This is a genomic window from Gemmata sp. (genome assembly GCF_051859125.1).
Taxonomy (GTDB): domain Bacteria; phylum Planctomycetota; class Planctomycetia; order Gemmatales; family Gemmataceae; genus Gemmata.
On sequence record NZ_JBHYGG010000280.1, the window covers coordinates 1,437 to 90,164 of the forward strand.

Genomic DNA, 88,728 nt, shown 5'->3' on the forward strand with positions numbered 1-88,728 from the left:
GGGCGGCGGGTTTTCCCCCGGCCGCCCGCAAATGCCACCCCTGCCGCCCGGTTGACGCTCCTCAACGGCAACCCGAACGGTCGCGGCGCGCCGCGACCACCGCCCACCGGGTGCTCTCTCCGGACACCCGGCGAACCGGCGACAGGGGCAGTTCCCGGTGTGTCATTGAATGACTTCCTTCACCACGTTGCCCTTCACGTCGGTCAGGCGGAAGTCGCGGCCCGCGTACCGGTACGTGAGCTTCTCGTGGTCCAGGCCCATGAGGGCCAGCAGGGTCGCGTGGAGGTCGTTCGTGTGCGTCCGGCCCTCGACGGCGCGGATGCCGTACTCGTCGGTCGCCCCGAAGGTCGCCCCGGCCTTGACGCCGGCCCCGGCCAGGAACATCGAGTACCCGGTGATGTTGTGGTCCCGGCCGTCGGCCCCCTGCGAGGTCGGCTGGCGGCCGAACTCGCTGCCGAAGAGCACGAGCGTGTCCTCGAGCAGCCCGCGCTGCTCCAGGTCCGCGAGCAGCGCGCCGGTCGGCTGGTCGATCGAGCTGCACCGGTTGATGAGCCCCTTGTGCAGGTTGTTGTGGTGGTCCCAGCCGGGCTGGCAGATCTCGACGAACCGGACCCCGGCCTCGTTGAGCCGCCGGGCCATGACGCACTGCCGGGCGAACGCCGCCGTGTGCTTCTCGTTCGTGCCGTAGGCGTCGAGCAGCTTCGTGGGCTCGCGCGACACGTCGAGCAACTCGGGCACCTTGCCCTGCATCTTGAACGCCAGCTCGAACGACTCGATGACGCCGTCCACCGCGTCGGGCGCGCCCGGGGCCGCGGCGAGGTCGCGGTTCATCCCCTGGATCAGGTCGAGTTGCCTCCGCTGGAGATCGGTCTCGGTCTGGGCCCTCAGGTTCGGCAGGTAGCCCACGTCGTTGATGCGGGTGCCCTGGAAGTGGGCCGGGAGGAACGCGCTGCCGTAGTTCACCGCCCCGCCGAAGTTCGGCGGCGGGTTGATGGTGACGTACCCCGGGAGGTCCTGGTTCTCGGTGCCGAGACCGTACAGGAGCCACGCGCCCATGCTCGGCCGGGTGAGGGCGGCGTTGGCGCTGCCGGTGTGGAGCTGCACGACCGCCTGCGGGTGCGCCGGGGTGTCGGTGTGCAGCCCGCGGAGCCACGCCATCTTGTCGGCGTGCTTGGCGAGGTTCGGGAGCAGCTCCGAGAACCACGACCCGGTCTCGCCGTACTGCTTGAACTTGAACTTCGACCCGGTGAGCGTGCCGCCGCCGGGGCCGGGCTTGCCGTTGTCCCTCACGAGCTGCGGCTTGTACTCGAACGTGTCGTGCTGCGACATCGCCCCGTTCATGTGGACGAAGATGAGCTTCTTCGCCCTGGCGGGGAAGTGCGGCGCCTTCGGGGCCAGCGGCTTGGCGACCGCGGCCCGCTCGGCGGCGCGGGCCTGCTCGCCGAGGATGCCGGCGAGGGCGACCATGCCGAACCCGGCGCTGGCGGTCTTCAGCACCTGCCGGCGCGACACCGGGAGTGCGGAGTGCGGATTGCGGTGTGCGGAATCAGCGAACATCGGGGGCTCCGTATATCTTTGTCGTGAGTGTTTGGGGTTCGGGGGGAGTGCGGGACGGGTTTGATTCCGCACTCCGCACTCCGCATCGGGTTCAGCGAACGAACCGGAACTCGGCGCTGCCGAACAGGGCCTGCGTGAACGCGGCCCAGGCCGCGGTGCGGGCGTCCGCCGGGAGGATCAGCTCCTCAGTGACCGCCTCGCCGGTCTGGTCGATCTGGTCCGGGTCGAACGGCTCCTCCTCGTCCGTGGGCTTGGCGGTGTTCTTCGCCGGCCGCGGGGCCGGGGCGAGGTTCTCCGGGTACAGCGGCCGGGCCTCCGACTCGAACTCGCCGATGAACGCCCGCGCCCGCTCCAGCTCCTTCGGGGCCGGCTCGCGGCCGAGGGCGGCGCGGTACGCGGCGCGGATCCGCTCGGCGTCGGTCGCGGACTTGTCCTTCAGGAGCCGGTCGGCCAGCGCCAGCGCCTGCTTCCGCACGAACGGGCCGTTCAGCAGGTACAGCGCCTGGCCGGGGACGGTGGTGGTGTCGCGGGTGCCGGTGACGAGGGTCTGCTCGACCGGGTCGAACGCCTCCAGCGCGTGCGGGACGACGCCGCGGAGCAGCGGCAGGTACACGCTCCGGTGCGTGCTGGCGTCGGCCTTCTCGTTGATGGCCCGCGCCTCGGGGCCGTTGTCCCGCATCTCGATCATCGCCAGGTCGCGGGCCGGCGAGCCGTGCGGCCGCTTCAGGTCGAGGGTGCCGGCCACGGCCAGGGTCGCGTCGCGGAGCTCCTCGGCGGTGAGCCGCCGCGGGCTGTGCCGCCACACGAGCCGGTTGGCCGGATCGGCGTTCACGTTCGCCGCCGGGGCGTCGGAGCTGAGCTGGTAGGCGCGGGTCAGCACGAGTTGCCGCACGAGCCGCTTCACCGACCACCCGTCGGCGACGAACCGGTTCGCGAGGTGGTCGAGGAGCTCGGGGTGCGACGGCGGGCCGCCGGTGACGCCGAAGTTGTCGACCGTGTTCACGATCCCGGTGCCGAACAGGTTCTGCCACGCGCGGTTCACGGCCACCCGCGGGGTGAGCGGGTTCTTCGGGCTGGCGAGCCACTCGGCCAGTTCGCGGCGGCCGCTCTGCTCGCGGTTCACCGCCGGCGCGCCCGGCACCTCGAACGCGCCGACGAACCCGCGGGGGACGGTCGGCCCGAGCTTCTCGGCCTCGCCGCGGATGCGGACCTCGGTGTCGGCCACCGCGGCCGCGTCGCGGACCCCGTGGACCGCGAACCCGCGGGCCGCCGGGTCGGTCAGCGCGAGCACCTTGGCCTGGGCCCGGTCGTACTTCTGGCGGTACTGGAACTGGAGCGGGCGGCCGTTCGGCTGGGTCCTGAGCCCGGCCGGGGTGCCGCGGATCGCGTCCCACGCGGCCTTCGCCTCGGCCGCCTCGGCCCGGAGCTTCTCGACCTCGGCCGTCTCGACCGGCGGCACGAACGACGTGAGCCGGACGAGGTTGGACGGGACGTAGTACGCGAGCCCGCCGCCGCCCATCTGGTTCCGCAGCCCCGAGGCGTTCTCGGTGCTGGTGAAGATGCCCGCGAGCGAGTAGTAGTCCGCCTGCGTGACCGGGTCGAACTTGTGGTCGTGGCACCGGGCGCAGCTCACCGTCAGCCCGAGGACCGAGCGGGTCACGGTGTCGATCTGCTCGTCGACGTTGTCCATCACGAACCGGATCTTGAACCGCTGGTTCACGTCCTTCACGCCCAGCGCGAGGAACCCGGTCGCGGTCAGCAGCCGGTCCTGCTCGCGGAAGAACTCCTCCGGGAACCGGACCGGGGCGAGGAAGTCCCACCCGGTCTCGGTCCGCACGCCGCCGGCCCTGAACTGCTTCGCGGCCCCCTCGGCGGCGATGAGGTCGCCGGCGATCTGCTCCCGGACGAACCGGTCGAACGGGACGTCGGCGTTGACCGCGTCGATGACGTAGTCGCGGTACTTCCAGGCGTGCGGGTACGGGATGTTCCGCGACGGGCCGGTGCTCTCGCCGTACCGGGCCACGTCGAGCCAGTGCCGCCCCCACCGCTCGCCGAAGTGCGGCGACGCGAGGAGCCGGTCCACGACCTTCTCGAACGCGTTCGGGGAGGTGTCCTTGACGAACGCATCGACCTCGGCCGGCGTCGGGGGCAGGCCCGTGAGGTCGAAGGTGGCCCGGCGGATCAGCGCGACGCGGTCGGCGTCGCCCACGGGCCCGAGCCCCTTGGCCTCGAGCTGCGCGAGCAGGAACCGGTCCGCGTCGTCGCGCGCCCAGGCGGCGTCCCTCACCGCGGGCACGGCCGGGGTCTTGAGCGGCCGGAACGCCCAGTGCTCCTTCTTGAGTTGCTCGTACTCGGGCCGCACCTTGCCGAGCGACGCGGGGACGCGCAGCGCCGGCCACGTGGCCCCGTCGGCGATCCACTTCGAGAGGATCTCGGTCTGCTCCGGGGTCAGGTGCTCGCCCTCGAGCGGCATCCGCCGCTTCTTGTTCTCGGGCGTGGTGCGGGTGATCAGCGGGCTCTTCTCGGGCTTGCCGGGGACGACGGCCGGGCCGGTGTTGCCGCCGAGGAGCAGGCCGTTGCGGTCGTCGACGCGGAGCCCGCCGGCCGGCTTGGTGTCGGCCGAGTGGCAGTGGTAGCAGTGGTTCACCAGGACCGGCCGCACCTTCTTCTCGAAGAACTCGACCTTGGCCGGGTCGGTCGGGTTGGCGCGCGGGTCGGGCTTCGCGGTCGGCGCGTCGGCCGCGGCTGTTTCCGCTGCGGCCGCGCTGGCGAGCAGCACGAATGCGAGCGGGGCGACAAGTCGTCGGATCGAGACCATTTGGAGCTGCCCTTGGTTCAAGCGTGGTCGTGTGTGGTGTAGTTCAGAGGGAAACGGTTCCGGATGACCCACCGCCCGAACGTACGAGGTGCGTTCGGGCGACCTTCGTCAGGGGAGGGTCACGACGTTGCCATCGTTGGGCACGCCAAGGTTCTGGAGCACGGCGATGTCCAGGTTGCTCGGAATCGCCCGGACGCTCCCGTCCGCGAGGGTGAACATGCACACGCCGGTGTGGGGCCCGCCGAAGCACTGGTTGGACGGAACGGGACTGGTCGTGGACGTCTTGGGGTCCGCGATGATCGGGTTCGGCGGATCAGTCGGCCTGGCCGGGTTCACGCCGACGAAGCGGCGGAAGGAATTCGGCACTTGCGAGTTGAACACGCTTCGGTCCTCGTTCTTCCCCTCGAGCGACCCCGGCCGGATGAACTTCTCCCCGAAGATGATCGTGTTGCTCGTCCCGTCGGTGATGCTCAGAAGGGTGGTGCTCCCGCGCCACGTCTGCAGGACCGCGCCGGGGCCGCTCTTGTTGAACTTACCGTTGCCGGTCACGTACGCACCACCGACCAGTCCGGCCTGACCGGTGGCGAGCCGCATGGCACCGTCGTTGTTCGCCGTCCCGGCGACACTCGCGTAGTCCGACAGCCCGCCGGACCGCGGGGTCAGCATCGCACCGGGTTCAGTCGCGTAGGCGGCTTCGGTGCTCAACTTGCCCGGGGTTCGCCGGGACGGGCAGATGTACCCCTTGACGACGATCGCCACCGGGTCGAGCCCGTTCGGGCCGACCGCGGGTTGCTCGGCGTAGCGGAGCGTCAGGTCCCAGTTCCGGTAGGCGGGCTCCTGCTCGAGGTACGGGAGAATCAGCACGGCCCAGGTCGCCCAGTCGTTCGCGATGCGATCGGGCGGGAGCGTGCCGTAGGCGCTTTCGTAGTTGTGCGAGGCCAGACCGATCTGCTTCATATTGTTGCTGCACTGCATGCGGGCCGCTGCCTCGCGAACCTTCTGCACCGCCGGGAGCAGGAGGCCGATGAGAACGGCGATGATGGCGATGACGACGAGCAGTTCAATGAGCGTAAAACCGCGTCGGCGGTGGCTCTCGTGACCGTGCATTCCAAGCTCCTCTCGGGCCACACGGGCGCGCACGTGAGGTTGCGCCGGCCGTGGGCGTAAGCGCGGCGCGGCGACGGGCCGTGCCGATATCGGTCGGGCGAACGAGGCGAGAGATAGGTCGGTCGCGCGACGCCCGGTGAGGAGCCGGTGGTGTGCGTCGGCGGTCCGGTCGAGAGAGATGCGGGCCGAAGAGGCGCCCCCGATGAGGAGTCGGGGGAGTCGTCGCGGGGCGCGGCGGCGAGGGGCCGCGGCAGGTCGTCAACCGTCAGCGGGCCGGTCGGCCCGGGTCACTTCTTGCCGGGGAGCTTGATCTCGGTCACCGCCCTGTCCTTGGTGGTGATCTCGAACTTGGCCCCGGCCTTGGCCTTCTCGTCGAAGTACTTCAGGACGTTCTCGAGCTTGGCGTCCCTGTCGCCCCGCTTCACCTTGGTGTCGTCGGTGACCGCGTAGGTGGCCTCCTTGGCCCCCTCCTTCACCGTCAGCTCCTTCTTCTCCTTGTCGAACTTGACGAACTCGACCTCGCCCGCCAGGGCCAGGCCGAGGGTGGAGGCGAGGGCCAGAGCGCTCAGCGCGAACTTCCGCATGGTGCGTCCTCGGTGCGACGGATTCCGGCGCCCGGCGGTTCACCGCCCGCGTCGGCGTCCTGCTTATATATGACTATATCGATGCACTTGATCAAGATGCTTCAGTCTCTTTCGCCGATTTCAGGTCCCCGGGGCCTCGCACTTTGTCACCTTCTGGGAATGCGAGTCGCGGAGGGGGGCACGCCGATCAAGGAAAAGTCAGAAATGCGGAATCATTTTGAGGGCGGCTCGATTGTTCCCGTTTCTGCGCGACTCCACGCAGCCGTGGCTTCAGCGCGTGCCCGTGTTACGGGTTAGGGAATCACCGTTCTAGTGAGTCGTCATTTGTCGCGGCCTCACACCGTTGGGTGCGTTGAATGTCCACCGCGGTTGTCGCAATTGCAACCGGTCGAACCCGGTTTATCATCATCATCGTCGCAGCAAACCTCAACACCGGCACCGCCGCCGGCAGTCACGACAAACGGGAGACGACCATGGTGACCGCGATGATGAACCCGATGACCGCCACCAGCACCACCGGCACGAACACCGGGATGGGGATGCCGATGCCGACCGGCATGGCCCCGAACATGGTGATGGTGCCCCGCTGCAAGATGAAGATGGAGAAGTGCGCGGGCGGGATGAAGATCACCTGCACCTGCACCGACCCGGCCGCCTGCGCCATGATGCAGAACCTCTGCAAGATGATGGCCGGCGGGATGGTGTCGTGCTGCTGCATGATGAACGGCATGATGGTGTGCTGCTGCAACCTGACGATGGGCATGTGCAAGTGCGAGATGACGACCGACGGGTGCTGCGTCACCTGCACCAGCGGCGACGCCGAGTGCTGCAAGATGATCCAGTCGTGCTGCGACTGCATGGCCGCCTGCATGGCCGCCGGCTGCACCTGCTGCATGACGATGGGCGGCACCCCGGTGTGCTGCTGCTGAGCCCGCCCCCGACCGAGCGACGCGGCCCGACTCTCTCCCGGTGACGCGACACCCGACCGACCCGCCGATCTTCGGCGGGTCGGTCTCATTTTGGGTGGGTCTGCGCTCCGACCAATCTCACCCGCCTGAAACATCACTTTGTTAACTCGATAACTTGACACAGAACGTGCGAGGTGATAAATATCGACTGAAGTGATCGAGATTCGCCCTGACGCCGGACGCGGGGGGAGCCGTGAGACTGTCTCGCAAAACGGACTACGCCCTGAGGGTGTTGTTCACGCTGGTCGATCGGCGTGGCGAAGGCCCGATCTCGATGTCGGCCCTGGCCAAGCAGAACGACGTGCCGAAGCGGTTCCTCGAACACATCATGCTCGATTTGAAATCGCAGGGGTGGGTGGAGAGCACGCCCGGTCGCACCGGCGGGTACGTCCTGGCCTGCTCACCCGAGGACGTCACGCTCGGGCAGGTCGTTCGGTTCTTCGACGGCGTCATCGCCCCGGTCGGGTGCGTGTCCGTCACCAACTTCGAGGGGTGTAGTCAGGCCGCGACGTGCCGGTTCCGGCGCATCCTCCTCGACATCCGCAACATCACCGCCGCCCACCTCGACAACGCCACGCTGGCCCAGGTCGCCCGCAACAAGCCCGTCTCCGAGGGCGAGGTTCTTAGCCTCACACTCATCGGCGGCGACGGCATTTAGTTCTACAGCCGTACTGAATCGTCGGGCGGTTTGGCTTTTCTTTTCTTGTCGTGCGACCCGCGGCCCCGGTTTGGTGAGATCTCCGCCACTCGGACCAGGCGACCGCCTTGTCCGCCGACGACAGTCGGTCCCGCACCAGTCGGAGCAGCGGTTCCCTTACCCCTGGTACCGTCAGGGGGATGAGCTTCGGCTCCCCTGGCTCCGGAGAGTTGGGTGGCGTCGCCGCCAGTCGTAGCCGCGCGGCCCCTTCGACCCGTCCCCGAAACTCAGCCGGTGCCACGCGTCGGCCGGGACCTGGGCGACCCACCCGCACCACACTGGGTGGCTCTCCCAGGTGTGCACGATCCTCGCCACCCTCCCACACGCGCACCAGACGTGGGAGGAGGCCGCGGGGATCGACGCCGAGGCCAGGAGCCAGGACGCCGCGGGGTTCGCGGCACTCGACGCGGTCACGGGCGGGGCCGAGTTCGGTATCGAAGGGGCGCCTTGGCGGTGCAACGCGAGGGTCGCCCGGCCGGGACTCACTCACCCGCACGAAATTAATCATGGCGACTGAAGCGTCCGGCTCGAAAACCTGCCCAAGCAAAGAACTTCCGACAAACTTCTCTCGTGTTTCTTGACACCGGCACGTGGTGAACCACAATCGGGTTGTCATGAGACCTCCCCGCTTTTGACAAAGAAAAGAGGACACTCCGTGCCCTCGATCGCCCAGTCGTTGTCGTCCGGTCAAGTTACGACTCTGCTCCGCGAAGCCCTGACCAGTGCCAGGGCCGGCGACACCGCGCGGAGTCACAAGCTGTTCCAGCAGATCACGAGTCTCGACCCGGGTAACGAGGCGGCCTGGTTGTGGTACGCGAACACCGCCGCGGACCCCGCGGAGGCGGTGCGCGGGGTGCGAGCGGCGCTCGGGCTGAACCCGCAAAGTGCGCCCGCCCTCGCGGCCCTCCCCGTCGCCCTGTTCCGGGCCGGCGTCGCCGCCGCAAAGGCCAAGGACCGGGAGCGTGCGGCCCAGTTCCTCGCGGACGCGACGGACGCCGACCCCTCGAACGAGGGGGCCTGGCTCTGGCGGGCCGGCGTGTGCGACGACCCCGCCCTCTCCCTCGAGTACCTCGAGCGCGTGCTGAAGATCAACCCGACCCACGCCCAGGCGCGGGAGGGCATCGCCCGCCTCCGGGCGCAACTCGCCCCGGCCTGGTGCTGCCCCGTCTGCGACCACCGCCCGACCAGCGCCCCCCCGGACGCCGAAACCTGCCCGCGCTGCCGCGCGGTCGTCACGCTGAGGCGCCCCGAGGCGTTCGAGCGGCCGCCGGCGGCCCTCGACCACGCGGCCCTGAAGGACGGCGCGAGGCGGTTGAAGAGCGCCTGGGCGGCGTCCGGGAGGGCGGAGGCGGCCTTCGGGCTCGGGCTCGCCCTGCTCAACTTGGGCTTCGCCGACGAGGGCGTCCGGGCGCTCGAGACGGCGGCCCGCGCCCCCGACTCGAACCCGGAGTGGCGCGAGGGCGTGGCCCGCCTCGTCGCGCACCGGCGGGCGGCGAAGCACCGGGGGGCGGCCCCCAAAGTGCCCCCCCGCATCCCCGTGATGGTCGTGGACGACAGCGCCACCGTCCGCACTCTGGTGTCCTCCGTGCTCACCGGCGCCGGGTACCACGTCGTCGCGGCCGACGGGGCCGAGGAGGCCTCCCGCCTCATCAGCGCCGGCAACCTCCCGCGGCTCTTCATCCTCGACGTGAACATGCCCGGGGTCGACGGGTTCGGGTTCTGCAAGGTGCTCCGCGGTAACGCCGAAACCACTGAGATCCCGGTCGTGTTCCTCACGGGCAAGACGGGCCTCCTCAACAAGCTCCACGGCCGGTGGGTCGGGGCCGCGGAGTACCTCACGAAGCCGTTTGAGAACGAGAAGCTGCTCGACACCGTTGCGCGGCTCACGTCCGCGTCGCGGGCCTGACGAGCCCACCCCGCGCGCCCCGTTGGACGCCCCGCCGGTCCGCCGGCGGGACCGCTTTGCCCTCCCCTTACGAAGGAACTGACCGATGCCCGGTGACGCGATCATGGTCGTCGACGACAGCCCCACGGAACAGCGCCTCGTCGTCAGCCTGCTGCAGGCGAAGGGCTACCGGGTCATCACCGCGGTCGACGGCGACGACGCGATCGAGAAGGCCACCCGCGAGCTACCCAGGCTCATCCTGCTCGACGTGGTGATGCCCAAGAAGAACGGCTACCAGGTGTGCCGCCACCTCAAGACGACGCCCGAGACTCAGCACATCAAGGTGCTCATGCTCACGACCAAGAGCCAGGACGCGGACAAGTTCTGGGGGATGAAGCAGGGCGCGGACGGGTACCTCACGAAGCCGTTCGACAACGCCGAACTGCTCAGCAGCGTGGCCCGGTTCTGCTGACCCGCGGAGACGCCCGATGCCGCTCGACCAACGGACCGCGGCCCCCGCCGCCCCCGATGACTCCGACCTGCCCGACTGGCTGACGGGCGGGGCGCCGGACTCCGGCGCGCCGCTCCTGGCCGACCTGCCCGAGCTCGGGGTCCCGGACCCGCCGGAGGTGCTGGCCCCGCCGGCCGGGGGGCTCGGCGCCCCGGCCGCGCCCTGCGGCGCCGCAGCCGGGGCGCCGCCCGCACCGGCTTTCTCCCCCCCGCGGGAGGCGCAGCGCGGCTGGCGGTTCACGCGGCAGGACGTCTCGCACCTGCCCACCGACGGGCCGGACGAGCGGTCCTACCGGTTCCACGTCTCGAACACCTCCCGGACGCGGGCGTTCGAGTGCGCGGTCGAGTTCCCGCTGCCGCCCGGGTGCGGCGCCTTCCGGGCGTCCGGGACCCCGAAGCGGACGGGGGCGGGCCTCGAGTGGGGCCTCGGAACCCTCGCCCCAGGGGCCCGCGTGGAGTTGTCGGTGTGGCTGCCCCTCTCGGACGAAACCGCCCCGATGCGGTACGCGCCGGCCGCCGTCCGGATTGCGACCCGCCCCGCGGAGTCGCCCGCCGGCGCACACCAACCCCCGCCCCGTCTGGCCGACGTCGCCGACCGGGTACCTGTTGAGCCCGAGGGGGCGGGCGGTACCCCCGACACGTGCGAGCGGGCGGCCCCGGCCGCCGCGCCCGCCGAGGACGACGCCCCTGGGACCGGGCACCGCGGCACCGGTTCCCGAGCGGAGCAGTCGGCCGAGGCGCCCGGAGACGGACCCGCCGAACTGGCGCCCGACACGCCCGCGGCGGGCGCGCCCGCGGAGTTCGGGGCCCCTCCTGCTGCCCTGGTGGTGTCCGTCACCGCCCCCCCGCGGGTGGAGTTGGAGGAGGAGTTCGCCTGCCACGTGTCGGTCGCGAACCGGACGGCCAGCCCCGCGGCCGGGTTGCGGGTGCGGCTCCCGGTGCCCGAGGAACTCGTGTTCCGGGGGGCCACACTCGGGGGCACCCTGTCGACCGCGGGCGACCACGTCGAGTGGCCGCCCGCCGACCTCGAGCGGGGGGCCGTCTGGGGGGCCGAAGCCAGGTTCGCCGGGTTCGCCCCGGGCCACGCCCGCCTCGGGGTCACCACCTCGGCGGGCGGCGTTCCGGACGGCTCCGCCGAGGCCCGCCTCGACTGCGTCCTCCGGTCGGGGGCGGGCGGGACGACGCTGGCGGCGATTCTCGAGGGGCTGGCGCTGCCCGCGCCCGGGGCGGACGGTCCGGCGGTCGCCGCGGGCGCGCGGTCGGGCGAGCGGCACCTCGTCGTCCGCGCCGCCCACGCCAGCCTCGCCCTGCCGCTGTGCCACGTCCGGGACGTCCTGCGGCCCCTGCCGCTCACCCCCCTGCCGGGCGTCCCCGAGTGGGTGGCCGGGGTGGCGAACGTCCGCGGCGAGGTCGTCACCGTGATCGACCTCGCCGGGTTCCTGGACCTGGGCGACGACGCCCCCCGCCGGGGGCTCGTGGTCGCCCAGGGCGGCGACGGCTGCGTGCTCGGCCTGCTGGTGGGCGAGGTCGCCGGCATCCGGCCGGTGGCGGCCGACGCCGGCCCGCCCGTCGAGAACCGGCTCTCCCGCTTCGTCACGGGGGTCGGCGCGGACGCCGGCGGGATCGTGCACCGCCTCGCGGTCGTGGAACTGTTGTCCGCAGTGGAAGCCGAACTCGGCGACCCGGCCACTGCGTAGTCACCGGGTCGCCGGACATTCGTACCGACTTCGGCCCGGTCCCCGGGCCCTCTCCCCGAGGTCCGCCCATGGCACGCTCCCGCCTCCTCGACCGGCTCAGCGTCTCGCGCCTGCCCCTGTGGCAGAAGTGCGCGCTCATCGCCGTGCCCTTCCTCCTCCCGATCGCGGCCCTCCTCTACGCCGTGGTCGACCAGAGCAGCGAGCAGATCGCCACCGTCCACAAGGAGCAGCGGGGGCTCGAGTACCTCCGCCCGCTCCGCCAGCTCGCGTTCCACCTCGCGGCCCACCGGGACCTCAGCGCCCGGGTCGCCACCGGGGACAAAGCGGCCGAGGCGGACCGCTCCCGCGTCGCCGGCCTGGTCGAGGAGTCGATCCGCGAGGTCGACCAGGCCGACCAGCGGCTCGGGGCCGAGTTCAAGACCCCCGAGACGAAGCGGTGGCAGAAGGTCAAGGACGAGTGGGCGGCCCTCCGGGCGGCGGGCCCCGCCGCGGCCGACGCGACGTTCCAGCGGCAGACCGACCTGATCACCGCGGCCCTGGACCTGAGCACGGACGTGTGGGAGTACTCGACCCTCGCCCTCGACCCCGTGGCCGAGACGTACTACCTCCAGGACATCATGATCGCCCGGTCCGTGGCCGGGACCGAGGACCTCGCCCAGCTCCGGACGATCACCGCGGCGGCCGCCCGCCGGCCGGGCGGCGCGCTGGCGGACGACGAGCGGATCCGGGTGAACGTCCTCATCGGGCAGATCGAGCAGACCCGCAACGCGATCGACAAGGAGGTCCGGAACGCGGTCCGGGCCAACGCCGCGCTGAAGGGGCGGCTGGAGGGGGCGGCCGAGGACTACCGGTCCAAGGTCGACACGTTCCTGGGCCGGGCCCGGACCGCCCTGGGGGGCGAGGCCAACGAGCGGGCGGGCGCCGCCGAGCTCGCCGCCGCCGGGGCCGACGCCGTGGTCGCGTCGGGCAAGCTGTACGACGCGTACGAGCCGCCGCTGGGCGAACTCCTCGCCGCCCGCGCGGCGCAGCACCGGCGGGTCACGGCGTGGCTGGCCGGCGGGACCGCGGCGGCCCTCGTCCTCGTCGGGCTCGTGGTGCTCCTGGTGACCCGGGCGATCGTCCGCCAGGTGAGCGGGCTCAACGACCTGTTCGCCAAGATCGAGGCCGGCGACTTCAAGTCGCGGGCCGAGGTCACCTCCGCCGACGAGCTCGGGCGGATGGCCCGGTCGCTCAACGCGATGCTCGACAAGACGCTCGTCCTCGTCCAGTCGAAGGACGAGAAGGAGGAGATCCAGCGGTCGATCATGAACCTCCTGAACGAGGTCAGCGCCGTGGGCCAGGGCGACCTCCGCAACGACGTGACGGTGTCGGCCGACATCACCGGCGCGATCGCGGACTCGTTCAACTACACGATCGAGGCGCTCCGGAAGATCATCAACCGCGTGCAGGCCACGACCGCCCGCGTGTCCACGTCCGCGACCGAGATCCACTCGTCCGCCGAGCACCTGGCGGGCGGGGCGGAGGACCAGGCCGAGCAGATCGTCAGCGTGTCGGCCGCGCTGGACGAGATGGCGACGAGCATCCAGCAGGTGTCGGAGAACGCCGCGACCTCCTCGGCGGTCGCCCAGCAGGCCCTCCTGAACGCCCGCCAGGGCAACTCCGCCGTCCGGGGGACGATCGACGGGATGAACCGCATCCGCGAGCAGGCCCAGGAGACGGCCAAGCGGATCAAGCGGCTCGGCGAGACGACCCAGGAGATCGGCCAGATCGTGCAGCTGATCGACGACATCGCCGACCGCACCGGCATCCTCGCCCTGAACGCGTCCATCCAGGCGGCCGCGGCGGGCGAGGCGGGCCGCACGTTCGCGGTGGTCGCCGAGGAGGTCGAGCGGCTCGCGGTCCGCTCGACCGACGCGACCAAGAAGATCGCCGCCCTGGTCCGCGCGATCCAGGTCGAGACGAACGAGGCCGTGGCCGCGATGGAGCGGAGCATCCAGGAGGTCGTCGGCGGCTCGAAGGTGGCCAACCAGGCGGGCCAGTCGCTGGCCGAAATCGAGACCGTGTCGGTCAAACTGGCCGAACTGATCCAGTCGATCTCGCACGCGGCCAAGCAGCAGGCCCGCGGGTCCGAGGCGCTGGCCCGGTCGATGGCCGACATCAACGAGATCACGCACAACACCGCCGCCGGGACCAAGCAGACCGCCGCGTCGGTCGACGACCTGGCCAAGCTCGCCGACGAGCTCCGGTCCTCGCTGAGCACGTTCAAGCTGCCGGCGGGGGCGGCCGAGGTCGCCCAGCACCAGGCCGCGGGCGGCCAGGCCAACGGCCGCCGCGACCTGGCGGTCTGACCCGGGGAGGGGGCCGTGCCGCCACCGACCGCGGAGGGCGCGCCCGACGGCTGGCGCGCCTACGTCGAGGAGCGTTCCGGGATGGCTTTCGCCGGCGTGCGGGCCCGCGTCCTCGGAGCGGCCGTCGCCGCCCGGGCCGCCGCCGCGGGCTGCGGCACCGCGGACGCGTACGTCCGGCACCTGGCCGGGGCGGCCGGCGACGCCGAGTGGCACCGGCTTCTCGCCCTGCTCCTCAACCGCGACACGCGGTTCTTCCGCGACCCCCCGGCGCTCGCTGCCCTCACCGGGATGGCGCTCCCGGAGCTGCGCCGCCGGCCCGGCGGGCGGGACCGGGTCGCGGTGTGGAGCGCCGGGTGCTCGACGGGCCAGGAGGCGTACTCCGTCGCGATCGCGTGCCTCGCCGACCCGGGGCACGCGGGGCAGGGGGTCGAGGTCCTGGGAACGGACGTGTGCCGCTCGGCCCTGGCGCGGGCGGCCGTGGGGGCGTACCGGGCCCACGAGCTGGTCGGCGTGCCGCCCGACCTGAAGGGCCGGTTCTTCGAGCCGCAGGGCGGCCGGCCGGGGGCGGGGTTCCGGGTCGCGCCGGGCGTCCGGGCCGCGGTCCGGTTCGAGCGGGGCGACCTCCTCGGGGGCGACGTGCCTGCGGCCCGGGACGTGGTGTTCTGCCAGAACGTCCTGATCTACTACCGCCCGGACCGCCGGGCGGAGATCCTGGGGCGGCTCACCCGGGCCCTGGCCCCCGGCGGGTACCTGTTCCTCGGTGCGGCCGAGGCGGTCGGGGTCCCCACCCCGGGCCTGGACCTGATCCGGCTCGACGACGCCTGGGTTTACCGGCGGACCTGTTGACCACACTGGAGGCGCCCGTGTCGCCGCTCGCACGCGAAATCATGCTCGGGTTCGTGGCCGAGGCGAACTCGTACCTCCCGGCCATCGAGGCCGGGTTCGCCGAGTACCGGGCGGACCCGGCCCGGCCCGGGACGCTCGAGGAGGCGCACCGGTGCGTCCACACGATCAAGGGCGCGTCGGCGATGGTGGGGCTGCCCGAGTTGAGCCACGTCGCGTTCCACCTCGAGGAGATGGTCGAACAGTTGCTCCACGAGCCGGGCGAGGCGAGCCCGGCCCTCGTCGACGGGGTCCACGTCGCGGTCGGGTTCATCCGGCGGTACCTCGAAGGCGTCGAGGCCGGGCAGGCGGCCCAGCCGGCGCTCGCCGCCGAGGCCCTCCGGCACGTCCGCGGGCTCCGCGGGCTCCCCGAAGAGGAGGCCCCCCCGGGCGTGCCCGAACCGGCCCTTCAGGTCGGGCCGGCGCCCGCACCCAGCGCCGGGCCGGACGACGCGCTCGACCTCCCGCTCCCCGACTTCTCGGCGGGGCCGCCGGTGGCGGGGCCCGAGGACCTCGCCCTCCCGGACAACTTGTTCGACGAACCGGGCGATCGGGAGCCCCCCCCGCCCCGGAGCGAGGCGGCCCCGTGGGAGGTGGTGGCGGCCTTCCGGGCCGAGGCCGAGGAGCACGTCCGCACCCTGGCGACGCTCCTGCCCGAGGCGCGGAACGACCTGACCAACCGGGAGCGGTGGGACGCGATCCGCCGCGCCGCGCACACGCTGAAGGGGTCGGCGGGTCTGGCGGGCTTCGGGCGGGTGACCCAACTCGCCCACCGCATGGAGGACCTGCTCGACCTCTACCACGACGCGGGCCGGGCCGCCACCCCGGTGGAGGTCGACCTGCTGCTGGCGGGCGCGGACCTGATCGCCGACGAAATCGAGGGGCGGGCCGGGGGCGAGCGGTTCGCGGCCGCCCTCGCGCAGCTGGACGGCGTGCTCGGGTCGGCCGGGGAGGCCTCGGCCGCTGTGCCCGGCGCGGGTGCCGGTGCCGCGCCCGCGGCCGCACCGGCACCCGCGCCGGAGGACGCCGGCCGGTTCGTCAGGGTGCCGATCGAGCGGCTCGACGAGGTCTCGCGCCTGGTCGGCGAGTTGGTGATCGCGCGGACCACCCTGGAACAGAAGGTGGCCCACCTGTCCCACGCCCTCGCGGAGGCCCGCCCCTCCGTCGACCGCCTCGGCCGCGTCTCCAACCGGATCGAGGTCGGGTACGAGGCGAGCGCGCTGGTCGGCGGCGGCGGGGCCGCGGTGGAGCCGGAGGCGGGCCCCGGGGGCCCCGACGGCGGGGACGAGCGGTTCGACGAACTCGAACTCGACCGGTACACGGTGTTCCACCTCTTGACCCGCGAGCTCGCCGAGACCACGGCCGACGTCCAGGCGGTGCACGGCGAGTTCGGCCACCTGCTCGGGGACGTGGACGGCGAGCTCTCGCGGCAGGCCCGGCTGGCGAGCCAGATCGAGGAGCACCTCATGCACCTCCGGACCGTGCCGCTGGCGACCGTCTCCGCCCGCCTGCACCGCACGGTGCGCACGGCGGCCGCGGCGGCCGGGAAGGTGGCCAACTTCGTGCTCCAGGGGGAGCAAACCGGGCTCGACAAGACGGTCCTCGAGGCCCTGGCGGACCCGCTCCTGCACCTGCTCCGGAACGCGGTCGACCACGGGCTGGAGGCCCCCGAGGTGCGGGTCGCGGTGGGCAAGGCGGCCGCCGGGACCGTCACGCTCCGGGCCGCCCGCGAGGGGGCCCACGTCGTCCTGGGGCTGTCCGACGACGGCGCGGGGATCGACTACGCGGCCGTCCGCGCGGCCGCGGTCGCGAAGGGGCTGGCCTCGCCCGAGGAGGTCGCGGCGGCGTCCGACGACGAGGCGGCCGAGTTCCTCTTCCGGCCGGGGTTCACCACCCGCGGGGAGGTGTCGGAACTCTCCGGGCGGGGGATCGGGTTGGACGTCGTGAAGACCCGGATCGAGGCGCTCAAGGGGACCGTGGCGGTCGCGTCCGCGGCGGGCCGGGGGACGACCTTTACCGTCCGCCTGCCCATGACCCTGGCGGTGGTGCGGGCCCTGCTCGTGCGGGCGGGGGGCCAGGTCTACGCGATCCCGCTGGAGGCGGTCCAGCAGATCCTGAGGCCCTCGGACGACGAGTTGGACCGGTTCGGCCGCGACCCCGTGCTCAGGGTGGGCGGCGCGGTCCACCCCCTGGTGCCACTGGTCCGCGCCCTCCGGGCGGGGGGCAGCGAGGGCAGCGACCCCCGGGCCCCGGTCGTGGTTGTGAGCGCGGCCGGGAAGCGGGTGGCGCTCCGGGTCGACCAGCTGCTCGGGGGGCGCGAGGTCGTCGTGAAGCCGCTCGGGCGGCCCCACAAGCGGCTGCACGGCGTCTCCGGGGCGACGTTCCTCGGCGACGGCAGCGTGGTGCTGATCCTGAACCCGGCGGAGCTGGTCCGCGGGACCGGGGCGGGCGGGTGGGCCCGCCCGGCGGGGGCGGCCCAGGCCGCCCGCTCGCGCGAGGGCTCGCGGGTCCTCGTCGTCGACGACTCGCCCAGCGTCCGCCGGGTCCTCACCCTGCTGCTGCGGGGCGCGGGCTGGCAGGTCGTCGTCGCCAAGGACGGGGTGGAGGCCCTCGAGGTGCTCCACCGCGGGACCGACCTCCCGGACGTCGTCCTGACCGACGTGGAGATGCCCCGCATGGACGGGTACGAGCTCCTGTCGACGGTGCGCCGGGAGGCGGCGCTGTCGCACCTGCCGGTGGCGATCCTCACGTCCCGGTCCGCCGACAAGCACCGGCGGAAGGGCCTCGACCTCGGGGCCTCGGCCTACGTGGTCAAGCCGTACCAGGACCGGCACCTGCTCGACGTCCTCCACCAGCTCATGCGGGCGGGCCACCAAGCCCCGACCGCGTGACGGGCCCGTACCCATGACACCCCCGCCCATCCGCGTGCTGCTCGCCGACGACTCGCCGTCCGTCTGCCGGGTGCTGGCCGCCCACCTGGGGCCGGCGGCCGGGTTCGAGGTCGTCGGGGTGGCGCACTCCGGGGAGGCCGCGACGGAGTTGGTCGCCGCGACCCGGCCGCAGGTCGTGACGCTCGACCTGGAAATGCCGGGGATCGGGGGGCTCGCGGCGCTCGACTGGATCATGGCGCACCGGCCGACGCCCGTCGTGCTCCTGACCGGCGTGACGGGCGGGGCGGCCCGCCAGACCGTGGCGGCGCTGGCCCGCGGCGCGGTCGACTTCCTCCCGAAGTACTCCCCCGGCCGGGACCCGGACCCGGCCGCGTTCGCCGCCGAGGTCGCGGCCAAGGTCCGCGCGGCGGCCGGGGTGCGGGTGATCCGGTCGCTCTCCCAGCGGGCCGGGCCGCCCCCCGCCCCCTGCGCCCGTGGGGCCCCGCCGGTGGCCGTGGTGGTCGGCGCGTCGACCGGCGGGCCGGCGGCCGTCCGCGAGTTTCTGGCCGCGCTCCCGCCCCAGTTCGAGGCGGGGGTCCTGGTCGTCCAGCACCTCCCGGCGGAGTTCACCCGGGACCTCGCCGCGCTGCTCGCCCGCCAGACCGGCCTCGACGTCCGGGAGGCCGCCGACGGCGCCCGCATCCGGCCGCGGGCCGTGCTCGTCGCGCACGGCGGGGCCCACTCGTCCGTCGCCCCCGGCGGGGTCGTCCGGCTGACCCGGGGCCCGAGGGTGCGGGGCTACCGCCCGTCGATCGACGTCGCGATGGAGTCGGCCGTGCGGGCGTTCGGCCCGGCGGCCGCGGGCGTGCTCCTGACCGGGATGGGGGACGACGGCGTCCGCGGGCTCGCGGCGATCCGCGCCGCCGGCGGCCGGACGTTCGCCCAGGACGAGGGCTCCTCGGTCGTGTTCGGAATGCCGCAGCGGGCGGCCGAGGTCGGGGCCGCGGGCGAGGTCGACACCCCGGCGGGCATCGCGGCGCGTCTGGGTAGTCCGAGGTAGCAACATGACGACTTCTGCGAGCGACTTGCGACTGATCCGGTGCACGACCGGCGACGTGACCGTCGGGCTTGACGTCCGCCACGTCGCGGCCGTCGAGCGCGGGGACCAACTGGCGGGCCGACAGCCCGGCGGGGGCCCCGGGGTGTTCCGCGCCCGCGACGCGGAGTGGCCCCTGGCCGACCTCCCCGGGGCCCCCGCCGGCCGCGTCGCGGGCTACGGGCACGTCGTGCTGTTCGACGGGCCGGGCGGGCGCGTCGGCCTCGTGGTCGACCGCGTCTCGGCGGTCGAGTCCGTCCCCCGGGCCGCGGTCACGCCACTCCCCATCGGGCTCGGCGAGGAGTGGGCGCGGAAGTTCTCGGGGGTCGCGGTCACGGCCACCGGCCCGCTCGCCGTTCTCGCGACGGGCGCCCCCGAGTGGGCCGCCCGGGATGCGGCCGCCGCGCCGACCGCGGCCGCGGCCGCGGCCGCCCGGGAGGGGCGGTCGTTCGTCCCGACCCGTCTGGTCACTTTTAGTCGAACCGAGTACCCGGGTCCCGGGGGGCGTGCGACGAGCATCGGGGTGCCCGTGGAGGCGGTCGCCGAGGTGTACGACCCCGACCCGGGGTCGCGGGTGCCGGGCGCGGCGGACCACGCCCGTGAGCTCGTCGTGTGGCGCGGCCGCCCCCTCGTCGTGATCGACGCGCTCCGCTGGGTGGGGCTCCCCGCCGCGGCGCCCGGGTCCCGCCGGGTCGTCGTGGTCCGCACCGGCTCCGGCGCGGTCGGCGTCCCCGCCGGGGCGGCCGCCCAGATCCTCCCCGCCTCGACCCCGTGCGTCGCCGCCCGCCGGAACCTCCCCTTGCGCTGGTCCCGCGTCGCGGCGGCGTTCGACACGAGCGACCAGACCGTCGTCGTCCCGGACTGGTCGCGCCTGGGGAGCACCTGACCGGCCCGACGGGTCCTCACAAAAAAGTGAAACGAGAACTCCCGGGCCGATGAGGCGTTGTTGTGAACGCGATCGGCCTGCACGACAAAGTTGGAACAAGCAACGACGGAAGGGAGCACAGCCCCGAGGCGGCGGGTTGAGCGCTGACGTACGTCGGGTTCGGCCTGCTTCAACACGATGTCCAGCGAGCCGCTGCGAGTTCCAGGGGCCGGTCGGGCTCGGAGCTCGACCGGATGTCGCTTACCGAGACCGGCCGGGGACGGTGGGCGAAGCGGCCGTGCGGCGGCGTCGCGGGCCGCGAACTCGGACGTGAGGTGCCGCGGGTGACCCGCGCCCGGCACCCCGAAGTGGTCGAGGAACTCGCGGCGCCGGGGCTGCGTGAACCGCCCGGCGGATGCGTTCAGGTTGGGACCCGCGGGCCGACCCGCTTCACCTCACTCCCGTCCGCGACCAGCACCGCGTCGAACGCCTCGCGGTGCTTGGCGTCGTGGTCGATGAGCACGTGCGTGGCCCGCAGGCCCCACTCGGCCACTTCCATCGAGGCATTCCGGGTCAACCGGGTGGTCCACTCGCCCGTGGGGTTGGTGGAGATCGCCGCCACGAACGCCCGCCGCGTGCCGACGCGCATGACGAACACCAGGTCGAGATCGACCAACCCGCCCCGCGCGGCCCGCACGGTCGGGATGTCGCGGCCCCAGAGCGCCGCGTGCCGCGCCGGTTCCCCAGCTCGGGCGGTCCTCGAAACAATCGGGTGCGTCGGTCGCTCACCCCAGTTGCTTCGCCTTCGCACGTAGAGTGGCTGCGATCAGTTGCACCGTCTCGTCCACAGCGGCCCGGACGACCAACGGGTCGGACCCGGCATCGAGAGCCTGCTGGTGCCCGTCGAGCCGCCTCCCCCACTCGCGGCAGTGCTCCAGCAACCACGCCTTGTCGGCCGGCGTCAGGGGCCCGTAGGCCGAGTGCATGAGCCGGGTGCACCCGATGCGGAGCTCGGCGACGCGGGTGCCCACGCCGGTCGCATCGGACGGTTGGTAGGCCGACCACTCCTCCGCACTGTCCGCCAGCTTGTTGAGGTAGCCCTTCGGGCTCTGTTGATCCAGGGCGAGCCCGCTCGGCTTGCCCCACCCCCACGCGATCTGCGCCTTCGGGAGGGCCGGTTCGTCCGGGCCGCGCGTCGCCAGGTAGCCCACCGCGACGACCAGGCACGCGGCGACGGCCGTGCTGGCGAACGCCCAGACCTTGTAGCCCCGCCCCGGTGACGGCTTCACCTGCCCGCTCGGCACCGACTTCGGTACGGCTTTCGGAGACGCCTTTCGGGTCGCTTGTTTTGTGGCGGCGGGCGGCGTGTCGTCGGCCGCGAGCACGCGGTCGAGTGACAGTTTGCCCCGCTCGAACGCATCGCGGAGGTCGTCCGACTGGAGCAGGACGGAGTCCCAGTACGGCCCGCCGTCGAGGGCGATTCGCTCCTGAAACGCGGCGAGCGTCGGGGGGTGCCTCAGGAGCTGGGAGAGGACCTCCGCGGGGACCGGGCCGAGGCCGTCCCGCATGGCGGTCGAGAGCCACCGGTCGAGCAGGGGCTGGGACGGGGCGTCGCCGGGGGGGGAGGGGAAGTGCGCCAGCAGCTCGGCGACGAGCCGGCCGAAGTCGGGAGACACCAGTTGCCGCTCGAGCCAGCGGGGCAATTCGGCCGGCTCGTCCGGGATGGTCATGGTGTGCAGCGTCACGGGGACGTCCCCTCCACGCACGCCTGGAGGTGTGCCTTGGCCTGGTGGAACGCCCGGTACGCCTTGTCCGGGGGAATGCCGGTGCGACCGCAGTACGCGTCGTAGCTCTCGCCGGCGACCCGGCTCCGCACCAGGTCGGCCACCCGGGCGTTGGCCCTCTCAAGCTTCTGGAGGCAGCGGGCCAGCGCCTCGCGCCGGTCCGCGTCGCCGGGGGACGGGTCCCACGGGCGGTGGTCGACCAGGTTGGCCTCGTCGGCGAGGGGCTCGGGCCGCCGCTTCCGCTGGTGGTCGATCACGACGGTCCGCGCGATCTGGTGGACCCATGCCCGGAAGTTGCCGCCCTTGAACTGCGTCGCCACCCCCTGCCACACCTTCGCCCACACGTCCTGGTGGACGTCGTCGACCGCCGCCCGGTCCACCCGGCCGCCGAGGAACGCGAGGAGCCGCCTCGCGTGCCGGTCGTAAAGCGTGCGGAACGCGGCCTCGGCCCGGCTCCGGGCCTGCGGCGACTCGCCCCGCCGCGCGCACGCGGCGGCGAGTTCCTCGTCCTGGACGTCGACCGTGTTCGGGGTCATCCTTCCGCACCTGGTACAGGGGAACCCGGTGCCATCGTATCCCGCCCCCTCGCCGTGACGAGGGCAAAAGGGCGGACGCCCGGCTCCGGCGCCCCGGTCGGCAATCGCTTCCCCGGCCGCCGGAGCACCGGAGCCCGCCACCGGCGCTAGCGGCGGGGCGTGACCCCCACCATCTCGTTCACGTCGTCGGCGGTGAGTGACTTCCCGCCGATGCCCCAGTCGCCGCCCTGGACCTCCTCGATGACGACCCACGTCACGGGACGCAAGGCCTCGCCCTCGATCGCCACCATCGCGTCGGTCAGCTTGCGAATCATTTCCTGCTTCTGGGCCTTCGTGAACACGCCTTCGATCAGTTTGACGCTCACCAGGGGCACGGTTCTCTCCAACGAGGGTTGTTGCGGAACGTGACGCTCGCTCGGACCGTCCGGGAGAAGCTGGAACGGCCGCGGCGGGCCGGCGGCCCGCCGCGGCCCTCGCGGTCACTGGATCAGGACGTTGTCGCCCGCCCCGCCGTCGAGCACGTCCAGGCCGCCGCCGCCGACGAGCACGTCGTCCCCCGCGCCGCCGATGAGGGTGTCGTTGCCGTCGCCGCCGATGAGGATGTCGTTGCCGGTGCCGCCGTCGGCACCGATGGCGCTTGCCGACATGCCCGAGGCGTCGATCACGTCGTCGCCCCCCAGGGCGTTGACCGTCAACTTGTCCGTCGTCTCGGCGCCGGTGATGTTGACCTGTGCGGCCAGGCCGAACACGCTGGTCCCGCTCGCGTCGCCGGCCGCCAGGATCACGTCGTCGCCGTTGGTGCCGTTGACGACGACCGTGTCGACCGCGCCGTCCCCGGCCCCGTTCGACCCCAGGTTCAGGTTCACCTCGGAGACGTCCGTCCCGCTCAGGTCGTTGACGGTGATCCTGTCCGCGCCGCCGAGGGCCGCGAAGTTGACGCGCTCCAGGTCGTTCGCGTCCATCGTGATGTTGGCCACGTCGCGGGTGAAGCGGAGGCGGCCGCCGTTGGCGGAGATGACGATGGTCTCGCTGATGTTCGCGCCGTTGAACTGCATGGCGTCGGTGCCGTCCTGCCCCTCGATCGTGTCGCTGCCGTCGCCCGGGTTCCACACGAACGTGTCGTCGCCGGCCCCCATCAGGGCCACGTCGTTGCCCCGCCCGCCGGTGATCGTGTCGTTCCCGTCGCCGCCGAGGAGCAGGTCGAGCCCGTCGCCGCCCGTGATGGAGTCGTCGCCGGTGCCGCCGTCGACGGTGAGCTTGATGAGGGGCGCGAGCCCGTTGCCGGCGGTGAACGTGTCGTTCCCGCCGTTCATGTTCACGACGAGGTTCTCGCTGGTGCCGATGTCGAGCGCGAACGGGGCCGGGGCGACGCGGTCGAACCGCACGCGGGTGCCGTTCGCGGTCACCGTGAACTGCTCGTCGCCGTTGCCGCCGTTCACCTCGACGGTGTCGGTGCCGCTCCCGCCCTCGTTCAGGTCGGTGTCGTCGCCCGGGTTCCAGATCATCCGGTCGTCGCCGGCCTCGCCGAACGCCCGGTCGTCGCCGTCGCCGCCGGTCAGCGCGTCGTTACCCGCCCCGCCGAACAGGAGGTCCGCACCGCCCTTGCCGAGCAGGGTGTCGTTCCCCGTCTGGCCGAAGAGTTGGTCCGTCCCCGAGCCGCCGGTCAGGACGTCGTTCCCGGCCCCGCCAAACAGGTTCGCTCTCGGGAGCGCGCCGTTCGTTTCGACCAGTGAGATCGTGTCGTTCCCGCCCTGACCGAACACCGAGATCGTCGCGGTGTTCGCCACCGTGGGGGTGGCGCCGATGACCTTCACCGCGCCGCCGTTGACCAGGATCGCCCCGGCCGCGTTGCGACTGATCGCAATCGAGTTGTCCAGGTTGTCGCCGATGACCGATAACGTTCCGGACGCGAACGTCGCGAACACGGCCGGCATCTCCCGGGTCTCGAGCGAGGCAACGGCCGGAACGAACCGGTTGGCACGGGCGGTCGCCGCCCGGGTGGTTCGCCGGCGGGCACCGCGGAGCATGGCCTGGAACATCGCCTTCAACATGACTTCTTTCTCGGAGAGTGGGACGGGCGAAACGAATTCCGACGCCTCTCGGTCAACGTGTCCGGGCAAGTCGTCGGGTGTGTCGCACGGGGAAACGGACGAGCGCGGCCGATCTCCGAGCAAATCGAAAAAAAGTTTCGGAGCTGGGTCCGGGCGCCGGAGTGCCGGACGAGCCAGCGTCTTGTGAGTGGTCCGGTTGGAGCGGACCGAGGGGAGTACGTGAAGGTGCCTTCGATCCACTCGCTCTCGCCGTCCAACCGTGGGATGACGGGTTCGCGTTCGGCTGCGAGCGGCGGATCGGCGGCGGCGGGCGGGGCTTGCTCGACCGGGGCGTACGGGTGCTTGACCCGTGCCGGGAGCGGGAGTCGTTGGCCGGCTGCGCCCGCTCGGGTAACATTGGGGCACGAGCCCTGTGCACCGCAACGAGCCGCCATGCCAAATTCCGATCCGCACGAGACCCTCGGCACCATCCCCGATACGCTTGGCGCCGACCCGAGCGGGACCCTCGCGCAGTCGCCCGACGAGGCCTCGCAGGCCGCCGCGGCGTCACGGGAACCCGTCGCCCCGGCGCTCCCCACCATCCCGGGCTACGAGATCGAGCGGGAACTCGGCCGGGGGGCGATGGGCGTCGTGTACCAGGCCCGGCAGGCCCTCCTGAACCGGCCCGTGGCCGTCAAGATGCTCCTGGACGGGCACTACGCCGAGTCGCTCGCCCAGGTGCGGTTCTTCATGGAAGCCGAGGTCGTGGGACAGATCCAGCACCCCAACGTGGTCCGGGTGTACGAGTTCGGCCAGCACGAGGGGCGACCGTACTTTGTTCTGGAGTACGTGGCCGGCGGCAACCTGGGCGAGAAGCTCGAGGCGGGCGGCCGCTTCGCACCGCGGGCGGCGGCCGAGATGGTCGCGAAGCTCGCCGACGGGGTCGCGGCCGCCCACGCCAAGGGCATCGTCCACCGCGACCTCAAGCCCGCCAACGTGATGCTCGACGAGTGCGGCGAACCGAAGGTCACGGACTTCGGGCTGGCCAAGGTCGGGAACTCGGGGATGACGGTCAGCGGCGCGATCATGGGGACCCCGAGCTACATGAGCCCCGAGCAGGCGGCGGGGCGGACCCGGGACATCGGCACGGCGGCCGACGTGTACGCCCTCGGCGCGATCCTGTACGAACTGCTGACGGGCCGGCCGGCGTTCCGGGCCGACTCGGTGATGGGCACGATCCAGCAGGTCCTGACGCGGGACCCGGCCCGCCCCGCGACGCTCGTACCGAGCGTCCCGCGGGACCTGGAGACCGTCTGCCTGAAGTGCCTGGAGAAGGACCCGAAGCGGCGGTACGGCACCGCGGACGCCCTCGCGCAGGACCTGCGGGCGTACCTCGACGGCCGGCCGATCACGGCCCGGCCGGTGGGGAACCTGGAGCGGGTCGCGAAGTGGACCAGGCGGAACCCCGGCCGGGCGGCCGCTGCCGCGAGCCTCGCGCTCGTCGCGCTCGCGGCGGCGGCGGGCGGGCTCCACGTCCAGCGGAGGCTCGCACGGCAGGAGCTCGCGGCCGAGGCGCGGCGCCTGGGCGACCTCGGCGAGGCGGCCGAGGCCGCCCGGCTCCGGGACCGGGAGCTGCGGGCCGAGTTGCTGGTGCAAGCGGTCACCACGGCGGAGACGGTCGAGATGCCGCACCTGCTCCGCGCCCTGGAGCCGGTCCGCGAGCTGGTTCGCACGCGACTGGCCCAACTGGCCGGGCGGCCGATCACCACCAAGCCGGGCCTGCACGGGCGGATGGCGGTGCTGGCCGAGGAACCGGGGCGGGCGGGGGAACTGGCCGCCCACCTGCCGCACTGCGAGCCCGACGAGTTGCTGACCATCCGTCACGTTCTGACGCCGCACGCGGCGGCCGTGGCCCCGGCGCTGTGGGCCGTTCTGAGCGACGAGCGCGCCACGCCCGGCCAACGGGTGCGGGCCGCCTGTGCCCTCGCCGGGTGGGACCCGGCCGACGCACGGTGGCCCCGGGTGGCGGAGCGGCTGGGTGGGGCGGTCACGCGGGCCGCGCCGAACGAGTTCGTGGTCTGGGTCCGGGCGCTGGAGCCGGTCCGCGCCCACTTGGTGCCGCCGCTCCTGCGGCGGTACCCGGGGGCGCTCCTGCGAATCGAGTCGGGTCAGTTGCCGGTGTCGGACCTGGTCCCCGAGGCCGCGGCGCTCGACCTGACGGCGAACCTGTTGGCGCAATACACGACGGACCGCCCGGCGGACCTGGCGGAGCTGGCGGTGACCCTCGGGCCCCGCCACTACCAGTTGTTCGCGGACTCGATCGCCGGGAAGAACCGCGCCGCACTGGTCCCGATCCTGAAGGCCGAGTTGCACAAGTCGGCGCTGCCGAGCTGGGCGATGAACGAGGACGCCGTGTCGGCGGTCGCCGCCCTGGCCGGCGCCGCTCCCGTCGCGGCGCTGGCGGACCCGGACCAACTGATCGACGCCCTGGCGCGGCGCCAGGCCAACGCCGCCGCCGTGCTCTTCACGCTCGGCGAGGTCGAGTCCGTGTGGCCGCTGTTGTCCCCGCGGGGGGACGCCGACCCAACCGTGCAGAGCTACTTGATCCGGCGGCTGGGAACCATCGGCGCGGACCCGGCGGTGCTGGTCCGGCGGCTCGCGTCGGAGCCCGACCCCCGGGCCCGGCGGGCGTGCCTGATCGCCCTGGGGGACTTTCCGCCCGAGCGGGTTCCACCCGCCGAACGCGACGCGCTCGTGGCGCGACTGCTGGAACAGTACCGCGACGCCCCGGACCCGGGGCTCCACTCGGCGATCGACTGGTTGCTGCGGCGGAAGTGGGGCCGGGCGGGGGCCGTCGAGGCGATCGACCGGGACCTGACCGGGGAGGCGCGAACCCGCGCGGCGGCGGCGGGGACTCACCCGGCGCTCCCGGCGGTGGCGGGGGCGGGGCTGGCGTGGGCCGCGACGCGACCCCTTGGCGCCGGCAAGGACTGGTTCGTGAACGGACAGGGCCAGACGTACGCGGTCGTCCGCGGCCCCGCCGCGTTCACCATGGGTTCGCCCGCCACCGAGCCCGGTCGGTTCACGGGGTACACCGACGAGACCCCGCACCCGAAGCGGATCCCCCGGAGCTTCGCCGTCTCGACGCGGGAGGTCACGAACGCGGAGTTCCTCCGGTTCCGCCCGGACCGGATCTGGATGTCCCGGTTCAGCGCGGACCCGGACGGCCCCGCGATCGGGATGACCTGGTACTCCGCCGCGGCGTACTGCAACTGGTTGAGTGAGCGGGAGGGGATCCCGAGCGACCAGTGGTGCTACGAGCCGAACCCGAAGGGGGGGTACGGGGAGGGGATGACGGTCCGGGCGGACCACCTCGGCCTGGCGGGCTACCGCCTGCCGACCGAGGCCGAGTGGGAGCTCGCGTGCCGGGCGGGTTCGGTGACGGCGCGGTTCTACGGGCGGGGGGAGGAGCTCCTCTCGCGGTACGCGTGGGGCCCCGGCAACGCGGACAGCCGCGCGGGTGCGGGGGGCCTGCTGCGCCCGAACGCCCTGGGGCTGTTCGACACGATGGGCAACGCCGAGGAGTGGCTCGAGGACCTGGGGCGGGACGAACCGCCCCAACGGATCGACGACACCGACGGGCCGCAGTCGGCGGTTCGCGAGGAGCACAACCGGGTCACCCGGGGCGGCTCGATCCTGAGCATCCCGATCTTCATGCGGTCCGCGAACCGCGACTTCCACCGGCCCGGCAACCGCGACTACGTGCTGGGGTTCCGCCCGGCCAAGACGCTGCCCTAGCCGCGACCGCCACCGCACCCGGCCCGGAACCTGACAAACATGGTGCCCGGCCCGCGGCCGGCGGAACCCCCCTGCGCTGCGCCGTGACGCACCGCTAAGATAGACGCACCGCCGCTCCCGTCGTGCCCCACGTGCCCGTCGCGACCCGTAGACGTGTCGCGGCCCACGTGCCGCCCGCCGCAGGCCCCACCCCGAGAGGCACCCCATGCTTCGTCCCCTCCCGATCCTGGCATCGGTCATCGCGCTCGCCGGTGCGGGCGGGTGCGGTAAGAACCCGCCCGCACCGGCCGCGGCCCCGGCGGCGACCGCACCGCAGATCGCGGTCGTGAAGCCCGAGAGGCGGGCGGTCAAGCGCGAGGTCGAGCAGCCCGGCATCGTCCACGCGTTCGAGGAGACGGTCCTCCGCGCGCGGCTCACCGCCTACGTCGGCGAGATCGCCGAGGACCCGCACAAGGTCGCCCGGCTCAAGACGAACACGCCGGAGAAGCAGGCGTGGCCGCCGCACGACCGCCTCATCGACATCGGCAGCCGGGTGAAGAAGGGGGACGTCCTGGCGCGCCTCGCGGTGCCCGAACTCGACCAGGAGGTGGCGCAGAAGCTCGCTCTGGTCAAGCAGGCCGAGGCCGAGGTGGTGCAGGCCCAGAAGGCGCTCGAGGCCGCGGGCGCCAACGTGGCCGCCGTCGCCGCCCTGGTCGCCGAGGCCGATGCCGGCGTGGACCGGACCCAGGCCCTCGCCGAGAGCTGGCAGAAGGAAGTCGACCGGTTCGCCAAGCTCGTCACCGGCGGCGTCGGCGACCTGCAGACCCGCGACGAGACGCTGAACCAGTTCAAGGCGGCCGGGGCCGGCCTGAAGGGTGCGGTCGCGAGGGTCGCGTCGGCCAGGGCCGCCGTCAAGAAGGCCCAGGCGGACCGCGACAAGGCCGCCGCCGACGTGACCGCCGCCCAGGCCCGCGAGGAGGTGGCCCGCGCCGACGCGGCCCGCGTGAAGGCGCTCCGGGGCTACGCCTCCATCGTCGCGCCGTTCGACGGCGTCGTCACGCGGCGGTCCGTCAACACCGGCGACTTTGTGGCCGCGGGGGACCGGACCGAGTTGTTCTGCGTCGCCCGGCTCGACCCGGTCCGGGTGGTCGTGCACGTCCCCGAGGCCGACGCCGCCCTCGTCGCGGTGGGGCAAGCGGTGCGGCTTTCCCTGCCCACCGGGAAGGCGGCCCCCGGCCCGGGGACCGTGGCGCGCGTGGCGTGGTCCCTGGAGCCCGGCTCCCGCACCCTCCGGACCGAGGTCGACGTGCCGAACCCGGACGAGGCCGTCCGCCCCGGGATGTACGTTCACGCGAAACTGTCGGCGGAACTGCCGGCCGCGTGGTCCGTCCCGGCCGCGGCCATCGGGAAGGCGGGCGACGAGCCCGTGATGTACCTGGTCCAGGGCGGGAAGGCCGTCCGCGTGCGGGTCGAGTTGCTCCGCGGCGACGCCCAGTTCACGCAGGTGAAGCGGTACAAGCTGCCGGGGGCGGGCGACTGGACCGAGGTGACCGGGGCCGAGGCCGTGGCCTCGCCCGCGGCGGCCCTCGCCGACGGCCAAAGCGTCCCGTAGTGCGGGCCGCGGTTCCCCGCGAACGGAACGGAAGGGAGGCCCGCGGCCGACCTCAGGCCCCGGGCACCGGGTCCTGTGCGGGGACGCTGTGGCGGCTGGCCGGGTCGTACGGGTCGAGCGACGCGGACGCGGTTCCGGCCCGGCCCATCACGAGTGCGAAGACCGCGGGGAGCACGAACAGGGTCGTGAACGTCGCGGCCAGCAGCCCGCCCACCACGGCCCGGCCCAGCGGGGCCGACTGCCCCTCGCCCACCGCCATCGGCACCATCCCGGCGATCATCGCGGCGCCCGTCATCAGGATCGGCCGGGCGCGGGACCGGGCCGCGTCCACCGCGGCGTCGGGGGCCGCCGCGCCGGCGCGGCGGGCGCGCTCCGCGAACGTGACGAGCAGGATCGCGTTGGCCGTCGCCACCCCGACGGCCGTGATCGCGCCCATGAACGACTGCAGGTTCAGCGTCGACCCGGTGGCGAGCAGGGCCGCGAGCACCCCGGCCAGCACGGCCGGGACCGGCGCGACGGACACCAGCGCGAGCCGGACGGACTGGAAGTACGCGGTCAGCATCAGCAGCACGGCGGCGACCGCGAACGCCAGCCCGAGGCCGAGGCCCTCGAACAGGTCGTCGAGCGGCGCGATCTGGCCGCGGACCTCGACCTGCACCCCGGCCGGCGGGGCGCCGGCGGCCCGGATCGCCGCCCGCACCTGCCGGCCCGCCGAGCCCAGGTCCTCCCCGGCCACGTTGGCCTGGAGCGTCACCGTCCGCCGCATGTTGAACCGGTGGACCTCGCCGGGCATCGTCCCCGCCTTCACGTCCCCGACGTCGCGGACCAGCACGGGCCTGCCGTGCGCCGCGGCGACCGGGATCAGTTCCAGGTCGCGCAGGGACTGCACGACCGTCTGCGGGACCTCGACCTGGACCTGGTAGCCGACGCCGGACGCCGGGTCCCGCCAGTAGTTCGGGGCCGTGAACCGGCTCGACCAGGTGAACGGGACGACGGCCCGGGCGGCCTGGTCCGCGGTCACCCCGGCGGTCGCGAGCTTGAGGCGGTCGAACCTCACGTCCGCCGTCGGGTAGTCGAGCGACTGCGTGTACTGGAGGTCGCGGAGGGCGGGCACCTTCCCCAGTTCCTCCCGGAGCTTGGCCGCGAACGCCCGGTTGTCCGCCATCTTCGACCCCGAGACCGCCACCTCGATCGGCGTCGGCGACCCGAAGCTCATCACCTGGTTGACGATGTCGGACGGCTCGAACGAGACGGTCAGGTCGGCGGCCCGGCGGTCGGCGCGGTCGGCGGGGACGCCCTCGGCCTTCCACTTCGCGGCGGCCCAGGCCCGGAGGTGCCCCGGGAGCGTCTCGCGGAGCCGGGCCTTCAGGGCCTCCACCGGCACGCGCCCCGGCTCGAGCGCGACCCGCACGAGGGCCTGCTCGGGGCCGCCGCTCCAGAGGTACAGGTTGAGCACCGGGTTCGTGGTCGGCACCATCCCGACGTACCCGAGGGACAGCGCCACGCCGCCCCCGCCGGCCTCCCGCTTGATCTGCTCGAGGGCCTCGTTCGCGAGGGCCTCGGTCTGCTCCAGCCGCGTCCCGGCCGGGGCCTTGAGGCGGAACTGGAACTGGCCGGCGTCCACCTGCGGGAAGATGTCCTCGCCGACGCGGGGGCCGAGGATCGGGAGCACGGCGACGCTCGCCAGCAGGAACGCGGGGGCCACCGCCCACCGCCCCGCGACGACCCGCCGCACGACGCCCCCGAACCACGTCCCCCGCCGGGCCGGGGCGTGCCGGCGGTGGCGGAGGAGCCACACGCACGCCACCGGGACGAACGTGCTCGACAGGGCGTAGCTCGCGACCATCGCGAACCCGACGGTCAGGGCGAGCGGGGCGAACAGCTCGCGGGCCGCCCCCGTGAGGAAGAACGCGGGGGCGAACACGGCCAGGACGCACAGCATCGCCAGGAGCCGGGGCACGGCCGTGTCCGCGTTCCCGCGGCGGACCGCGAGGGCGACCGAGTCGGTCCGCCCCATCTGCACGTGGATGTTCTCGACCTCGACGGTGGACTCGTCGACCAGGACCCCGACCGCCAGGGCCAGTCCGCCGAGTGTCATCAGGTTGACCGTGTTCCCGGACAGCCACACGCCGACGACCGCCGCGGTGAGCGCGAGCGGGATGTTCAGGACGACGACGACGACGCTCCGCCAGTCCCGGAGGAACAGCAGCACGATCAGCCCGACGAGGCCGGCCGCCAGGCCGGCCTCGACCGCGACCCCCTTGAGGGCCTCGGTCACGTGCGGCGACTGGTCCATCTCCAGCCCGACGGCGATGTCGTCGGGCAGCGCGGCCCGCATCTTGGGCAGGTTCGCCTTGACCCCCTCGACCACGGCCAGGGTGCTCGCGTCGGCCCGCTTGGTGACCGGGATGTACACGGCCCGGCGGCCGTTGACGACGGCGGCGCCGGTCTGGATGTCGGACGCGTCGTCGATCAGCGGCCGGCCGGTCACGGCGTCCCGGCGGAGCACGTCGCGCAGGTACACACCGGGCTTGACCTCGATCTCGCCGAGGTCCGCCGGGGCGACGACCAGCGCGTTGGTCGGGACGACCGGCATCATCTCCTGCACCCGCACCACGCCCGACGGGCTGATCGCGTTGCCGGTCGCGAGCGCGCGGACGACGTCGTCGGCCGAGAGGTCGTAGGCGCGGAGCCGGTCGGGGTCGGCCCGCACGACGACGGTGCGGACGCCCCCGCCGAACGGCGGCGGGGCCGACACGCCGGGGATGGCCGCGAACATCGGGCGGACCTTGAACAGCGCCTGGTCCTGGATCTGGGCGATCGACTTCGTCTCGCTGGACATGACCAGGTACCCGACCGGGACGCTCCCGGTGTCGAACCGGGTGATGAACGGCGACACCGTGCCCGGCGGCATGAACGCCCGGGCGCGGTTGGTGGTGGCGACGACCTCGGCCATCGCCACCCCCATGTCCGTACCGGGGTGGAAGACGAGTTTGCACATGCAGACGCCCTGGGCGTTCCGCGTCTCGACGTGCTTGATCCCGCTCACGTACAGGATCTGGTACTCGTAGTAGTTGGCGATCAGCCCCTCCATCTGCTGCGGGTCCATCCCGCCGTAGGGCTGGACGACGTAGACGACGGGCTGGTTCAGGGCGGGGAAGATGTCGACGCGGAGGCGGGACGCGGCGAGCCCACCGAGGCAGGCCAGGGCGACGACGCCGACCATCACCGTGACCGGCTGACGCAGCGCGAATGCGATTGGGTTCATCCCGAGATGATACTTCGGGCTCGGCCGGTGGGGCTCGCGGTCACCCTGGGGACTTGACAGAGTCGGATGTCGGCCGGAGTCCGTGCCCGTGGCTCATTCGCGCCCGCCGGCTCGGAGCGGGACCGCATTGCGGAGCGGCCGTAAGCCGAGGCGAGGATGGCGAACAGGGGCGGCAACAGTCGCAGGGCGCGCCGGCCCTCCGTTGCCGCGAGCGGGCGGGTTACTTCTTCGGCCCGATGGTGCCGCCGTCGTGCTCGATCTTGCACGCGGGCACAGCGGCGTGAAACTCCGCAAGCCCCTTTGGTGTCACCCCCGTGCCCCACAGGCCGAGGCGCGTTAGTCCCTTTAGTTCTTTGAGGTGAGCCAAATCCGAGTCTGTAAGAGACAAGCCCGTCAGAACTAGGAAAGAAAGATCTTTAAGTTCTTTCAGATGTACGAGACCGGATCCTGTTACCCTTGTGCTCCCGATTGCAAGATCCGTGAGACCTGCGCATCCCTTGAGATGAACCAGCCCGGCGTCCGTCACCGCCGTGGCGTGTATGTTGAGACTTTCCAGTCTCCCGAGTCCCTTGAGTTGAGCCAGGCCCGCGTCCGTTACCGTCGTATTGCTCAACCCCAGGTGCGTGAGACTGAACTGCCTGAAATTCGCCAAGTCGGCGTCCGCTACGGTCGTGTTGTCGAGCATCACCACTTTCAGCGCGAATCGCTCCTTGGGGAGGTCGGCCACGGCTTTGATGTCCTTCGCCACGCCGTTGATGCGAACGAACCCGCGCTGCGCGATCACCCACTCCGCCGCGGTGCGGTCGGGGTCGGCGGCCGCGGTCGCGGTCGGCTCGATGACGCCGCCGTCCCACGAGATCTTGCACTTCGGCAATGCCTTCGCTAGCTTCGCCACCCCGGCCGCGGTCACCTTCGTCCTCTTGAGTTCCAAAAATTCCAGCTTGGCGGTCTTTTGCAGCGGCTCGATCCCGTCGTCAGTCAACGGCGTGCCACTAATGAACAGCGTGGTCAATTCGCCGAAGCCAGCGATGTGAGTGAGCGCCGCGTTTGTAATTAATGTGTCGTGAATCGACAGTGTCACGAGCTTCGTCATACCCTTCAGGTGCTCCACCCCGGCGTCGGTCACCTGGCTGCCGGCGATATCCAACTCCGTCAGACCGACCAGCCCCTTGATGTGAGCCAGTCCGGTGTCCGTAATCCCTTTGAGTTGGTGCAGATTGAGGCTTACGAGTGACGTGCACCCCTTGAGGCGCTCAAGGCCCGCGTCGCCTGCCATCGTGTAAGCGAGAAAGACGCTGGTCACGGCGAACGGCGCGACGGGCAGTTGCTTCGCGTCCTTCACTTCGCCCCCGCCCGCGGCGTCCTTGACATACACCTTGCCGCCGACGGACAGCGCCCACTCGGCCGCGGCGCGGTCGGCGGCCCCGGACAGGTCCGGCAGGCGCAGCACGTACACCGTCTTGTTGGCGTTGTGCGTGACCAGGTGGCGGCCGTCGTCGGCCCACTGCGCCCACAGCACCGCGCCGGGCGCCCCCTTCCACTCCCAGAGCGTCTTGCCGGTCGCCACGTCCACGACGCACAACCCTTCGCCGGTGCTGTACGCGAGCCGCTGGCCGCCCGGGTGGAACCCCAGTGCCGCGACCCCGCCCACGTTCGTCCGCCGCACCTCGCGCGGCTCCCTGCCGGCGAGATCCACGACGACGAGTTCGGCGGTGCCGTCCGGGCTGTGGGCGAGGTAGCGGCCGTCCGGCGAGAGCGCGACCCGGTAGTTGTGGGGGGGCAACTTCACCGGCAGCGTCGCGTACTTCTCCGGCTTCGGCCCGGTGTTCCGCCAGACGGCGAGTGCGTGTGGACCGGCGTCTGTCCCGCCCCACATGAAGACGCCGACTGTTCGCCCGTTCGCCGCGACTGCCAAGTTCCACGCCCCCGGCGCGTCGACAGCTCACTTCTTCGCCGGCGGCCGGGCACCGACGTCCCACACGTCGGCCCCGCCCGCCGGGGCGCGCAGTACTGCGACGGTCATGCCGTCGCCCGCCCCCGCCCCCCACACGCCCGGGCCGAACGGCTCGGACGCCGGCTCCCACTTCCCGCCCGCGAGGCCGAACAGCTGGAGGCGGTCGTTCGGCACACAGGCCAGCCACCGGCCACCGCCAACTGCCGAGGGGAAGTGGGAGCCGGTGGCCAGGAACACGTCCGGCCCTGCAGCGAGCCCCGGCCGCGGGCCGGTGAGGTCCCACAGTTGCGACCGTCGCTCGGGTCCGTAGCGGGGCAGCAGCGCGCGGCCGGCCTTGGCATCGAGTACCGGGTTGGTGGGGAACGCGGCGGCCGGGTCGAACGGGGCGATCTCCTTCGGCTCGGTGCCGGTCAGGTCCCAGAAGCGGGCGAACCCGTCGCCGTTGGCGACCACCGCCCGGTTGCCGTCGGCGCTGAACGCGACTCGACCGAAGACGGGGTAGCTCGTCTGATCCCGCCAGCCGGCGAACTTCGGTTCCGCGCCGTCGATGCGGAACAGCGCCGTGTCCGTGTTCGTCCTCTCCATCCACCGGCCGTCGGCCGAGAACGTGAGCCAGCCGCCGGCGTTCTCGTTGATCCGGTGGACGAGCTTCGGCGGCTTCTGGCCGACGTCCCAGAGTTGCAGGTGATTGTCGCCGAGTATGGCCAGTCGCTTGCCGTCCGGCGAGATGCCGCTGGGGTAATCCTTCTCCGCCAACTTGATCGGCAGTTCCTCGTCGCCCGCGAACTTCGCCCCCTTGACCGTCGCCCGGCGGAGCTTCCCGTCCGGCGCGGTGTACACGACCTGGTTCGCGTCGCCGGCCACCAGGACGGGGGTCTCCTTCGCCCGCTCCTTCACCTGCACGAGCCGCGGCGTCCCGTCCGTCAGGTCGAACAGGCCGATCGGGTCGTCGTGACTGATTGCCACGAGCGCCCGCCCGCCCTCGCATAGGACGGTGCTAAAGACGCCGTTCCACCCCTTGCCGTCCGGTCGGTTCGGGAGGGTGTGAACGGTCGCAACGGGCTCGGGCCCGGACAGGTCGTACACGGCCAGCCGGCTGCCGATGGAGCACACGAGCCGACGGCCGTCCGGGGTGAAGTGGAGTGAACCGTTGTGGTAGTCGCCTTCCGTCAGCCGCCACTTGGCCGCACCGGTGGCCGCGTCCCAGATGATGAGGCTGTCGCCCCTGCACGCCGCCCGCGTGGCGGCCAGCTTGCCGTCGGCGGAGATCGCCGCGGAGAAGACGGGCCCCCAGTGCCGCCGGGCGTGGGTGCCGATCACCGCGACGAGTTCCCTCGGCTGCCAGCCGAACCGCTCGGCCGCGGGAATCTCCTTCGCGTCGAGCGTGTCGAACGGCGACTGCCCGGCCGGGACCGGCTTCCACTCCGGGCCCGGCTGCCACGTGGCCGGGCCGACTGCTGCCACCTTCTTTGTGCCCTTCTCGACCGGGACCGCGGCTCCGTCCGGCACCTGGACCTCGGCTACCGTGCCGTCCTTCTTTCCGGTATTCATGATGACGCCCGCCGCAACCGCGACCGTGCCGGCCAGCGCGAGCAGTGCGGCGACCAGCAGCACCGGCCCGCGCTTCCCCCGGGCCGGGCGGGGCACCGGCGCTTCTTCGGTCGGCGTGGGCTCACCGCGAACTGCCGAGGCGGCGACCGATGCAAAGGAGTGATCCGGCTCCGTGTCCGCGATGCACTCCCACGGGTCGGCGGCGGTCGCCGCCGGGGCGTACATCACCGGGACCGGGAGCGTCTGGTTCATCCCCGCCCCGACCGCCCGCAGGGCGTCGGCCGCCGCCTCGGCACTCGCGGGCCGGTGCCCGGGGTCCTTGGCCAGGAGCCGCATCGTGAGGGCGTCGAGGTCGGCCGGCACCTGCGGGTTCAGATCCGCCGGCCGGGGCGGGTGGTGCGTGGTCACCGACACCAGGATCGCCGGAGTGTTCTTGCCCGCGAAGGGCGGGCGGCCCGCGAGCATCTGGTACAGCACGACGCCGAGGCTGAACAGGTCCGTGCGGGCGTCCACGGGCTCGCCGGTGGCCTGCTCGGGTGACATGTACGCCGGGGTGCCGACGATCGCCCCCTGCTGGGTCACCGCGTCCCCGCCGTCCCCGTCCGACTCCGCGCGGGCGAGCCCGAAGTCGAGGACCTTGACGCCGAGCCGCTTCCCCTCGAGCCAGATGTTGGCCGGCTTGATGTCGCGGTGGACGAGACCCTGCTCGTGCGCCGCGGCGAGCCCCTCGGCCACCTCGCGCGCGATCCGCACGGCCTCGCCGACGGGCACGTGCGGGTTGGCCCGGAGCGCGTCGCCGAGGGTCTGCCCCTTGAGGAGCGGCATGGTGATGAGGGCGACGTCGCCGACCTCGGCGACCTGGTAGATCGCGATGACGTGGGGGTGCTCGACGGCCGCCTGGGACCGGGCCTCGCGGAGGAACCGGGCCTTCGCGGTCGGGTGGCTGGCGAACTGCGGGAGCATCACCTTGAGCGCGAGTTGCCGGCGCAGGGCCGGGTCCTCGGCCCGGAACACGACCCCCATGCCGCCCGCACCCAGCACGCCCAGCACCCGGTATGGCCCGAGGCGGCCGATCTCGTCGGGCCGCTGCGGCGGGGCCAGGAACGGGAACTCGGCCGACGGGGGCGGGCCGCTCGGCCCGGCGAGGGTCTCGTCCGTGAGGTCGCCGCGGGAGCCGGCGACGATCGAGGCGGTTTCCGGGAACGCCGAGGACGGTGAGGGGCTCGTCTGCTCGGTGGCGCCGGAGTCGAGCGGGAACCTGCCGCCGCACTCGGGGCAGGTCGCGACGGCCGCCCCCGGCGCCACGGTGACTCGGATTGTGGCGCGGCACGCGGGGCAGACGACGGCCTGGGCGAGCATGTCCGGCCCCGGAGGGAGAGGAGGTGTGGAACCGCCTCATTCTGCGCCCGCCCGGGGGCCGCGGCAAGAACATCTCCCGGCGTTCATGACAGGTGCGACGGGCGTTGTCGGCGGTCCGACACAGTGGGCGGACCGGACAACAGTAGGCGCCGCGCTCGCCGCACCCGACACTTCGAACGCGGCCGGGGTAGTTCCTGGGTAGGGAGGAAGCCGCGGCACACGCCGCGGGCGGCCCCCACCGAGGTGCTCCGTATGGGCCCGCCCCCGCACGTCCCGACCGACCCGGCCCGGCTCTCCCCCGCGGACCGCACCCGCGCCGTCGCCGCGCTCCTCGCCGCCGGCCTGCTCCGCCTCGCGTTGCCCACTCACCCCGCCGGTTCTGACCCCGCAGAACCCTCGAAATTCCGCACGAACGACCTTGCGGTGCGGTGCGGGACGAGCGTCACTGCCCGCGCCGGTGACGGCACCGAGAGCACCAGATTCCCAGTAGACCGTCGATGAGCGTACACGTCACGGGAGGTCGCCGCGCTCCAGCGTCTCACCACCAAGCAACTCCGGCCGCACGTGGCTGGTCCGCCGCATCGCGTGGCGGCTCCAGTGCCTCGCCCAAGCGGGCTCTCGGACCGCGCGAGAGGGGGCGACCGAGTTGGCGTGCGACGCGTACCTCCGCCTCAACCCGCCGTTAACGCCCGCACCGGCACCGACGACCGCACCGACCGCAGTGGCCACGAGCCACACGGTGACGCTCGCCGTCGGGCCGGGCCCGGACCGCCGGCTCCCGCCCCCGGGCACGGTCCTCGCCCGGCCGTACAAGGGGGGCACGGTCCGGGTCACGGTCCTCGCCACCGAGTTCGCGTTCGAGGGCGCGGCGCACGGGTCCCTGAGCGCCGCGGCCAGGGCCGCCACCGCCACCCACTGCAACGGGTTCCTGTTCTTCCGACTCCACACGAAGGGGGCCGCGGCTCGCGTAGATATCGGTTTTGAACCGGACGGGCGTGGACATCCTTTTCGTACACGACGGAAGAATCTGGTGGCCGGGCGAACGGCTGCCATCTAACATCTTGTCAACAGGGCACCTGTCACCGAATCGCAGGCGGACCGCTCTTGCCAAGGGTGCAAAATGAGCCGTCGTTCCGGGTTCACGCTGATCGAGCTACTGGTGGTGATCGCGATCATCGCCGTCCTGATCGGTCTGCTGTTGCCGGCCGTCCAGAAGGTCCGCGAGGCCGCCGCCCGCGCCCAGTGCCAGAACAACCTCAAGCAACTCGGGATCGCGTACCACAGCTACGCCTCGGCCAACAACAACAAGATCCCGCCCTCGGGCGTCCGGGGCACGTGGCTCGGCGGCCTCCAGGCGGTCAAGCACGGCTGGGGTACGTTCCTGCTGGCGCAACTGGAACAGGAGAACGTGTTCCGCCTGTACCGCTGGGAAGAAGACCAGGCAAGCGCGAACAACCAGCCGCTCATACTGACCAATCTCAAGGTGATGCGGTGCCCGTCCAGTCCCGACACCAGGCAGGACTACGAGTACAACTCGTCGTCCACAGGGATCCTTTTGGCACCCGCCAACCGGTGGAAGGCCGCGGTCGGGGACTACATGCCGTGTCAGGGCTTCCGGACGGAGGCTTGGGACCTATTCGGCAAGCAGCCGCACTCGAGCCAGGCGACGCTGCTCGACGGCACGAACGACAAGTACATCCGCATCTGCGCCCAGAACATCGCGGAGTACACCCCGCTGCTCTCCATCACCGACGGGCTGTCGAGCACGATCCTGCTGGGTGAGGGGTCGATGCGGCCGCGGTTCATGATCCTGCGGAAGGACGTGACCGACGACCCGGCCCGACAGGGCAACATCGGCACCCCCGGGAACCCGACCGCGTCGGCCCCCACCCCCCAGGGGCACCCCAACCTCGGCGTGGGCATGCACATTAGTCACGCGGGGTGGTCCGACGCGCTGTCCGCGTTCCAGTTGTTCGGGTCCACCGCCGACGGCGTCGGCCAGCCCGGCCCGTTCGCAATCAACAGGACCAACGACCACAACTACTACAGCTTCCACACCGGCGGTGCCAACTTCCTCCTCGCCGACGGCTCGGTGCGGTTCCTGAACGAGGGCACCCCGACGAGCCTGCTAATCGACCTGAACACGAAGGCGTACGGGGAAGTGGCCACCCTGGACTAATACGAGGTTCCCGTGATCCGAATGCGCCTCCGCACGGCCCGGGTGGTCGTCGTCCTCGCCGTTCTGTTTGCCGTCGGGTGCGCGAGCGGCGACGGCCGGGTCCCGGTCAATAAGACCACCGGTCGGCTGGAATGGCCCGGCCACACCGTGCTCGGGCTGATGGTGGTGCTCCACCCGACCGACCCGGCCGCCCCCAAGCTGCCGGCGCAGTTGACCGGGGTCGTGCAGGCCGACGGCACCTTCGCGGTCGCCTGCTACGACATGACCGACGGCGCCCCGGCCGGCGAGTACGTGGTCACCATCCGCGAGGCCCCGCTCCCGGACGACAGGCCGGGTCCGAAGTTGCCCCCGGCCAAGTACCGCGACGCGAAGACGTCGCCCCTGCGGGTGACAGTCGAGAAGAAGTCGGTGAACGAACTCGCCCCGCTCACCATCACCAACTGACCCCTTCCAGAGCACGCACATGCCGGGCTTGACCGTGATCGGGCAACCGGTCGCCTTTCACATGGCGGTCAACGTCACCGACCTGGACCGGGCGGTCGCGTTCTACCGCGTCCTGTTCGGCACCCCGCCGGTCAAGTGCCACGCGGACTACGCCAAGTTCGAGCCCGCCGACCCGCCCGTGGTCTTCACACTGATGCCCGGCGCGGCCCGGCCCGGCGGGGTCGTGTCGCACCTCGGCCTCCGGCTCGCGTCCGAGGCCGCGGTCCGGGCCGTCCAGCGGCGGCTGGAGGCGGCCGGGGTCCGCACCCGCGAGCAGAACGGGACCCGCGGGTGCTACGCGGTCCAGACCAAGGTGTGGGTCGAGGACCCGGACGGCAACCCGTGGGAGATCTACATCGTCACCGGCGACCTCACGGGGGCGGACGTGACCGGGGGGTGCATGGGCGGGTCCGCCGCGTGCGGCGGCGGGGCCGGCGGGGTGGTCGTGTACCGGGGGCCGTTCCGGGAGCTGGCCGACGGCTCCGGGCGGGTGTTCCCCCGGGGCGAACCGGTGCCCGTGCCCGCCGACTTATGGGAGTCGCTCCGCCAGGGGCCGGCCGCGGACCAGTTCGTCTTCGCGACCCCGCCCGGTGCCGGGCACTAACCGAACTTCCCACCCGGAGCCCGCGATGAGCGCCGTTCTCGCACCGGTTACCCCGGCGACGACCCCGAAGTTCCACTTCAGCCTGTGGGTCACGGACCTCGCGCGAACGGTCGCGTTCTACCGCGTGCTGTTCGGGCACGAGCCGCACAAGCACTACGCGGACTACGCGAAGTTCGAACTCGCCGACCCGCCCCTCGTGCTCTCGTTCCTGCCCCAGCCGGCCCCGCGGGGTGCGTCGCTGAACCACGCCGGGCTGCGGCTCCCGGACGCGGCCGGGCTGGTCGAGGTGCAACGGCGGCTCGAGCGGGCCGGGTTCCCGACCGTCCGCGAGGACGGCGTGGAGTGCTGCTACGCGCTGCAGACCAAGTTCTGGGTGACCGACCCGGACGGGGTGCCGTGGGAGGTCTACACGGTCCACGGGAACATCGGGCACTACGGCCGGGAGCGCACGACCTCGCCCGCCGCCGTTTCGCCGGCCCCGGCCGCGGTCCCGGTGCCACCGGCGACTCGGGCGGCCTGGACCCACACGCTGCCCGACCCGTTCCCCGAGCGGCTCCCCCTCGTCGACGGCTCGCTCGACGAGGTGGCTCTCCTCAACACCTTCAACGCGGCCGGCGGCCGCGCGGCGTTCGCGGCCGCCCTCGCCGAGGCGGCCCGGGTACTCCGCCCCGGGGGCAAGCTGACCGTCCGCGGGCTCGTCGGGGACCGGCCGTACCCCGGCACCCCGGATTTTCCGGGGCTCTCCGCCAAGTACCGGTACGTCCCGGTCCCGGCCGAGCCGTTTTCAGCGATTACCGCCGCCGGGTTCCGTGGCACCGAGGTCGAGACCTGGAAGGACGTGGGGTGCGTCGCGGACACGACCGGGGTCCGGTTCCGGGTAGTCGCGGCGACCGCCACGAAGCCCCCCGCCGACGCGGGGGACCGGCCCGCGGTGGCCGCGCGGTACGACGGGCCGTTCGCGTCGCTGACCGATGACGACGGGACGGTGTTCCCGCGGGGCACGCCGGTGCCCGTGTCCGCGGCCCGCGCCGAGGCGATCCGCACCGGTCCAGTGGGTCCGTCCTTCACCTTCGCCCCTCTGAGTTGAGCCGGGCCGCCCACGTACCCACGGACCCCGAACGCATGAGTGCCGCAGCGCCCGAGCCGCCCGCGCCGCACGCCCGGGCCGAGCTCCCGGCGCTCGCCAGTTGGACCAACCTGGCGGTCGCGGCCCTGATCTACGTCTGCACGAACCCGGGCCGGACCCAGTACATGGGGGTCATCACCGAGCCCCTCCTGGACGAGTTCCGCCTCACCCGGACCGCGTACGGGCAGCTCAACTTCTGGGCGACGATGACCGTCGCCGCCCTGTCGGTCGGGTTCGGCACCCTGTTGGACCGGCTGGGCGTGTACCGGGCGGCGTGGTCGATGACCGCACTCACCGCCGGGGCCACCGCCCTCACAGCACTGGCCGGCGGCCCGTGGGCGCTGTTCGCGACCATCACCCTGGCCCGGCTGTTCGGCCAGGGCGTCCTCGCGGTCGCGAGTACGAGTCTGCTGGGCAAGTCGTTCCGGCCGCGGTTCGCTCCGCTCGCCGCGGCCGTGTACCTGGCGCTTACCGCGGTCCTGTACGCGGGCGTGCTCCAGTGGGTCCGGGTGGGGCTCGTGGACCTCGGGTGGACGTGGCGGGGCGTGTGGCTCGTCCTCGCCGGGGGGATGGGGTGCGCGGCCGTGATCTCGATGGTGTTCGTGACCCCGCCGGCGGTCCCGCCCCCGGACCGGGCCGCGATGAGGTCAACGACCGGCGGCGACCGCACCGTGTGGCAGGCGGTGCGGCACCCACTGTTCATCGTCTTCGGCCTGTTCTGCCTGGTGAACGGCACGGCCGTGAAGGGCATGGACGTGTTCCTGGAGTCGCTGCTCAAGGACCGCGGGTTCGGCAGGGAGGTGTTCTTCGACTCGCTGGTGCTCGGGGTGCTGTCCCTGGTCGTGTTCAAGTTCGGGGTCGCGTGGCTGTGCCACCGGTGGTCGATCGGGGCGGTGCTGGCGCTGGGGATGCTCCTGTCGGCCGGGGTCGTGGGGAGCGTCTCGCTGCTGGACACGGCCCGGGACGTGTACGTGTGGTCGCTGCTGAAGTCGCTGGCGTGGTCGGTGTACGTGGTCGTGTACTTCTCGATCTGGGCGTACGCCTTCGGGCGGCGGGACCTGGCCCAGATCCAGGGCGCGATCCACGTCGTCACCATCACCTCGTCCGGGCTCGGCCCGCTGCTGCTGGGCGTATGCCGGGACCAACTCGGCTCCTACCTCCCGGTCCTCCACGCCTTCGCGGCCGGCATCTTCGTCCTCGGCGTAACGATGCTGTTCGTGAGGGTCCCGTGCGCGGACCCGGGGGCGGCCCCGGCGACAGGCGCAGGCGACCCCGCTTCGCCATGACCACCCGGGGAGCCTCGAGGATTTTGCTGTCCCCTCCCGACAATCGGACAAGCCGCCTCGGCTCTGCCGGAGCAGAAGACCTTTCGAACTTTCACGGGCGAACACGGGCGCGTGTTTCTCGCATGAGGACCTCACCGTCCAAGGGGATTTCTAGGCGACCGCGGGAGTGTGGACCCATCGTGGTCTCGAGCACTACCGGTCCGGGTGTAACACTGCTCCAACACTGAGGTGCTACCCGGACCTGCTCGCACGGAGTAACCCCACCGGTGCGAGTTCTCCGGGTGGGGTGCACCCGGGTACTCGGGGGACAGCGGAAGCTCGGCGTTCGCGGCGCGAGTCGCACCACAGTGAAGAACATCCTGAAGGAGGCGGGCCTCGATCCCGGCCCCAAGCGCGGGGCGGGGATGTGGGAGGCCGCCGGGCGGCGGCACGCGGCCACGCTCTGGGCCAGCGACTTCCTGAAAGTGCGGACCGCGACGCTGGGCGGATTCGTGGGCCTGGACCTGCTGTTCTTCATCCACGCCGGCACCCGACGGGCGTTCGTGGCCGGGATCTCGGCGAACCCTACCAGTTCCTGGGTCACGCAGCAGGCGCGGAATGCCTCAATGCAGATGGCCGAGTGGGGCCTGCAGGCCACGCACGTGCTGATCAACCACGACACGAAGCACACGGACGACTTCGGTGCGGTGCTGGCTGTCGACGGGTGCGAGGTGACGCGGGTCGGGCCGCGGGCCCCGAACCGGGACGCGTACGCCGAGCGGTTCGCGCAGTCGTTGAGGCAGGAGTGCCTGGACCACTTCATCGTGCCCGGCGAGGACACCCTGCGGCACGTCACCCGCGCCTTCCTCGAGCATTACAACCGGGATTGGTCGCATCACGGTGTCGGTAACGACCCGCTCCCGCAGGCTGCGACGTCCGAGCCGAAGGAACCCGGCCCGTCCGCCCCGCCATTGCCGACGGGGAAGGTCCGGTGCAAGGAGCGGCTCGGCGGCTCGTTGAGCACTCTTACCCCGACGACGCCTGGGGCATCACGGGCAGTGACATCGCGTTGCAACCGGCCGCCCGGTGCCGCCCGGTTGCACGCGCGGATAGCCGTCCCGAGCCTTGAGTGCCAGGCGACGGCCGCTCGCGCTCGAACTCGCGACCGCTTCTCGACCCGGCCGGCCCACTCCGACCGACCCCAACTCAGCACGTTCGCCAGAATGGCGACCCCGACTGCCCTCCGAAATCTCCTGTGGTCTCGGTGCGCAAAATAAATGAGCAGAACGGCGGTGGCGTGCACGAGGTGGAATCTGATTTTCCATGCCGTTGCGGTACACCTTTTGCAACCCGTCCCCGCGAACGTGAACCCGCTACTCTTATCCCTCTCGCAAACCTCATCCATCCCGTTGGCTCATCGCTCCGCCCCCACTCTCTCTCCCACGAGGACCAGATGTTTCTCCCCGACACGCACGCCCCCCGGCCGCCCCGCGGCTTTACGCTGATCGAGTTGTTGGTCGTGATCGCGATCATCGCGATCCTGATCGGGTTGCTCCTGCCCGCCGTGCAGAAGGTGCGCGAGGCCGCGGCGCGGATGCAGTGCAGCAACAACCTGAAGCAACTGGGCCTCGCGGTCCACAACTACCACGACACGGTCCAGCGCCTCCCCCCGGGCGGGGCCGAGGACCAGCCCCCGTTCGGCACCGACACCGGAGCGAGCGGCGGCGCGTGGGGCAGCAGTTGGATGGTCTACATCCTGCCGGGCATCGAGCAGAATGCCATCGCCAGCAAGTGGCAGTACTCCGGCAGTTCGGGGGTGTTCAATGCGAACAACAATGCGGCCATGGCCGGGGCGACCATCAAGACGTTCTCCTGCCCCTCCTCGCCCCTCAAGACGGGACCCTCGCCGAGCAATTCGTCGGCGTGCCTCGCGAACTACGTGGGCATCGCGGGCGCGGCCAACGGCACGATCCCCGGCTACACCGAGGCCCGCGTCAACAGCCTGCCGAGCGGCGGCATCGTCGGCGGCGGCGGGATGCTAATCCCCAACGGGCAGGTCCGCTTCACCGGGGTCGCCGACGGCCTGAGCAACACCATCCTCATCAGCGAGCAGTCCAATTTTCTCAAGGACACCAGCGGCGCCAAGCAGGACTGGCGGGCGACGCAGCCCTGGGGCTTCTCCCTGGGCGTCAAGAGCCAGGGCGTGCCGCCGAACTTCACCAACACCCCCGGCTCCGACAACCGTTCCCCCGCCATGTGCACCATCCGCTATACCATCAACCAGACCCCGGCCGCCGGCTGGGCCAACGACATCGCCGGCACGGGCGTCGGGATCAGCGGCAACAACACCGGGGCCAACATCCCGCTCAACTCGACCCACACCGGCGGCGTCAACGTGGTCTTCGGCGACGGCTCGGTCCGCTTCCTGAACGACTCCACCACCTTGGCCGTCCTCGCCGCGATCGCTACCCGCGACGACGGGACCGTCGCGAACCTCCCCTGACCCCCTACCCGAAGGGATCGCGCGATGACCCGGCCCCTGAGTTACCTGCTCGTCGCCGCCGCCCTGGCCGGTTGCGGCAAGCCCGGCGTCCAACTCGTCCCGGTCAGCGGCACCGTCGATCTCGACGGCGCGCCGCTGGTCGAGGGGACGGTCTACTTCAAGACGGTGGCGACCGGGGCCATCGAGGCCTTCGCCGTCAAGGACGGCAAGTTTTCGGGCAACGCCGAGTTTGGGGCGCGCCACGTCGAGGTCACCGCCTACCGCAGTAAGCCCCTCAAGGACGACCCGATGAAGGGCGAGATCCAGGAGAGCCTCGTCGGGCCGGCCTACAACATCGACAGCAAGCTCACCGCCACGGTCACCGCAGAGGGGCCGAACACCTTCAAGTTCGACGTGAGGGGCAAATGACCCCTCACGGGGTTGCGTACCTTCGCGGACCTGGTCCCCCCGGGGGGCTGCCGCCACCCTTGTTCGCCGGTGCAGAACGGCGGAGGTCGACTGCGTGCGGCCCCGTCGTCCATGCTCTCCCCGAGCGGAACGGTTCTCGATCTTTTGGCGCGTACTCTCTCTCTGTCGAGCCCCACCATTAACAGGAATTTCTAAGGGATCGTGAGAGGTGGCAGTCGCGCGCGACTGTTCACCGGGGGAGGTTTCGAGTTTCACTCGGACACCAAGTTTCACGCTCCTCGAACTCTGAGGTGTTCACCGGCCGGTCGACGCCGGGAGGAGACATAACCAACAACGGGTTCGACGCGGTACCTGCAACGTGGGAACGCGTGGCCCGCACTTGCAGGCCGGCAGGGCGCGCGTCCGCCAGAGAAACACAACGGGTGAGGCGTGGTTGACGGCCGCCGATCACGTTCCTAATCTTCTGGCTTCTTCACCGGAACGGAGGCGTGGCGCGATGACGTTCAACTCCCGCTCCCGGCCAACCGTTTCATACAGGCAGGTGCGGACCGGGAAGTGCGTCCCCGCCTCGTGGGCCGCACCGAACAACTCGTAGATGTCGCTCTCGCGGTCCCCGATGTGAACACGCCGGGACGGCTCGCCCAGTTGCTGTGTGGACCGGTTGAGGTTCTCGACCCAGCGCACGCTCTCCTTCCGGTCGATGGGGACGCGCGTGGGGCTGATCCGCCTCCTCAGCGCGTTGGTGCCCTTGACCTTCTTGCGGGCCCAGAACTTCGCGGCCGCCAAACCCAGCGGGAGGCCGTCGGCCGCCAGCACCAGACTGGAGTGCACGAGCACCCCACAGGCGGTGTACGTCGCGTGCCGGCCTTTGGTGAGCGAGAGCGAACCGATCGCCTCGGGCGTGTCCTGCTGGAAGCCGAACTCGGTGGTGTCGTGCCGCACCAGGATCGTCCCGGCGGTCGCGGCGAACCGCGCCGCGGTGGCCGCGAAGTGCCCGCCCGGGATGACGCCCTCATCGACGCGCGGGTTGTCGAAGAACCGGTAGGCGGCCTTGGTCGCGGCCCAGTCCTGGCACGCCAACGGCACCGTACTTACCGAGCCGTTGCCCCAGGTCGCCGAGCACCTTCCCCAGTCGCTTCTTCAGCCGCGGGTCGGGGAACGTACCGCCGTCCAATTCGTACTCGGCCCAGGCGTCCACGTCGGCACCTTCGGGCGAGTGCCGGAGCGAAGCCCACTGAGCGCCACTCTACTTCAAATACCCGGACCCGAACGCGGAACTTGTGGGTAATCGAAAGCCGGTGAACCTCGTGCGTCGGTGATGAGTTGGAGGAATGAGCGGCCGGGGCACGCCCACGTCTTGACCACGTACTCGCGGCGCAGAAGTTGGTCCCCGAATAGGATGACGGCTCTGGCGGTCCCGTCAGCGCAGCCCCATCGCCAGCACGGGTCCCGCGAGGAGGTGCAGGCGTGCCCGACGAACATCCCCCCGAACTCGATTCAAGCCCGGCCCAGCCCGCCGCCGAGCCGGACCGCCTCGCGGAGCCGGTCGACGCCGAGCCGCCGCCGCGGCTGCCGTTCACGGTCGTCGGCATCGGCGCGTCGGCCGGCGGGCTGGAGGCGGTCGGCGCGTTCCTCGACGTCATGCGGCCGGACAGCGGCATGGCGTTCGTCCTCGTCCAGCACCTGCCGCCGGACCACACCAGCATGCTGGCCGAGGTTCTCTCGCGCCGCACGGCCATGCCGGTCAGCCAGGCCGAAGACGGGGTGGCGGTCGAGCCGAACCACGCCTACGTCATCCGCCCGGGCCATGTGCTCACCATCCGCGACGGTCGCCTCCACCTCGGCCCTGAGCTGGGCGGCCCGAGGGCGGCCAACCGCCCGATCGACGACTTCTTCCGCAGCCTGGCCGAGGAGCAGCGGGAGCGAGCGGTGTGCGTGATCCTGAGCGGCATGGGGTCCAACGGCACGGCCGGGGCCCAGGCGGTCAAGGCGGTCGGCGGGGTGTGCGTCGCCCAGGACCCGGAGACCGCCCAGTTCCCGAGCATGCCCCGGCACCTGATCGACGCCGGGTACGCCGACTACATCGCCCGCCCCGCCGACCTGCCCGACGTCCTCCTGAGCTACGCCGGCAGCCCGTAGGCCCGCGGCGGCCGCGAGGCCGACGCCGACGAGGTGCTCCGCCGCGAGCAGCACCACCTGCGGGAGGTGCTGGCCATCCTCCGCACCCGCGTCAAGCACGACTTCAGCGGGTAGAAGAAGCCGACCGTGCTCCGCCGGATGTAGCGGCGGATGGGCCTGACCCGGGCGGCCGGGCTGGCCGAGTACGCCAAGCTGATGCGGCAGGCGCCGGGCGAGGTGACCGCCCTGGCCGACGACCTGTTGATCCACGTGACCGGGTTCTTCCGCGACCCGGACGTGTGGGAGGCGCTGCGGGAGCAGGTGGTGGCCCCGCTGGTCGCGGCCCGCGAGCCGGGGGCGCCGGTGCGGGCGTGGGTGGCCGCGTGCTCCAGTGGGGAGGAGGCGTACACGCTGGCCATGCTCCTGCTCGAGGAGTCGGACCGGGCCGGCAAGCGGCTGGACATCAAGGTGTTCGCCACCGACCTGGCCGAGCGGGCCCTGGCCCACGCCCGGGCCGGGCTGTACCCCGGCGGCATCGAGAGCGACGTGTCCCCCGAGCGGCTGGCCCGGTTCTTTGCCCGGGACGACGAGAGCTACCGCGTCCGCCAGGACCTCCGGGACCGGGTGGTGTTCGCGTCCCAGAACGTGCTCCAGGACCCGCCGTTCAGCCGGCTCGACATCGCCTCCTGCCGCAACCTGCTCATCTACCTGGAGCCGGAGGCGCAGCAGCGGGTCCTCAACCTGCTGCACTTCGGGCTGCGGGAGGGCGGGGCCCTGTTCCTGGGCAGCAGCGAGACCGTCGGCGGGGCCGAGGCGCTGTTCGAGCCGGCCGACAAGAAGGCCCGCATCTACCGCCGGGTCGGGCCGACCCGGCACGGGACCATCGACTTCCCGCCCGCGCGCGCCGGCGGCCGGTGGGACCGCCGCCCCGGCCCCGGGGCCGGACGGCCCCTGGCCGCCGGTGGCCGAACTGGCCCGCCGCACCCTGCTGGAGTGGTACACCCCGGCGGCGGTGACGGTCGACCGGGACAACCACGTCCTGTACCACCACGGCGACACCTCGCCGTTCCTCCGCCAGCCCCAGGGCGAGCCGTCCCGGGACCTCCTGGTCCAGGCCCGGGACGGGGTGCGGGCGGCGGTCCGGGTCGCCCTGCACCGGGCGGCGGCGGACGGTAAGCGGGCGACGGCCCCGGACGGGTGGATGGACGCGGCCCCGAATCGCCGGGTCCGGGTCCGGGTGACCGCCGCACAGGTCCTCGACGCCGGCGGGGTGGGGGCCGCGCCCGAGTGCTACGTGGTCGGGTTCGAGGACCTGGGGGACATCGCCCCGCCCGCCGCGCCCGGCGGCGAGGGGACCGACGAGGTGCGGCGGCTGCAGGGCGAGCTCCAGAGCACGATCGAGGAGCTCCAGACCAGTAACGAGGAGATGCGGGCGTCGAACGAGGAGGTGATGAGCGTCAACGAGGAGCTCCTGAGCGCGAATGAGGAGCTGGAGACCTCCAAGGAGGAGATGCAGTCGCTCAACGAGGAGCTGCGCACGGTCAACTCCCAGCTCCGGGCGAAGATGGAGGAGCACCAGGGGGCCAGCAGCGACCTGGCCAGCCTGCTGACCAGTACCGACATCGCCGTCCTGTTCCTCGACCGCGAGTTCCGGATCCGCCGGTACACCCCGGCCGTCCGCGACCTGGTCGACCTGATCCCCGGGGACATCGGCCGGGCGCTGGCGGCGATGGCCCGGCGGTTCGACGACCCGCACCTGGACGGCGACTGCCAGGCCGTGCTGGAGCGGCTGGTGCCGGTCGCCCGGGAGCTGGCGGCGGCCAACGGCCGGTACTACCTGCGGCGGGTGCTCGCGTACCGGACGGTGGACGACCGCATCGACGGGGTGGTGGTCACGTTCGTGGACGTCACCGACGGGAAGCGGGCCGGGGAGGCCCTGCGGGCGGGCGAGGAGCGGCTGCGGCTGGCGGTGGCCGCCGCCGAGCTCGCCACCTGGGACTGGGACGTGGCGACGGGCCGGGTGGTGTGGAACGACGCCCACTTCGACATGCTGGGGTACGCGCCGGGCGGGGCGGCCCCGAGCTACGAGGCGTGGCGGGCCCGGGTCCACCCGGGCGACCGCCCGGCGGCCGAGGCGGCGCTGGCCGCCGCACGGGACGCCCGGGCCCCGTACCACCACGAGTTCCGCGTCGTCCACCCGGACGGGGCGGTGCGCACGATGTCCGCCCGGGGCACGTTCTCCTACGACGGGGCCGGGGCGCCCGTGCGGATGATCGGGGTGATGCGGGACGTCACCGACCAGCGGGCGACGGAGGCGGCCCTCCGCCGGAGCGAGGAGCGGCTGCGGCTGGCCCTGGTCGCCGCCCGGATGGGCACCTGGACGTGGGACGTGGCGGCCGACGAGCACCGCCGGGACGCCGGCCTGAACGCCCTGTTCGGGCTCCCGGCGGCGGACACCGTCAGCCCGTTTGCCGAGTTCCTCACGCACATCCACCCGGACGACCGGGGGGCGGTCCGGGCCGCGTTCGATCAGACGGTCCGTCACGGCCGCCCGCTGAGCGTGGAGTTCCGGGCGGTGCGCCCGGACGGGGCGGTGCGGTGGCTGCGGGACCAGGGGGACGTGTTCGGCACGGCCGGGCAGGCGCGGCTGGCCGGGGCGTGCGTGGACGTGACCGACCTGAAGGAGGCCGAGGCGGCGCTGCGGCGGGCGAACGACGAGCTGGAGGGCCGCGTCGCCGAGCGGACCGGCGAACTGGAGCGGGCGCTGGACGCGCTCGGGGCCGAGATGGCCCGGCGGCAGGACATGGCCCGGCGGCTGGCGAGTGCCCAGGAGGACGAGCGGCGGCGGGTGTCCCGCGACCTGCACGACTCGGTGGGCCAGCTCCTGACCGGCCTGTCGCTGGCGTTCAAGGCGGTTGAGACGTTCGGCGAGCTCCCGGCCCCCGCCGCGGGCAGCCTGGCCGACGCCCAGCGGATCATGAGCGACCTGGGGCGCGAGCTCCACGGCGTCGCCGTCCGGCTGCGGCTGACGTCCCTCGATGACATCGGGCTGGAGCCGGCCCTCGGCCAGCTCGTGTCCGACTGGGCGGCCCGGGCCGGGGTGCGGGCGGAGCTCCACGCCCCCGGCCTCGCCGCGGGCCGGCTGCCGGCGGAGGTCGAAACGGTCGTGTACCGGGTGGTCCAGGAGGCGCTCACCAACGTCGCCAGGCACGCGGTCGCGACGGCCGCCGGCGTGGTGGTGACGCGGTCCGACGGTCACGTGTCGGTCGTGGTCGAGGACGACGGGGCGGGGTTCGACGCGGCGGCCCCGCCGCCGGGCCGGCTCGGTCTGCTCGGGATGCGGGAGCGGGTGGAACTCGTCGGCGGCACGATGGACATCGAGTCGAGCCCCGGTGCCGGGACGGCGGTCGCCGTCCGGATCCCGGTCCGGGCGAGGGAGGGAGGGCCGTGAGCACGTTGCGCGTGTACCTCGTCGACGACCACCCGGTCGTGCGGAACGGGCTGAGGGCCCTCGTCGATGCCGAGGGGACATGGAGGTCGTCGGCGAGGCGTACGAGGGCGGGGCGGCCGTCCGCCGGGTGCTCGAGCTCCGCCCCGACGTGGTGGTGATGGACGTGTCGATGCCGGGGATGAGCGGGACCGAGGCGACGGCCCGGATCCGCGCCGACTGCCCGGGGGTGCGCGTCGTCGCGCTGACCGCACACGAGGACCGGGCGTACCTCCGGCAGGTGCGTGGCGGCCGGGGCCAGCGGGTACGTGCTCAAGCGGTCGGCCGCGGCCGACCTGGTCGGGGCGATCCGGCACGCGGCGGCGGGCAACACGCACGTGGACCCGGTCGTCGCCGCGCAGCTCGTCGTCGGGTCCGGCCGGGCGGGTGAGGGCGCCGAGAAGCCGGACCTGAGCGGGCGCGAGATCGAGACCCTCAAGCAGATCGCCGAGGGGTACTCGAACAAGCAGATCGCCGCCCGGCTGGATCTCAGCGTGAAGACGGTGAAAACGTACATGACCCGGGCGATGGAGAAGCTCGGCGCGAGGTCCCGTGTGGCCCTCGTGAGGTGCGCGGCCGAGCGGGGCTGGCTGGCGGGCGGGTGGGGGTCATCCCCGCGGGCCAGGCCGACACACTCCCGACCCGTCGCGGCCCGCCGGGGTTGTGATCACCGCGGCTCGATCCGAGCACCGACCCTGGACCGCATCGACCCGTCCGGGAGCAGGTCGGCCAGGTCGGCACCCGCGGGACGGGCCGGCAACTTGTTCAGGACGTGCGTCAGGTGCGCCTCCGGGTTGACCTCGGCGCGCTTGCCCGAGCGGCTGGCGGCGGTGTGTCTCAAATGTCTGGCCCGTGACCCCGCCACCCGCTACCAGGACGCCGAAGCTCTCGCCCACGACCTGCGTGTGGCCCTCGGGATGCGCCCGCCGAAGCGGCGGGGGATGATTGTTCTGACCGTCGCCGCTTTCGCCGTGCTTTTGTGCGTGACGGGGTGGGACTACTTCACCCGGCAGCCGGCCCCGGAGCCACGGCCGACGGCGGCTGAACGGTCCGGTGCGGAATGCGTGTTCTCGGTCGGCGGAAAGGTGAACGACGCCTGCCGGACGGGCGACCTGGCCGAACCGTAGCCGGTCCACGTCGCCTACCTCCACCGGGACCACTGCGACGACCCGGTGACGGACGCCGGGCTGGCGCACCCGTCGGGCTGTCCCGACCTGCACACGCTCAACCTCGGCGGGGTGAAGATCGACGGCAGTGGACTGACGCACCTACGAGGGGCGACGAAGTTGACGTGGTTGAGCCTCGGATGCACGAACGTCACGGACGCCAGCCAGACTGCGAGCGAGTCCGTGTCGAGCCGGGGCGGGTCGAGCGTAACCGACCAGTCACCCGGACCGATGGCCCGGCCCAAGGCGAGCTAGTTTCGTCCCAGCAGGTGAACTCGGTGTGGGCGACTTTCCCGGCGTTCAAGGTCGTTCCACCAGGTCACGACGCCGTTCCAGAGGGCTTCGAGGCGGCTGACCCTCGCCAGGGCTTGGTTCTCATCGGCCCCCAGGTAGAAGCGCACGGGCCTGCCGTTCTCACGCTTCCCAATCTCCCGGTAGAACTGCCCCCGGTCTTCCTCCACGCCAAGATGGACTTTGCTATTCGCCATTCCCGCCACTCTCCGAACCAGTCAAAGATTGCAAGGGGTGGAATCGTTTCCAGGAATGTCGGATTGTTTTCAAAATCCGACAAACGATGGCATAAATCCGACAAATCGAGGGTTTTGGTTGGGCGTTGAGAAGTGAGTTCCGTCGCAAGTCCATGAAAAAACGCCAGTTGCATCAAATTGCAACTGGCGTTTCAGCGGAGAGGGAGGGATTCGAACCCTCGTTACCCTTGCGGGTAAATCAGTTTTCGAGACTGACGCATTCAACCACTCTGCCACCTCTCCGGCACAGGAACTATACCGCGTCGGGCCGCCGTCGGGAAGCCCCCGGTCAGGCAAGTTTGAACGCCTCGCGGAGGCACGCCAGCGCCTCCTCGCCCCGCGGCCGCTCCACGACCACCCCGACGCACACCTCGCTCGTGTTGATCATCCCGATGTTGATGCCCCGGGCCGCCAGCGCCCCGAACATGGTCCGGGCCACCCCCGTGTGCGTCCGCATGCCGACGCCGAGTACGAACAGCACCGCAACGTCCGAGTCGCCCACCACCCGGCACGTCGGGTCGATCTGCTGCACCACGTCCTGCGTCCGCTTCAGCGCCCGGGTCAGGTCGGCCCGCGGCACCGTGAACGACAGCTCGGCCCGGCCCGGCCCGGTCAGGTTCTGGACGATCATGTCCACCAGGATGCCGCCGGTCGCCACCGCGTTGAACACCCGCGAGCAGTTCCCGGGCTTGTCCGGCAGGTCGTGGATCGTCACCCGCGACTGGTCCGCGTTCAACTGGACCCCGCTGACCAGCACGTCCTCCATCCCCTCGAGCCGGGCGATGGCGGCCTCGCGGTCCTTGGTCGCGGGGACGACCAGTGGGCTCGGGCGGACCTTGAACCCGGTGCCCCCGGCCTCGGCCGGGACGCCCGCCCCCTTTCGCGGGGCCGCGAGCCCGAACGCCGCGTGGACCGCCCGCAGCGCCTTGCGGCCGCGGACCGCCTTGCGGCTCTCGAGGTGCGCCTTCTTGACCGGCTCGCCGCCCTCGGCCGCGGGCTCCTCGGCCGGCGCGTCTTCCTCGATCAGTACGCTGATCTTGATGTCGCCGGTGGTGATCATCCGCATGTTCACGCCGTCGGCCGCGAGCGCCTGGAACAGCTTCTCGGCGACGCCCGACAGGGTCCGCATCCCGGCCCCGACCACCGACACCTTGCTCACCTTGCCCGTCTCGTTCAGCGTGGCCCCGAGTTCGGCGACGAGCGGCCCGAGCGTCTTCTTGGTCCGTTCCAGTTCGCTGTTGAGCACCGTGAACCCGATCGACGCCCGGCCGCCCGAGCCGACGCTCTGGGCGATCATGTCGACCGCGATGTTCGCGCCGGCGAGCGCCGCGAACACGCGGTGGCTGACCCCGGGCCGGTCCGGGACGCCCTCCAGCACCAGCCGGGCCTCGTCCACCGCGAGGGCGCACCCGCACACCGGGAACTCGCCCATCCACTCGGCCTCGGGGACGATCCAGGTGCCCACCGCGTCGGACAGCGAGTTCCGCACCATCAGCGGGACGTCGAACTTCTTGGCGAACTCGATGGACCGCGAGTGCATGACCCCCGCGCCCATGCTCGCCATTTCGAGCATCTCGTCGTAGCTGATGGCGTCCATCTTCCGGGCGTCGGGGACGATCCGCGGGTCGGTCGTGTACACGCCGTCCACGTCGGTGTAGATCTCGCACGTCACGTCGTACCCGGCCAGCTTCATCGCCGCGGCCACGGCCACGGCCGTCGTGTCGGACCCGCCGCGGCCGAGGGTCGAGATGTCGCCGAGTTCGTCCACGCCCTGGAACCCGGCCAGCACCACGATGCTGCCCCCGTCGAGCGCCTCGACCAGCCGCCGGGTGTCGATCGACTTGATCCGGGCCTTGCGGTGTGTGCTGTCGGTGACGATCCCGACCTGCGGGCCGGTGAGGCTGACGGCCTTCTCGCCGAGTTCCTGGATCGCGAGCGCCGTCAGCGCGATCGAGATCTGCTCGCCGGTGGCCAGGAGCATGTCCATCTCGCGGGCCGACGGGGCCGCGGTGATCTGCGCCGCCTTCGCGATGAGGTCGTCGGTCGTGCTGCCCTGGGCGCTGACGACCACGATCACCTGGTTGCCGCCGTGCTTGGCCCGGATCGCCTTGCGGGCGGCCTCCATCACGCGGTCCGCGTCCCTCAGACTCGACCCGCCGAACTTCTGCACCACGAGTCCCACGGTCACCCCTCGCATCGACTGGAGAGCAGGCTAACCGGGTTGTTGTACCGACCGCCGCGCCCCGATTCCAGCGGCGTCACGGGCCGGGCGGGGCGTCCTCGGGCACGCCTCCGCTAAACGCTTGGCGGGTCTTCTTGTCGCGGATCGCCTGGTCGGCGGTCGGCCCGCCGCGCCGCCGCCGGTCCCCGTCGGTGTGGCGGAACTCGCCGGCTTTGGTCGCGTACTTGCCCTTGTTCGCCTTCTTCGGCTTCTTGTCCGACGACATGGCCCGGCTCCGAGGAGTTACGACTTCATTCGACGAAACGTGAGGCTCACGCGACCGCCTCGGACCGCGTTGTCGCCGAGAATGGCGTGCTTCCAAGTCGTCTGCATCTCCGGCGACATCCAGAGCAGCGAACCGGACGGCAGGGGGTAACGCTCGGTGACGCGCTTATACGTGTCGAGCCGGAACGTGATCGCGCGCTCCGCCCCGAGGGAAACTACAGCGATTCCGGTTCCGGGCTCGAGTTCATCGACCGCGTCGAAGTGGAAGCCCATCGTGGACTCGCCCGACGGGTAGTAGTGAGCCAGACAGTTGTTCGGCTCGAAGCAGAGGGCCGAGGCGACCGCCTCGCGGACGGGGACCAACAGATCGGGGAACGGGGCCGCGGCCCACTCGATGCCGGAGTAGTTGTACGGCACGCCAAAACTGGCGGCCTTCCGCGCGCGGATTCGCGAGTCCCACGCGATGCCGTTCACCAGTTGGTCGAACAGCGTTCCCGGGTCCGGGATGAAGTCCGGTGTCAGTCGTACGTCACCTGATTCGAGTAGCATCGGCATCGTGCGCCCCGAGGGTCCACCCGTCCGACACGCGGGCGGTGGGCCGGGTTCGCGGCGGGCGACTAAAATGGCCGGGTCGCGATTCGCTCGCCCGTACTGAAGAGGGTCCGTCATGCCGAAGCTCACGGTCGATGGGGTTGGGGATTTCGAGGTGCCGGCCGGGAAGCGGCTCGTGCTGGCGCTCACCGACGAGGCCGGGGTCGACCAGCTCCACGCCTGCGGGGGCAACGCCCGCTGCACCACGTGCCGGGTCGAGTTCGTCGCCGGCGAACCGAACCAGATCGCCGAGGCCGAGAAGGCCGTACTCGCCGCGAAGGGGGCCACCGGCGTGCGGCTGAGCTGCCAGATCGCGTGCGACCACGACATGACCGTACGGGTCATCAGCCGCCTGACCGGCAGCGGCCGCGCCGACGCCGGAAAGCGCCCGACCGACGCCATCGCCCCGCCGCCGGTGTGGGTGGCTCGGAGCTAATGCGGAGTGCGGAACGCGGAGTGCGGAATCACGATCAGAAGAGCGAAAGGCGGTTCCGAAACCGCCGTCTTCACTCCGCACTCCGCGTTCCGCACTCCGCACTTCGAAAGCGTGTCGCCCGGAACAGGCCGATCCCGTGCCGGGTGGTGCCGGTGTCGGCGAGGTCGGCCAGCACCTCGCCGACGGCCGACGCGAACTTGAACCCGTGGCCCGAGAACCCGCACGCCACGCTCACCTGCGGGTGGGCCGGGTGCGTGTCGATCACGAAGTGGTGGTCCGGGGTGACCGTGTACATGCACACCTGACCCTTGGTGAGCGCCCCCAGCCCGGGAATGTGGGCGTCCATGAGGGGGCGGATCGCGGCCGCGTCGTCAGCGGTCACGTCCCAGTCCACGCCGTCGGGGTCGGGCAGTTCGGGCTGCCCGTAATGCCGGGCGATCTTGAGCCCGTGCGGGTCGATCGCGGGGAAGCCGTAGAACGCGGCCCCCGGCGAGTCACAGACGAACAGCGGGAACCGGTCGCGGGCGAACTCGGCCCGCCGGGTCCCTGCGTCGAACCACAGGAGCGTCTGCCGCATCACCCTCAAGCCGACGCCCAGGTCGGCGAGCAGCCGCGTCGCCCACGCGCCGGCCGTGACGACCAGCTTCGCGGCGGAGTACGTCCCGCGGTCCGTCGTGACGCGGACGCCGTTGCCCGCCGCTTCCCAGGCCCGCACCGGTTCCTCTGCGCGGACGTCGGCCCCGAGTGACACCGCACTGTCAATGTGCGCCCGCACGCAGTCCTCGACGTACAGGAACCCCGCGGCCCGCTCCAGCACGCCGGAGTAGTCGGCCGGGAAGCGGAACGCCGGGAACCGCCGCTCGACCTCGGCCGCGGTCAGCTCCTCGGCTTCGAGGCCGTGCGTGCGGACCGACGCGCGAACCCCCGCGACGTGCCCGCTCCCGGGCGGCCCGACGTTCAGGCACGGGCACTCGGTGAGCAGGTGCCGGCCGGTGAGTTGCTCCAGTTCGTACCACCGCTCGAACGCCCGCCGCACGAGCGGGACGTAGTCCGGGTGCTCGGCGTAGGCGGTGCGGATGATGCGCGTGTGGCCGTGCGAACTGCCGCGGGCGTGGACGAGCGGGTACTGCTCCAGCCCCAGAACGCGGCGGCCGCGGCGGGCCAACTCGAAGCACGCAGCCGAGCCCATGCCCCCGACGCCCAGCACGATCACGTCGTAGTTCGCCATGCGGCCTCTCGTTCGCGTCTCTGGTTTGGTGGCACAGGCCTCTGGCCTGTGAAGGCTCGCTCAGGCCAGAGGCCTGTGCCACCAGAGGTCGTGTCACTTCAGGTTCTTGAGCCCGGCGCGCAGCGCGGCCAGGCGCTCGGCGTCGTCCTTTGCTCCCGCGGCGCGCTTCAGAACGTCCGCGAACTCGGGCCGGTTTGCGGCCGCGGTCGCCTTCAGCAGCCAGCCCGCGGGGATCGACGGCACGTCGGGGTACTTCGCGGCCATCGCATCGGCCTGCGCGAGCAGGTCGGCCGCCACGCCCGGGAGCCGCTTCGGGTCGGCCCGCAAGGTGTCGCCGACTGCGGAAGCGGCCCTCGCGTCCTCCCCGAGTTCGAGCAGCACGCCGACGAGCCGCTGCCGGGCGTCGGCGTCGGCGGGGTTCGCGTCGAGTACGCGCTCCAGGCTCCCACGGGCCTTGCGCCAGTCCTTCGCACCCGCGGACCACGCCGCGCGCAAGACGAGCGCGTCGCGGTCGAACGGCCCGCGCTCAACGGCCGCGTCGAGTTCCGCGAGCGCCTCGGCGGGCTTCCCGGCCGCGTCGAGGAGCCGCGCCCGGCACACGCGGGCCGGCACGCACCCGGGATCGAGTGACACCGCGGTGTCACAGTCCTGCGCCGCGGCGTCAGCGTTCCCCTTCTGGCGAAGCGCTTCGGCCCGGGCCGCCACGCCCAGCGCCGCGGAGCGGGCGAACCGTGCGGGGAGCCCCTCGGCGCGGGCGAACAGCCCCGCGAGCGTCTTCGGCCGGCGATCGGCACGCGCCACGTCGAGGAAGGAAGTGATCTCCTCGGCGGCGACGGCGTACCCGACGAGTTGCGCCGACTCGCGGGCCGACAGTACGCCCACGAGGTCCCCGCGGTCGTTCAGCAACGGGCCGCCGGGCGAGCCGGCCTGCGCCGGGAGTTGGCACACCAGCACTGACACCTTCCGTGGGCGGTCGTCGGGCGAAACGGTGAGGTAGCCGCGCTGCCGCACCGGACCGCCGGCGTACACCCACGCGAACTCTAGCCCGCCGGGGTGGCTCATCGTGTGGACCGTTTCGCCGAGGGCCGGCGGCCGCGGCGCGAGTGCAAGTGGCCGGGCGTCCTTCACCGGCGCGTCGAGCTTCAGGAGCGTGAGGTCGCGGTCGCGGTCGGTGGCGAGAACCAGCGCCGACCGCCACGCGCCGCGGAGTTGCAGGCCGAGCGGGTCGCGGTACGCGGCGCGCTCCGTGACCCACCGGCCGCCGTCCCGCAGCGGCAGCGCAATGCCGACGCGGTCCCCGGGAGTAAACTTCCGCCCGCACGTCAGCACGAGGTCGGGTTCGATCAGCACGCCGGCGACCTGGGCATCGGTCGCGGTGGGGCGGACCCAGACAGTGGCGCGTGTGAGCGAAGCGGCGATGTCGTCCGCCTTCGCGTTCGCCGGGGGCGGGGCCGGGAGTCCCGCGAACGTCCAGATTTCGCGGGCCGAGATGCACACCGCGGCGAGCGGGCACTGCCGCCGCAGCGCCGAGGCCATGCCGACGAGGCGGCCGCGGCGGTCGAACACCGGGCCGCCGCTGTCGCCCTCTTCGGTCGGCAACTGCCCGACGATCACGTCGGCGTTCGCCGCGAGCTTCTTGCCGCGCCAGAAGTAGCCGTTCGCGAGTGCGCCGCTCACCCGCACCGGGCCGCAAGTCAGGTTGAACACCGTCTCCAGGTCGAGCCGATTGCCGACGACCGTGAGCGGTTCGCCCGGTCGCGGGGCGTGCGCAAACGTCACCGCTCGCGTGCCCGGCGGGAGCGATTCGAGCTCGACCAGCGCGAGGTCGAACTCGTCCGCGGTCTTCAGCACCGTTCCGGTAACGAGCAAGCCGCGCTCGCGGAGGAGCGCGCGGTTCCCGAGGTACGCGGCGCGGTCGGTGACCAACTCGCCGCCGCGGACCCACGGGAAGATCACGTCCACGGTCTTGCGGTCGGCGACGATGTGCCGGCAGGTGACGAGGAGCCGCTTCCCGGCGTCCACGACGAACCCGGTCCCGGCCCCGTCGTTCTCGGCCCGCACCCACGCGACCGACGCGAGCAGGTCCGCGGCCGGCGGCGGGGCGTGCGACGCGAGCGCGAGCAGGAGGGCGACGGCGTTCATGCCGTCCAGGTTAGCCGATCTGCGGCGTGACGGCGAACAGCGCCCGGAAGTGCGACCGGTACACCCAGATGAGGGCGGCACACAGGACCACGAGCGGCACGCCCGGCCCGGCCTGCCCGACCATGAAGACCTCGAAGAACAGGATGTTCAGCGCGATCGGCGAAAGGATCACCAGCCCGAGCGGCACGAGCCGGCCCGACAGCACCAGCAACCCGCCGGTGAGTTCGAGCACCTTCACGGCGGTGAGGTAACCCGACGTGTACAGCGCCCCGGTGAACACCGCGGCGGCGCTCCCCTCGGGCGGGGGCGGCGGGTTCGGGATGAAGTGCAGGAAGTAGTTGAGCGAGAACACGAGGAACGGCAGTGCGAGCAGCACGCGGGCGACCAGCGCGATCCAGAACATGGCGAACTCCGGCTCGGGTGACGTGGTGCCCGGGGATACCGGCGGCCGCTCGCGTTCTTGCACCCGCTCCCGTGGAGGGGTACGCTGGCGGCATGAGCACGCACTTCCCCTTCGCCCGTTCGCGCCGCGAGTTCCTCTTCCAATCGGGAGGCGGGCTGGGCGGCATCGCGTTGAACTGGCTCGCGGCCCGCGACGCCCGCGCGTCCGACGCGGCGCCCCCGGGCCGGAACCCGCTCGCCGCGAAGAAGCCGCACCACGCGCCGAAGGCGAAGCGGGTGATCTTCATGTTCATGGTCGGCGGCCCGAGCCAGATGGACCTGTTCGACCCGAAGCCGGCGCTCGTTAAGTGGGCCGGCAAGCCGCTCCCTGAAAATACTGGCCGCCCGAAGAGCCAGTTCACGAGCGGCGGCGAGGTGGTCCTGCCAAGCACGCGGAAGTTTCAGAAGCACGGGCAGAGCGGGCTCGAAATCTCCGACCTGCTCCCGCACCTCGCGACCTGCGCCGACGACCTGTGCCTGCTGCGGGCGTGCTGGAGCACGTCCACGATCCACGCGCCGGCGATCTACGAGTTGCACAGCGGCCGCACGCTCATGGGGTTCCCGAGCCTCGGCTCCTGGGTCACCTACGGGCTCGGCAGCGAGAGCGAGAACCTCCCCGCGTACTGCGTGATGCCGCAGCCCGAGGGCGTCCCCGAGGGCGGCGCGCCGTGCTGGTCGGCGGGGTTCCTCCCGGCGGTGTACCAGGGCACGCTCCTGCGGCGCGGGCCGAACCCGGTGCAGAACCTGAAGCCGCCGGGCGACGTCGGGGCCGACGAGAACCGCCGGTCGTTCGACCTCGTGAACAAACTCAACGCGCTGCACGCGCCGCCGGGCGACTCGGAACTCGACGCCCGCGCCGCGAGCTACGAGCTGGCGTTCCGCATGCAGCGGCACGCGCCCGAGGCCGTCGATCTCTCGAAGGAGACGGCCGCGACGCGCACCGCCTACGGGCTCGACGAGGCGCGGACCGCCGACTTCGGCACCCGGCTCCTGCTCGCGCGGCGGCTGCTGGAGCGCGGCGTGCGGTTCGTCACGGTGTACTCGGGCGGCGGCCCGCTCGTGACGCAGTGGGACGCGCACGACGACGTGAACGCGAACCACGAGAAGATGTGCGGGCACGTCGACCAGCCGATCGCGGCGCTGCTCAAGGACTTGAAGCGCCGCGACATGCTCAAGGACACGCTGGTGGTGTGGTGCAGCGAGTTCGGCCGCACGCCGAACAGCCAGGGCGGCAAGGGCCGGGACCACAACCCGCTGGGGTACACGATGTGGCTGGCGGGCGGCGGGGCGAAGGGCGGCACGGCCGTGGGAAAGACCGACGAGTTCGGCCTGAAGGGGGTGGAGCACGTCGCCTCGGTGAACGACTTCCACGCGACGGTCCTGCACCTGCTCGGCCTGGACCACGAGCAGCTCACGGTCCGGCACTCGGGCCGCGACGAGCGGCTCACCGACGTCGGCGGCCGCGTCATCGACGCCGCACTGGAGTGACGCCGGGCGTGCGGACAACCTTCCCACTTGGAACTGAATCGCGGCGGCACTTCTCAAGATGCGCCAGCCGAGGCCGCCCGACGAGCCGCCCCCGCCCGGCAACGACAACTACTGACCCACGGCCGCGACTCGTTGGGGGAACCGGTACGTGCCGATCCCCGCCCCCACTCGTACCGAATCGCAGGGATTCGTTTCTTTGTTGGTGGGGCAGGCATTCGTGCCTGCCTCCAGACGCCTTCGGAGGCAGGCACGAATGCCTGCCCCACTAATAGCAACTGATCCACGCGAGCCGGTATCACGAGGGCCGGGTGGCCTCGACGACCGCACGGGTGTAGCCGCCGTGCCGCGCGATCACGACGGCGGGGTCACACGGGCCGCCCGCACCGGCGACCACGACGCACCGCCCGGCCGCCAGCGCGGCCTCGCAGAAGACGGCCTCCGCTTCCCCGAGACCGAGTCCCACCAGCGCGCCGGTCAGCCCCGCGGCACCCGCCCCGCCGACCGCGTTGAGCACCCCGGTGCCCGGTCCGGGACCGCTCGCCACCTTCCCCACGCCGGGCACGTCCGCGACCGCCCCGCCCTCGGGCCAGGGCTCCGCCGGGTTCGAGACGAGGACCACGACGCCGCCGGGATCGTGCCCCCGGCACAGGAGTTCGTTGGCCGCGCGGTCGGCGGCGGCCGCCGAGGCGAACGCCGCGGCGGAGTGGGTCGGCTTCGTTGGCACGGGCGTCTCCCGGTGGTCGGCGGGGCGACGCCGGTCCCGCTGCACACGCGGTGCCGGCACCGCCCGGCCGCCGGCGGGGCGCCACCGTCGCCCGCCCCACACGGGCGGCCAGACACGGGAGATTCCCGACAAGGCTCGCTCGGCCTCGTGATATAGACCCCCGCCGCCGGGACGGAAGACACGCGGCGGAGGTCGGGTAGCGTCTCGCCCGACCCCGTGATATAGTCCCGTCCCGCCGCGGACCGGGCCACCGGGTTCGGGCCGCCGCTACCCCACCAACGCTTGACCGGGAAGCCGAATGCCGCCGACTGCTACAAGCTACTGGCCCGACGCGCGGTGCGCCCGGGCGTTCTGGGGGCAGCACGAGTTGCCCCCGTACCGCCAGTTGCTCGCCGACACCGTCGGGTGGGCCGACCCCGCGGGCGGCGAGCGGTGGCTCGACCTGGGCTGCGGGGGCGGGGCGATCTCCCGGGCCATCTGGGAGCGCACCGCGGGCACGGTCGCGGGGGTCGTCGGGGTGGATTGTGCGGCGGCGAACGCGCAGGCCTACGACCGGCTGAGGGCGACCCTCAGCCCCGCCCCGGGCGACCGGATCCGCTTCGCGTGCCACGACTTCAGCGGCGGCCTCGGGGTCTTCGCCGCCCAGGAGTTCGACCACGCCGTGTCGGGCCTGTCGATCTCGTACGCCGAGTCGTTCGACGCCGGGGCCGGGGCGTGGACCACGGCCGCGTACGACCACCTGCTCCGCGAGGTGTTCCGCGTGCTGCGGCCGGGCGGGCGGTTCGTGTTCTCCGTGAACGTGCCGGAGCCCTCCTGGGGGCGCGTCGCGCGGTTCTCGCTGCTCGCCGCCCTGCGGTCCGACCACCCGCTCCGGTACCTGAAGCGGTCGTGGCGGATGCTCCGGTACGGGCGGTGGCTGAAGCGGGAGGCGCGGACCGGCCGGTTCCACTACCTGCCGGCCGAGCGGGTCACCGAGAAGCTGGGCGCGGCCGGGTTCACCCGGGTCGAGCACTGCCTGAGTTACTGCGACCAGGCGTACATCTTCCGGGCCGTCCGGGCGGCGTAGGGGGAGCGACGATGCGCGGCCGGTCCGTCGGTCTGTCGGCACCGCGGCGGTTCATGGTGGACCTGCTGCACTTCGCGTCGCAGGTCCCGGGGGTGCCGGTCCAGCGCGAGATGCGCCTGGGGGAGGTACGCGCCGCGCGGGCCGCGGCGGCCCCCCGGCCCGGGTGGCCGGCCCTGTTCCTGAAGGCGTTCGGGCGGGTCGCCGCGGAGATGCCGGAGCTGCGGCGGGCGTTCGTCCGCCTCCCGTGGTGCCACCTCTACGAGTACCCGTCGAGCGTGGCGACCGTGGCCGTGGAGCGCGAGTACGCCGGCGAGCGGGCGGTGTTCTTCGGCCGCGTACGCGACCCGGGGGAGACGGCCCTCGTTGAGGTCGACGCGCAGGTGCGGGCCCTGGCCCTGGCCCCGGTCGAATCCGTCAAGTCGTTCCGCAAGATGCTCCGGTTCGCGCGGCTGCCCCGGGTCGTGCGGCGGACCCTGATGTGGCTCGGGCTGAACCTGCCCCGGTCCCGGGCGCACCAGTTCGGCACGTTCGGCCTGAGCGTGTACTCCTCGCTCGGGGCCGAGTCCCTGCACCCCCTGTCCCCGCTGACGGTGACCCTCACCTACGGGGTCGTCGAGCAGGACGGGTCCGTGGTGGTGCGGCTCGTGTACGACCACCGAGTGCTCGACGGGGCGACGGTGGCCCGGGCGCTGGCGCGGCTGGAAGCGGAACTCAACGGCGCGCTGTGCGACGAACTGCGGGCGATGGCCCCCGCGAAGCGGGCCGCCTGACCCGCGGCGGGCGTCGCTCGGGCACCTCTCATTGGTTCCGGCCGATCCCCCCACCCCACCTCCGGAACCATATTACATGTCCGGAAGAATCTATATCAGAATGGCTCTTCGCTTGAACCGGACCTGTAACCGCTGACGGGTTGTGTCTTTCCGAGCACCAGGTCGGCGACCCAGCACCCGCCGGGGTGCGGCGCCGGCGGTAGCGTGCGTCGAGCCGCGCTTCGCGGCGAGCCGCACCGGGGTCAAACACGGGTTCCGTACCACACCCCGCGAGTGCCTCACGGTGCGGCTCGGCCGCGGCCCACGCGGCGAGTAGGGCGTCCGCCTTCTCCATCGACCGGCGGTACGTCTCCTGCCAGGTGTCGGCCTTTGTGGAGCAGGGCGCCGTCGCTGCGGCCTTCGCCGCCCTCGCGGGGGTCGCCGGGTGGGCACTCTGGTCCCCGGGGCCCCGGCCCGACGCCTGCGCGGGGCTCCGGGCGGAACTCGGCACCCTGCCGGTCACGCGTGGCGGCCGCGGCCGCCACGCGCGGCTCACGACGGACCCCGACGCGCCGCGGTGGGTGCAGGTCGACCTCGGGGCGGTGCGTGTCGCCGACGAGATCGTCCTCTTCCCCGCCGAGCCGGCCGACCCGCTCGCCGCCCCTTACTTTGCGGCCCCAGAAACGATCACCAGCGCGGGGTTGGAGACGCTCACGGAACCGTCGTCGAGTTGGTACTCGATGTGGAGGGCGTGAAGGCCGGGCGGTACCTTCTCCCACCTCCACTCGGTCTTGTCCGGCGCCACCGTGGCGAGCTTCACGTCGCCGTCGTAGTAGTCCAGACTTTTCACCTTTGTGCCGGGCTTGACCTCGGCCGAGACCACGAGCGGCGCGTTCGCCGGGACGACGATCGACCGCTTCGCTTTCGCGGTGAACGGCGGCAGTTGAACGTCGCCGGTCGCGGTCTTGACCGCCAGTTGCACCGGCGGGTTCTGCCGCACAAAGCTCCGCCACGTGTAGGCGAGCGACTTCGACGGGAGCCAGACGGCGGCGTCCTTGTCCCCCTTGTATTCCCCGTAGGGGGCGATCCCCGCGAGGGGGGCGTTCCACTTGGTGCGGTCGCCGAGCCACCCCGCCTCGATCTGGAGCGGGGCGAGCTTGACCGCTTCGGCGTACGGCGCGGCCGCCTTCGGCAGCCGCGCCTCGACGACGGCCGCCATGTACGGCAGGAGCAGCGCGGTGGCGTTGCCGTAGTCGTGGCCGCAGTCCCATTGCAACGCGAGCGTCCACGGGGCGGCCTTCGCACGGGCCGGGTCGTAGTTCTTGGGGATGGCGTCGAGCATCTTGAAGCCGTCCGGCTTCGCGCCGATCACGATCAGCCCGCCCGCGGAGAGGTCCTTGTTCGGCTCGGGCACCCAGCAGCAGACGTCGCCGAACCCGATGGAGCGGCCGGGGTTCTCCTGGGCGATGGTGGCCGAGAAGCCGCCCCCCTTCGAGAACCCGGCGAGGAAGTACGGCGCGTGGGCGAGTTCCGGGTGGCCGGTGTCGGCGGCGAACTTCTCCAGGGCCGCGGCGATCGTCTTCGCCAGCGCGGCCGGTCGGTTGTTGCGGCCGCCGACGTTCTCCATCAGCAGTCCGAGTTGGGCGCCGCCGAGGCCCCGCGCCGCCTCGCCCCACGTGCTGCCGGGGCCGGCGTTCTTGTCGGCCGGGTTGACGAGCACGAACCGCACCCCGGCCGTGTCGGCCGGGAGGAAGAAGGTGATGTCCGTCTTGTCGATGTTCGCCGTGAGGACGACGTCCTTGCCGGCGTTCGCCGGGGGCGGCGCGGCCGCGGCGGAGCTACACGCCCCGGTCGCCAGGGCGAGAAGCCCGATCCAAAGTTTCATCACATGCTCCGGGTCACGGAAATATGGGTGTCACGCAAGCAATTCCCCGGTAACGCCCATTCGGTCGCTCTGCTTGATGTCGGCAGGAGTTAAACAGCTGGTTGGTGGGGCAGGCATTCGTGCCTGCCTCCAACCGCTTCCGGAGGCAGGCACGAATGCCTGCCCCACCAACGGCAACTGATCCACGCGATCCGGTATCATTGCTTCAGTTTGGGCGGCCCGGCCATCTTCCCGAAGGCGATCTTGCCGCCGTCGAAGTCGATGGTCTGCCCGCCGATCGTCACCCTGGTGCCGTCGAGCTTCGGCTCGGGGTGGGCCCCGCTGGACAGCGACAGGATGGCGTAGGGCGTCTTCCCCGCCGTGCCGGTGAACACCTTGGCCTTCGGTCCCGAGGTACCGGCGAGCTTGCCGTCCGCGGCCGGCCCCGCCACCACCACGAGCGCGTCGGCCCCGGACGCCTTGCTGTAGTCGACGCCGACCGCGGTGTCCTCGCCGCGGCACACGCCCGAGCCGTCCTCGGCGGGGGTGCAGGTGGTCTTCATCCCCTCCCGGCCGGCGAGCGTGCAGAAGCTCAGCCGCATTCTCAGGCCCCGGACCATGACCCGGTTCTGCGTCTTCTCCGCCGCCAGCGTGCGCGAGCCGAACAGCACGCCCACCGCGATGTCGTCCGCGTCCTTCCACTGGTTGCGGAACACGTAGTGCCCCATCGTCGCGTCCTGCGCGACCCTCGGCACCAGTTCCGCAGGGTTGCGGGGCTCGACGCCGATGGGCCAGTTGACGAGTGCGAACAGCCCGCGGTGCGGGTAGCTGAACACGTCGAACGACTTCTCCCCCGGTTGCAGGTGCGTCGGGTAGGTCGCCGCCTCGGTCGGCTCGACGAGGTTCTTGTACGTCCACAGCATGGCGGGCTTGCGCTCGCTCCGGATCGCGCCGAACCCCTGGCAGAAGTAGGCCGAGTGGCTGCCGCCCGCTTGCAGGAGGAAGTCGCTCCCGTACCCGGTGTTGAGGGTCACGCCGGTCCACGCCGGGTTCAGGTAGAACGGGCCGTCGCCGGCGTTGACCGTTTCCATCACGAACCGGAGGCTGAGCCACTCGCCGGTGGGGTGGGGCGTGACCCAGTCGCGGCCGGCGCAGACGCGCTGGGCCTGGAGCCACGGGACGAACGTCCACGTGCTGGCGATGGTCCCCGGCCCGGCGTGCTCGCCGAAGTACCCGCTCTCGCCGAAGTCCTGCGTCAGCACCTTGCGGGCGTTCCTGTCGATCCCCTCCTGGTACTTCGCGAGTTGCTTGTCGTCGGCGCCGGGGTCGCCCTTGATCGCCAGCACGGTGAGGCCCGCGCCCCCGACCTGCAGGGCGAAGTGGTTGGAAATCTTGTTGGGGTTGTCGGGCGAAAGGGAGAGGCGCTCGAGCGAGGCGTTGCCGCCGCGCTTCTTGCACTTCTGGTTCCAGGTCTGGATCCACTTCACGATCTTCAGGCGGTACGCCTCGTCCCACCCGCCGTAGCAGAGGTCGTAGGCGAGGGCGATGGCGTACAAGGACGGCCCGGCCCGCATCGGCTCGTCGGGCGGGTTGACGCCGTACCGCTTGTCGCGGTCGGTCTTGCCGGCGAGTGCCAGGTCGACCGAGGCGCGGCCGAGGTCGGCGTACTTCTTCTCGCCGGTGAGGGTGTACAGGAACCCGAAGGCGGCCCCGTCCCAGAGGGTGTAGGCGTCGTCGTCCCGGACCCTCTCGGCGCCGCCGAGCAGCGCCTTCGTCCGCGCGACGATCGCCTTGCCCTCGGGGGTTTCCGCACGCTTCCGCAGCGCGGGGACGTCCGCCGCGCGGAAGAAGAGGCGGGGGTGCTCGCCCGGCTTCGGCTCGGTGAACTCGGTGAGGCGGCCGGGCAGAGCGTCCCTTGCACCATCCGCCGCCCAGCTCCGGGAAACGAGCCGGGGGTGGAGTGCCGCGACGAGCGGCAGAGTGAGGAGTGCGATTCGCACGGCGTGTGACATTCGGAACGGCTCGGACTGGGGGAGCGGGTCGGAGAGAGGGCGGCGATCAGGAGTGAATTCCCGATCAATGTAGTGAGTGCAGTAAGCTATGTTCCATAGATCACCAATGTCAAGACCAAAATGCGATTGGTTGTGCGACAAATGCGGGCGCTCACGCGGTGTCGATCGACCACTTGCCTTGGAGATCGCATACCGTGTGACGAGGCGCGAGTGGGTCGTGGTCCCACATCTCTACTCGTGCTGTCGCCGCCGACCGGTTCCAATCCGGGACATCCGTCCGAGCGGCGACCTCGGCCGGCCCCGGAACCATCTGCGGCTCGTGTGGACAGCATTTCCGAACAGGACCGACTCGGTGGGGGGGGATTCAAGACACACTGTCAATTTGTAACTGAAGCGAAGTCTGAGATCGGCCCCGACCCGATCGTCGGGTGTAAACCACTTTGTAATAACGCTTTCTATCCGACGGCGATCGGTGTGGTATGCGGTGGGTGGAGCCGGCGGCTTGGGTTAGGTGGAATTGCCCGAAATCCTGGGTCCGGTCGGGTATCTATTGGCGACCGCACCGCGCCCATACGAGGCAAGCAGGTGAGATTAGCACTGGATTCTTGTTGCACAAAGTGCATTCAACCGATACCCTGTTATCAACTGGGGACGGTTCATCGCTCTGTTTTGGCGGTCGCCATGCTTCGAACTACGCTCACCGGTTTTGCACTCCTGATCGGGTTCACCGCCCGGGCCGCAGAACCGAGACCCGCTGCCGAAGTCGCCAAGCAAATCGATGCGGCAATCGATCAGCATCTCGCGGCATCCAAGATGGCGCCGGCGCCGCAATCCGGCGACGCCGAGTTCCTGCGCCGCGCGTACCTCGATGTCACCGGCCGAGTGCCCACCGCCAAGCAGGCCGCCGCGTTCCTCGATTCCACCGGCGCGGACAAGCGCACCAAGCTGATCGACGAGCTTCTCGCGTTGCCCAACTACGGCGACCAGTTCGGTCGCACCTGGCGCGACTGGATCGCCCCGCCGGAGCTCCCGAGCGATGTCAACAGTGGGAAGCAACCCCTTGCCGCCACGCGGAATCTCGGCAACTGGTTCGCGGCCCGTTTCAACGCGGACGACGGGTGGGACGTCATCGTCCGCAAGGTGCTCACCGCCGACGGCACCCTCAAGGACCAGCCGCAAGGAATGTTCTTTTCCCTTGCCGGCGACGACACCGGCCGGCCCTCGCCGGGCGGCGCGACCCGCGTCGTCGGCTCACTGTTTCTCGGCCTGCAGCTGCAGTGCGCCGAGTGCCATAAGGACCCGTTCAAGGACTACAAGCAATCCGACTACTGGGGGCTGGCCGCGTTCTTCCGCAACGTCAGCTGGAAGTTCCAGGGCAGCGATCTGGAGATGGTGACCGAGGCGACGGCTCCCGCCGTTGCGGCCCCGAAGGCGAAGCCGGGCGCGAAGGGCGGGCTGCAGTTCAACCCCGACAAGGCGCCGTTCGGATCGATCACGATCCCCGCGGCCGCGTTGAGGAATTCCGGGACCGTCATTCCGGGCAAGTTCCCGGAAGGGGCGAAGCTCGTCGCCGAGCGCGGGGTCTCGCTGCGGTCCGTCATCGCCGACTGGCTGACGGCCAGGGAGAACCCCTATTTCGCCCGCGCCTTCGTCAACCGCACGTGGGCCTACTTCTTCGCCCGCGGCATCGTGAACCCGATCGACGATCTGCGATCGGACAACCCGCCGAGCCACCCGGAACTGCTGGACCTGCTCACCGAGGAGTTCGTCGCGAGCGGCTACAAGGTGAAGCACCTCGTGAGGTGCGTCACCGCCACGAACGCGTACCGGCGAACCAGTCGGCCGGCGAAAACGGACGCCCCTGGTCTCGTCGCCAAGTTCGGCCGCATGCCCGTAAAGGTCCTGACGGCGGACGCCCTGTACGATTCGCTCCGGCTCGCCTTCGCCGAACCCGTGATCGACCTGAGGAGCTACAACCCCAAGGAAGCCGGCGGCTTCGGCGAGAGCAGCCCGGTCGGGTCCGCGTTCGACGAGTTCGCCAAGTTGTTCGTGACAAACGAAGACGACGCCACCGACTTCACGCACGGCATCCCGCAACTGCTCGCGCTCACCAACCACCCGCGATTGCGGAGCGGGGGCAAGGCGATCGACGACATGGTGAAGGCGAAGTTCGAGCCGGCCGCGGCGGTCCAGGCGCTGTACCTCGCCACACTGTCCCGCAGGCCGACGGCGCAGGAGTCGGCGGACGCCCTCGCGTACATCGCCGGCCGCGGCGACCCGAGAAAGGGGTACTGCGGCGTGCTGTGGATGCTGGTCAACCGCACCGAATTTCTGGTGATCCGATAATTGGTTGTGGCGATCCGGGTGGTGCGAGCCCCCGGACGCGTTCTGCACACTGGGCTGGTGCGACCCGGCCCGACAACACGAAGTGGCGGGTCTATTCACATGCGGCACTCCCTCCTCCGGCGTGAGTTCCTTCACCTCTCCGCCGCCGGGGCGATCACCGCGGCCGGCGTGCCGTGGTTCCACGCGCTGGCCCGAGCCACGGGTCGGCAGCCGAAGGCCAGATCGAAGTCCTGCATCCTCCTCTGGATGGACGGCGGCCCCAGCCAGGCGCACACCTTCGACCCGAAGCCCAAGGGTCAGTACGACTCGATTCTCTCGGCCGTGCCCGGCGTGCGGGTCACCGAGTACCTGCCCAAGATGGCCGAGCGGATGAAGGACGTGGCGCTGATCCGCAGCATGACGACGAACGAAGGGGAACACTACCGGGCCAAGTACCTCATGCACACCGGCTACACCCGCCTCGGCGGGTTCGAGCACCCGGCCCTCGGGTGCATCGCGTCCTCAGAGGTCGGGAAGAAAGACGGCGAAATGCCCAACTTCGTGACCATCGACGCCGGGTTCGACAAGGGTAACGGCGGCCGGCTCTACCGCTCGGTGCCTACCTACCTCGGTGTTCAGCACACTCCCCTCGCCGTCAGCGATCCCTACAAGGGGTTGGAAAACATGGGAGGTGCCGACCCGGACTTCGACGCCCAACTCGAGCTGCTGATGAAATCGGAAAGGCTCTTTGCGGGGGAACTCGATGCGCCGCCGGTGAAGGCCAAGCAGGCCGCGTTCGAGCGCGCCCTCGCACTCATGAAGTCGAACAAGGTCAAGGCCTTCGACGTCGATCGGGAACCGCAGAAGACGCGCGACGCCTACGGGAAGCACAAGTTCGGCCGCGCCTGCTTGATGGCCCGCCGGTTGATCGAGTCGGGCGTGACGTTCGTGGAAATCTTCCACCGCGGGTGGGACGACCATGAGGGCGCGGTAAAGCGGGTCAAGCCGCGGTGCGAATGGTTGGATCCCGCAATGGCCACACTCATTTCCGACTTGAAGGACCGCGGCCTCCTCGATTCTACGCTCGTTGTTTGGATGGGGGAGTTCGGGCGCTCGCCGGGTGACGGCTCCAACCACTACTCCCGCGCCTGGACGACGCTCCTCGCGGGCGGCGGCATCAAGGGCGGGCAGGTCGTCGGCAAGACCGACGAGAAGGAGAAGAACCCCGGCGGCACCGTCGTCGAACGCCCCGTCACCGCCGCCGACTATTTCGCAACCATCTGCAAGGCCCTCGGGATCGACCACGAAAAGGAAGTGATGGCCCCCGGCGACCGCCCGATGAGACTCGTGGACAAATCGGGCAAGCCGATCGAAGAAATGTTCAGCTGAGCCGACGGGTCCGACCATATTCTAGAACCCCCTATCAGAAGCTCATTTCGACTTCGGTTCAAAATGCTTTAAGGGTCTTTCCGCAATCGAATCGATTGCGACTTCGCCGTCCTATTCACGCTCCATCTCCGCAGCCGGAACGTCTGTCGCGGGTCAGCGGTGCTCGGAGATGGGTTCCCCCTGTCCGACGGGTTTGACGGGTTTCAAGACACACTGTCAGTCTGAAGCGAAGTGTAGGATCGGCGCCCCGATAGTTAAATCGCAAGTCATCTTGTAATAACGCTTTGCATTCGACGGTGGTCGGCCAGTGGGTCCGGCGGCTTGAGGCGGGCGGAATTCACCGAAATCCGCGGGCCGGGCGGGTATTTATTGGCGACCGCCGTCCGCCCGCGGTGGAAGGACGGCGTAAGGTCACCCGATGCGCGACGACGAACTACTCAGAATGTTCCAGGAAGACCGGAGCTCCGGGGCGTTCGAGACCCTTGTGGGGCGGTACGCCGGGCTGGTCTACCACACCTGCGCGCACGTGATCCGAGATCAGCACGAGGCGGAGGACGCGGCCCAGGCGGTGTTCATCGTGCTGTTCCGCCGCCCGCCCGCTCGTCCGCCCACGTCCCTTGCCGGGTGGCTGTACATGGTCGCACGCAAGACGTCCGCGAAGGTCCTCCGCGACCGCGCCGCCCGCGCCCGGCGCGAGGCCGCCGCGGCCGCACAGGTGGGGGCCCGAACGGACCGGCCGGAGGCCGATCTGGCCGAGGCGCTCCACGCGGCACTGAACCGGGTGCCCGCGGCCGAGCGGGAGGTGCTGATCCTCCGGTACCTCCAGGAGCGGAGCGTCCGCGACGTGGCTGCCGCGCTCGATTGCTCCGTCGCGACGGTCTCGGAGCGAGCGGCCAAGGGGCTCAGCCGGATGGCAAGGGTGCTCAGTGCCACCGGCCCGGCGGTCACGGTGCCCGCGGTCTCGGCCGGCCTGGTCGCACTCGGCGGGGCGTGCGCCGCGGCGGCACCCGTGGCGTCCTCTGGTGTGCTGGTGCCGGCGTCCTGGAGCCCCCAGGCGGTGGCCCTTGCCGACGCGGTCGAACTCCGGATGTGGGTGGCAAAAATCGTGGCGTGGGCGTTCCCCAGCGCCGTGCTCGCCGCGGCACTCGGCGTCGCCGCAGTCGGACTGTCACCCCGGCCGCCGGCCGCCCCCCCGTCCGAGCCGGAGCGGCCGGCGGGCGACGCGGGCGTGGCCGCCGGGGCCGGACCGGTCGCCGAAAGGGTCGCGATCGGAACGGCCGGACCGGTCGCCGGCTTCGCGGTGTCCGCCGACGGTCGCCGGATCGCCGTCCTCCACGAGAACCGGGCGCTGGCCTACTACGAGACCGCGTCCGGTGTCCGACTCGGGGACGTGGTCGTCGAACTGCGGAGCCGCGAGAAGAACAACCCCCGGGTCCTCCGCGGCCCCCGGTCCGTGGCGCTGACCGTTGGACCGGCGGGGGCCCGCGTCGCGGCGCCGGAATCCGATTGGGAGTGGTACCTCCACCTGATCGACCCGGTGACCGGTCGGGACGACGGCCTCCCGATGCCGGCCGGCCTCCCGCCGGCGAGCGCCATTGCGTTCGGGCCGGGCGGCCGCACCCTCGTCGCGGCCCGGACCACCGCCTCGGCCGCGGACCCGGACAGGACCAAGGGGATCGAGGTGCGCCGCCTGTCCGACGGGAAGCTCGTGTGGGGCCGCGCCGTGCCGCTCCGGTCCGTGGCCGTGGCGGCGAGCGCCCCCCTGTTGGCCGTGGGGACCACCGCCGGCGGGGTGGAGGTGCTCGACGCCGAGACCGGGGCCGTGCGGCGGTCCTGGCCCGCCGCGGGTGGGCCCGTTGTGGCGGTCGGCATCAGCCCCGACGGCCGCCGCGTGGCCGCCTCGGACGGGGGCACCGTTCGCGTCTACCGGGCGGACGCCGACGGGCCGGTCGAGACCCGCCCGGCCGGCCGCGAGCGGTGCCGCGCGGTCGCACTCGACGCCGACGCGCTGACGGCGGTGTACGAGACCCGTGCGGTTCGGGTGCGGGCCGGGGCCGAGCGAGAGGTGCCCTTGCCCCGGGCGAGCCGGCTGTCCCTGTCGGCGGACGGCCGCGTGGTCGCTCTCCTCGGCGCTGGGGGCGAACTCACCGTACACGCCCTCGCGGACCCCAAGAATTGAATTGATCCCGATCGCCATCAGGAGCCGTCCATGCGCCTCTCCCCCGCCCTCGCGGCTGTCGCGGTGACCGCCGGCACGGCGACGGTCTCGTCCGCCGCCGACCCGCTCGCCGACCCCGCCCGGGCGTTCGTGAAGGCCCACTGCGTGAGGTGCCACGGGGCCGAAAAGCCGAAGGGCGAGTTCCGCCTCGACGGGCTGACCGGCGACTTCGCGGCCGGGGCCGACGCGTGGGCCGCCGCCCTCCGAGCGGTCCGGGCCGGGGACATGCCGCCGGCGAAGGAACCGCGGCCGGACCCGAAGGCGGCCGCCGCGGCGATCGCCTGGATCGAAGCGGAGTTAGCAAAGGCGGGCAAGTCGGTCGCGAAGCCGCAGCCGCAGTACGGCAACGAGCAGGCCCACGAGCCGCTCTTCGACCCGGCCAACGCGACGCTCCCGGCCTCGACGCCCGCGCGGTACTGGCGGCTCAGCCCGCACATCTACAAGCAGTACATGGCGAAGCAGCACCCGGCCGGGAACAACCTGGTCTCGCCGTTCAACCCGCTGCTGGGCAACGGGTTCAAGGACTACGCCCTGCCGCTGGCGATCGACGAACCGGTGGCCGCGCTGCTGTGGCTGAACGCCGAGGCGCTCGCGAGCGCCCGGTTCAAGACCGACCCGAGGACCGGCAAGCTGGACAAGCCCGCGTACAGGGAGATCGGCGAGGCGCTGGACGAAAAGGTACCGCTCACCGACCCGGTGCTCGGGAGGGTCGTGGAGGAGGAGTTCAAGAAGGTGCTCGGCCGCGACCCCACCCCGGACGAGCGGGCCCGGTGGGTCGGGCAGATGAGGGCCAACGTCGCGGCGGGCGGGCGGGCCGTCGGCGTGCGGATGACGGTCACCGTGCTCTACCTGCACCCCGAGGTCGTCTACCGCAAGGAAGTGGGCGAGGGGACCCCGGACGCCCACGGCCGGCGGGTGCTCTCGCCGCGGGAGCTCTCCTTCGCGCTCGCCTACGCCCTCGGCGACAAGGGCCCCGACGTTGCGCTGGCGGGTGCCGCGGAGAGCGGGAAGCTCACCACCCGGGAGGACGCGGCCCGCGAGCTGAACCGACTGCTCGACGACCCGAAGTTCGAGAAGCCCCGCATCATGCGGTTCTTCCACGAGTACTTCGGCTACCGGAACGCGGTGAACGTGTTCAAGGACGACCGGCAGTGCTACCCCGCGCAGGCGGTCCGCGACACCGACGCCCTGATCGAGTACGTCCTCGCCCGGGACCGGGCGGTGATCGCCGAGCTCCTCGCCACCGAGGCGGTCTTCGTGGGCAAGCACCACGGCGACCCGAACGAACGCCCCTACGTCATGTACGGGCTGGCCGCCAACCCGCCGGGCGCGGGGGCGAAGGCGGTGAAGGTCGCGCTGCCGCCGGGCCAGCGGGCCGGGGTCCTGACGCAGCCGAGTTGGCTCATCGCCCACAGCACGAACTTCGACAACCACCCGATCGCCCGGGGCCACTGGGTCCGCGAGCGGCTGCTGGGCGGCACGATCCCCGAGATCCCGCTCGACGTCGACGCGCAACTCCCGGACGACAAGGACAAGACGCTGCGGCAGCGGATGCACGTGACCCGCGCGGACTACTGCCTGGGGTGCCACCGGCGGATGGACCCGCTCGGCCTGCCGTTCGAGATGTTCAGCCACACCGGCAAGTTCCGCGAGGCGGAGACCGTCCTCGACCCGGGCGCCCCGCCGGCGGGGAAGAAGGCCGCGACCCGGGACGTGCCCGTCGACGCGTCGGGGGTCCTCGACGGGACCGGCGACCCCGCCCTCGACGGCCCCGTGACGAACGCGGTCGAGATGATGCGGAAGTTGGCAAAGTCGCCGCGCGTGGAACAGGTCTTCATCCGCCACGTGTTCCGATACTTCATGGGCCGCAACGAGACCCTCTCGGACGCGGGGACGCTCCAGGCGGCGCACAGGGCCTACCGGGATTCCGGCGGGAGCTTCCGGGCGCTCGTGACTTCGCTGCTGACGTCCGACTCGTTCCTCTACCGCACCGGGAGCGCCCCGCCGCCCCCGCCGGTGAAGTGACGCCGTCCCGAACGCGCCGAGAGGGGCTCAAATGATCCGGTTCGTCGCTTCGATCGTGCTGCTCGCGCCCCTGTGCGCCCCGGGTGCCGACGCGCCGGTGCCCTCCGAAAAACTCGCGAAGCACCTCGGGCCGAAGGTCCTCGAGTACCTCAAGCGGGTCGAGAAGATCGAGGCCTACAAGGTCGGCCAGCTCGACGAGAAGAAGGCCGGCGACGCCGACCGCGTCTCGGGGCGGGTGGCCCTCGGCGAGGCCGCGGCGCTGACCAAGGAGCAGGCCGGCGAGCTCCTGAAGGCGCTGCTCGCGGACGACACCTACTTCCGCTCCAGCTCGCTCGGGACCACCGGCGCCGCCGTCGGCTACCGGCTCTGGACCGACCGCAAGGAGTGCCTCGAGGCGAGCTGCTGCCTCAAGAAGGGCAACCTGCGGTTCACCCTGAAGGACGCCGAGGGAAAGGTCGTCTTCGACCGCGGCGTCGGCGGGTTCCGCGACGACAAGGCGAGCCCGATGCGGGCGCTCGCGGCCGCCGTGTTCCCGGACGACAAGGACATTGCCGGCGTCGCGCCCAAGAAGCCCTAGCGCCCCGACCGGACCGACCGGACCGACCGGACCGCCCCGCACCAACACCCCGGAGATGTGACCCGTGCTCCCCACCCGCCGCTCGTTGCTCAGTCGCCTCACCCTCGGGGCCGGGGCCGTCGTCCTCGACCCGCTCGTCCGCCAGCTCGACGCCCAGGCCGCCGGCTCCCCCGCGCGGCCGACCCGGTTCCTGTTCGTCATGCTGCCGAACGGGTGCCCGGCGACCGAGATCAACCCGGTCGACTTCCCGCTCCTGAAGCTCGGCAGCCGGCAGGGGCTGACGGTCGAGCCGATCGGCGACCGCAAGCTCCACCCGTCGATGGCGGCGGTCGAGAAGTACAAGAAGAAGGTCACGGTCCTGCAAGGGGTCTCGGGCACCTGCGCCAACTGCCCCGGCGCGGAGGAATCGCTCGGCGGGCACTCCAAGGCGTGGTCGGCGCTCGGGGCCTTCATGGCCATGAACAACACCGTTCCGGCCGCGACCGTGGACTGGGCGCTCGGCCGGAAGCTCGGCGGGCTGTTCACGAACATCTGCCTCGGCGTGTCGAAGGACCCCTCCACGAGCATCGTGTACGACATGTCGGCGGCCGGGCCGGGCCGCAAGAACCCGACCCTGTGCCACCCGGCGATCGCGTACAAGGCGCTGTTCGGCGGCGTCGCCGGCGGCCAGGCCGCCCGGGAGTTCGCGGTGCGGACGAACCTCCTCGACTTCCTTGCGGAGGACGTGAGGGCGATCCGGGCCGCGGTCGGCGCGGCCGAGAGGGACAAGCTCGAGGCCCACCTCGACGCGTACGAGGCGATGCGCGGCCGGCAGTCGAAGTTCGAGGCGCACAAGGAGCGGTTACAGAAGCACCTCCCCCCGGTGACCGACAAGTTCACCTCGAAGGTGGAGACCGACCGCCTCACGGCCCAGTTCGACCTCGCCGCCGCGGCCCTCGCCGGGGGGCTGACCCACTCCGTCGTCGTCTCGTGCGCCGGGGGGCGGGCGTTCGACAGCTTCGTGTTCACCGGGCTGGGCATCGACATCGGCCTCCACGGCATCGGCCACAACAAACCCGAAGTCTACCTCGGCTCGATGCAAACGATCCGCACCTACATCTTCGAGCAGATCGCTTCGGTAATGAAGAAGCTCGAAGCGATCCCCGAAGGCAACGGCACGATGCTCGACAACACCCTGATCGTCTTCACCAGCGACTTCGGTGAGAACCACCACGCCCAGACGAAGGAGTGGCCGTTCGTCCTGATCGGCGACCTCGGCGGGCGGGTCAAGTCCGGGAACGTCCTGGTCTACCCGCCGTGGGGCCACAAGGGGCACAAGGCGCTCAACAACCTGTACACGACGCTCATGTACACCGTCGGCGAGCAGCCGAAGACGTTCGGGACCCCGGACGTCAAGCTCAAGGACCTGGACATGACCGGGCCGCTGCAAGAACTCCTGGGCTGACGGCCGGCCGCGCGCCGCGGCCCGACCGCTCCCAGCTGACCGATTCGCCCGTTCCTTACCCGTCGCGGATTCGTCCGCACCGAGGGCCCTCCATGCCGACCGCGCGACCCGCTCCGAAGCCCCCCCGCACCCGCCTCACCGCCGAGCCCCTCGACGCCCGGGTGCTGATGTCCGGGACCGGCCTGACCCGCGAGGTGTGGACCGGGCTCGCCGGGACCTCGCTCGCCCCGCTCGCCGCCGCCATTGCCAGCGGGGTGGCGCCGACCACCGTGGGCACCATCGGGGCCGACGGGCTGTTCGAGGCCCCGCGCAACGTCGGCGACAACTACGGCCAGCGGGTCCGCGGCTACTTCGAGGCCCCGGTGACCGGCGAGTACCGGTTCTACCTCGCGGCCGACGACCACGCCGAGTTGCGGCTGTCGACCGACGCCTCCCCCGCGAACGCCCGGGTCATCGCCTCGGTCACCGGGTACACGGGGTCCCGCCAGTGGACCAAGTTCGCGTCCCAGGCGTCGGCCCCGGTCGCCCTGGTGGCGGGCGAGCGGTACTACATCGAGGCGCTCCAGAAGGAGGGCCGCGGGGCGGACAACCTGGCGGTCCGGGTGGACGTGCCCGGGGCCCCTCCCTCGACGCTGCCGGCCCCGGCGGGCCTGTTCGACGCGTTCACCATCGCCCCCCCGCCGCCGAACGCGGCCCCGACGGTGGCGGCGGCGCCGGCCCCGGTCACCGTGGCCGGGACCTCGACGGCACTCTCGGCCCTCGGGGCGGACGACGGGGGCGAGGCGGCCCTGCGGTACACGTGGTCGGTCGCGGCCAGGCCGAGCGGCGCGGCCGACCCGACGTTCGCGGCCAACGGGACCAACGGGGCCAAGGCGACCACGGTCACGTTCTCGAAGGCCGGGTCCTACACCCTCCGCCTGACGGTCACCGACGCCCAGGGGCTGAGTGCCACCCGGGACGTGGCGGCGACGGTGGCCCAGACCGTGACGCAGGTCGCGGTGACGCCGGGCTCGGCGACCGTGCCGGCCGGGGGCACGCGGCAGTTCGCGGCGACCGCCCGGGACCAGTTCGGGGCCCCGCTAGCGGCGGCCCCGGCGTTCCAGTGGGTCGCCACGGGGGCCGGCACGATCTCGGGCACCGGGCTGTTCACGGCCGGCCCGGGCGGCGGGTCCGCGACCGTGGCCGCCCGGGTCGGGTCGGTCACCAGCCCCGCGGCGGCGGTCACGGTCACCCCGCCGGCGACCACCGACTGGTACGCCCAGAACCTGCTCGACGACGAGGTCGAGGGCCTCACCCGGGGCCTGGCGGCCGACGGGCAACTGAGCCGGCTGGACTGGCTGGGGATCCTGTCGAGCGTCCAGGACAACAACGTGGTGGACGCCAACGAGGTCGCCGACCTGCAGCGGCTGGTCGTCGCGGTCCCCCTGTTCAGCATCCCGGACCCGACCCGGTGGCTGGCGAACCGGATCGCCACCGACGCGGTCGCCAACATGCTCGGGTCCACGTTCCAGACGGAACTCGTCGGCCGCTGGTTCCTCGGCACCGTCGCCCCCACGCCGGTGTTCAACGGGCGGACCTTCACCTACGCCGTGGCGAGCGGCAACCTGTACGGGGCGGGCGGCCCGCGGATCGGGGACATCGACCAGGGCGGGCTGGGCGACTGCGCGTTCCTCGCGGCCCTCGGCGCGACCTTCGGCCGGCAGCGGGACGACTCCGGGAACGCCACCAGTGCGGTGATCCAGCAGATGATCACCGACAACGGCGACGGCACCTACTCGTTCCGCTTCTACAACCACCAGACGTTGCAGGCCGAGTACGTGACGGTCGATCGGCGGATCTACACCGGGGGTGCCAAGCGGAACGGCGGCATCTTCTGGGTCGCCCTGACGGAACGGGCGTACGCCCAGTACCTCGAAGGTCGGTCCGGCACGCCCGGGTACAACCAGTTCGGGAACGGCGACAGCCTGGGTCGACCGCTTTACTACGTGACGGGGCGGCAACCGGCGTACATCGATCCGAACAGTTCGACGTTCTTCTCGCAGCTCCAGTCGGCGCTGAGTTCCGGGCGGTACGTTTCCACCGCGCGGCTCGGCTCAAACACTCAGTACGTCGTCGGCGGCCACGCCTACACGGTCACCGACGCCTACGTCGACGCCGGCGGGGTCCAGCGGATCGTGGTCCGGAACCCGTGGGGCGTCGACGGCCGCACCGCCAGCGGGGTCTCCAACGACGGGTTCATCGACCTCACGCTCGAGCAGTTCCGGGCCAGCATGAACTACGGCGTGAACGTCGCGTGACCGAAGGGAGAGGGCCATGAGTCGTTCCTCGACAGCCGGCGGCTGCGAGACCCTGCCCGCCGCGCCGTGGGACACCCCGGCCGGCGGGCTGGGGTCCGTGACCGCCCGGTGCCCGACCTGCGAGTGCCGCGTCGACGTCCCGGTCGGCGGTGCCGCGCTCGCGTGCCCCCGGTGCGGGGACGACATGGTCGTCCCCGTGCTCTCGGCCGACCCGTTCCCGGGGGTGGCCCACGGCATCCCGCTGGCCGAGGCGCCGCCGCTCCCCACGGAGAAGGGGCCGGCCCCGGCGGCGGTTCGGGGCGAGGACGCGGCGGCGCACCTGGCCTGGTTGCAGGCCGAGATCGGGCGGTTCGACGCCCACGTGACGCGGCAGCTCGCGGCGTGCGTGGCCCGGCGGCGCGACGCGGAGGCGGCCGCCGCGCGGGCCGAGTCCGACCTGTACGTCCGCGAAATGGCGGTCGCCCGGCGGACGGCCGCCGCGGACGCCCGGGACGCCGCGCTCGCGGCCCGGGAGGCGGACCTCGACCTGCAAACCGCCGCGTTCCGCGAGCTGCAAACCGAGGTCGCGACGCAGGTGGACACGGCCGTCGAGCTGCAGCGGCAGCGAACCGCGTTGACCCGGGGCGTCGCCCGGCTCGAGGACCGCCGGCAGCACCTGCGGTCCGAGGTCGCCCAGCTCGAGGCCGTGGTGGCGCAGCACGCCGCCGCGGCGGCCGGTCTCGCCGCCCGGGCCGCGGCCCTGGACCGCCGGGCCGACGCCCTCGAGCGCGGCGAGCGGGACCTGGCGGCCCGCGGGCTGGAGGTCGATGAGCTCGAGGAGCGCCTCCGCCGCGAACTCGAGGCCGCGGCCGGCCGCCCACCGTGTCCCGGCCCGGGGCGGGCGGCGGGCCGGCCGGCGTGACCCCACCCGCGGCCGGGCCGCGCGACGGCCGACGAGCGGCGGGCGTGTTCGGCGAACGCCGCCCCGGTGGTGCCGGAGTGGAAGGCGCGGCGGCCGTTGACTGCGCGTCCGACGTGCGGGGTTCTTGAGTCGCCGGTGGGGAGTGTGGCGGTCCGCCCGCACGGCGCGGGTTCGCCGCGCCCCGCCGAGCCGGTCCGCTGTTCCGTGCCCGACTGTCGTCCCTTGTGCGAGGTGCCGCGATGCTCCCAGTGGTCGTCCTCCTGATCGCCGCGCCCCCCGGCCCGCCGACGTTCGAGGCCGACGTCCGCCCGGTCCTGGCCGCGCGGTGCCAGTCGTGCCACGCCGGCGACGCGCCCAGGGCCGGCCTGGACGTCCGGACCCGCGCCGCCCTCCTGAAGGGCGGGAAGGCCGGCCCCGCCGTCAAGCCCGGGTCGCTCAAGGACAGCCCGCTCTGGCTGAACGTCTCGACGGACAAGATGCCCGCGGCCAGGGACAAGCTCACCGACGCCGAAAAGGCCACGCTCCGGGCGTGGATCCTGGCCGGGGCGCCCGGCGAGGGGGTCGCGGCCGCGGCACCCGGCGCGGTCGAGGGCGGGGCCGCCGCCGCACGCGGCCCGGCGGCGAAGCGCGGGGTCGCCGCGACCGCGAAGGCGGTCGACGACGCGATCGACGCGGCCCTGGCCAGGGCCAAGGTGCCCGCGGCCCCGGCGGCCGACGACGCCGAGTTCCTCCGCCGCGCGTACCTGGACCTCGCGGGCGTCATCCCGACGGCCGAGCGGGCCGCCGCGTTCCTCGACGCCCGGGACCCCGACAAGCGGACCAAGCTCGTCGACGAGCTGCTCGCCGCCCCGGCGCACGGCCAGTTCGAGGCCGCCCGGTGGGCCGCCCGCCTCGCCCCCGAGGAGCCGGCCGTGCGGCCCAAGCTCCAGGCGTGGCTGGCCGACCAGTTCAACCAGGGCCGCGGGTGGGACGCGACCGTGCGGGACCTGATCGGGGCCACCGGGACCGGGCCGGAGACCGGGTTCGTCCTGGCCCACGTCGAGAACAAGAAGCCGTCGCCCGAGAAGCTCGCCGGGGCCACCGCCCGCCTGTTCCTCGGCATCCAGCTCCAGTGCGCGGAGTGCCACAACCACCCGTTCTCCGACTGGACCCAGACCGACTTCTGGGCCCTGGCCGCGTTCTACAGCCGGGCCCAGGTGTTCTCCAAGCCGCCGGCCGGCCTGCGCGACGCCGAGGCCCCGCTGGTGAAGCCGGCGGTGAAGAAGGGCGCGCCCCCGGTCGACCTGTCCGGGGCGGTGATCCTCATCGGCCCGGACGCGGGCCGCGGGGCCGGCAAGCCGGTCCGGGCCAAGTTCCTCGGCGGCCCCGAGCCGAGGCTGGACGCCGCGGGGCCGTTCCGGCCGGCCCTCGCCGCGTGGGTGACCGCCGCCGACAACCCGTTCTTCGCTGAGGCGGCCGTGAACCGGGTGTGGGCCGACCTGTTCGGCCGCGGCCTCGCCAACCCGGTCGACGACCTGTCCCCGGAGAACCCGCCGACGCACCCGGCCGTCCTGCGGGCCCTGGCCGACGAGTTCCGCGCCTCCGGGTTCGACCGGAAGCACCTGGTCCGGTGCGTCACCGCCACGGCCGCGTACCGCCGGACCAGCCGCGGCGCGGACCCGCCGGACGGCCCCGGGTACGCCCGGGTGCCGGTGAAGGTGATGGCCGCCGGCCCGCTGTTCGACTCCCTGGTCCGGGCGACCGGGGTCAAGGACGTCCCGCTCGGCACCGGGCGGGGCGGCAAGGGGTCCCGCGAGGCGTTCGTCCGGTTCTTTGGGGTCCGCGACCCGAGCGCCCCCGCGACCGAGTACTCGCTCGGCATCCCGCAGGCGCTCGGGCTGCTCAACGGCCCGGCGTTCAACCGCCCGGTCCCCCTCGTCGAGCAACTGGTCCGGGAGAAGGTGCCCCCCGACCGGGCGGTCGAGCGGCTGTTCCTCGCGGCCCTGTCGCGGCGGCCGACGCCCGACGAGGCGAAGGCGCTCGCCGAGTACGCGGCGAAGCGGCCCGACCCCGCCGCCGGGTACTCGGGCGTCCTGTGGGTGCTGCTGAACTCCCCCGAATTCGTCCTCGTCCCCTGACCCCGACCCGTGCCCGGAGACCTCCCCGTGACCCCGCTCACCCGCCGCGAGTTGTTCCGCCTGTCCGCCGTCGGTGCCGCGTCCGCGTCCGGCTGGCTCGACGCCCTCGCCGCCCACGCCGGGGCGAGCCCGCCGGCCGCCCCGAAGCGGGCCAAGCGGTGCGTCCTCCTGTGGATGGACGGCGGGCCGTCGCACCACGACACGTTCGACATGAAGCCCGACGCCCCGGCCGAGTACCGCGGCGAGTTCAGCCCGGTCGCGTCGTCGGTCCCCGGGCTCCAGGTGACCGAGACGTTCCCCCGGGTGGCCAAGCTCATGCACCACGCGGCGGTGGTCCGCGGGATGAGCACCGGGGAGTCCGAGCACGGCCGGGCGCGGACGTACCTCCACACCGGGTACAAGGCCGGGGCCGGCGGGATCGACTACCCGACGATGGGCTCGCTGCTCACGGCCTCGGGCGAACCGGGCGACGCGGAGATGCCGAACTTCGTGGTCACCGGGATGCACCTGAACCCGGCCACCTGGTCGTACGTCGCCAGCCCCGGGCACCTCGGCCCGCGGCACGCCCCGCTCATCGTCGCGGACTCGGCCGGCGGGGTCCCCAACCTCAAGCCCGGGGTGCCCGACGCCGAGTTCGCCGACCGGGTCGCGGTGCTCGACAAGATGACGAGCGGGTTCCTGCGGGACCGCCCGGTCCCGGCGGCCGCGGCCCAGGCGACCGCGTACCGGCGGGCGGTCCAGCTCATGCGGTCCCCGAAGGCCAGGGCGTTCGACCTGGGGGCCGAGCCCCCCAAGGTCCGCGAGGCGTACGGGGACCACGCGTTCGGCCAGGGGTGCCTGCTGGCCCGCCGGCTGGTCGAGGTGGGGGTGCCGTTCGTCGAGGTGTACCACTCGCCGACCCCCGGCGGGTGGGACTCGCACGAGGGGAAGCGGGCCAAGGAGGTGAAGACACTGGCCATGCCCCAGCTCGATCAGGGCATGAGCGCGCTGCTCACGGACCTGAGCGACCGCGGGCTCCTCGACTCGACGCTGGTGGTGTGGATGGGCGAGTTCGGGCGGACCCCGAAGATGAAGGCGGACGGCGGCCGGGACCACTACTCCCGCGCGTGGACGACCGTGCTCGCCGGCGGCGGGGTCAAGGGCGGGGCCGTGGTGGGCCGCACGGACAAGACCGGCGCGACCGTCGAGGACCGCCCGGTGTCGGCGGCCGACTTCATGGCGACGATCTGCCACGCGCTGGGCGTCGACGCGGACGCCGAGTTCAACGTCGCCGGGCGGCCCGTGCGGGCCGTCGAGAAGCGGGCCAACCCGCTCACCGAGCTGTTCTGACCCCCGCGTGCTCGCGTTCCGAACCCTCCCCGCTCCGCTCCCGAAAGGTGCCCCGATGACCCGTCCCCTGATCCTCGCGGCGTGCTGCGTCTACTTCGCCGCCGCGCTCGCCGCCGCCGACGAGCCCAAGCCCGTGCGGCACGCCCTGGTCGGGGTCGCGTTCGCGACCTCGGGCCGGGCGTTCGTCGTGGACGCCGACGGCAAGGTGACCTGGGAGTACCCGGTCAAGGCCGCGCTCGACGTGTGGCTCCTGCCCAACGGGAACCTGCTGTTCCCGTCCCGCGGGGTGGGGATCATCGAGGTGAACAAGGACAAGGAGGTCGTCTGGCAGTACAAGATGGACGCGGCCACCGAGACGTACTCGTGCCAGCGGCTGGCCGACGGCACGACGGTCATCGGCGACAACAACAACCGGCGGATCATCGAGGTCGACAAGGACGGCAAGGTCCTCCGCGAGACCAAGGTGAAGTCGCACGGCCACTACGGCCTCCGGTCGGTCCGCAAGCTGGAGAGCGGCAACTACCTGGTGTGCGAGCGCGGGGCCGGCGCGGTCCGCGAGTACACCCCCGAGGGCAAGGTGGCGTTCGAGTACAAGGTCGGCGGGCCGCTGTCCGCCGTCCGCCTGCCGAACGGCAACACGCTCATCAACACCGCCATCAAGGGCCTGTGCGTCGAGGTGAACCCGAAGGGCGAGGAGGTGTGGAAGGTGACCCGGGACGACGTGCCCGCCGACCTCCGGCCCCAGGGTCAGGGGCGGGGGAGCGGGGTCCAGCGGCTGCCCAACGGCAACACGGTGGCGTGCTTCGAGGGCGCGATCTACGAGTTCACCCCCGAGAAGAAGATCGTCTGGCACCTCAAGGACGGCCCGGTCAAGGGAATGATGAACTTCCAGATCACCGACGTGCCCGGCGACCCGACCAAGGGCGAGGTCCTGCGCTGAGGCTATCGTGAGCCGCGCATCTCGGTCGTGTGGGCACCTTTTCCAGCAGCCCCCGGGCGACTCGGTGCCGAGCGGCCGCGGTCGCGGTCGGGGCCGCCCACACCGCCGGCAGGTCCGCCGCCGTCGCGCAAATCAATGGCAACGCGGTGGCACTCAGCCTCGCCGGGGCGCCCCGTTCCGGACGTCTCGGCGGTCGTGGCCGAGCCCGTTCTGGCCGCCCACGATGTGAGTTCCGGTCCCCGGACCCGCACCCGCACCGCTTGTTCCCATGCGACCGCTCGCACCGGCCCAACGGCCCTTGTTCCCCCGCGCACCCGGTAATGGTGAGGCCATGAAATCCGGGACCGCCCCTGGAAAAAGTGAATTCAGTAGTGTATAAACAAATTCAGTGCTCCGACGTGCCCAGCCTGAGAACCGCCATGGTCGTGCGGCCCACGGAACTCGTCGCGGTCCCGGTTCTCCGCTCGATCCGCCGGGCGGCCGACGAGCCGGGCCCCGTCGATCCCAGTCCCGACTGGTGCGACGACGAGTCGGCACCGCACGTCGTGGGCGTCGTGGAGGCCATCCCCCCGGACACGCCAGAGCCCCCGGTCGGTCCCCCGCCGGCACCGGCCCCGTCCGTCGTGCCGCTCCCGGCGGTCGTCTTCTTGGCCCTCCTCGTGGTCGGGTACGCCGCGGGGTTCGGAATTGGGTTGTTCGCGCCACGCTGAGCGTGCGCCCGGCAGGTTCGTGACCAGCACCCGTGGAGGCAGCCGTGACGTTCGATCCCCGCATCTCCCTCGCGGCCGTTCTGGCCGCCCTCGGCGTGGCCGCCGCGGCGGCGCTCGCGACCACCACTCCCGTGGCCCTGCCCGTCGCCCCCCAAGCGTGGCACGACGACGCGGCCGAGCGGGACCGAAGCGACGTTCTGGATGCGAAGTTCGACGCCATCTGCCGCCGGATCGACGCCAAGTCGCGGGTGGTCGACGCGGTCCGCGGGGGCCGCGTGACGTGGGGGGAGGGCGTCGAGCAGTTCCACGGGATCATCGCCGGCGACCCGGAGGTGCTCGCGATCCTCCGCGACCGGTTCCCCGGGCGGACCGACGCCGAGCTCGCCGAGCAGAACCTCCTCCAGCACCTGTCCGTCGCCCCCGCGGCGCAGTGAGGGCCCCATGCCGAACGTGACGAGTCGGGCCGAGTTGGTGGTGGACCGGACCCCGCCCCCGGGGCGGCCCGCGTTCCAGACCGGGCGGCAGCTCGCGGTCTACCGCGCCGGCCCGCGGGCCGCGTCGAACGCCATCCCCGTCGCGGCCGAGGAGCTCGCGGCCCGGGCGAAGGCCCGGCTGTCGCCCGAGGCGTGGGACTGGATCGCCGGCGGGGCCGGCCGCGGGGAGACGGTCCGCGCCAACCGCGACGCGTTCGCCCAGTGGCGGATCGTCCCGCGGGTGCTGTGCGACGTGGCCGACCGGGACTTCTCGACCGCCCTGTTCGGCGCCCGGCTCCCGGCCCCGCTCCTGTTCGCCCCGGTCGGGGTCCAGACCCTCCTGCACCCGGACGGCGAACTGGCCACGGCGCGGGCGGCCGCGGACCTCGGGCTCCCGTTCGTCCTCAGCACGGTCGCGTCGAAGTCGATCGAGGACGTCGCGGCCGCGGGCGGGCCCGGGCCCCGGTGGTTCCAGCTGTACTGGTCCCGGGACCGCGAGGTGACCCGGAGCCTCCTGCGGCGGGCCGAGCGGGCCGGGTACGCCGCGGTCGTGGTCACCCTCGACACCCCGATCCTCGGGTGGCGGGAGCGGAGCCTGGACCTCGGGTACCTCCCGTTCCTGCGCGGCGAGGGGCTCGCCAACTACACGTCCGACCCGGCGTTCCGGGCCGGGCTCCCGGGGGGCCGGGCCGACGACACCCGGGCCGTCGTCGAGCACTACCTGCGGGTGTTCTCCAACCCCGGGCACACGTGGGACGACCTGGACGACCTCCGGGCCATGACCCGGCTCCCGGTCCTGGTCAAGGGGGTCCAGCACCCCGACGACGCGCGGCGGGCGGTCGACGGCGGGTGCGACGGGGTCGTGGTGTCCAACCACGGGGGCCGCCAGGTCGAGGGCGCGGTCGGCTCGCTCGAGTGCCTCCCCGGGGTCGCGCGGGCGGTCGGCGGGCGGGTGCCGGTGCTGTTCGACTCCGGGGTCCGCCGCGGGGCCGACGTGGTCAAGGCGCTGGCGCTGGGGGCGGCGGCGGTGCTGGTCGGGCGGCCGTACCTGTGGGCCCTGGCCGTGAACGGGGCCGACGGGGTCCGCGAGTTCGGCGTCAACCTGCTCGCGGACCTGGACCTGACGCTGGCCCTGGCGGGGAAGCGGACCCTCGCGGGCCTGGGCCCGGAGGACC

Annotated in this window: 67 protein-coding genes, 1 tRNA gene and 1 pseudogene; 45 read left to right on the forward strand and 24 right to left on the reverse strand. The window is 72.1% G+C overall.

Translation table 11 applies throughout. The annotated features are described in order from the left end of the window. Positions 1-162 precede the first annotated feature (162 nt). The 4 genes from ACTIGN_RS28480 to ACTIGN_RS28495 all read right to left on the reverse strand — a co-directional run bounded on the left by ACTIGN_RS28480 (position 163) and on the right by ACTIGN_RS28495 (position 6,066). Positions 163-1,557 (reverse strand): DUF1501 domain-containing protein, encoded by a 1,395-nt coding sequence (locus ACTIGN_RS28480; protein WP_439630289.1) that lies wholly within the window; start codon positions 1,555-1,557, stop codon positions 163-165. Positions 1,558-1,648: 91 nt separating this feature from the next. Then, on the reverse strand, positions 1,649-4,375 hold the full coding sequence (locus tag ACTIGN_RS28485; RefSeq protein WP_439630291.1) for a PSD1 and planctomycete cytochrome C domain-containing protein: 2,727 nt from the start codon (positions 4,373-4,375) through the stop codon (positions 1,649-1,651). Between the two features lie 108 nt (positions 4,376-4,483). Continuing rightward, the gene (locus ACTIGN_RS28490; RefSeq protein WP_439630292.1) at positions 4,484-5,482 is read right to left on the reverse strand and encodes a DUF1559 family PulG-like putative transporter; all 999 of its coding nucleotides are present in this window, start codon (positions 5,480-5,482) and stop codon (positions 4,484-4,486) included. A 287-nt stretch (positions 5,483-5,769) separates the two neighbouring features. After that, positions 5,770-6,066: a hypothetical protein gene (locus ACTIGN_RS28495; RefSeq protein WP_439621242.1), complete on the reverse strand. Its 297-nt coding sequence runs from the start codon at positions 6,064-6,066 to the stop codon at positions 5,770-5,772. 473 nt (positions 6,067-6,539) lie between these two features. On the opposite strand from ACTIGN_RS28495, the gene ACTIGN_RS28500 reads away from it, so the two are divergent. The 10 genes from ACTIGN_RS28500 (at position 6,540) to ACTIGN_RS28545 (ending at position 19,905) form a co-directional block, all read left to right on the forward strand. After that, positions 6,540-6,995 (forward strand): hypothetical protein, encoded by a 456-nt coding sequence (locus ACTIGN_RS28500; protein ID WP_439630294.1) that lies wholly within the window; start codon positions 6,540-6,542, stop codon positions 6,993-6,995. 232 nt (positions 6,996-7,227) lie between these two features. Further along, positions 7,228-7,692, forward strand: a complete 465-nt coding sequence (locus ACTIGN_RS28505; protein WP_439630296.1) for an RrF2 family transcriptional regulator — start codon at positions 7,228-7,230, stop codon at positions 7,690-7,692. Positions 7,693-8,386: 694 nt separating this feature from the next. Next, complete coding sequence (locus tag ACTIGN_RS28510; protein WP_439630298.1) at positions 8,387-9,637, forward strand: response regulator; 1,251 nt, start codon at positions 8,387-8,389, stop codon at positions 9,635-9,637. A gap of 85 nt (positions 9,638-9,722) precedes the next feature. Beyond that, a complete protein-coding gene (locus ACTIGN_RS28515) occupies positions 9,723-10,088 on the forward strand; it encodes a response regulator (RefSeq protein WP_439630300.1) in 366 nt (121 codons plus the stop codon). A 16-nt stretch (positions 10,089-10,104) separates the two neighbouring features. Further along, complete coding sequence (locus tag ACTIGN_RS28520) at positions 10,105-11,823, forward strand: chemotaxis protein CheW (protein WP_439630302.1); 1,719 nt, start codon at positions 10,105-10,107, stop codon at positions 11,821-11,823. 68 nt (positions 11,824-11,891) lie between these two features. Further along, positions 11,892-14,171, forward strand: coding sequence for a methyl-accepting chemotaxis protein (locus tag ACTIGN_RS28525; RefSeq protein WP_439630304.1), 2,280 nt, complete (start codon positions 11,892-11,894; stop codon positions 14,169-14,171). Between the two features lie 15 nt (positions 14,172-14,186). Further along, positions 14,187-15,017, forward strand: a complete 831-nt coding sequence (locus tag ACTIGN_RS28530; RefSeq protein WP_439630306.1) for a CheR family methyltransferase — start codon at positions 14,187-14,189, stop codon at positions 15,015-15,017. A 17-nt stretch (positions 15,018-15,034) separates the two neighbouring features. Further along, on the forward strand, positions 15,035-17,944 hold the full coding sequence (locus tag ACTIGN_RS28535; protein ID WP_439630308.1) for an Hpt domain-containing protein: 2,910 nt from the start codon (positions 15,035-15,037) through the stop codon (positions 17,942-17,944). 13 nt (positions 17,945-17,957) lie between these two features. After that, positions 17,958-18,983 carry a chemotaxis-specific protein-glutamate methyltransferase CheB gene (gene cheB, locus ACTIGN_RS28540; protein ID WP_439630310.1) on the forward strand — a complete coding sequence of 342 codons (1,026 nt, stop codon included), beginning with the start codon at positions 17,958-17,960 and terminating at the stop codon, positions 18,981-18,983. 4 nt (positions 18,984-18,987) lie between these two features. Then, positions 18,988-19,905 (forward strand): chemotaxis protein CheW, encoded by a 918-nt coding sequence (locus ACTIGN_RS28545; RefSeq protein ID WP_439630312.1) that lies wholly within the window; start codon positions 18,988-18,990, stop codon positions 19,903-19,905. Positions 19,906-20,305: 400 nt separating this feature from the next. Here ACTIGN_RS28545 and ACTIGN_RS28550 read toward each other — a convergent pair whose 3' ends face one another. From ACTIGN_RS28550 to ACTIGN_RS28570, 5 genes are all read right to left on the reverse strand, one after another. Beyond that, the gene (locus ACTIGN_RS28550) at positions 20,306-20,581 is read right to left on the reverse strand and encodes a hypothetical protein (protein ID WP_439630314.1); all 276 of its coding nucleotides are present in this window, start codon (positions 20,579-20,581) and stop codon (positions 20,306-20,308) included. A gap of 88 nt (positions 20,582-20,669) precedes the next feature. After that, positions 20,670-21,629, reverse strand: a complete 960-nt coding sequence (locus ACTIGN_RS28555; protein WP_439630316.1) for a hypothetical protein — start codon at positions 21,627-21,629, stop codon at positions 20,670-20,672. Then, positions 21,626-22,204 (reverse strand): RNA polymerase sigma factor, encoded by a 579-nt coding sequence (locus tag ACTIGN_RS28560; RefSeq protein ID WP_439630318.1) that lies wholly within the window; start codon positions 22,202-22,204, stop codon positions 21,626-21,628. The genes ACTIGN_RS28555 and ACTIGN_RS28560 overlap by 4 nt, the downstream gene beginning before the upstream one ends. Before the next feature lie 146 nt (positions 22,205-22,350). Then, entirely contained in the window at positions 22,351-22,578 is a 228-nt protein-coding gene (locus tag ACTIGN_RS28565) for a tautomerase family protein (protein WP_439630320.1), read from the reverse strand. Positions 22,579-22,683: 105 nt separating this feature from the next. Then, positions 22,684-24,138 (reverse strand): calcium-binding protein, encoded by a 1,455-nt coding sequence (locus ACTIGN_RS28570; protein ID WP_439630410.1) that lies wholly within the window; start codon positions 24,136-24,138, stop codon positions 22,684-22,686. A 549-nt stretch (positions 24,139-24,687) separates the two neighbouring features. On the opposite strand from ACTIGN_RS28570, the gene ACTIGN_RS28575 reads away from it, so the two are divergent. After that, entirely contained in the window at positions 24,688-28,032 is a 3,345-nt protein-coding gene (locus ACTIGN_RS28575; protein ID WP_439630322.1) for a protein kinase domain-containing protein, read from the forward strand. A gap of 205 nt (positions 28,033-28,237) precedes the next feature. Further along, entirely contained in the window at positions 28,238-29,623 is a 1,386-nt protein-coding gene (locus ACTIGN_RS28580) for an efflux RND transporter periplasmic adaptor subunit (RefSeq protein WP_439630324.1), read from the forward strand. Between the two features lie 52 nt (positions 29,624-29,675). Here ACTIGN_RS28580 and ACTIGN_RS28585 read toward each other — a convergent pair whose 3' ends face one another. From ACTIGN_RS28585 to ACTIGN_RS28595, 3 genes are all read right to left on the reverse strand, one after another. Further along, positions 29,676-32,891, reverse strand: a complete 3,216-nt coding sequence (locus ACTIGN_RS28585) for an efflux RND transporter permease subunit (protein ID WP_439630326.1) — start codon at positions 32,889-32,891, stop codon at positions 29,676-29,678. Positions 32,892-33,111: 220 nt separating this feature from the next. Next, positions 33,112-34,680, reverse strand: coding sequence for a hypothetical protein (locus tag ACTIGN_RS28590; protein WP_439630328.1), 1,569 nt, complete (start codon positions 34,678-34,680; stop codon positions 33,112-33,114). Positions 34,681-34,833: 153 nt separating this feature from the next. Next, entirely contained in the window at positions 34,834-37,755 is a 2,922-nt protein-coding gene (locus ACTIGN_RS28595) for a protein kinase domain-containing protein (protein WP_439630330.1), read from the reverse strand. A 580-nt stretch (positions 37,756-38,335) separates the two neighbouring features. Here ACTIGN_RS28595 and ACTIGN_RS28600 point away from each other — a divergent pair. The 9 genes from ACTIGN_RS28600 to ACTIGN_RS28640 all read left to right on the forward strand — a co-directional run bounded on the left by ACTIGN_RS28600 (position 38,336) and on the right by ACTIGN_RS28640 (position 46,323). Beyond that, positions 38,336-38,812 carry a DUF2924 domain-containing protein gene (locus tag ACTIGN_RS28600; RefSeq protein WP_439630412.1) on the forward strand — a complete coding sequence of 159 codons (477 nt, stop codon included), beginning with the start codon at positions 38,336-38,338 and terminating at the stop codon, positions 38,810-38,812. A 63-nt stretch (positions 38,813-38,875) separates the two neighbouring features. Then, on the forward strand, positions 38,876-39,934 hold the full coding sequence (locus tag ACTIGN_RS28605; RefSeq protein WP_439630332.1) for a DUF1559 family PulG-like putative transporter: 1,059 nt from the start codon (positions 38,876-38,878) through the stop codon (positions 39,932-39,934). A 12-nt stretch (positions 39,935-39,946) separates the two neighbouring features. Further along, a complete protein-coding gene (locus tag ACTIGN_RS28610; protein WP_439630334.1) occupies positions 39,947-40,378 on the forward strand; it encodes a hypothetical protein in 432 nt (143 codons plus the stop codon). Between the two features lie 19 nt (positions 40,379-40,397). Continuing rightward, complete coding sequence (locus ACTIGN_RS28615; protein WP_439630336.1) at positions 40,398-41,021, forward strand: ArsI/CadI family heavy metal resistance metalloenzyme; 624 nt, start codon at positions 40,398-40,400, stop codon at positions 41,019-41,021. A 25-nt stretch (positions 41,022-41,046) separates the two neighbouring features. Further along, positions 41,047-42,108: an ArsI/CadI family heavy metal resistance metalloenzyme gene (locus ACTIGN_RS28620; RefSeq protein ID WP_439630338.1), complete on the forward strand. Its 1,062-nt coding sequence runs from the start codon at positions 41,047-41,049 to the stop codon at positions 42,106-42,108. 35 nt (positions 42,109-42,143) lie between these two features. Beyond that, positions 42,144-43,433, forward strand: a complete 1,290-nt coding sequence (locus tag ACTIGN_RS28625; RefSeq protein ID WP_439630340.1) for an MFS transporter — start codon at positions 42,144-42,146, stop codon at positions 43,431-43,433. A 347-nt stretch (positions 43,434-43,780) separates the two neighbouring features. After that, entirely contained in the window at positions 43,781-44,689 is a 909-nt protein-coding gene (locus ACTIGN_RS28630; protein WP_439630342.1) for an integrase core domain-containing protein, read from the forward strand. 176 nt (positions 44,690-44,865) lie between these two features. Next, a complete protein-coding gene (locus ACTIGN_RS28635) occupies positions 44,866-45,915 on the forward strand; it encodes a DUF1559 domain-containing protein (RefSeq protein ID WP_439630344.1) in 1,050 nt (349 codons plus the stop codon). A 24-nt stretch (positions 45,916-45,939) separates the two neighbouring features. Further along, positions 45,940-46,323, forward strand: a complete 384-nt coding sequence (locus ACTIGN_RS28640; protein ID WP_439630346.1) for a hypothetical protein — start codon at positions 45,940-45,942, stop codon at positions 46,321-46,323. A 447-nt stretch (positions 46,324-46,770) separates the two neighbouring features. Here ACTIGN_RS28640 and ACTIGN_RS28645 read toward each other — a convergent pair whose 3' ends face one another. Both ACTIGN_RS28645 and ACTIGN_RS28650 read right to left on the reverse strand, forming a co-directional pair. Next, on the reverse strand, positions 46,771-47,409 hold the full coding sequence (locus ACTIGN_RS28645) for a transposase DNA-binding-containing protein (RefSeq protein WP_439630348.1): 639 nt from the start codon (positions 47,407-47,409) through the stop codon (positions 46,771-46,773). After that, on the reverse strand, positions 47,336-47,521 hold the full coding sequence (locus tag ACTIGN_RS28650; protein ID WP_439622072.1) for a transposase DNA-binding-containing protein: 186 nt from the start codon (positions 47,519-47,521) through the stop codon (positions 47,336-47,338). The genes ACTIGN_RS28645 and ACTIGN_RS28650 overlap by 74 nt, the downstream gene beginning before the upstream one ends. Positions 47,522-47,790: 269 nt before the next feature. Between ACTIGN_RS28650 and ACTIGN_RS28655 the strand changes: the two genes are divergently transcribed. The 6 genes and pseudogenes from ACTIGN_RS28655 (at position 47,791) to ACTIGN_RS28680 (ending at position 53,349) form a co-directional block, all read left to right on the forward strand. Next, a complete protein-coding gene (locus tag ACTIGN_RS28655) occupies positions 47,791-48,462 on the forward strand; it encodes a chemotaxis protein CheB (protein ID WP_439630350.1) in 672 nt (223 codons plus the stop codon). A gap of 150 nt (positions 48,463-48,612) precedes the next feature. Beyond that, on the forward strand, positions 48,613-49,617 hold the full coding sequence (locus ACTIGN_RS28660; RefSeq protein ID WP_439630352.1) for a CheR family methyltransferase: 1,005 nt from the start codon (positions 48,613-48,615) through the stop codon (positions 49,615-49,617). Between the two features lie 388 nt (positions 49,618-50,005). Beyond that, on the forward strand, positions 50,006-51,892 hold the full coding sequence (locus tag ACTIGN_RS28665; protein WP_439630413.1) for a PAS domain-containing protein: 1,887 nt from the start codon (positions 50,006-50,008) through the stop codon (positions 51,890-51,892). A gap of 79 nt (positions 51,893-51,971) precedes the next feature. Further along, positions 51,972-52,109, forward strand: a pseudogene (locus ACTIGN_RS28670) (response regulator); the annotation flags it as partial. A 64-nt stretch (positions 52,110-52,173) separates the two neighbouring features. Next, positions 52,174-53,055: a LuxR C-terminal-related transcriptional regulator gene (locus tag ACTIGN_RS28675; protein ID WP_439630354.1), complete on the forward strand. Its 882-nt coding sequence runs from the start codon at positions 52,174-52,176 to the stop codon at positions 53,053-53,055. 45 nt (positions 53,056-53,100) lie between these two features. Further along, positions 53,101-53,349, forward strand: a complete 249-nt coding sequence (locus tag ACTIGN_RS28680) for a hypothetical protein (protein ID WP_439630356.1) — start codon at positions 53,101-53,103, stop codon at positions 53,347-53,349. A 428-nt stretch (positions 53,350-53,777) separates the two neighbouring features. Here the strand turns inward: ACTIGN_RS28680 and ACTIGN_RS28685 are convergent. From ACTIGN_RS28685 to ACTIGN_RS28700, 4 genes are all read right to left on the reverse strand, one after another. After that, positions 53,778-53,864 (reverse strand) — tRNA-Ser (locus ACTIGN_RS28685). A gap of 46 nt (positions 53,865-53,910) precedes the next feature. After that, positions 53,911-55,809, reverse strand: a complete 1,899-nt coding sequence (locus ACTIGN_RS28690; protein ID WP_439630358.1) for an aspartate kinase — start codon at positions 55,807-55,809, stop codon at positions 53,911-53,913. Positions 55,810-55,879: 70 nt separating this feature from the next. Next, on the reverse strand, positions 55,880-56,068 hold the full coding sequence (locus ACTIGN_RS28695; RefSeq protein WP_439630360.1) for a hypothetical protein: 189 nt from the start codon (positions 56,066-56,068) through the stop codon (positions 55,880-55,882). A gap of 17 nt (positions 56,069-56,085) precedes the next feature. Next, complete coding sequence (locus ACTIGN_RS28700) at positions 56,086-56,622, reverse strand: alpha-ketoglutarate-dependent dioxygenase AlkB (protein ID WP_439630362.1); 537 nt, start codon at positions 56,620-56,622, stop codon at positions 56,086-56,088. A 112-nt stretch (positions 56,623-56,734) separates the two neighbouring features. On the opposite strand from ACTIGN_RS28700, the gene ACTIGN_RS28705 reads away from it, so the two are divergent. Beyond that, positions 56,735-57,094: a 2Fe-2S iron-sulfur cluster-binding protein gene (locus tag ACTIGN_RS28705; RefSeq protein WP_439630364.1), complete on the forward strand. Its 360-nt coding sequence runs from the start codon at positions 56,735-56,737 to the stop codon at positions 57,092-57,094. 70 nt (positions 57,095-57,164) lie between these two features. Here the strand turns inward: ACTIGN_RS28705 and solA are convergent, their stop codons facing one another. From solA to ACTIGN_RS28720, 3 genes are all read right to left on the reverse strand, one after another. Then, entirely contained in the window at positions 57,165-58,322 is a 1,158-nt protein-coding gene (solA, locus tag ACTIGN_RS28710; protein ID WP_439630366.1) for an N-methyl-L-tryptophan oxidase, read from the reverse strand. A gap of 93 nt (positions 58,323-58,415) precedes the next feature. Next, entirely contained in the window at positions 58,416-60,464 is a 2,049-nt protein-coding gene (locus tag ACTIGN_RS28715) for a trypsin-like peptidase domain-containing protein (RefSeq protein WP_439630368.1), read from the reverse strand. Positions 60,465-60,474: 10 nt separating this feature from the next. Continuing rightward, positions 60,475-60,867 (reverse strand): hypothetical protein, encoded by a 393-nt coding sequence (locus ACTIGN_RS28720; RefSeq protein WP_439630370.1) that lies wholly within the window; start codon positions 60,865-60,867, stop codon positions 60,475-60,477. Positions 60,868-60,959: 92 nt separating this feature from the next. Between ACTIGN_RS28720 and ACTIGN_RS28725 the strand changes: the two genes are divergently transcribed. Then, the gene (locus ACTIGN_RS28725; RefSeq protein ID WP_439630372.1) at positions 60,960-62,393 is read left to right on the forward strand and encodes a DUF1501 domain-containing protein; all 1,434 of its coding nucleotides are present in this window, start codon (positions 60,960-60,962) and stop codon (positions 62,391-62,393) included. Between the two features lie 295 nt (positions 62,394-62,688). On the opposite strand, the gene ACTIGN_RS28730 is transcribed toward ACTIGN_RS28725, so the two are convergent. After that, complete coding sequence (locus tag ACTIGN_RS28730) at positions 62,689-63,117, reverse strand: hypothetical protein (RefSeq protein WP_439630374.1); 429 nt, start codon at positions 63,115-63,117, stop codon at positions 62,689-62,691. A gap of 298 nt (positions 63,118-63,415) precedes the next feature. Here ACTIGN_RS28730 and ACTIGN_RS28735 point away from each other — a divergent pair, with 298 nt between their 5' ends. After that, positions 63,416-64,183, forward strand: a complete 768-nt coding sequence (locus ACTIGN_RS28735; RefSeq protein ID WP_439630376.1) for a methyltransferase domain-containing protein — start codon at positions 63,416-63,418, stop codon at positions 64,181-64,183. Positions 64,184-64,194: 11 nt separating this feature from the next. Next, positions 64,195-64,953: a hypothetical protein gene (locus tag ACTIGN_RS28740; protein ID WP_439630378.1), complete on the forward strand. Its 759-nt coding sequence runs from the start codon at positions 64,195-64,197 to the stop codon at positions 64,951-64,953. Between the two features lie 643 nt (positions 64,954-65,596). Here ACTIGN_RS28740 and ACTIGN_RS28745 read toward each other — a convergent pair. Together ACTIGN_RS28745 and ACTIGN_RS28750 are read right to left on the reverse strand one after the other, a co-directional pair. Continuing rightward, positions 65,597-66,817 carry a hypothetical protein gene (locus ACTIGN_RS28745; RefSeq protein ID WP_439630379.1) on the reverse strand — a complete coding sequence of 407 codons (1,221 nt, stop codon included), beginning with the start codon at positions 66,815-66,817 and terminating at the stop codon, positions 65,597-65,599. Positions 66,818-67,014: 197 nt separating this feature from the next. Beyond that, positions 67,015-68,796: a hypothetical protein gene (locus ACTIGN_RS28750; protein ID WP_439630381.1), complete on the reverse strand. Its 1,782-nt coding sequence runs from the start codon at positions 68,794-68,796 to the stop codon at positions 67,015-67,017. Positions 68,797-69,489: 693 nt separating this feature from the next. On the opposite strand from ACTIGN_RS28750, the gene ACTIGN_RS28755 reads away from it, so the two are divergent. The 14 genes from ACTIGN_RS28755 to ACTIGN_RS28820 all read left to right on the forward strand — a co-directional run. Further along, the gene (locus ACTIGN_RS28755) at positions 69,490-71,154 is read left to right on the forward strand and encodes a DUF1549 domain-containing protein (protein ID WP_439630383.1); all 1,665 of its coding nucleotides are present in this window, start codon (positions 69,490-69,492) and stop codon (positions 71,152-71,154) included. Positions 71,155-71,253: 99 nt separating this feature from the next. Next, entirely contained in the window at positions 71,254-72,522 is a 1,269-nt protein-coding gene (locus ACTIGN_RS28760) for a DUF1501 domain-containing protein (RefSeq protein ID WP_439630385.1), read from the forward strand. A gap of 442 nt (positions 72,523-72,964) precedes the next feature. Next, complete coding sequence (locus tag ACTIGN_RS28765) at positions 72,965-74,701, forward strand: sigma-70 family RNA polymerase sigma factor (protein ID WP_439630387.1); 1,737 nt, start codon at positions 72,965-72,967, stop codon at positions 74,699-74,701. A 30-nt stretch (positions 74,702-74,731) separates the two neighbouring features. Further along, positions 74,732-76,765, forward strand: a complete 2,034-nt coding sequence (locus ACTIGN_RS28770; protein ID WP_439630389.1) for a DUF1588 domain-containing protein — start codon at positions 74,732-74,734, stop codon at positions 76,763-76,765. 31 nt (positions 76,766-76,796) lie between these two features. Then, positions 76,797-77,342, forward strand: a complete 546-nt coding sequence (locus tag ACTIGN_RS28775; RefSeq protein WP_439630391.1) for a hypothetical protein — start codon at positions 76,797-76,799, stop codon at positions 77,340-77,342. Between the two features lie 64 nt (positions 77,343-77,406). Then, positions 77,407-78,786, forward strand: a complete 1,380-nt coding sequence (locus tag ACTIGN_RS28780; RefSeq protein WP_439630393.1) for a DUF1552 domain-containing protein — start codon at positions 77,407-77,409, stop codon at positions 78,784-78,786. A 92-nt stretch (positions 78,787-78,878) separates the two neighbouring features. Further along, on the forward strand, positions 78,879-81,083 hold the full coding sequence (locus ACTIGN_RS28785; RefSeq protein WP_439630395.1) for a C2 family cysteine protease: 2,205 nt from the start codon (positions 78,879-78,881) through the stop codon (positions 81,081-81,083). Positions 81,084-81,099: 16 nt separating this feature from the next. Further along, positions 81,100-81,984: a hypothetical protein gene (locus ACTIGN_RS28790; protein ID WP_439630397.1), complete on the forward strand. Its 885-nt coding sequence runs from the start codon at positions 81,100-81,102 to the stop codon at positions 81,982-81,984. Between the two features lie 239 nt (positions 81,985-82,223). Beyond that, the gene (locus tag ACTIGN_RS28795; RefSeq protein ID WP_439630399.1) at positions 82,224-84,101 is read left to right on the forward strand and encodes a DUF1549 domain-containing protein; all 1,878 of its coding nucleotides are present in this window, start codon (positions 82,224-82,226) and stop codon (positions 84,099-84,101) included. A gap of 27 nt (positions 84,102-84,128) precedes the next feature. Next, on the forward strand, positions 84,129-85,430 hold the full coding sequence (locus ACTIGN_RS28800) for a DUF1501 domain-containing protein (protein WP_439630401.1): 1,302 nt from the start codon (positions 84,129-84,131) through the stop codon (positions 85,428-85,430). Positions 85,431-85,485: 55 nt separating this feature from the next. Continuing rightward, positions 85,486-86,370: a beta-propeller domain-containing protein gene (locus tag ACTIGN_RS28805; RefSeq protein WP_439630403.1), complete on the forward strand. Its 885-nt coding sequence runs from the start codon at positions 85,486-85,488 to the stop codon at positions 86,368-86,370. A 419-nt stretch (positions 86,371-86,789) separates the two neighbouring features. Next, positions 86,790-87,080 carry a hypothetical protein gene (locus tag ACTIGN_RS28810; RefSeq protein WP_439630405.1) on the forward strand — a complete coding sequence of 97 codons (291 nt, stop codon included), beginning with the start codon at positions 86,790-86,792 and terminating at the stop codon, positions 87,078-87,080. A 44-nt stretch (positions 87,081-87,124) separates the two neighbouring features. Continuing rightward, positions 87,125-87,514: a hypothetical protein gene (locus ACTIGN_RS28815; protein WP_439630407.1), complete on the forward strand. Its 390-nt coding sequence runs from the start codon at positions 87,125-87,127 to the stop codon at positions 87,512-87,514. Positions 87,515-87,521: 7 nt separating this feature from the next. Then, the coding region (locus tag ACTIGN_RS28820; protein WP_439630408.1) for an alpha-hydroxy-acid oxidizing protein at positions 87,522-88,728 on the forward strand (1,207 nt) is incomplete at its 3' end.

What these genes read in the sequence shown, in the direction of transcription:
- ACTIGN_RS28480 (WP_439630289.1), bottom strand. Translation starts at nt 1,557, where the DNA reads ATGTTCGCTGATTCCGCACACCGCAATCCGCACTCCGCACTCCCGGTG.
- ACTIGN_RS28485 (WP_439630291.1), bottom strand. Translation starts at nt 4,375, where the DNA reads ATGGTCTCGATCCGACGACTTGTCGCCCCGCTCGCATTCGTGCTGCTC.
- ACTIGN_RS28490 (WP_439630292.1), bottom strand. Translation starts at nt 5,482, where the DNA reads ATGCACGGTCACGAGAGCCACCGCCGACGCGGTTTTACGCTCATTGAA.
- ACTIGN_RS28495 (WP_439621242.1), bottom strand. Translation starts at nt 6,066, where the DNA reads ATGCGGAAGTTCGCGCTGAGCGCTCTGGCCCTCGCCTCCACCCTCGGC.
- ACTIGN_RS28500 (WP_439630294.1), top strand. Translation starts at nt 6,540, where the DNA reads ATGGTGACCGCGATGATGAACCCGATGACCGCCACCAGCACCACCGGC.
- ACTIGN_RS28515 (WP_439630300.1), top strand. Translation starts at nt 9,723, where the DNA reads ATGCCCGGTGACGCGATCATGGTCGTCGACGACAGCCCCACGGAACAG.
- ACTIGN_RS28520 (WP_439630302.1), top strand. Translation starts at nt 10,105, where the DNA reads ATGCCGCTCGACCAACGGACCGCGGCCCCCGCCGCCCCCGATGACTCC.
- ACTIGN_RS28525 (WP_439630304.1), top strand. Translation starts at nt 11,892, where the DNA reads ATGGCACGCTCCCGCCTCCTCGACCGGCTCAGCGTCTCGCGCCTGCCC.
- cheB (WP_439630310.1), top strand. Translation starts at nt 17,958, where the DNA reads ATGACACCCCCGCCCATCCGCGTGCTGCTCGCCGACGACTCGCCGTCC.
- ACTIGN_RS28545 (WP_439630312.1), top strand. Translation starts at nt 18,988, where the DNA reads ATGACGACTTCTGCGAGCGACTTGCGACTGATCCGGTGCACGACCGGC.
- ACTIGN_RS28560 (WP_439630318.1), bottom strand. Translation starts at nt 22,204, where the DNA reads ATGACCCCGAACACGGTCGACGTCCAGGACGAGGAACTCGCCGCCGCG.
- ACTIGN_RS28570 (WP_439630410.1), bottom strand. Translation starts at nt 24,138, where the DNA reads ATGCCGGCCGTGTTCGCGACGTTCGCGTCCGGAACGTTATCGGTCATC.
- ACTIGN_RS28575 (WP_439630322.1), top strand. Translation starts at nt 24,688, where the DNA reads ATGCCAAATTCCGATCCGCACGAGACCCTCGGCACCATCCCCGATACG.
- ACTIGN_RS28580 (WP_439630324.1), top strand. Translation starts at nt 28,238, where the DNA reads ATGCTTCGTCCCCTCCCGATCCTGGCATCGGTCATCGCGCTCGCCGGT.
- ACTIGN_RS28585 (WP_439630326.1), bottom strand. Translation starts at nt 32,891, where the DNA reads ATGAACCCAATCGCATTCGCGCTGCGTCAGCCGGTCACGGTGATGGTC.
- ACTIGN_RS28595 (WP_439630330.1), bottom strand. Translation starts at nt 37,755, where the DNA reads ATGCTCGCCCAGGCCGTCGTCTGCCCCGCGTGCCGCGCCACAATCCGA.
- ACTIGN_RS28605 (WP_439630332.1), top strand. Translation starts at nt 38,876, where the DNA reads ATGAGCCGTCGTTCCGGGTTCACGCTGATCGAGCTACTGGTGGTGATC.
- ACTIGN_RS28615 (WP_439630336.1), top strand. Translation starts at nt 40,398, where the DNA reads ATGCCGGGCTTGACCGTGATCGGGCAACCGGTCGCCTTTCACATGGCG.
- ACTIGN_RS28620 (WP_439630338.1), top strand. Translation starts at nt 41,047, where the DNA reads ATGAGCGCCGTTCTCGCACCGGTTACCCCGGCGACGACCCCGAAGTTC.
- ACTIGN_RS28625 (WP_439630340.1), top strand. Translation starts at nt 42,144, where the DNA reads ATGAGTGCCGCAGCGCCCGAGCCGCCCGCGCCGCACGCCCGGGCCGAG.
- ACTIGN_RS28635 (WP_439630344.1), top strand. Translation starts at nt 44,866, where the DNA reads ATGTTTCTCCCCGACACGCACGCCCCCCGGCCGCCCCGCGGCTTTACG.
- ACTIGN_RS28640 (WP_439630346.1), top strand. Translation starts at nt 45,940, where the DNA reads ATGACCCGGCCCCTGAGTTACCTGCTCGTCGCCGCCGCCCTGGCCGGT.
- ACTIGN_RS28660 (WP_439630352.1), top strand. Translation starts at nt 48,613, where the DNA reads ATGGGCCTGACCCGGGCGGCCGGGCTGGCCGAGTACGCCAAGCTGATG.
- ACTIGN_RS28665 (WP_439630413.1), top strand. Translation starts at nt 50,006, where the DNA reads ATGGAGGAGCACCAGGGGGCCAGCAGCGACCTGGCCAGCCTGCTGACC.
- ACTIGN_RS28695 (WP_439630360.1), bottom strand. Translation starts at nt 56,068, where the DNA reads ATGTCGTCGGACAAGAAGCCGAAGAAGGCGAACAAGGGCAAGTACGCG.
- ACTIGN_RS28700 (WP_439630362.1), bottom strand. Translation starts at nt 56,622, where the DNA reads ATGCCGATGCTACTCGAATCAGGTGACGTACGACTGACACCGGACTTC.
- ACTIGN_RS28705 (WP_439630364.1), top strand. Translation starts at nt 56,735, where the DNA reads ATGCCGAAGCTCACGGTCGATGGGGTTGGGGATTTCGAGGTGCCGGCC.
- solA (WP_439630366.1), bottom strand. Translation starts at nt 58,322, where the DNA reads ATGGCGAACTACGACGTGATCGTGCTGGGCGTCGGGGGCATGGGCTCG.
- ACTIGN_RS28715 (WP_439630368.1), bottom strand. Translation starts at nt 60,464, where the DNA reads ATGAACGCCGTCGCCCTCCTGCTCGCGCTCGCGTCGCACGCCCCGCCG.
- ACTIGN_RS28720 (WP_439630370.1), bottom strand. Translation starts at nt 60,867, where the DNA reads ATGTTCTGGATCGCGCTGGTCGCCCGCGTGCTGCTCGCACTGCCGTTC.
- ACTIGN_RS28725 (WP_439630372.1), top strand. Translation starts at nt 60,960, where the DNA reads ATGAGCACGCACTTCCCCTTCGCCCGTTCGCGCCGCGAGTTCCTCTTC.
- ACTIGN_RS28735 (WP_439630376.1), top strand. Translation starts at nt 63,416, where the DNA reads ATGCCGCCGACTGCTACAAGCTACTGGCCCGACGCGCGGTGCGCCCGG.
- ACTIGN_RS28740 (WP_439630378.1), top strand. Translation starts at nt 64,195, where the DNA reads ATGCGCGGCCGGTCCGTCGGTCTGTCGGCACCGCGGCGGTTCATGGTG.
- ACTIGN_RS28745 (WP_439630379.1), bottom strand. Translation starts at nt 66,817, where the DNA reads ATGAAACTTTGGATCGGGCTTCTCGCCCTGGCGACCGGGGCGTGTAGC.
- ACTIGN_RS28755 (WP_439630383.1), top strand. Translation starts at nt 69,490, where the DNA reads ATGCTTCGAACTACGCTCACCGGTTTTGCACTCCTGATCGGGTTCACC.
- ACTIGN_RS28760 (WP_439630385.1), top strand. Translation starts at nt 71,254, where the DNA reads ATGCGGCACTCCCTCCTCCGGCGTGAGTTCCTTCACCTCTCCGCCGCC.
- ACTIGN_RS28765 (WP_439630387.1), top strand. Translation starts at nt 72,965, where the DNA reads ATGTTCCAGGAAGACCGGAGCTCCGGGGCGTTCGAGACCCTTGTGGGG.
- ACTIGN_RS28770 (WP_439630389.1), top strand. Translation starts at nt 74,732, where the DNA reads ATGCGCCTCTCCCCCGCCCTCGCGGCTGTCGCGGTGACCGCCGGCACG.
- ACTIGN_RS28775 (WP_439630391.1), top strand. Translation starts at nt 76,797, where the DNA reads ATGATCCGGTTCGTCGCTTCGATCGTGCTGCTCGCGCCCCTGTGCGCC.
- ACTIGN_RS28785 (WP_439630395.1), top strand. Translation starts at nt 78,879, where the DNA reads ATGCCGACCGCGCGACCCGCTCCGAAGCCCCCCCGCACCCGCCTCACC.
- ACTIGN_RS28790 (WP_439630397.1), top strand. Translation starts at nt 81,100, where the DNA reads ATGAGTCGTTCCTCGACAGCCGGCGGCTGCGAGACCCTGCCCGCCGCG.
- ACTIGN_RS28795 (WP_439630399.1), top strand. Translation starts at nt 82,224, where the DNA reads ATGCTCCCAGTGGTCGTCCTCCTGATCGCCGCGCCCCCCGGCCCGCCG.
- ACTIGN_RS28805 (WP_439630403.1), top strand. Translation starts at nt 85,486, where the DNA reads ATGACCCGTCCCCTGATCCTCGCGGCGTGCTGCGTCTACTTCGCCGCC.
- ACTIGN_RS28810 (WP_439630405.1), top strand. Translation starts at nt 86,790, where the DNA reads ATGGTCGTGCGGCCCACGGAACTCGTCGCGGTCCCGGTTCTCCGCTCG.